A 108198-nucleotide genomic window follows, 5' to 3' on the forward strand; every position below is an offset into this window, starting at 1 on the left:
CGAGGGTATCGCCCCAGTTAATATCGTTATATCCAATATCGATTATCCTGTTGGGGTTTCCTGTTGGTCGGGCTTTGGTTAACTCACCGTGCAGGTGAAGCACATTCTTACTTCCTGCACGCTCGTGCAGGTTATCAACATTCTGGGTGATTACAAATACATTGAATAGGTTTTGGGCATCGGCGAGCGCTTTGTGGGCTTCATTCGGCTCAACGGTTGGTAGTTGTCGTCGGCGTTGGTTGTAAAATTCCAGCACTAGCTGTGGGTTTTTCTTCCATCCATCGATGCTTGCCACCTCCATAACGTCGTACTCTTCCCAGAGCCCTCCCATATCGCGAAACGTACGTATTCCGCTTTCGGCACTTATGCCTGCTCCCGTGAGAACTATCAGTCGTTTACGTGTGGTCATAAATCGAAATGGATTTTATAGAAATTTTCAACATCCCTGTTAAGTGTTAAATAGAAATTGTAAGCTTCAGTGGGATTGAACTCAAACTTAGTCCACTTGTCGTAAAGCGTTTTGGTACGGGCAATAATTTCCTTGTCGAAAATATTGGTGAGCTGTATTAGTCCGGTTTGCTCCTTGTTGATAAGTTTGCTTAGCAGTACGTAGTTTTCCCCTTCGGCCCATGAGCTAAGCGGGAAGCAATCCTTTTTTAGTTTAAGTGTGAAATCGCATAGCTTGGCGTTTAGTCCATCGGGGGCAGTTATGATTTCGGGCAGCATGCCACCTGCGCCAACCCATAGAGGAATAGCAACCGATGCAGGCTGAAAGCCCAGCTTTACCCACATGGTGGCAAAATCGGTAGGTTCCTTGGGCAGTACTCCCTGAATAACCACTGTTGATGATGAGTAGTACCGAACAATAAAATCGCGGAGCGGGTAAATCTTTTCAGCCTTAGCTATTTCCTTTGATAAATCAATTCCGGTGATATCCTGTCGCAGGCTAACTGTGGCTTTGGTTAGGAAGAATTCGGCGGTAAGCTGACCGTTTTTTTTAGCCTCCTCAATGAGGTTTGAGGCTGTGTTAAAGCGAATGTATCCTGCCCCCTTGTTGGGTTCACCCGAAACCGAAAAGTTTGAACGGATAAGGTACCCTTCCGGGGCATCGGTTGAGCTATTGGCATCGTAAAAGCGGTAGCTGAAGTTGTTAACCTCAAAGTAGCCGGCTCCTCCCTTGGCATCGATAATGCCAAAGTTGGCCGATACACCCCAGGGCTTTGGAAGCGTATCGAGCATTTGGGCAAAATCGGTAATAGTGGCGCACCTGCCAAGGGCTAACTTCATGATGTAGCCTTCCATATCCTCAATCCTTGTTGAATCGGACTTTGGCTTGATATTGTACGATGCCGAGTTCATTATGGCAAATCCGGCGCTGTTGGTGCCAGCCCAGGCATGGCGCTCAGGGTCGTTTGAGTTGATGAGCGCTAAGTATTTAAACCGTGGGCCAACCTCAAAAACCACCTTGTTGTTAAAGTCGTCGGCATCGCGGTGTTTCCATAATAATGGGCGACCATCGGGGGTTGCCTTGCCGCTGATAATGGCTGTTGTGCAAGTTAAAGCCTGAAAGGCTGCAACGGTTAAACCAATTAAAAATACATACCTTTTCATGGTTGAATTTTCTTAAAAGATTTAATAAAATTTTTATATTGCAAGATATGAAATAATTGTAAAACTAAACCATGTTGGGTATGAGATACGCTATAATAAGCATTACCCTGGCTATAGGTGTTTTTTTGAGCTGTAAACACCATGAAACACAAACAGTTAAACTGGCTAAATTTGACCCAGTTCACATTAAGGTGAAGAACCCCGTTAAAAAGGTTAAGGCACAAACGTTCTACTTGCCGGTTTACTCCAGCATACCATTTGCCGAGGGAAAATCGTTTTATGGGTTAAGCTCTTTTATGGCTGTTCACAATACCGATTTTAATAATCCAATTTACATTACTAGTGTCTACTACCTCGATACCGAAGGAAACCTGATAAAGGACTTCTTACTTTCGCGGGTTGATACAGTAATGCCCATGCAAACAGTTAACTACTTTGTTCCGGAAAGCGACAGGAGCGGAGTGGGCGCAAATTTCATTCTGGAGTGGATGGCCGATTCTGCTGTAAACGAGCCCCTGGTTGAGACCATCATGGTAAGCTTAACCAGTGGGCAGGGGGTATCGTTTTCAAGTAAAGGAAAAATTTTGAACGAACTGTATTAAGCAGATGAACTTCACCACTGAGAACTTTTTACTGATTGGTTCTTTGCTGCTATTCATTAGCTTAATAGCCGGAAAAACATCGTTCCGCTTGGGTGTTCCAACGCTCATCTTTTTTCTGTTTGTTGGAATGCTTGCGGGCACGTCTTTTTCAGGACTGGTTGTTTTTAACGATGCAGTTACGGCTCAGTTTATTGGGGTTGTTGCCTTAAACTTTATTCTATTTGCAGGGGGGTTCGAAACAAACTGGATTAGCATTAAGCCGATTATACGGCATGGTATAACCCTTTCCACCCTGGGGGTGGTGTTAACGGCTCTTTTCTCGGGGTTTATAACCTGGCTAGTAACTGATTTTAGTTTTACGGAAAGCTTTTTAATTGGCTCAATTATATCGTCAACCGATGCAGCTGCTGTTTTCTCAATACTTCGCTCTAAAAATTTAGCCCTAAAGGGTAATCTGAGGCCAACCCTTGAGCTTGAGAGCGGTAGTAACGACCCTATGGCTTACCTTTTAACCATCATTTTTCTTGGGCTTGCAACAAGCCCATCGCTAACATTCTGGGAGGTAGTAAAACTCTTTCTTAGCCAGATAATAATTGGAGTTGGTATGGGTGTGGGCTTTGGGTACGCAAGCAAATACATAATTAACAACATCAAACTCGAATATGAAGGGTTATACCCTGTATTAGCAATTACCCTGATGTTGCTAACCTTTTCCTTAACCGATTTTATTGGAGGAAATGGATTTATGGCCGTTTACTTATCGGCAATATTTCTGGGAAACAGTCACTTAATACATAAAAAGACCATCCTGAAAATGTTTGATGGTTTGGCTTGGCTTATGCAAATAATCCTTTTCATTACACTTGGTTTACTAGTGAATGCGGGTGAAATTATTCCGCATATAGGGAACGGTTTGCTTATAGCCTTTGGGTTAATGTTTGTTGCAAGGCCATTGAGCGTTTTCATTAGTCTTTCCCCTTACAGGATGAAAAATCGTGAGCGGTGGTACATTGCCTGGGTAGGATTGCGTGGCGCAGTGCCAATTGTATTTGCTACATACCCCTTGATTGCTGGAATGGCTAAGGCTCAGGAAATATTCAATATTGTATTCTTTATCACCTTGACTTCGGTGTTAATTCAAGGTACATCGCTTATTCGAGTCGCAAAGTGGTTTAGGGTTTTGCTACCACAAAGGGTTAAGCAAATTACCCCTGTTGATGTTATGCTCAGGGAAAATATTAGCACTGAAATGGTTGAGGTTGACATACCTGACGATAGCTGTGTAGTTGGAAAACGAATAGTTGACCTTAATTTTCCTGAAAAATCGCTAATTGTTCTTATTCAGCGCAACGATAGGTACATTTCACCTACCGGTTCAACGGTGATTGAACCAAACGATAAGCTTATTATTGTTGCTGAGGATAAGACATCGCTTAGGGAGAGCTTTAGCTGTTTAAGTGTCGATGCTAATGCGTATCAGCGCTGACTTTCTCAAGCAACGCAAGCGTTTCCACATGGTGCGTTTGCGGGAAGAAATCGAATGGCACACACCGCACTAAACGGTAACCGTTTGTGCATAGCAATTTCAAATTCTTTGAGAGGGTACCCGGGCTACACGATAGGTAGGCAATTCGAATGGGAAGCCCCTGCTTAGTAATCCATTCTAAAACCTCAGTTTCAAGCCCTGTGCGTGGCGGGTTTACGTAAAGTAGTATTTCTTTTCCTTGACTGCGTTTTTTATCAGCCCAATCAGCAATTTGAGGTACCCTTTGCCGGCAAGCACCCCGCAAAACCATTGCTTGGGGAACATTCAAACGGGCGCACTCCACAGCCTCGCCTCCAAGCTCAATACCTAAAACATCGGCATCTCGGTTAGCCCAACGCAGCATGGAGTTACCAGTGCCGCAGTAAAGGTCAATTACAGCGCTTTGGATGCCCGGATTCAGGAAGTTTTCAGCCTCGAGTAACGATTGGTTGTAGAGTTCAGGAATAAGTTGTTGAAATGCAGCTGGGCCGTAAAGTAATCCATTGTAATCGGTTGAACGGGGCTTCCCCCATATTAACCTCCATCCGGATTTCTCAAAAATCCTTCGGCCTGTCGAAGGATTCATGTGGTACCATAAACCCTCAATTCCTAAGCTGGCAAGGCCTTTTACAACCTCTTCGCTTAGCCAGCTCAACGTTGGCTCTTGTTTCGATTTGATTACCAAAACAGCCTGTGCGCCTGAAATTACAATGTATGCAAGTGCAAATGAGTGTTCCCGCGGAAATGAATTCGCAAGCAAGGAAAGTGTTTTGTTCAACCCTGGGGTATGTACGGGGCAGTTGGTAATAGGGATGAACTCGTCGCGCCGCCACATTCCAAACTCCCAAATATTTCCATTAAACCTTGCACTTAGGGTTGTTTTGGTGCGATATCCCCAACGCTTATCTTCGGTAACTGAACGCACAGGCTCAACGCAGCTAGCCCATTCCGGTAGCTTCCCCTTGATAAATGCTCTTTTTTGCTCAAGGCTATCGGTCATGGACCAATCCCTGTGGCTACACCCCCTGCATTCCGGATTACAACCCTGTGGCAGCATAAGCATCAATTTCCGCAAAGGTAATAGAGTTTTGTCTCGAATTGCCATGAATTAAAAGAGGAATGATTCGGAATAGAAGGAATATGTTGGAGTTAGAAGAAGTTAGAAGAAGTTGGAAGAAGTTGGAAGAAGTTAGAGGAAGTTAGAAGAAGTTAGAGGAAGTTAGAAGAAGTTAGAGGAAGTTTAAGCCCGATAAACGTGAACCGTGAGCCGTTAAACGCTTGACTTTAAGCGGGTGTGATACGGAAAAGATGGAATATGATGGAGTTAGAGGAAGTTAGATGAATTGTGAAAAGTTAACAGTTAAGACCAGCAAAAATAAATTGGGGGTAGCTCGAAATGATACGGATTCATTTGGAATGATTAAATTTTGTTGGTCGGTTCGTCAATTGATTTTTCAATTAACCAGATTACGCCAAATTATTTTATTTACACTGATTCCCTGTCTTCATAAAAATACTTAATTTTGAAAAGTTCATATTAATTTGCAGGTTGATAATCGCTTTCTGGCTTATAATTTGTAGTTTAGACATTCTATATTTTACCTTTGGGGAATAAAAAGATGAAAATAAAATACAAGATGTTGCGGAAATTAACAGTTTACTTGATGTCTGTATTGCTGTTACTTGCATCAAAGGCCGATAGTTTGGTTTATCAGGATTCGCCTGAAGCAATTGTTAAGAAGAGCGCCGAGGCCCTTGAAAAGGGTGATGTTGATAACTTAACCCGATATTTCTTCAAAACTGTTGAGATTGATTTACTTGGCGATGAAAACTTTTACAGCCAAGCTCAAGCAGTTTTACTGCTACGATCATTCTTTGAAAAGAATATTCCGGTTAAGTTTACCGTAAACCATCAGGGAGCAAAGGATTTGACAGCTTTTGCTATTGGTACACTTCAGTGTAAGAACGGGTTATTCCGGGTATCGATATTCATGAAAACGGAGCAGGGTAAAACCTATATTCATCAGTTCCGAATTGAGCCCGAAACAGCCATTAATCCAAAGTAAGATCATGACCCCATACGACCAACTTATTGATAGGCTAATTGACTTAGCCATTGCTGAGGACTTAGGCGATGGCGACCACTCTTCCCTTTCCTGCGTACCATACGATGCGGTGGGCGCTGTGCAGCTCATGATGAAGCAGGAGGGTGTAATTGCAGGCTTACGGGTTGCTGAGCGCATATACAAGCGTATCGATGGAAGTATCAGCATTAACTTTTTAAAATCCGATGGCGAATTACTCCAACCTGGCGATATCGCCTTTAGGGCTTACGGCAGGGTTCATGCACTATTACAGGCAGAGAGGATTGTGCTTAATGTGCTTCAGCGTATGAGCGGCGTTGCTACCCAAACCCGGGAGTATGTTAAACTTTGCGAGGGCACAAAAGCTAAAGTGCTCGATACTCGCAAAACTACTCCCGGTATGCGTGTTCTCGATAAAATGGCTGTTGCCATTGGTGGAGGCTTGAATCACAGAATGGGACTTTTTGATATGATTATGCTTAAGGATAACCATATCGACTTTGCAGGAGGGATTGAGCAAGCAATTCGTATGGCTAATGAATACCTTGCCAAAACCGGACGAAACCTGGATATTGAGGTTGAAACACGTAGTTTAAACGATGTGGAAACTGTGCTGCGCGTTGGCGGAGTGCGTCGTATTATGCTCGATAATTTTACAGTTAGCGATACCCGCAAAGCGGTTGAAATGGTTGATGGCCGTTTTGAAACGGAGTCGTCAGGGGGTATAAATCTGTCTACAATCCGTGATTACGCTCTCTGTGGGGTCGATTACATTTCGGTGGGGGCAATAACCCATCAGATTAAAAGTATCGACATGAACCTCAAAAAAGTGGAATAGGGTATGGCAAAACCTTTCGGGAAAATCAGCGCAATGGGGAAAGTGTTGCGTATATGGGCTGTCTTGTTCCGGGGAAGGTTAAAACGTTTTACGGTGCCAAGCCTACATGGAGTTCCGGTGGTAGATGTAATTCGATATTTTTTCCGCGGCATTGTAAATGGTGCTATTACCACTAGGGCATCGGCTGTGGCCTTTAGCTTTTTTCTGGCAACGGTTCCCCTGCTAATTTTTATCTTCACGCTTATTCCATACCTACCGCTTGAAAATTTTCAGTTTCAGCTGCTTCAGCTGGCAAAGGGGATTATGCCAACCTACGCCTACCAAACGGTTGAGGCAACTTTGGTTGAGGTGGTTACCACTAAGAGTTCCGGTTTACTTTCGTTTGGTTTCCTTGCGGCCATATTTTTCAGCCACAATGGTGTAAGCGCCCTTATTGATGCGTTCAATGCCACATACCATACAATTGAAACCCGTAGCTTTGTTGAGCAACACCTAATTGCACTGCTTTTAACCTTTCTGTTGCCATTAATAGTGATACTTGGTATTGTGCTGCTGTTTTTTGGGGAGACCCTATTGAACATTTTGGGCGACTGGGGTGTTTTACATTCATCGTCGATTTTGTTTATCGCTATGATTATTAAGTGGTTGCTTGCCGTGCTGGTTTTCTTTTTTGGTATATCGCTGGTTTACTACCTTGCCCCGTCGCGCAAGGATAAGTTTAGCTTTTTCTCACCCGGAGCCATACTTGCAACCGTACTCATAATTCTTACCTCCTTTGCCTTTTCATACTATGTGAACCGTTTTGGACAGTATAATAAGTTTTATGGCTCACTTGGAGGGCTAATAGCTTTTCAGCTTTGGCTCTACTTTAATGCCTTTGGGTTGATACTTGGTTTCGACCTAAATGCCAGTATCAGAAGCGCCATTAATGGTCGTAGGCAGCGAATCGACATACAGATGGATTAATTTTAATGATGATGTCATGAGCCCTAAAGACCTTAACGCACTCAGACATGAGTATTCCTTGAAGTCGCTCAGCGAGAACGATGTTAAGCCTACCCCCATTGAACAGTTCGACCTTTGGCTTAGCCAGGCAATTGAATCTGGAGTTCCTGAGCCTAACGCCATGACCCTTGCCACCTCAACCTTCGATGGCAAGCCATCGGCAAGAGTGGTTCTGCTTAAGCATTACGATGATAAAGGATTGTCATTTTTTACAAACTATGAAAGCCGAAAGGCAAAAAATATATTGCAGAACCCATATGGTGCCCTTGTATTTTACTGGCCTGAGCTTGAGCGACAGGTAAGGATCGAGGGTAAAATCCACAAGGCTACCGATGCCGAAAGCGACAGGTACTTTAAGACACGACCCGAAGCCAGCAAAATTGGGGCTTGGGCATCGCCTCAGAGCTCAGTGATTCCAAACCGCAAGTACCTGGAACGCTTAATGGCCGATTTTGAGGAAGAATTTAAAGGGAAAACCGTAAAACGCCCGCCCAACTGGGGTGGATACACTCTAGTGCCTACACTTTTTGAATTCTGGCAGGGGCGTCCTAACCGTTTACACGACAGGATACAGTACACACTGATTAATAATCAATGGAAAATTGAGCGCTTAGCTCCTTAGTGATTATCGGATTTCTTTTCTATTAAGCTTAATATTTTTTGGATGAGCAGGGGTGAGTCGATGGGCTTGGTTACATAATCGTCGCAGCCGCTCTCTATACTCTTGTTAAACTCCGACTGGAGCGCATACGCTGTTTGGGCAATAATGGGCAAATCGGGGCGCAGGCGTTTGAACTCCGCAGCTATTGTGTAACCATCGGCATCGGGAAGCCTGATGTCGAGCAGAACAACGCTAATATCCTTATGCTTTTTGAATAGCACTCGTGCCTCGCGTGCATTATGTGCAAAAAGAGTTTTTGCACCGGTTGGTTCAAGTAAGCGCTCAAAGTATAGCCTAATCTCACTGATATCCTCCACAACTAATATCTTTTTGCCTTTTAGCAACTCCGACGACAGGGTTTTTTGTTCCTCTTTTTTTAAGCTCTTACCACTCTCAGTACCTTCCTGAAAAGGAATTGTGAAGTAGAATGTTGAGCCTTGACCCTCAGTGCTTTCTACCCAAATATGTCCACCTAGCAGGTCGACTAATCCTTTGGATATGGCTAATCCTAATCCGCTACCACCGTAAATACGGGTATAGGTATCGTCGGCTTGCCGGAAACGCTCAAAAATAAGGGCCTGTTTTTCGGGCGATATGCCAATTCCAGTATCCTGAACATAGCACTGAATGTAGGGCATATCTTCATCTATCATGAGGGTATATCCAAATCGGATATGGCCAGCTGGGGTAAACTTAATGGCATTGCTCAGTAAATTGTTAAGGATTTGCCTTACCCTCACGGGATCGGAGTATATAGTAAATGGTGATTCCTGTGGCATTTCGGGCTTAAACAGGAGGGTTTTTTGATCGGCTTTCCGTATGAGCTGGTTGGAGTAAATGGTGTAAAGTTCCCGTAAAAGCTCGTTAAAATCGAATGAAGTTTTGTTGATTCTTATTTGGTTGGACTGAATCTTTGAGATATCAATAATGTCTTCAATTAAGGCAAGAAGCTGGTTTCCGCTATTTTCAATCAGTTCAATGTATTGCTTTCCGGTTTCAGTAATACTTTCCTCTGCTTTAAGCAGTTGGATAAATCCAAGCACTGCATTCATGGGCGAGCGGATTTCGTGGCTCATGTTTGAGAGGAACGCCGTTTTTAACCTGTCCGACTCCTCGGCCTGTTCCTTAGCCCTTATAAGCTCCTGTTCAATTAACTTGCGCTCAGTAATGTCGTTAGCAATTCCCACCGATGCAATTGGCTCGTTGAACTCGTTGTATACAGGTGAGGTGGAGAGGAATATTGGGAAGATTGTTCCATCCTTCCGTACATTTAGAATCTCGCCTTTCCATCCCCCTTTTTGGGTAGCTGAATGAATCTCTTTGCTGAGGTCAGAGTCGAAACCTATTGGTCTAATTAAGTTAATGTTTTTTCCCAGTATTTCCGTTTGGCTATAGCCATAAACTTTAGTGAAGGCAGGATTGACGTATATGAAATTTCCATCGAGGTCAGTGATTGATATGCTGTCGTTGGCATTCATTATGGTTTGTGCCAGAATCCGTATCTCCTCCTCAAATTTCTTTTGTTGGGTGATATCGCGCAGCAAAACCAGAAATATCTTTTCACCGGCTGGAACTATGCGAGCCTCGTAGTAAAATATGGAATTTTCTTGCCTGAACGAGTACTCAAACCTTTGAAGTTTCCCGGTTATTGAAGCATAGTTAAGCGCCTCGGAGTATTTTTCGTATATGGATGTTGGGAAAATTTCCGCAATGCTTTTGCCCAGGTGTAGGTTAGATATTTCCGGATAAAATGCTGTATCGGTGGGGGCAAAGTCGATAAGGATTCCTTCGCGGTTAAGTCGGAACAGATGGTCAGGTATTGCTAAGAGCATGGCTCTGAACTTAGCCTCGCTTTCAGTAAGCTCATCTATGGCAACTTTACGATCGGTTACGTCTGTTAGCATACCATCAAAGTAAGTGGCATCGGGGTTTTCGGTAACATTGGGCTGGAGAATATTTTGAACCCATATGGTGGAGCCATCGGCCCTCAGCATCTCAACCTCAATTGGCAACTTGGCAGTTGAGCAGTCAACCAACCACTTGTCAAAATCTCTCAGGAACGATTTAATATTGCTGCCAGTGGCCGCTTGTGAGCTACTAAACCCAAAAATTTCAGCAAATGCGGGATTGCAGTAAACAATTTGTCCATTGCTAAGAATTCGGTATAGCCCCACGGGAATCTGCTCAGTAAGTGAACGGTACTTTTCCTCGCTTTCGCGAAGCACTGCCTCGGCATTTTTCCGGTCGGTTATATCGTGACACATGGCAAAAACAACCGAAAGCCCAAAGTAGTCGCCTCGGTTAAAAACCATATCAATAGGAACAAGATCATTGTTCTTCCTGATCCCCCAAAATTCCATTTTTTGGGTATGACCCTGGTATGCAAGCCTTACCGAACGGGTAACCTCCTCGAGCGATGTTTGTGTATTATCGGTAATTTCATGAATAGTTTTTCCGAGTAGTTCATCCTTGTTGTATCCGAAGAGTATTAGTCCGCTTCTATTGGCATCAAGAATTACGCCGCTTGAGTCAATAATAAGAATGCCTTCGCTGGAGTTGTTGAATAATCCCTTGTAGCTTTCCTCGCTCTCTTTTATGGCCTTTTCGGCCTGTTTTCTTATGGTGATATCGCGGATGAAAACAATATCGATCTTTTCACCCGCCTGATCGACAATGTTTACGTTAAATTCAACATCAATTTCCTCATTCTGGCTCGACACGAGAATGGTTTCGTAAATTGTTGGCTCAGATTTACCCGCAAGGCGGTTTTTATATCGCTGGAGCAGAAATTCTTTTTGGCTTGGATGTATAAACTTAGTTATTGGTTGGTTAAGAAACTCTTCGGGTTTGGTTTTTAAAATCTCAATGATACGGGGATTCCCGTAGATTACTACTCCTTCCTTTACAAATACAATACCATCGTTGGAGTGTTCAACTAGAATCCTATACATCTCCATCGATTCCTTAAGGGCCTCTTCGGCTTGCTTGGCTCGGCTTATGTCGGTTGAAATAACCATTATGCCATACTTCCCGTTAGGAAAAATAACCCTGGTTTCGTGAAGCTGGACAAAGCGCTTACTGCCGTCTTTTCGAATATTATAGACCTCGGTGATTAGGGATTCGCCTCGCAGTATCTTTTTAATATTGGTATCTACCTGCTCCGCTAGTTCCTTGGGTGCAAGGTCGTGAAAGCGCATTTTTAGGAACTCGTCACGAGAATAACCTAAGATTTCGGTAGCAGCAGTGTTTGTGTAAATTATGTTTCCTTCATCGTCGCTGAGGAGAACGCCGTTAGGCGATTGCTCAAAGATTATTCTCCAAGCCTGCTCCTCGGTTATAATCTTTTTAAGCCTTACATGGTTTGTGTCAAAGTTGCTGCTGGCAAAACTTTCAGCCTTTTGTATTTGCCTTTTGAGCAGCTGTAGCTCAATGGCGAGCTCTAGCTCTTTCCCTGAAAAATTAGGCTCAATGTGTAAACTCTCAGGCAGGTTTGCTATTTGGTTGGCAATTTCACTGTAATGTTTTCCGGAAAAGAAAAGAACTACCCCGTCGTAGTTGTCAGTTTTCTCTTTTAGCTTTAGGTATGTGTTTTCATTGTCCAGACCTACTATGGCAACATTAAAGATAGGTAGTTCAATATCAGTAGAAATTCTATCCAGGGTTAGGCACGAGTAACCCTTTTCTTCCAGTATTGTTTCAAATTTATCAACCGGAAGAATCTGATTAATAATAAGTAACGCAACCTTCGATGCCAACTCCTGTTAGTTTTTCATGCGTTTAATATATGGTATTTTTACGTTTATTAACAAATTTACGATTCTTTTTTGGGGTGTTTTTTACCGAAAACTTATAAAGGTTGACAAATGCTGGAGATAGATTGATTAATTACGTTTACCTTCTAAGTGTAGCTGCCAAACGGTTGGGATTAAGTAAAAGATCGAGTGCGTGGTTTACATTGTAGCATACAATTAAAGCCTGCTTCAGGGAAAGCGTTGAAGCACCTTCTGCTTGAATTGTTGCAATACTCAAGGCAGCATGCTTTAGCATTTGCCAATCGTTGTAACCATTGCCAATAGCGGCGTATTTATTTTTCCCAAGCTCATTTATGTAGATTTTTTTCTGCTTGTCCTGCCGCCCCTTTTCAAGTATCTTAACTTTACAGTCAATACCTCTTAGTTCGTGGGTTGCGGTTCCAAAGGTATCGGTGGTAATCACATGAACCATCAGCTGAGTTGATAATTGCTGTAAGCGTTCTCTTACCCCTTCAATCAATTTGCCATCAATGGCAAGAGTGCCGTTAAAGTCGAGCACCAAGTGCTCAATCCGTAGAACTCTTCTACCGGGTATCTCAATGGTTATCATGGTCAATCATTTTTTCCAGCTAGAGTATGGGTTTTCAGATAGATACGAATTGTAATATCTATAATCGTCGGTTACTTCAATGGTTATCCAGTGGGGTACCGTAAATTTTTCGTCCTCCGAGCCAAGCTCAATCTCTGCAAGTACTAGTCCAGTGTTTTCGCCTTCAAACACATCAACCTCCCAGGTTTTGCTATCATGAACAATTAGGTATCTGTTTTTTTCGATAACTGCTTTGCAAAACTTGGTAAGCAATTCATTGGCCTTACCGGTAGGTATTTCAAACTCAATCTCCTCGCGGGATATCCCTTGGACTTTGCCTTTAATGGTCATAAAGGCCTTATTGGCCCAAACTCTTACCCTTATAGTTTGCTCAGGGTTTGTGCTAAGATAACCCTGTACAATTCTTATAGGGTTTGGTTTGTCTAGTTTCTCCCATTTAGGGAGATCAACCAAAAATTTACGCTCAATTTCCATACAGTAAAAATAAAAAAAGCCCGCCAACTTAGCGGGCCTTATATAGTTTTTTGTGGGTTAAAAAAATCTTTTTTTGAAGTAGAATGCAACATTTACAAGTCCAATCATCACAGGAACTTCAACCAGCGGGCCAATTACGGCAGCAAAGGCTTCGCCTGAACTGATGCCAAAAACTGCAATGGCAACGGCTATGGCAAGCTCAAAATTGTTGCTAGCAGCTGTAAAGGAGAGAGTGGTGGTTTGCTCGTACGTGGCACCTGCTTTTCGGCTCATGAAGAAGGATACAAGGAACATTATTACGAAATATGCGAGCAGAGGAATAGCAATAAGTACAACATCCATGGGGATTTTTACAATGTATTCCCCTTTGAGGGAGAACATCACAACAATCGTAAAGAGTAACGCAATTAAAGTTAATGGGCTTATTTTCGGTATAAATTTGGTGTTAAACCAATTATCGCCCTTTAACCTAACCAGGGTAAAACGTGTAATAAAACCAGCAATAAAAGGTATCCCAAGGTAAATAAAAACACTTTCAGCTATTTGGCCAATGGTAATCTGTTCAACAGAGTTGTTAGTGGGTATCCCAAACCAGCCGGGTAGTATGGCTATAAATACATAGGCGTATACCGAGTAGAAAAGAACCTGAAAGATAGAGTTAAAAGCAACCAAGCCAGCCGCATACTCAGTATCGCCTTTGGCCAAATCGTTCCAAACAATAACCATAGCAATGCAACGTGCAAGCCCTATCATTATGATGCCGTACATGTATTGCAGGTTGGTTTCGCTGGGAAACAGCTTGTAAAAAGTTATTGCTAGCGCAAACATGAGTACTGGCCCAATGAGCCAATTCTGAACAAGCGAAAGCGATAGAATTCTGTAATTTCGGAAAACATCGCCAAGCTCCTCGTACTTTACTTTTGCAAGGGGCGGATACATCATTAGTATTAGTCCAATTGCAATGGGAATATTGGTTGTGCTTTCGGGTGAAGGTTTCAATGAATCCCAAAAATCAGCTATTCCCGGGAAAAAATGACCACTTAGTACACCTATGGCCATTGCCAAAAAAATCCACAGGGTTAAGTACCTGTCCAGAAACTTCAGACGCTTTTTCATGAATCAAATTGTTTTAGTAAACTCACTAAACCTATCCTTAATCTGGTCTCTAACTTTTCGGAATACCGCCAAAACCTCTTCAGGTGTTCCTTTTGCTTCGGCCGGATCCTCAAAACCAATGTGAAGCCTATGCTTTACATTTCCCAGGAATGCCGGACAGGTTTCCTTGGCATTATCGCAAACCGTAATCACGTAATCCCATTCCTGGCCAATAAACTGGTCAACCAGTTTGGGTTTGTTCTTGCTAATATCAATGCCCACCTCGGCCATCACCTTTACGGCGTTGGGGTTTACCTGTATGGCCGGTTCTGTTCCGGCCGACTCAACTGTTAGCTGTTTATCGAACGATTTCAGAAATCCTTCAGCCATCTGGCTTCGACAGCTGTTGCCTGTGCATAAAATCAGTATTCTTGTCATTTTGATTTAAAGTTTACTTAAACCTTGGCCTTAGCTGACACATACAGGAGCCATCGAGGCGTTCCTTGTTGTTGATTACCAACGGAAGCCCATCGCGTTCCCACTCAACAATGCCGCCGGCAAGGTTAGCAACTAATGTGAAACCTCTGGCAATAAGTATTTCCATTGCTTCGTGGCTTCGCAACCCTGTTGAGTCGGCAATTACTAGCGGGAAATCAGTGGGAAGTAACCCTAGGTTCTGCTCAAGCTGACTTAAAGGTAAGTAGATAACCTTGGGTACGTCGAAGCGTTTATAGCCTGTGAGGTTCTCTTCCCTAACATCAACAATTATTGCTTTCCCTGTTTTAGCCTCGTAGTAAGCATCGCGTGGGGTTAGGTTGAGAAAACCTCCGCTCATAAAACCATTACCAGAAAAGGGATTGGCTTCCATAGCATTCTGTTTTTTAGCCGCAGCAACTACCGCTTTTTTTCAGGCCATTCATCAGGAATCCAAACCCGTTATGGTCGAGGGTAACCTCGGCAAGGGTTTCAGCTAATGAATCTTCGATGTAGAAATCTACACCATCGATGTTTGTAGCAGTTTCGCCGGGCTGTGGTGCGCTTGCAACATCCATTTGCACCGAAGGGCCACAGCATCCCTGCGTGCTGTATATACGGATTCCCTTTGAGTTTTCATCAATGGTTTCTAAAACCTTTAATAGCTCTTCCTTTGCTTTTACTGATAGTTTCATAGTTAAATTATTTATGGATTAAATCTCACAATTTACTGATGCGCTCCTTACTTTACCGAAAAAGGAGTCAAACTCATCGAGGTATTTATGTATGCTCTCCGAGCAGAGGCAGTAGTTTATCCGTAGTCCATCAATTTCGCCATGTATGAGCCCTAGTTCCTTTAGCTCCTTTAAATGCTGCGAAACGGTAGTGCGGCTAAGCGGCAGGTTCTGCGAAATATCGCCCGATATGCATGTCTTGGTTTCGGCAAGGTACTGGAGTATTGCCAACCGAGCTGGATGCGATATGGCCCTGGCAAACCTTGCCAATTCCTGCAGCTTCTCGTCAAAAACTTCTGACTTATTCATACCATTGTATTTATGTCGTAAACATACGACATATTTTTAGCTTAAACAACAATTCAGGTAAATTGTTTCAAACAAATTTTAAGATATTGTGTACTAGTCAGATAGCATTTATGCTAAAGGGTTGTGATGTTTATTGAAGGTAGCGCATTTGAGTTATTCGCTAAGTTGATTTTGGGGAAGTGGCTTACATCCTGCCATTCCCGATTTGTAATTTTATTCACAAAAAGTTGATTTTCTTTCTGATGGGTTGTATCTTTGAAACCGATCTGGGACAAATTGTTTAACTAAAATTATAAGCTATGGTGATTCGAACAGCTAAGTTTGTGGCTAGCTATCCTAGTGTACAAAAGTGCCCAAAAACCGATTTGCCTGAGTACGCATTTATCGGTCGTTCCAATGTGGGTAAATCGTCGCTCATTAACATGCTCACCTGCACCAAGGCCTTGGCTAAAGTTTCGCAAACACCGGGCAAAACACAGCTCATCAACTATTACCTCATAAACGACTCATGGCACCTGGTCGATTTGCCTGGTTATGGCTATGCTAAGGTATCGAAGGGTGAGCGCGAAAAGTTCTCGGATATAGTGCTTAACTACATACTCAAGCGGGAGAATATGCACCTGCTTTTTGTTCTTATCGATTCCCGCCTTGAACCTCAGGATATCGACATCCAGTTTATTAACTGGCTTGGAGTTAACCAGGTTCCATTTGCCCTTGTTTTCACCAAAACCGATAAAGTTTCCAGCATGGTGCTTGAGCAGAACATTGAGCTGCACAAAAAAGTGCTACATGAATCGTGGGAGGAACTACCTCCAATTTTTACAACATCGTGTGTAACTCGCACAGGACGTGAGGATGTGCTAAATTACATTGACCAGGTTTTTCGGGAAGCAAAAATAACTCATTGCCAGGTGTAGAACATGAGCTATAAAATTTGTAAATTTGCGAGCATTAACGGAAAAAAATCCTAAAATGCACAGCAAACACCAAATAAAGTTCTTCACCGGACGTAGTTCGCGTTACCTTGCCGAAAGAATAGCTCAAAGTTTTGGAATTCCACTCGGAAAATCAACCCTAACTGTTTTCAGCGATGGTGAGTTTCAACCCTCATTCGATGAGTCGGTTAGGGGATGTACAGTTTTTATCATTCAGTCAACCTTTCCACCGGTTGATAATCTTTTCGAGTTGCTGCTGATGATTGATGCCGCTCATAGAGCCTCAGCGTATAAGGTGGTGGCTGTGATGCCCTACTTTGGTTGGGCAAGGCAGGATCGTAAGGATAAACCCCGTGTTGCCATTGGCGCAAAGTTGGTTGCCAATATGCTTGTTGCAGCAGGTGCCGATCGTGTAATGACCATGGACCTACATGCTGACCAGATTCAGGGCTTTTTCGATGTGCCGGTTGATCATCTTTACGCGTCATCAATATTTGTACCCTATATCAAAAGCCTTAATTTGGAAAACATTGCGATTGCTGCTCCCGATATGGGTGGAGCAAAGCGTGCTAACGCATACTCTCGATTCCTAAACTCATCGCTGGCTGTTTGCCACAAGAACCGCGAGAAAGCAAATCAGGTAGGCGAGATGACTGTTATTGGCGATATTGAGGGTAAGCATGTAATTATTCTGGACGATATGGTGGATACCGCCGGTACCCTTACCATGGCTGCCGATTTGATGATGGGTAAAGGGGCAGCATCGGTACGAGCTTTTGCTACGCATCCCGTTCTTTCAGGCTCTGCCTATGAGCGCATTCGCGACTCAAAGCTTACCGAACTGGTTGTAACCGATACCATACCCCTGCGTACCGATAAGGATACTTCCAAAATTAAGGTGCTTTCGGTTGCTGAGTTTTTTGCCGATGTTATCAATAAGGTATACAACTACCAGTCAATCAGCGAAAAGTTTATCATTTAGTTTTAAATATTTTTTACTATCTTTGCAGCCCATTTCCCTCATGATAGGGTACGATGGGGGGCTGGTTATGTGATTGAGGGACAGCCCTGAGTAGTATCTAAGTAATAACAAAAATTATCAAGAGTAAATGAAAACAATTGAACTTTCAGCAGCCCCTAGAACCGAAACCGGTAAAAAAGCTGCTAAGCACAGCCGCAAGTCGGAGCTTGTACCCGCCGTTATTTACGGTGCTGGTGAGAACATTATGATTTCGTTAGGCGAGAAGGAACTCAAGAAGGTGATTTACACACCTATTGTTTACCTTGTAAAGCTTAACGTTGATGGTAAAATGCACGATGCCATTATTAAAGAGGTTCAGTACCACCCTGTTACCGATAAGATTCTACACGTTGACTTCCTTAAGGTTTCGGAGAACAAACCTATAACCATTGGGTTGCCAGTTAACCTGGTTGGACAGGCTGAGGGTGTTAAGGCTGGTGGTAAACTTTTGCAGGTAGTGCGCAAAATTAGGGTAAAAGGTTTAGCTAAGGACCTGCCCGATGCCATCTCCATTGATGTTACCCATCTTGGAATTGGCAAGAGCATTATGGTTGCTGAACTCAGTTTTGATAAGTTTACTGTGGTTGAGCCTAAGAGCATGGTGATTGCTACCATTAAATCGACCCGTGCTGCTCGCGAAGCTCAGCAGGAACAAGCTAAATAAGTAGTTCAGAGTTGAAGTATTTAATTACCGGGTTAGGGAATATTGGAAGTGAGTATTCCAACACCCGACATAATGTAGGATTTATGGTGTTGGACGCTCTTGCTAAGGCGTCCAACATTACTTTTGCCGATGCCCGCTACGGCTTTGTTGCTCAGCACAAGCATAAAGGGCGGACATTTGTACTCCTTAAACCCTCAACCTACATGAACCTTAGCGGTAAAGCGGTAAACTACTGGTTGCAAAAGGAAAATATCCCATTGGAAAACCTCTTGGTGGTAGTTGACGATATTGCCTTACCCCTTGGCACAATTAGGTTAAGGCCTAAAGGTAGCGACGGTGGCCATAACGGGTTGAAGAATATAAACGAAGTGCTGGGCACACAGGATTATGCCCGTCTTCGTTTTGGAATTGGTAATGGATTTAGTCGTGGCCGCCAGGTCGATTACGTTTTGGGTGAGTGGATCGATGAGGAGCTGAAGGTTCTGCCCGAACGGCTAACGTTGGCCGGCGAGGCTGTGCTTGCCTTTGGCACAATTGGTATTGAACGCTCCATGAACCTTTACAATAGCCGATAGAATGCCGACCATGAGGGTTGATAAGTGGTTGTGGTTTGTGAGGGTGTTTAAAACAAGAACCCTTGCTACCGAGTATTGCCGCAAAGGTCGCGTAACCCGTAATGGGATTGAGCTAAAACCCTCGCAGGATATTAATGTAGGGGATACACTAAAGGTTCGAAAACCCCCGGTAACCTATACATTCAGGGTGAAGGACCTACCCAAAAACAGACTTGGCGCTAAGCTGGTTGAATCGTATATGGAAAACTTAACTCCTCCCGAGGAACTACAGAAACTTGACCCATCGTTCATGGCATTCAACATACACCGCGAACGCGGAACGGGCCGCCCCACCAAAAAGGAACGTCGCGAGATTGATGAACTATTCGATTCCGGTTTCGGGGGCTTTGATTGGGATAGCTTTGAGCCTGATGCCGACGATGAATCCAATGAGTAAGGAGCCTTTTGATTCAAGCTATTACTCACTGCTGTATTGTTACATTTCCTTTAAGCCATCAACCCTCTTTTTTGTATACCGATGTGATTTCAGCGATAAATAGTCTATGGAAATCGCTTTTAGGGTAGTGCTTACTGATGATTTCCTTATCGAGAAAGTTCTCGGGTTTGATATCATCGATATAAAGTTTTCGGCATTCAATCACCAGTCGGGCTTCCTGAAAGGCTATGGCCTTAAGCGATTCGGCAATGGTTAATCCCGCTGCCTTTGTTTTATCGATATCGCGACCCGATTTGCTGCCACATAGCTCCAGTGCCGAACGCCATTTCTCTTCAAAAAAGTTGAGGGTGAAGTAATCGTTTTGCTCCACAAACTGTAATGTGTAGCGCTGAGGGCGGATGAATACGAATGCTACCGGTTTATTCCATAGAATTCCAAATCCTCCCCACGAGGCTGTCATGCTGTTATGTTTTTCCTTGCTGCCAGCAAGTATTAGCATCCATTGATTGTCGAGCAGGTCGAAGGTGTTTTCATCTAACTCGAAAGGCGAAATGAACTTGTAATTTTTTGGTTCCATATCAATTTTTGTTTAAGGTCAGTCAATAGGAATTCCCAGGTAGTTTCGAACCAGCAAGCCTATTCCAAAAGTTAGCGCTGAAACTCCTAAGCTAATAACAACCATTTCAAGGAACCTATGCTTAAAGTTGAGGTTTTTAGCTACTGCAATGTAGAAGTTGAAGGCGAAAATGATGGCTATTGCAAGCAGTAGTGTTGTTGCTAGGGCTAGCATGTAGCTTGTGAGCAGTAGAAAAGGGCTAATCAGTATTGCAACGGTAAATATATAAGCCAAACCAGTATAAATAGCCGATTTACCCGCGTGTCGGTCATCATTTTCAGTTTTAACGGAAAGGTACTGCGATGCAGCCATTGAGAGCGAAGCGGCAATACCGGTAATAAGTCCGGCAACTGCAATGAGTCGGGTGTTTTGCATGGCAAGGCTAAAGCCAGCTAAAGCACCAGTTAGTTCCACCAGCGCATCGTTAAGTCCAAGAACCATTGAGCCAGCATAATCAAGCCTCTCTTCCTGAATTAATGCAATTAGCTGGTCTTCATGTTCCTCTTCGGATTTTTTTACGGCTTCGGCTTCGGGCATGTAGGGTATTACTCGTTCGTAAACATCCTGAATTTTTGCCTCCTGTCGCTCCATAAGCCTTAAGGCGAATGTAAGCCCAAGTATTTTCCCGCAAATGGTGAAAAACCATACTACAGTTTTTTGAGGGGCTACATCAACCCCCGATATCTGTTTGAAAATATTGTAGTGTTTGAGTTCCTCACCAGCAATTTTTGCTAAAACAGTTTTATTGTTCTTGTCGTTTGTTGATTTGGCCAGATTCTTATAAACCTGGTAGCCTGTAATTTCCTCTCGCTGGAATAGTTTTGCATGCTTTACAAGTTCTTCTCTAGTCATTGGTTAGTATTTACTTTTTGTTGAAGTATTGTTTTAGCTTTGCCACAGTACTGGCTATGGTTTCGGCATTGGTTTGCTGAACGGTATTTTCCGGAAGCAATACCGAAACAAATGAGAGTCCGGTATGGTTGGTATTGTACCGGGCTACAATTTCGCTGCCGCTCATATGGAACTGGGTTACACCTTTCTGTGCTAGCTCTAAGATATTACTGTGATTAATCCCTCCTCCGGCAATTAGGGCTATTTTGTTACCTCCCTCGGCAATTAATTGCCTTATCAGGTCTAAGCCATCAACGGCCTTGTTTTTTTGCCCTGACGTTAGTAGGAAATTGCATCCACATTCGATAATTTCATCTAGTGCTTTGAAAGGTTCGGGCATTATGTCGAAGGCGCGGTGAAAGGTAAAGGTCATTGGTTTGGCTGCCCAAACCAGTTCTTTAGTTCTTCCCTTATCAAGAGTACCATTCGCCCGGAGTATACCGCTAACAACCCCTTTTACCCCAAGTTTTTTACATACCTCAATATCGCGGAGCATTTGGCGGAATTCCATTTCGGAGTATACAAAGTCGCCTGGGCGGGGACGAATAAGAACGTGAACCGGAATATCTAGCTGGTTAAGGGTTTCGGCAATGCATCCAAACGATGGGGTGGTACCCCCAACGTAAAGGTTCTCACAGAGTTCTATTCGATTTGCTCCGCCTTTTTGAGCGTTAATGGCACTCTCTACAGAGTTGGCGCAAACCTCAAGGGTAAACATCGTTTACTGCTTTAGTGCTGAAAGTAGCTGTTCGCCAAGGTTTATGCTATAACCCGAAGAATGATATACTATCTCTCCGTTGTTGTTCACAACAAGAACAACAGGGTATTCCAGCTGTTTGCCAACTGCCTGCCCTACCTTAGCCTCAAATTGACCATTTATATCGTTCCCGAGGGTAATGGTATTGGGGTAGGGCTTTCCATCGAAAATGGATGTCAAATCGGTTTTTGCCGATTTGCCACTTGCCAGAATAAGGGCAATACTATTTCCTATGCCACTAAACTCGCTACTTAGGCTGCTGATATCGCGAAGCAAATGCTTTGTAGGTTCAGCAAGCGGGTCGATGATGGCGACTATTGCTGGTTTATCCTTGGTAATCTGTTCAATTGTTTGGGGGTTCTGGATAAAAGGTATGGTGATATCGGTGCTAATGGTTCCCAAAACCATTTTCTCGGTTTGGGTTGATGGGATGGTTAGTGTAAATTGTATCTTTTTGCCACTTTCAACCCTGACGTAGTAAACATTGCAGTTAACAGCTCCCGATTTATGCCTGTTACCGGTTACTATCCGGTAAAAACCCTCTGGGAGTTCAAGTGCTGCAGGGAATTTGTTGAATAAAGGACTTTCCTCATAATCAAGGGTTGAGTACTTTCCCTTTTCGAACCGTGCAATGGTGAAGTGTGTGTAGTACTTTAGCTGTTCAACAGCCGAGTTTTTATCGAGGTTGATAATTAGCATTCCGGTTGGTGTTGTGGCCTGTGTCTCTTTTTCATCGGCGATATTTACATCAATCCACTTCCCTTTCATGAAGTACTGAGGTTTTTTTGATGCTGGCTCCAATCGGGCAGCTATTCCAAAACTGCGACATGCTGCTACAAAGAAAATAGCCATGGAATATTCATCGGCGCGGCGAATCCGGTAAACGCTTTCAGGGCTTAACAGCACACGGTAGTAATTGCTTTCCGTGTCAAGTGTTACAAACTCTTTAATCCATTGGGCAATGTTTTGAGGATTGTTGCGGAAAAAACCAATCTCCTCAAAGGTAAATGCATCCTGCAAGAAACTACGCCAGGGCGTAATAAATTCCCGGCCAATCCGGGGCGAAAGAATGTAACTGTCAAACTCTTTAACCATGCGGCTTTCAAGCAGGGCAGGGAAAGAATCGATTCGCGAAAGGTGGTCGAAAAGTACATCAGTGGTAATATCGCGTAAATCCTTTTCCCGAAGAGTTGAAAGCAAGGCCACTCCAACTGAGATGTCTTTAGTGTCCAAGTTCTTTATGTAGTTGTAAATCTCATTCCAGTTGCCGCGGCTTTTTGAAAGCCATTTCCATGTTTCATCAATACTGATACCCTTTTCCATGGCCAAATTGGCTGCTGAAGCCGAGTCAATAAAGGTGCTTATGTAATTACTACGAATTTCATTCCCCTGTTTAACCCTGCGGTTGTGTTCATCGGCTGTACTTTCATCGTATGGTGGAATAGTTTGTTCGTCGGGTGGGGTAAGGGTTAAGGAAAGGTTAGTAAAAGGGATTTCCTTTTTGAGTGTTAGGTAAATATCGTTTTGGTTTCTGTCGGCCTTGGAAAAGGCATAGGTGTTATCCTTTTGTGCCCAAATCATCAAGTCGCCAATCCCTGTGGTTAAAGTACACAAGCCATTTGCATTGGTTTGCAGGGTGGCTATGGGGTAAAACTCGGCGTAGTTGTAAAGCTGGTATTCAACCTTTGCGCCCTCAACCGGGTTCCCGGTGCTATCGGTTACGGTAACGGTGAGTTTACGGGTAGGGGCATAGTTAGGCATAAGGTTAATCTCAGTGTAAAAGTTGGTTTGTTTAAGTTGTTCCTCAGGGCCATTGTATTTGCCAAAAACAAAAGTACGTGTCATCATGGCTCGTTTGGCAGGTCCTGCAAACCATCCACGGTCGAGTTCAGGCTCAGGTTCGCATGCGCCTAAGAAGTGCCATTTACCATCGACCCATACCTCCACCCAGGCGTGATTGTCGTCGGTGTGAGCCCAACGGGGTGAGTAGACCTGACGTGCTGGTATGCCCACTGAGCGATAGGCTGCTACTGCAAATGTCGATTCCTCGCCACAGCGGCCAAAGGCTGAACGAACGGCTGTTAGCGGCCCACATGTGCGCTCATCGGTCGATTGGTAGGTAACCTTCTCGTGGCACCAGTAATTAACCTCAAGCGCAGCCTGGTATGTATCGAGGCCCAGAAGGCGCTCCTTTAGTTCCTCAAAGAAAATCTCGCGGGCGTTATCGGTGTACTCGTTGTTAACCCTGTAAGGTAGGACAAAGTGAAGGAATATATCAGCTGGCACTTTCCTTGCCCACTTAAATTCTTTCCGCGCTTTTAGCGCTAGCTGAACGTTCTTCAGAACATACTCTGGTGAGTGCATTGCTAAATCGCTTAGTGGCATGTATGCGTAAAGAAACTCAAACCCTTCGCGCTCTTTAGTGGTAAGTTCTGAGTTGATTATTTTGTAAATGGATGAATCGTAGGCAGCAATTAGCTTGACCCTTTCCTCGAATTGGGCATGAACCTCTTTGCGTTTATCGCTGCCTTTGATGAGGTGGCGGTTAAGAATGGTATCGCAGGAGCTAAGGATTATAAGCAGCAATGCGCTGATAGTTACAATCTTCTTCATGTTGTAAGCTGTTTGTAATCAAAAAATAAATGTAAGTAATTTTTTCGATTCAAACCTAAAGGTGTTGGGTAAATTGTGATTTTATGGTAAAATAAAAGGAAACTGCCTCAAAAAGATTTTTTATTCAGGCTAAGTATTGAACGCAATGCTAAGATAGGTTCAAAACGGTTGCCCTTTATCTTTTTGAGGCAGCATTGTGTGGTTAATGTGTTGTTTTACTGCGCTTTGAGTGTTTCTCTGATTTTTGCTTCAATCTCGTTTGATAGTTCTGGATTATCGAGCAGGAGCTGGCGAACAGCATCGCGGCCTTGACCCAGTTTGGTTTCGCCATAGCTGAACCATGAGCCGCTTTTCTTGATGATATTCAGTTCAACGCCAAGGTCAATAATTTCACCTGTTTTGGATATTCCCTCACCAAAAATAATATCGAACTCGGCTTTGCGGAATGGGGGCGCAACTTTGTTCTTAACAATTTTAACCCTAACGCGGTTACCGGTCGATTCCTCTCCATCCTTAAGTTGGTTCAGCTTACGGATATCAACACGAACCGAAGCGTAGAACTTGAGGGCATTCCCACCGGTGGTAGTTTCAGGATTGCCAAACATTACGCCAATTTTGTCGCGTAGCTGGTTGATGAAAATACAGCAGGTGTTGGTTTTGCTGATGGTGGCAGTGAGCTTACGCAACGCTTGCGACATCAGTCGGGCTTGAAGGCCCATCTTGCTATCGCCCATATCGCCTTCAATTTCAGCTTTAGGGGTAAGGGCAGCCACCGAGTCGATTACAATGATGTCAATTGAGCCTGAGCGGATAAGGTTATCGGCAATTTCAAGGGCTTGCTCACCGTTATCGGGCTGGGCAAAAAGTAGATTCTCCACATCAACGCCAAGCTTCTCGGCATAGGTGCGGTCAAAAGCATGTTCCGCATCGATGATGGCGGCAAGGCCGCCTTGCTTTTGAGCCTCGGCAATGGCGTGGATGGCAAGAGTGGTCTTACCCGACGATTCGGGGCCGTAGATTTCAACCACTCGCCCACGGGGATAACCACCAACCCCAAGGGCTGCATCGAGCGCTATTGACCCTGATGAGATGACTGGCACTTCCGATACGGCTTTATCGCCAAGCCTCATTATTGAACCCTTACCAAAATCCTTCTCAATTTTATCGATTGTCGATTGAAGGGCTTTTAGCTTTTCCTTGTTAATTTCCTTGCGTTCCTTGTTTTCAGTTGCTTCCATTTACTTATTTATTTCGGATAGTATTTGTTTTACGTGTTCCTTGGTATCAACCTTATTAAAAACATGTGTGATAGTGCCATTTTCATTTATCACATATGTTGTGCGGAGAATACCAAAGTATGCTTTACCGTACATCTTTTTCTCACCCCATGCTCCATACTTTTCGGCAATCGCATGGTCTACATCGGCTATTAAGCGGAAAGGCAGGTTGTATTTATGAATAAAATTTTGATGCGATTTCTCGGAATCGGGGCTAACGCCAACCACTTCCATGCCTAAGCTCTGTAAATCATCATAACCATCGCGTAAGCTGCAAGCTTCAGCGGTACAACCGCTGGTGTTGTCCTTGGGGTAAAAGTAAAGGATTAACTTTTTTCCCTTAAAATCCGATAGTTTAATGGTTTTACCATCCTGATCCTTCCCAGTGAAATCAGGAGCCAAATCGCCTGGTTTTAAGATTGTTGTCGCCATAGTAATCTGTTTGTAAAGTTAATTTTTTGTTTGTTAAATGGAAATGCCTTAGGCATTTATTTATTAACAAGCTGCAAGGTGTTTGGTTTTAAAAAATGAAAGTTAGTTAACCTCAACAAAAAAAGTTCATATCCTTTTGTAAACTATGCGATAAATGCTCTTTTTAATCCTGGGCAAATACTTTATCTTTTTCAATGTCATTATAAAGATATTCAGTTACCGGCAAACGGGACAATCCACTCATCGGGGTAAAAAATATTCAGTGCAGGCTTGAATTGATGGTTTTAAATTTGGCTAATTCTATAATAGGACTAAAAATCGGGTACATAAAAGAAGTAACCTAACCCAATGGTGAATAGGTAATTGCCAACAATTGCATGTTCTAATGATACTACTAGTATTGAGCGATGTTTAAAGTAGCTATATGCCCAAACAAAACCAATTATGGTAGCACCAGCAACAGCTATCCAGTTTCTAAATATTATATGAAGTAATCCAAAAAGAATCCCATTTAATGTGATAACAATTTTATCATTTTTGAAAAGGGGTGTGTATCGGTGGAAGAAAAACCCACGGTATATAACTTCCTGCGTAAAGGCTGACCAAATGGGGTAAAAAACCATGATTAGTAGCCAAAGTTCTGTCCTATGTAATGGTAAGTAAAAGATTTGCTCACTAGGAAGGAAGATAAAACTAAGTAAACTTATTGCCAGTAGCGAAATGAGAATACGCAAGCTAAGCGTTCTCCAGCTTCTGTATCCATTAAATCCAAACGATTTTTTACTAAACGATTTGGTGGTTAGTAAATAAAATAGTGCAATTAAAAACACTACTAAAAGCGGAATGCTTTTGGGTAATTTCAGGTTGTTGAAGTAGAAAGCTACAGGTAGCCCAACAAAAAGGGCAGCCAGTTCAATCCACCGAACAATTTTTGGAATCGGTGCCATTACTGGAAATGGTTATTTGGGTAATTCAACAATTGCTGTTGTCCCTTTGTTTGGTTCGGAGATAAATTTAAGGTTGCCTTTTAGCTTGTTGGTTAACTCTTTGCAGGTAAACAGACCTATTCCAGTACCTTTTTCGTTATCGGTTCCTCTGCTTGATTGATAATTCTTAAAAAGATTTTTAAGCTGTTCGGCTGTCATACCAATACCATTATCAACAATTTTGATGGAAAGGGTAGTGGGCTCATTGCTAACCTGGATTTTTATTTCACCTTCCGGGTAAGTGAACTTTATGGCGTTTGAAACCAGATTACGAATGATGACAGCCAGCATATCGGGGTCGGTGTTTACCATAAGTTCAACGGGAACTTCTTCTGTTAGCGTGATTCGTTTTTTTTGCCAAATGGGGCGCAGAACGTTTACCTGCTTTTGTATCAGGGAGTCTATTGGGATTTCCCTGTATTTGGGCTCAATGGCATTGGAGTTTAGCTTTGCCCAGTTTAGAAGATTCTCGGTTAAATCATAAAGGTTGTGGGCAAGGTCGTTTAGCAGCTGAAGGCGAAGCTGAAAATACTCCTTGTTTTCAAAATCGTCCTCAAAGTTCATCAGCATAAGGTCAGTTATTCCCAGAAAGGCGTTGAATGGACTTTTAAGGTCGTGCGACACAATAGAGAAAAGCTTTGAAAGCGATTGGTTCATTTCCTTTAGCTGCTGGTTCTGTTTTTCCAGCTCCTGTTGTTTGATAATAAGCTGATTCTTAAGTTCCCTGTTTTGCTTGAGTACAGCCGATAGGGGCACACTTTCGCCCTCCTGTTGCATTTCTGTGGGCTGCGACCAATGCCCGTGAATAATTTTCCACTCACCCTTTTCTTTACGAAGAATGGCAGTTGTTCTATTGTTTGTGTATTCAAACTCGCCGGTTGGGAGCAGGAACTTCATGTCAACTAAACCCATTACATAGGCCGAATCGGCTGTAATGGGACATACCTTTAAAGTTTTAAACTGATAGGTAAAAGGTTCGGGTGCCTGGGCGAATTCCCGTCGGAATAGTTCAGTTGAGTGCTGATATGTTACGCTGAACTCATCTACTCCAGTTCCAATCATGTTAAAATCAGGAGAAAACGCATTAAGCGTATCTTCGAGCTTGCGTTGAACATAATCTTCAAAATACTTAAGGTACGCCTGCTTAACTTCGTTCTCCATTTTATTCAAATTGAATCTCAAATTTAAATATCAAAAGTTGTATTATGCAAACTCTTTCGGTTCTTTTTTGTAAAGTTTTGATTTTTAGAAAAAAGTTGTAGTTTTGTATGAACATTCAGGACATGATTCCACTTAAAAAAATATTGCTGTCAGTAAAGCATACAGGTTTCGAACAAACAATACTTTCAGTTAACTCTATTGATAACCTGCCAGTTTTGGCAGGTTTTTTTTTGTCATACAGGAAAGGGCTGCAAGCGTTCAGTTTAACGTTGATTTATCGAACTTCAAACTATAAATCTCTTAAATTATTCCAGAATGAATCAACAACAAAAAGCAAAGCTTGTGCTGGAGGACGGCTCAGTTTTTACTGGTTACTCGTTTGGGTATACCGGGAACACATCGGGTGAGGTTGTTTTTAACACGGCAATGAATGGATATCCCGAGAGTTTAACTGATCCATCGTACTTCGGACAAATTCTTGTGGCCACTTTCCCCTTGGTTGGTAACTATGGGGTGCCCGAACCTAATCCTTTAGGAGGAATTGAACAGAATTGGGAATCGAGCATGATTCACATTAAGGGCTTAGTGGTGTGCGAATACAGCCAAAATTATAGTCACTGGAATGCAAACAAAAGCCTAGGGCAATGGCTAAATGAAAACAAGATTCCGGCAATAAGCGGTATTGATACCCGCAAGCTTACCAAACAATTGCGCGAAAAGGGTTGTATGTTGGGAAAAATTATAGTTGATGGCGATACGGATTGGTACGATCCCAATGCCGATAACCCGGTTGCACATGTATCGGTGGCAAAACCAATTACCTATGGGAATGGAAAGAAAACAATTGTTCTGGTTGATTGCGGAGTAAAAAACAACATCCTGCGTTGCCTTTTAAGACGCGATGTACAGGTTATTCGCGTGCCTTTCAACTATAACTTTTTGAGCCAGCAATTCGATGGTGTTCTCATCTCCAATGGTCCGGGCGACCCCAAGGTGAACATTGAAACCATTGAGAATATTCGTCGGCTAATTGAAATGGATAAACCGGTAATGGGAATTTGCCTGGGTAATCAGCTTTTGGCTTTGGCCTCAGGGGCAAATACCTATAAGCTACCCTATGGTCATAGGGGGCATAATCAGCCTGTGAGGCTAAAAGGGACTGACCGCTGCTTTGTTACCTCGCAAAACCATGGTTTTGCAATTGAGCCATCGACCCTTTCCGAAGAATGGGAGGTGATGTTTGAAAACCTGAACGATGGAACCTGCGAGGGTATAAGGCATAAAGCCAAGCCTTTTTTTGCAGTTCAGTTTCATCCGGAGGCTTCGGGAGGACCAAACGATACCGAGTTCCTGTTCGATGAGTTTATTAACCTAATTGACAACAAGTAAAATAGATTTATATGCCACATTTACCCAAATACAGCAAAGTTTTAGTGCTTGGTTCGGGAGCGCTTAAGATTGGCGAGGCCGGCGAATTCGACTACAGCGGTTCACAGGCGCTAAAGGCACTAAAGGAGGAGGGAATAGCAACAGTTCTGGTAAATCCCAACATTGCCACGGTTCAAACCAGTCAGGATGTGGCCGATACCATCTACTTTGAACCAGTAAAACCCGAAACGGTCCGACAAATCATTGAGAAGGAACACCCCGATGGAATATTCCTCTCGTTTGGTGGACAAACCGCACTAAACTGCGGGGTGGAGCTTTACCAGAATGGAACACTCCGGGAGTTCAATGTTGAAGTGCTTGGTACGCCAGTTAGCACTATTATCAACACTGAGGATCGGGAACTCTTTGTTAAAGAGTTAAACCAAATCGGGGTGAGCACTCCACGAAGCATTGCCGTGAATACTGTGACTGAAGCGATTGATGCCGCTCAACAAATTGGATACCCTGTTATTGTTCGTGCTGCCTTTACTCTGGGAGGGCAGGGTAGCGGATTTTGCTCAAATCCGCAAGAGTTAAAGGCTTTGGCAACCAATGCGCTCACTTATGCACCACAAATACTGGTTGAAGAATCGCTAAAGGGCTGGAAAGAGGTTGAGTACGAGGTGGTGCGCGATAGGTTCGATAATTGCATAACAGTTTGCAATATGGAAAACTTCGACCCATTAGGCATTCATACTGGCGAAAGCATAGTAGTTGCGCCTTCGCAAACGCTATCAAACTCCGAGTACCATAATTTACGGGCACTCTCAATAAAAATCGTTCGTCACCTGGGAATAGTAGGGGAGTGTAATGTTCAGTTTGCGCTCGATCCTAGTAGTGAGAATTATAGAGTGATTGAGGTAAACGCTCGCTTATCGCGCTCATCGGCTTTGGCATCCAAAGCTACCGGTTACCCACTAGCATTTGTAGCTGCCAAGTTAGGTTTAGGCTATGGCCTGTTTGAGCTAAAAAACTCCGTTACCCAGAAAACAACGGCATTCTTTGAACCTGCCCTCGACTATGTTGTGGTAAAAATACCCCGATGGGATTTGGCTAAGTTTAAGGGGGCATCGCGCCAAATTGGGTCGGCTATGAAGAGCGTGGGTGAGGTTATGGCCATAGGCCGTTCATTTGAGGAAGCCATTCAAAAAGGCCTTAGGATGATAGGGCAGGGAATGCATGGGCTTGTAGCAAATCAGCATTTTAACCCTTCGGACCTTAAACAGATGCTTGAGAATCCTACTGATCAAAGGATTTTTGCCATTGCCCAGGCATTTGAGCAAGGATGGAGTGCGGAGGATATTAATGCAATCACAAGAATTGATCGTTGGTTTCTCGATAAGCTTCAGGGTATAGTTGAACTTTCCAGGCATCTTGCAGGTTACTCAGCCATTGAGCAAGTGCCATCGGAACTTGTTGTTCAAGCTAAACGGAAAGGCTTTTCCGATTTCCAGTTGGCTCGTATCATTTACAATCCATCCAACAATAAAATTGAGCAGTACCAACAGCAAGTACGGAACTACAGGAAAATCTGTGGGATTGTTCCTTGTGTAAAGCAGATTGACACATTGGCAGCCGAATTCCCATCGGAAACAGCATACCTTTACATGACCTACCATGGTAATGAGGACGATACATCCGTAAAACCTAAGCCCAAAGTTCTTGTTTTGGGTTCAGGTGCATATCGTATTGGTAGTTCTGTTGAATTTGATTGGTGCACCGTTAGTGCAGTAAAGGAGCTCCGGCGCTTGGGATTTGAGGCGATTGTTGTGAACTACAACCCCGAAACCGTAAGTACCGATTACGACGTATGCGATAAGCTTTACTTTGACGAGCTTTCCTTTGAGAGGGTGATGGATATTGTTGAGGTTGAGCGTCCGTTAGGTGTAATAGTATCGGTTGGTGGACAAATACCCAATAATCTGGCAGGAAGGCTGAGTAAAGCAGGGGTGATGGTTCTGGGAACCTCACCCGTTTCAATTGATATGGCCGAAGATCGACAAAAATTCTCGGCTTTGCTCGATAAACTCGGTATCGATCAGCCAGAGTGGCAGGAGTTAACCACCATGGAACAGGTGCAGGAGTTCGTAAATCGTGTTGGTTATCCCGTTTTAATTCGTCCTTCCTACGTCCTTTCGGGTTCGGCAATGAATGTGGTTTCAAACGCCGACGATTTGAACGAGTACTTAACTGTTGCAGCCGAAGTGTCCAAAGCCCACCCGGTTGTAATCTCTGAGTTTATCGAAGGGGCAAAGGAAATTGAATACGATGCTGTGGCTAATAATGGTCGGATATTTGTTGATGCCGTATCGGAACATATTGAGTTTGCTGGCGTTCACTCGGGCGATGCTACCTTGGTATTTCCGCCCCAGCGCCTCTACCTGGAAACCATCCGCCGTATTAGGCGTGTTGCTGCAGCTCTTGCAGCCGAACTAAAAATTACAGGCCCTTTTAACATTCAGTTTTTGGCAAAGAACAACCAAATAAAGGTAATAGAGTGCAACCTCAGGGCAAGTAGAAGTTTTCCGTTTGTTTCAAAGGTGATGAATTTTGATATGATAGCCGTTGCCGTTGATTTTATGATGGGTGTAGCACCTAAAACCAATCCACCATCGATGCTCGATATTGCCCATGTGGGCGTAAAAGCCTCACAGTTCTCATTTGGAAGGATTACCTTTGCCGACCCGGTGCTGGGTGTTGAGATGGCCTCAACCGGTGAGGTTGGCTGCATTGGGCAAAGTGTTAATGTGGCCTTGCTTAAAGCGATGTTGTCGGTAGGGCATAGAATTCCACAGGGTTCAATCTTGGTTTCATCTGGGCCTTTAAGGTCAAAACTCTCCCTTATCGATCCCATTGCCCGTTTGGCCAGGCGCGGTTTTGTAATCTATGCAACAAGGGGAACTGCATCGTTCCTTAACGACCATGGCATATCTGCCATTGCCGTTTCCTGGCCCGATGAGCCAGAAAATGCTCCCAATAGCCTGAATCTTATTCAGAATCGACTGGTTGATTTGGTAATCAATATCCCTAAAAATCTCTCGCGCAGCGAGCTCGATAACGACTATACCATTCGCCGTTCAGCTGTTGATTACAACATCCCGCTAATTACCAATGCTCGACTTGCAGCCGCTTTTATTGAGGCGTTTCTGAATACCGATAATATCCAAATGGAGGTGAAAAGCTATAATGAACTAGTTGGAAGTTAGGATAGGGTCCTACTAAACTTATTTTGGTTAACTTTGTTTACTAAGGTTCATTTAATACCGTGAGATATGGAGTATGAGATGTCAAATATTCTTATAGCATTTGGTTTAACACTTTTTGCTGGTCTTTCAACAGGTATTGGGAGTGCTATTGCTTTTTTTTCAAAGCATACCAATACTAAGTTTCTGTCGCTTGCGCTAGGGTTTTCGGCTGGCGTGATGATTTATGTGTCGTTTATTGAAATTTTTTCCAAGGCACGTGAGTCGCTGGTCGATGCAATTGGCTTACATTTAGGTTCATGGATTACGGTTGCCTCCTTTTTCGGAGGTATGGCGGTTATTGCGCTGATTGATAAGTTTATACCCGAGCAGGAAAACCCCCACGAGGTTATGCTGGTTGAGGATGCAGAAAGTGGCCGAAAGCGTAAAGGGAAGCTGATGCGCATGGGGCTCTTTACAGCCTTAGCCATCGCCATCCATAACTTCCCCGAGGGCTTGGCCACGTTCACCGCAGCTTTATCGAACCCTAACTTGGGGATTGCCATTGCTGTTGCCATTGCAATACATAATATTCCTGAAGGTATTGCTGTTTCAGTACCCATTTTCTATGCTACAGGCGATAAGCGAAAGGCGTTTAGGCTATCGTTCCTCTCGGGTCTTGCTGAGCCTATTGGTGCTATAGTTGGATATTTGCTGCTTATGCCGTTTATTAATGGCGTTACATTTGGAATTCTGTTTGCCGCAGTTGCAGGTATAATGGTGTTTATCTCTGTTGATGAGTTACTTCCTGCTGCCCGCGAGTATGGTGAGCACCACCTTTCCATTTACGGACTTATTGGTGGCATGATAGTCATGTCAATCAGCTTGTTAATGTTTATTTGATAAACTAATAAACTTATCCCTAACAAATTACTATAATAAATTGCTGAGTCTTTGGTTGAGTTAATATTTATCGATTTTGTGAATCAATATATAACTTCAACCTTTTTGTACACTTTATTTACCACCTCTTCGGTTACAGGGGTTTGTCCTTTTTTGTAACCCAAATCGGTTACCCTAAAGTATTTGTAATCGGTAAAACCATGTCTATCCAGTATGCGTTTACCGCAATCGGTGGGGCAACCATCGAGCATAAGTATATTCTTTGATTTGAAGGCCTCGATGGACGGCTCTATACCTGCTCCAATCACTGCTAGGCAGTTCATCTTTCGCACTCCATTATCTCTAAGATTGCGGGCAACCAAATCGGTTACTTGTCCTAAATCGCAAGCGCCTGAACAGGCTAAAACCATGTACTCATCAACGCCACATAGGCACCCATGTCTTTCTTTGTTTTCCATATTAAATTATTTTTTTACAAGTTTTGAAACAATTTTTTTTGTGATAGGCATTACTACTAAAACCGTTGGAAATGCAACGAGGAAAGAGATTCCCCAACCCTTCATCCATATTAATAATTCGAAACCATGGTTCAAAAGAGCCATCACTAGCGTTACAACGCAAGTCATTATGGCAACCATGATGAACATTGAAAGCACGTTGGCCTGTTTTTCGTTTAACTTCATATGTTAGTTTTTTTAAAGTTTATACTCAAAGCTTAACACTATATGATTCTGAAAATTAACACTGCTGTCTTTGGGTTTCCAACCCTGATAGTTTAGTGAAATGTTTACCCCTTTAACAGGATTGTAATGAATTCCAGCAATATAAGTATTCCCAATTCCACTGTAATACCAGCTTTGTGCATCGCCGCTTATGGTGTTGGCCTGTAGCTGGTCGAAACGGCCAAATAGCTCCACATTCTTTGCAACGGAAACGCTACAGTAAACCGATAATCCGTAAAGGTTATGTTTGTTTATGTTTAAATGATTCTTGCGGTAGTTATACTCGGCGCCAATTCTGAACTTATCATCCAATTTATAGCCGGTAAAAATCGAGAATAGCTGTTGCTCCGATGGTTTTAGCGGGTTGTCCGATTTTGTGTAATCGGTGTAAAATCGGGTTTGTAGCCCCTTTATTGGGTTAAAATCAATGCCTCCGGCTATCTTAACATCGCCGTATTCATCCTGGTCGTACCGAAAGCCCTCGCCATTGGTTAGCGCAATATCGAAACCGAGCATCTCGTTAACCGTAAAATACCCGATTATCCCCAAATCGCCACTGGGTATTCCGTAATACTTATCCTGAAAGGTAGGTGCAACATAGCGGTAACCCCAAAACTTCTCCTGCGTAATGTAATGGTTCTGCAAAACGCCGCCAGCCTGTATTCTAACAAAGCTATTGGGTTTCCACTCAATGGATGCGAACTTTAAGGTCATTGTGTAGTAGCTGCCCTCCTTCGATTTATTGGTAACATCAAGGCTATTGCCCGATGTATCTCGCACTTCAATCTGTCCAACCGTGGTTGGGCGACCTGCATCAATAATAATTTTACCCGAGATTTGCTTGCTGAACTGGTACTCGTAGCCAAAGTGTGCACGGCCAAACCAAAATCCGTAGGTCTTTTTTGCATTTTTGGTGGCGTTGTAATCGAAATTGCCAAAAACCTGAATTATTGGTTTACCATTTGGTTTGAATGTGGAATCGGATGTTTGAGCAGTTGCAATGTATTTTGAAAAAAATACAAGTGCTGCAAGGAGTGCTGGTTTCATAGCTAACTTTATTGTTATGGTTGTTTAACTTCAAACTTTTTCCCTTTTAAGTACTTTTCCATGGCAAAGCCAATGAGTATGAATATTGGCAGGGTTATTAGAGTTCTCAGGAGCGAGAATTTGAGCCCCAAAAATCCTATCTCGAAGGTTATCATCGGAATTTTAATGGTGGAGTATGCCCCAAGGTAAATAAATATGTTTCGGATATTACAGCCCTTAATCCAGAGTAGATAGGCAAAGGGAAAGGCTCCGTAAAGTGGGCCAGCCTGAAGCGATGCCAAAAGAATAACCAGGAGCGTTCCCTTCCAACCCGAGTCCTCTCCAATATGTTTTTCTATTTTTTCTCTGGGCACCCAAACATCAAAAAGTCCTATAAGAATGAACATCAATGGAAGGAAGAGTATCATCTCCTTAAAAAACATCCAGAAATTTAAGGCAATTTGTTCCCCTGCTCTATTGTCATACAAATATGAAAATCCTATAAATAATAGGAAGAGAATAGGGAGGAAGTATTTTTTTATATTTTTCATAAAAGAAAAATCATTATAATACCAATTGCTATAGCTGCTACAAAACTTACAACATTCCTAAGGATACTTACCTTCCATCCAAAAAACTTAGCTTCCACCGGAAGGGTTATTAACCCTACCATTGTAAGGGTGGTGATGAATATTGCGACCGTGGAGTATTCAACTCCGTTAACAATAAGAATCTTGCAAAGCGGGAATGCAATAAATCCTGGGATAAGCGATACCGAACCAATGACTGCAGCAATAAAGTAGCCTTTAATGCCTGAATCCTTCCCTATTAGGCTGGCCAGAGTATTGTTTGGAATGATAAAGAACATAATACTAACCAGTGCCAGCATTGTAACCAGAGCTGGCAACAATTTGAGAAACATCTTTAGCCCCCGAGTGACACCTCTAATGGTCTTTTGAGCATCAGCAAGCAACGATACCACTAGAAGCACAGAAACCACTATGGTTAACCCAATCATTATATTGTGTTTGAGGGTTATAAATTGAAATCAAAAAATACAATTCTGATATTACATTTCCCCATGAAGATTCGGGCTATATTTTAAATTGATGGGCTTTAGAACATCAATTGCAACCATACCGGATGCTATCCACATCCGGTGATGGTGCAATACATGCTTTACGTATAAAGTTATCAAAATCTTTCATGGCTAAAAGAAATAGCCATATATAAGGCCCGAAATGGTTGCCATTACCACAACTAAAAGAACGTAAACGGCTGTTTTCTTAGTTCCAATCACGCCTCTGATTACAAGCATGTTGGGTAGCGATAGCGATGGCCCTGCAAGGAGTAGAGCCAGAGCAGGCCCTTTACCCATACCGGAAGCAAGTAGCCCTTGGAGTATGGGAACCTCGGTTAGGGTGGCAAAGTACATAAATGCCCCTACAATGGATGCAAAAAAGTTGGCAAATATTGAGTTGCCACCTACCAGGTAGGCAATCCACTCGTTGGGTATAACCCCTGCTATGGTTTGCCCATCGTGTGTCGATCCAAGTAGGAATCCGGCAGTAACCACCCCTACTGCTAGTAGTGGCATGATTTGCTTTGCAAATCCCCACGAGGCTATTGTCCATTCCTTATTCTCGTCATCATTTTTATCCTTTAGGGTGATAAAGGCTAAAGCAATAATCCCTACCAGCATGGGTACAAGCGGGAGTACTTTGGGATCGGCGATGTACATATTAGCCAGTATTACTGACAACAATGTGGCACCAATAGCTCCGGCTACCCATTGCCATTTTATTTTAAGGATATAGATTAAAGAGTAAGCGAGCAATAGGCCGAAAAACCCGGTAATGTACCACTTGTAGGTGTATAGATAATACCATGCACTCGATGTATCGTCGGCAGCAGGCTTTCCCCAGTTGGCAAAAACAAGTATTAGTACCAGCGTGAAGAAGTGGAATGAAGTTTGCCACATGGGGCGTTTTTCGGGAGGTAGAACTATGTTCATTTGTCCTTCGCGTTTAGCTTGTTCCTCCTTGCGGTAGATTAGTGACATGGCTATGCCAATAATTACACTGAATGCAATAGCCCCAACAGTTCGGGCAATACCCATTTCAATGCCCAAAATGCGGGCTGTGAGAATAATGGCTAGAATGTTGATTGCAGGGCCGGAGTACAGAAAGGCAATGGCTGGCCCTAGACCCGCTCCGCGTTTGTGTATACTGGAGAAAAGGGGTAGGATTGTGCAGCTGCAAACAGCCAGTATGGTACCCGATACTGCTGCAACAGTGTAGGCAAGCCATTTTTTTGCATTAGCTCCAAAGTACCTTAATACTGAGCCCTGGCTCACAAAAACAGAAATAACCCCTGCAATAAAGAACGCGGGTAGCAGGCATAGCACAACGTGTTCACGGGCGTACCAACGCGTTAAATCAAGCGTGGCATCAATGGCTGTTCTGAAGGTTGCATTATCAATCGGCATGAAAAAGGCAAATGCAAAGAAGAAAATTATCCAGAACAGTATTTGTAATTCCTTTTTGTTTTCCATTTCAAGGTTTGTTTAAAATTGCTATAAAAGAAAAATGCTTAGGTAGTAAATTCCAACGCCTATAAAGACAACGGCTACCACACGCCTAAACCATAGCTCAAAGGTTTTTACCTTATTGTATAGGTTCCCAATGCCATGTACTGTAAATGCAATAAAGTATGCAAATATGATAACTGGCAAACCTGTGCCAAGCGCATATATGACCGGTAAGTATAACCCTTTAGCGCTGTATATTGTTATGGGTATTAGCATTCCAAAGTAGAGCACTCCGCTATAGGGGCAAAAGGCTAAAGCAAAAGCCATTCCCATAATTAGTACACTAAGAAAGTTTCCGCTTTTGGCTTTTTCTCCAAAATTTTCAGTAAGTTTTCCTGCCCCGCCCAGCTTAATCTTTATAATATCGAGCATGAACAGACCAATAATAATAAGTGCGGGTCCAATTATACGTTCACCGTACTTATTTAAAAAGCCAGCTATTTTAAATTGGCTCGCCCCAAAAAAGAATAACAACCCAATGGCTGTATAGGTAATGGCTCTGCCTAAGGTGTAAACCAGGCCGCTGTAGAATACCCTGCGTTGGTTCTCAATATCCTTACTGATATATGCTATAGCGGTGATATTGGTTGCCAGGGGGCAAGGACTTATGGCCGTTGCCAACCCTAGCAAAAAAGCGGTTAGTATTGGAATGTTCGAGCTGTAAATGAAATCCTGAATAAAATCCATGGCTAACCATTGATAAGTTTTTTAACTTCGTTGGATAGTTCCTCCCTGAATTTATCGGGGTTGCGACGTGCTGTTCCAAATGCCATATTAGTAAGGTTGATCACCTTATCGCCCTTTACAAGCAGCAGCGATGAACCATATACTCCATACTTTTCGCAAATCTGCTTGTTTCGTCCTTCGTCGGCATTAATAACCTGTAGCTCTACCTTTCCTTCTTCTGCCTCTTTTTTAAGGTTTATTTCAAAGGTTGCTTTGGTTTCATTTTCAATGGCAATACAAGTTGGACAGCGATGTTCGCCATGGAAGTAGTAAACGGTAACAGGGTTTCCACTACCATCAGTGCTAGCAATACTGTTTTTTTCGCCAGAATTTCCCATGCAGCTTGCAATGGTTAAACTTGCCACTGCAAGCAAAAAGTATTTTAGCGCTTTCATATTTACTGCTGGCTTTTGGTTATAATTTCCTTTAGTTCCTTTGCATCGGGAACTCGGCCCGATAGAACAACTTTCTCGTTAATAACAAGCGCTGGGGTACGCATAACTCCGTAGTTCATTATATCCACAATGTCCTCAACCTTTGTGATGGTTGCCTGAACTCCAAGTTCATTAATTGCATTCTGGGTAGCCTGTTCAAGTGCCTTGCACTTGGGGCATCCTGTTCCCAAAACCTTTATTTCCATTGTTTGAAGTTTTAATGGTTTAACATTATTATTCTGATTTTCCAGCATTTGTGCTACATGAATTTGTATTTACCGTTTTCCAGATATTACTATTAAAAAAACGGTCGAATATTTCACGGGCTTCATTCCATGCCTCGGGGCGGATACAGTACTTGATTTTGGGCGGATTGAACTCCCCTTGTATCAGGCCTGCCTCGCGCAGCTCAGTTAAGTGCTGCGATAGCGTACTGCGGGCTATTGGTAGGTCGTTTACTATATCGCCGCTGTAACAGCAGCTTTGCTGCGAAAGTATTTGAAGTATCTGCACCCGTACTGGATGGCTAAGCGCTTTGGCGTAACGCGCCAGTTTTACTTGTTCCTCGGTATAGTTACTTTTCATCTTTCTCCAAAAAAAATTCTTGGCAAGTATACAAATATTTTGTATTTCGTAAAAATACGAAATGATTTTTTTTAAACTTTTTATGGGTCTTGTTTGTAAATTAATCCCTTTTGGTGAAACTACCCGTTGGCTTTCATGATAGGATGCCAGAAAACTTTGGTCATTTTAGGGAAAAGTTACAGTTTGTTAACTAGGAAAATTCAGTTAAGGTTACTAAATATGTAATAGATAAAGGGATGTTTGTTGAGAAGATTGATAAGTGACAAGATTAGCACTTGCAATATCGTGCACAACACTAGCAGCTAGTCATTATAAAATTCTTATTAAAGAATAGATCTTGCTTGGTTATGGGCGAGCAAATGGGGTAAGGCAAAGGTTTTAGGGGTTAGTAGCTTATCTTTCGTGTGATTTTGTACTCTAGCTTTTTGTCCCTAACCTTATTATTTTTGGTTACCCTGCACTGGTAGGTGAGTTTTTCAGTCCAATTCCCGTAGCTGTCGTATGTATACTGGTAAAAGTAACCCTGCTCCATTTTACTGTTGGGGAGTGCTTCCAGCACAATATCGCCGTGTGAGTTAAACTCGCGCTTTATGGCTGAAGGTGGCTCAGGCAGTTTAGGGTCGAGTGGGTAGGTGGTTGCACCTATAAACTGTTCGTTGGATTTGTAGCTAAGTACCCTTACTGTATTGTTTTGGGGGAGATAAACAACCCGCTCCTTTCCGGTTAGCACGTTTTTTTCGTTAAAAACCAGAACCTCGGTAATTTTAAGATCTTTGTCGGGGATTACTTGTGCCCGTTGTTTAAGTTGATTCTCAAAAAACAATGTTATCTCTTCAAGTACTCCAGAGGTGTCGTTGTAGGTTAGCAGGATTTGCTCATTAATCCATCCCTTAAAATTCATGAACTGCCTGTTTACCTTTTTGGTGAGTTCGCCTTTTGCATTATACTCCCATTGGCTTTCACCCATAATTCCACCTGCTTTGTTGTACCGTTTTTCGCTAACAATTTTTCCGTTTGAGTTGTACTGTTTTACTATTTTAAAGTAACTCGGAGTTCCGCTTTTGGGAATAAGCAACTCATGTACTTCCTCAACCTTGCTGAACGATGGGCCTTTCGATTCGGGTGCAAGGGAACTAAAGTATACGTCAATCACTGGCTGCGAAGCCAATGTGAGCGGAAAAAGCAAAAATGTGATTACTATAAGTTTTAGTTGCATTGCACCTTATGGTTTACTGCAAATATAGCAATTCCCTTATTTCCACTTTAAGATATTTTGGGGTTCCTGTAAGTAATCTCATTTATAAAATGAAAGAGCGCTACCTGTGTAGCGCTCTTTTCGGGACGGATACCGAATTATCCTACTCGTAGTCCTTTAAAACATTCATCAGTTTTTGCCTGGAGAAGAAGATTCGGCTTTTAACGGTACCGATTTTAAGGTTTAGCTTTTCGGCTATCTCCTTGTACTTGTAGCCCGATGTGTGCATCTGGAAGGGGATGCGGAACTCATCGTCGAGCTCATTAATCTTTTTACTAATCTCGCTGTGCGAGTACATGGCATCGGGGCCAAAGCTGTCGGGTTTGCTGTTTATTAGGAACTGGTTGGTGCTGCCATCAAAGGTGGTGCTCTGCTTTACCGATTTACGGTAGTTGTTAATGAAGGTGTTCTTCATAATAGTAAATGTCCACGCCTTGATATTTGTGTTATCCTCAAACTTATCCTTGTAGGTTAAAGCTTTAAGGTAAGTTTCCTGTAACAAATCGCGAGCATCCTCGCGGTTTGCTGTGAGACTGTATGCAAATCGCTCCAGATTTGGCTCCAGCTCTATGAGTGCTTGGTTGAATTCTTGCTGTGACATATGATTTGGTTTTAATTTAGACTAGTTAAAAATAATTTGTTGAAACAAATTTAGAATAAATCTAAACAATGTGCAAGATGATATTTATCAATTGATACAAAACTTATTATGGGTTCTAAATAAGTTTATGGCAACTTGATTGTTTTGGTTGGCGTTGAATGAATTTGTCTAAATAGCATGCCAAAAAAAAATCCCGCCAGGGGCGGGATTTATAACGTTAATTAGCTTATTTGGGGTGGTTACTTAATTATTGTTGGGTCGAGTCGGGCAATTATCTTCATCAGGTCCTGAGCCGATGAAACGTAGGTAAGGTACGATGGACCGCTTTTCTCCGTAAAAGCATGTCCGGTTGCAATAATCTCCACATCGGGTAAGGCCTTCTTCATGGGCTCAAAGGCCTCGTCCATATCGGCACTAACAAACGATGAAAGCGATGTAAACACCATTTTGCAGCCTAAGTCCTTGGAGCACCTGATAACATCGTCGATTGGTGTCGATTGGCCAAGGTAAATGGTCTTATAGCCTGCATTCTTTGCTATATAGGCAAAATATAGTAGTCCAATCTCATGGAATTCGCCTTCGGGTAGGAAGAAAATGATTGGTGTTGTTTTCCCAATTTCGGGTTGTTTGCAGGTGCGGTAAAGGTGGCTAAGTAAATTCCGAATTACGTTACTGGCAAAGTGTTCGTGTGTTGTAGTTATTGCTCCGGTTTGCCATAGGTCGCCAAGCCTTTGGAGATATGGCAGAACCAGATTCTCAAATGTGTACTCAATTCCATGCTTCTCGGACCATTCGCTGATGTGTTTTAGCAATTCGGTTTCATTGTACTGTATGGTGGCTGTAATCATGGGTTCAAGGTTGATATTGCCCATGCGGTGGTCCGATACAAACTTGGAGGCTAGGTCCGAAAGCTCTTCAAGCGACATGCTTGCCAGCTTGCTAATCCTAAAGCCGCGCTTAAGCAGTAACGATAGGTTAATGATAAACCTTAAATCGTTATCGTCGTAGCGGCGGATATTGGTGTCGGTTCGTTGGGGTGAAAAAATATTGTAGCGCTTTTCCCACATCCTTATGGTAGATGCTCTTATTCCTGAGAGCAACTCCATTTGCCTAATAGTGTATTGAGCCATTTTGCTAACTGCTAAAAGTGTTTATCAGTTTAACGCTAAAACGGTTAAAAGGTTTAACAAAATTATCAGATTTTTTTTCTAACAATCATCATTCCATCACGAATTGGCAGCAATACATTTTCAAGGGTGGTGTTTTCCTGAACCATTTTGTTGAACTGTCGGATTGCTTTTGTTTGCTCGTCGGTGCATGTTGGGTCAGCTACCTTGCCATTCCATAAAACATTATCGGCTATCAGAAATCCACCAGCGTTTAATTTTTCTGTACATAAGTTCAAGTACTGTGGATACTCCTTTTTCTCACCATCAATGTATATCAAATCGTATGTGTGGGGAAGGCCGGGGATTACTGTAAGGGCGTTGCCAATGATAAGGTTAACCTTGCTGGAGACCCCTGCTTTAGCAGTATAATGTTCAATGGTTTCCTGCAGCTCATCGTTTACCTCAATGGTGTCGATGTATTTGCCTGCTGGAAGCGCATTTGCCATGCAAATGGTTGAGTAACCTGTAAATGTACCAATCTCAAGTATACGATTTGGGCGTACCATCTGGCAAATCATCTCAATGAATTTACCCTGAACGGGGCCGCTTATCATGCGTGGGTTATAGGTGGTAAGGTATGTATGGCGGGTTAGCTCGTGGAGCACCTCATCCACCGGGGTGGTGTGGCTTTCGAGGTATTTGTCAATCTCATGGTTTGTGGTATACATGGCTACTTGTATATTAGCATCGACAGCTTATTGGGGCTAAGTATTTCATTGGCAATCTCCATAACCTCCAACGATGTTATCTCCTCAATTCTTTTGAATACGTTCTGAATGTTATCGGGGCGTTCGTAAACCAAAATACTTTTGGCCGTGGAAATCATGAGGTTTTCCCCGCTTTCGGCACCAATGGCCAGTTGGCCGATAAGCTGTTTTTTAGCTTTGGAGAGCTGCAGTATACCCATCCGTTTATTTCGTAGGCCGTCCAGTTCCTGAAGAATAAGGTCAATTGCCTTATCGGTATCAGCCTTATCGGTGCCAAAGTAAATGGTAAATATACCGGTATCGCTGTATGGAGTGTACGACGATTCCACATTGTAGGCCAAGCCATGCCGCTCACGGAGCGCCAGGTTGAGCCTTGAGTTCATTCCCGGGCCTCCAAGGATGTTGTTTACCAGGTGCATGGCAATACGGTTTGGGTTATGCAGGTCGTACGCAGTAGTGCCAACAATGCAGTGCGATTGGTAGGTTGATTTCTTAACGGTTTTTCTTTGTGGTAAGTATTCGGTAATAGGAAGCCTTTTGTAGTTACGGGTGTTTGGGTGTATGCCACCAAAATACTTTTCGGCAAGCTTTACTATCCGATTAAATGGGATGTTTCCAATTGAGCAGAAAACCATCTCATCGGTGTTATAGGTGCGTCCCATAAAATCGACAATGTGTTTTCTGGTAAACTTCCCAAGCTGCTTTTTTGTACCTAGAATATTTCGCCCAAAGGGGTGGTTAGGGAAAATTAACTCCTCAAAATCATCAAAAATTAATTCGGAAGGCGAATCGTGGTATGAGTTTATCTCATCAACAATTACTTCCTTTTCCCGCTTGAGTTCTTTCTCAGGGAAAGTGCTATGGAACATGATGTCGGCCAGTAACTCAACTGCGCGGGCGAAATCTTGCTTGAGGAACGTGGCATGAATAACTGTTTCCTCCTTGGATGTGTAAGCATTCAGGTCGCCACCCACATCCTCCATGCGGCTCATGATGTGAAATGCCTTGCGTTTTTTTGTTCCCTTAAAAATTACATGCTCAATAAAATGGGCTAGGCCATGCTCATGATCAAACTCGTCGCGTGTGCCGGTATTCACCATTATGCAGCAGTATGCCACTGGCGAATCGGTTCGTTTGTGGGCAAGTCGTATCCCGTTTTGTAGTGTATAGAGTTCAAATTCCATTCCCGCAAAATAATCTGCAAACCTATTACATTTATATGGTTTTACAAAAACCCTTAAGATTGAGTTTAATCGTTCACTTTTCCACAATTCTTCAAACTTACCCTAACTCCTTCTAACTCCATCGAGTTCTGTTTATTTCGAAAATTCCTAATCATCCCGAGTTATTCCCCCTCTTTGGCGCGCGTCTGCGGACGCGTGTAAGCGAGGGAGTTGGGCGGAGCCCAAGCCAAACGCAGCACTTCAGCCAGACAAAAAAAAAGTTTTTTGTTCGTGCCTGAACAAGGGAAATTTTACTAAATTTACAGAAGGCTACCGGGCGGAGCGATGTATGCCGCACGCGTTTAAAAACGAGCGGGAGCGAGGGTAATAAAGCGTAAGAAGTAATTGTCACGGACTACAAGTCCGCGCCAGCAATGGCGGGTGAAATGTTAATGTTACCCCACGGATTGGCTTTGCCGAACTCCCTCGGTCGGTTGCAAATCCGCGCGAGCGGGGAGGTTAAGGGAAGCAGAAATAAAGACAAGAAACAAGAATATTGATAAAGTGGTAAAACAAATCATAATAACCAAAACATTTTAGCCATGAAAAACAAGGTATTTATTTTATTTTTATTTATTATTCAATTCTCATATTGTCAGTCAAATGGAGAATATGATGAAAAAATAGTTGATAATCATTCTCGGTGTGGTATTTTAGAAGCACCATTTATGATAAATGAGCTTATTGAGATTTATAAAAAGGATAGTCTTATTATTAAAAGAATATTTAATAGAGAGGCACACAATAGGACGGAATATACCTTGTATTGTTACAATGTAGTTGCGGATTTTTTCTATAAAAGGCTATTAGAGTATAGAAAAAGTAAGAATAAGGCGATTATTGACAAAATGATTTCTGACTTAAATTATAATAAAAATATTGTTAAGCCAAAGATTGATTGGGCACATGTTTTTGAAACTTGTCTAACTTGTGCATTTGGAGAGTATCCAGATGATAGATTCTTCTATTTTCAGTTTTCTATTATGTTTATGGGAGAACAGGAGATAAAAGAAATGATAAGTGATGAAAACGGAGAACAGTGGAGATATGCATTAATGGCAATTAAAGGAGGAGATTCATTTACTTTAACCAAAGAAGAAAATTATGCAAGATATGTATTAGATAGGCGTACAGCACGATATATAATAGAAAGGTGGAAAGATAGTAAGCTTAAAGAGGTGCAGGATCTTATAGCTGTTTATAAGAGAGTAATGTAGCTTTGTCTTTTTTTAGTAAGGGTAAAAAACGGATTATTTCGTTAATATTTTCCACTTTTGTAAACTTTTGTTTCAACCCCCGCTCGCGCGGATTTACCTTCGGTGAGCTCCCTTCGGTCGGTTGTAAATCCGCGCGAGCGGGGGGTTGAAAGATTTGAATATCTTCCAGAAGAATATATAATGCCAGCAGATAATACAAAAGTTGTAATACCCGGAACAAATGGCTATTAGTGAAAAAGAACATAAAAGAAACACAAAGCAATTTCTTATTTATTCATTGGCATTTATTTGCATAATTGCAATAGGTATCTATGTTAAGCAAAAAGGAAAGAGCGAAGATGAACAAATTAATAAATATGGATCTTCAACCATAGGTTGGATTTATTACACCCAAAATTCAACAAGGGGATTATGGGTAAAATATAACTTTAAAGTAGAAAATAAGACTTTTAAAGGAGTGCTGAGAACTTATAAAAAAGGCATTAAGGTTGGTCAGAAATATGAAGTAGAATACTGTCTAGTCCTGAAATAAGTCTACAGGTTAGAAATAGATTTAAGCGACACACATAAAAACATGATCAGGGGTTTTAAAGCCCAAAGATACATGTAATCTTTTAGAGTTGTAAATGCTCACGGCCTGATCGACGGCTTTTCTGGCCAGGTGGGTAGAGGGGAAGGGCTGGTTGAGGAAGAACACCAGCTCGCGCGGATTTACCTTCGGTGAGCTCCCTTCGGTCGGTTGTAATCCGTGCGGTTGTAGTTCGGTAAAGCCAATCCGTGCGGTTATTTCAATAAAGCATAGTTGAAATAAACAATAAAGAGTAAGAAGTATTTGTCACGGACTACAAGTCCGCGCCAGCAATGAGTGGCATATGCCGCACTCGTCCGCAGACGCGAGTGAGCAAGGGGAGCAGTGCGTTGAAATAGCTATGACCATCGCCCATTAATTTTTGCTCCACACCAGCCGCATTTCCCATTGTTAAGGTTAACAAGTGCTACATTGTATCCCTTGCGTTCCACAACCACCTTACCGCATGATGGGCAAATGGTATCGCCCGATCCGGGCAGAACTGTATTGCCTATGTAAACATACTTTAACCCACACGATTGGGCAATCTCTCTTGCCTTAATCAGCGTTGATGTTGGTGTTTGTGGGAGTTGGGTAAGCTTGTATAACGGGAAGAACCGGCTAAAATGCAACGGCATTTCGGAGAATCCATTACTTGCCAGCCACTGGCACATCTTACGTATCATGGCATAATCATCGGTCCATGTGGGTATAACCAGGTTGGTTATTTCAACCCAAACGTTCATCTCGAGCAGTATGCGTAAGGTGTTAAGAATAGGCTCCAGGGTTCCTGCATTTAGCTTTAGGTAGATTTCATTACTAAACGATTTCAGATCGATGTTGGCAGCATCAATCCCTTTTGCGAGTTCGCGTAGCGGTTCCTCGTTTATGTAACCGTTCGATACTAGTACATTGCCTATGCCCTTTTTCTGAGCAATTCCGGCGGTTTCATACATGTATTCGTAAAAAGTAATTGGCTCTGAGTAGGTGTATGCTATGCTTTTGCATCCATTGCGTTTGGCCTGCTCAACCACCTGTTCGGGGAATAGCTCTGCATTTCGGGTGTCCTTGGGGCTACTTTGCGAGATCTCCCAGTTCTGACAGTTCAGGCAACCAAAGTTACAACCAGCCGTTGCAATGGAAAACGATTTGCTTCCCGGGTAGTAATGGTAAAGTGGTTTCTTCTCAATGGGATCGATATGTACGGCGCACGGATTACCGTAGGCAATGGTGTATAGCTTTCCGTTGTAGTTAACCCGGTTGCGGCACTGGCTGGTTTCTCCGGGACGAATATTGCACTCATTGGGGCAAAGGTTGCAACGCATACCGCGCGGAGTGGGTGTGTAAAACATTGCCTCGCGGCTCCACTTCCAGGGTTTATCGTCCAACCCAAATGCCGATAGGCTTAAGTATCGCAGGGCCATTAAACTACCGGTTGCTAATAGGCTCCTTTTTAGGAATTCGCGGCGCGATATCTTTTCCATGGTATAAGTTTTTTAAACTTTAAGAAACAGGTAAATGCCAATGAAAACCAATAATACCGAAATGCTTGAGAGAAATCCAATTGATGGTATTAGCAAAAGTGTAACAATTACAATGCCAGCAGCCGATCCCATAAGGTCGGCAGCATAGGTTTTGGCAGGTTGGTTGGGGTTAGAGTTTGAATTCTCGGTAATACTAATATACAGGTAGCCAACACTAAACGAAGCAATGAGTATCCCTGCACTTACAATGGCTATTAATAGCCAAATCTCCACATGCATCATAGTTATAAAAAGGGCAAAAAGAATAATAAATGAACCGATTAGTGATATTTTTATGTGTTTAGGTTTTATACTGATTACCTTCCCGTATGCCATTGAGCCTAGCGCTAGTCCTCCCATGAAAAGGGCAATCATTGCGCCAAGCGTGCCGTAAAGTAAGCCTGCTGCAATTTGTAGAGTTAATAGGTAAAGGGTTTGGATAGCCGATCCGGCAAATCCTACAGCATACATCGCGCGCAGGTGGTAGTTAGTAACAAAGAAAGGGATAAGCAAAAGGACGGCTCCAACGACCAAAAGTAGCCAAATCTTATCGCCAAACATCGATAGGTACCCTAGCGTGTTCTGTAATACCGGCCAAGGATGATTATCTGTGTTTATTTTCTGGGTTGATTGGGTTTGCTCATGAAAGAAATGGTTACGCTGAGCAATGTGCTCATCGTTGATGTAATCGGGGCGTACGTATAGGTTGGCTTCGCCAATATTTTGCTCGCTTAGTAGTTGGGCCATATCAATACGTATAGTGCTATCCGATGCAAGCAGGTAATCGCGCTCGCCACTTATTACCTCTACTTTGCGGAAAACGCTTTTAAACGTGGCTGTTATCGACGTGTAGGCCTTTTGCCTTGGTGCCGATGGGTAGTTCCCAATACCTGAAAGGCTAATACTTAAAACCCCATCTGCTGTCAAGTGCTTCTTTAAAAGTTCAAGGAATTCAATGGTAAAGAAACGGTTTTGTTCAAGCGATGTTGGCTCGGGCGTTGTGATAATTGCAATGTCGTACTTTTCCGATGATTTTCTCAGAAAACCACGAATGTCACTATTAATAATTTTAGTATTGTCCGGGAAATCAACCTTACAATAGTTTCGACTCATCCTTAAAAGATGGGGATTAGGTTCTACATAATCTACTTTTTTTACTTGCTTATACTTTTTCAGCTCATCAATCAGACCCGCATAACCTCCCGATACCAGTAAAACCTTGCTGGGCATGTAGCGTTGCGCCATGGTGTAATGCACTACTTCCTCGCAGTAAATGGTATTTTGCGTGCCAAAAAGCATTGTTCCATTTTCGAAAAAATTGAACTGATCCTCCGAACCGTTCACGGTTATACTTCCATAGGGCGAATCGGTTACCGATAGTACCTTCTGCCCCGGAAAAAGCATCGACTCCGCTTTAATATCAAAATTTAATGTTTTTACTGATATGCCTATTGTTAAAAGCGCCAGTGGAATAGCAAGTTTGGCAATATTTTTAAGGGGGTAGGCTATGATTAAACTTGCTAAAAATCCAACAGCAATTGCTGCAAGGTATGTATTAAAAATCCAGATAATTACAAGCGATAGCAAAAGTCCCCCTGCCAAACTTCCTAATGCTTCGTATGCATAAATGGATGGGTATTCCGATTTTATTTGTTTGGTGAGCAAGGCGTAAACCATGCCCGATGGGAAAGCGGTGGGAGTCATCATTACGACAATCATCACTATAACATGGTAAGGTGGAATAAGCACACCCGACGGGAAAAAGGTTTGCCTGATTTCGCCCGATAAGAAAATAAAAATTATGGCTGAAAGAAACATAAACCCTAGTGCCATTCGGGTTAACTTTTGGGGGTTTATCCCGTTAGCCGTTCGGCTTCCGGCAATGGCACCCGCAGCCGACAGTAGCATCCATATACCTATTATCCATGTTATTAGGAACTCGTTCCCCTGGAATACCTTAGTGAACTGCCTAATCAGCAGTACCTGAAGCGATACCGAGAGTAGTCCAAGCGCAAAAGCTGATTTAACAAGTTGCTGCTGTGTATTAACCGTTACCGTTTTGGTTTGCCTACCCCTAAACAAAAGGTATTTGCTGAAGTACCCCCTGTGCCAAAGGGTATGAATGAATGCCACCACGCTCATGGCAATCCCAAGCTGAACGTGCCACTGTAGTATGACCTTAACATAACTCCACCCCAGCTTATAGTTTATATTGATTGTTAGTAGAATTCCAAGAATGGCACAGCCAAGGAATACAAACAGCAGAGCAAAGTTCCAGAACTTCCGATGGGTTGAAAAAGATATAATGCCTGCTTGCACCATTAGGCTGCCAAGTAGATAATATATGGTGATGGCTAACGAAATGGGAATCAGGAGGTAGGGTGAACTCATGAGTGGCAATCTACTTTAAGCCCAGTTCCTTCTCATCGAAAACAATGGCCTCGTAAGTAAATATTTCGGCATCGCGCCAGCCATCCCACCCAATACCAGCCTTGTCGCGTGCGCAGTGGCCAAGGAATTCTTCAAGCGACCATCGGGTTTCCTTTGCCACCTGTGGCAAAAACGTTCCGGAACGACCTCCTTTTTTGATATATATTCCGTGCTTACCCAGTTCAATCTCCTTAATGTTGCTTATTCGTTTCATTGGAGTAAGAACCGAAATCTCAATATCAATATCGTTCAACTCATCGGCTGTTACCGATTCAAAACGGTAATCCTCAGTTGCCGCCGATATGGCCATGGCCATTACTACACGGTAGAGTGGGGTTGTGGTGGAAAAATTTCCAATGCATCCACGTAACTTACCGTGGTTGTGCAGGGTTACAAAAGCACCGGCATTGGTTTTTAGAGTTGATGATAGTTTGGACTCATCGGGTGGTGTGGGGGTTTTCCCGGAAAGGTATTCGGTGATGGTTTTCCGTGCAAGTTTGAGTAGCTCGCGTTTATCGTTGTTGGTTAGGTTGAAGTCTGCAGTTTTGGCTTGCTGTTGAATGGCAGCAATAGCCCAGTAGCCTACAACCCTATCCTTGCCGCCGTAAGGCGAATCGCCGGAGTTCCTATACATAATTGTTTTGTAGGTAATACCCGGTTTCCCCTCAGTGATTTTCAAAAGCATAAGCCCCGATGTCCATCCACACATGGCTGTTGCCAGGTCGTCGATACCAGCATTCTCGTTTCGGATTTTGGCTTTCATGAACTCTACAGGCGAGTTAGAGACAATGGCATGGGCCATATCGTCGTCGGTGCGGCGGGCATCCTCGTAAGAGGGGTAGTGTGAGAAGTCGGAACTGATTATGAAAAGATTATCGGGGTTAAGGTATGGTTCTAATGCTTCGGCCAAAAGGGTAACAGTGGCTTGCGATTCGCCACCAATAATTATGGGGATAATGGAAAAATCGTTTTTTAGCCAGTATTGCAGAAATGGCAATTGAACCTCAAGGCTATGCTCCTTGACATGTGGTTTTACATCAACCGTAAATACCTTATGGTTTTGAACGAGTTCGTTTGCCAAAGGGTCAATAGGGACCCTGCCTAGTGGCGTAATAAATGCACCTTTGGTGTAAACGGCTGCTCCTGTAAAAAACATGGTGTGGCTCGATCCTATCAGGAAGATATGCTTGAACTTTTTATCCCTGTCAATTTGCCTATACCCGCTTGCAGCCACTTGACCGGAAAAAACGTAACCGGCATGAGGTACAATTAGGGCTAGGGGCTGAGCATCCATAACCTTTTGTGCACTATCGAAGTAAGATTTCACCTCCTTTTCCAGCTGAGCCTTTGTGCCGGGATAAAATTGTCCTGCTACAGCTGGTTGCCTATCGAAATCGTTAGGTTTATTCATATTCTGTCCGTTACACGATGTTTCGGTTACTATTAAAACTGTTAGCGTAAAAGCACATAGCTTTTTACTTCGGTTAAGCAGATTATACATTATGCTAACGGTTTGGTATTTCCCCAAATTTACCTTTAGGATAGGGAAAAGTCAAGGGGAAACGACAGAAATATTTAAGCAGGAATGGAATAGCGTTTTCAGCTGAAGCGGTTCCTCTAGGAGTGTGTTCAGAAGTTTTGAAGAGGAAGTAATGACCGGCAGAAAATTTGAAAATAATTTACATGCAAGTTAAAATCTATCAAATTAAAAAACCCGGCTTTTGGCCGGGTTTGGGTGGAAGATGGGACTTGAACCCACGACCCCCAGATCCACAATCTGGTGCTCTAACCAGCTGAGCTACATCCACCATGTCAATTGCGGCTGCAAAGGTATAAACATTTTTTCTAAATGCAAAAATGTTCAAAAGTAATTTGATAAAACGCTGTTTTGACATCAATTTTAATACCTTCGCATTAGTAAGTTATATTTATGTTTGGCCTTGTATCAAATTCTACACGCGCATTGCAAGCTTTTCAGGTAATGCGTTTTGTAGCCATGCTCACCATTGGGATAGCCATGGCAAGGCTTGGCTTTGGCAAAACTGCAATAGGAAACTATGAGGCGGTACTCTTTATTAGCGGGCTACTTACTACATTTTGGGTTACAGGGCTAATTCAAGCATTGCTTCCGCTTTATACCCGTAGTGACGACATTTCAAAAGATGATCGTTTGTTTAATGCCTTTATGGTCATTTTTGGGCTTACTGTTTTGGCTTGCCTGTTTGCTATTGTTTTTAACGCAACAATTACTGGTTTTGCAGCCATTAATCATAGCCTTTTCCCCTTGATGCTACTTTACATGCTTCTGAGCACCCCTTCAACAATGGCCGAATACATTTACTTTCTGCACGGAAATTATAAGGCTATGCTATCGTATGGCGTCATTACCTATGGCATTCAGATAATCCTTGTGGTTTTGCCTGTATTGTTTGGTTTAGATGTGGCATTTGCTGTATTGGGTTTGATAGTGGTATCGGCAGTCCGTTTTATTTGGTTAATATCGCTTTTAGTCCGTAATTCAAAATTCAGAGTTAATGTCGATTTTTTAAAGGATTACCTAAGCGATGGCATCCCGCTTTCCTTGAAATTCCTTATTAGCAGCTCAGGCTTATATATCGATCAGTTAATTATTGGATACTATTACGATTCATCAACCTTTGCGGTTTACCGTTTTGGAGCGCGCGAAATCCCATTGGCTACAATTCTTGCAGCATCGTTAAGCAACTCCATGCTGGCCGATTTTGCCGACAGGCAAAGGCTGGGAAATACTCTCTTGAATCTTAAGCTGGAGAGTTCAAGGTTGATGCACATTCTTTTTCCTACCTCTATTGCTGCAATTCTATTATCCCGATGGCTATTCCCCCTTGTTTTTGGGGCTGAGTTCCAGGAAAGTGCTAATGTTTTTATGATATACTGCTTAATTGTATTAAGCAGGGTTATATTCCCTCAAACGGTTACCCAGGGATTTCGTAAAAACGTGGCTGTACTATCCATTTCAATTGTTGAAATGTTCATGAATATCATTCTGAGCCTTTTGCTGGTTAAGTATTTTGGAATAAATGGAGTAGCAGCAGCAACGGTAATTGTTTATGCCCTTGAAAAAGTGTTGCTTATGGCATACAACTCCTACCAGTTGAAAATTTCTTTAGTTTCATATGTGCCAGTAAAAATATTTTTGGCCTATTCCCTGTTAACACTTTCCGCTTTTGTGTTTGCTTGGTTTTTCCTGTAAAGCAGGTATAAAGGTAAAAGCAATTAAGTGGGAAGTAGCCAATCAAGCACTTTGTTAAGGTTGCGTTCTTAAATGTTGAACTGAGATTCAATGTTGTTTAGTTAAGGTTATTTGTAATGTTGCGCGCAAGCGAAACATAACGCAATCGTGCTGAGTCCCGATTTATAGGGATAGACTTCGCTGAAACATCTCATTGCTCTTTTCTCTTCATTCCATTGAAGAGATCCCTCGACTTTGCTCGGGATGACAAATGAAGTCATTCGTGTAAGTTACTCGTTGTTCGTTGTTCGCGAAAAACGACCTCACCCCAGTCCTTTCCCCTGAGAGGGAATAGAGCGGAAGAAGCAAGAAGAGGCATAAAAGCCTGACCCGGCAATGGGTCGAGGGTGGAACGTGGCGGTGGGCTTAGTAAGCGATACCAAATGAGTCACGCCAAAGGCGTGGCGAATAGTATCCCGTGGCAGTTCCACCCGCGGGGCACCCATCGGGTCGGGCTTTTCAGCCTTGATTTTCTTTGGTTCTTTTTTGTATCAAGACAAGAAAGAACATGTAAACCGCTCTTTGCAATGTTTTTCCTTTGCGATGCAAAGCCTCACCCTTGCTCTTTGGCATATTCATTGCGTGCATCGCTATACATGTGGGAATAATCATGGTGTTACAAAATATTACGCACCTACGAGGCTGGAAGCGTTGTTCATTGTTCGCGAAACTATTGTCATGTTGTGCGCAAGCGAAACGTCTCAATGGGTCGATTAGAGATCCTTCGCTGCACTCAGGATGACAGGCATGAATATTTTTGTTAACTAAACGACATTGAGCTGAGATTAGTCAATAGAAACACTAAAAACATTTAAATAGCTTGTTTCTTTCGCCGTATTCCTATAAAAATGTTGCCTCTTCCCTTTACTAGCCCTGTTGAATTCTGTTCTATTTTCCTCTAACATCCTCTAATTCCATCATGTTCGATCTATTCTGTCTCATTCCGCCTCATTCCTTCTTAAAATTACCCATTTACTATTAACTTTTAGCGGCACGCGTTTAACGGCTCATGTTTAACGGACTAGAACTTCCTCTAACTTCCTCATATTCGTCTAATCCGACTCATTCCGATTCATTCCGACCCATTCCTCAAAATTCATGGCACTTAGACTGAACTATTTTCCCCAAAACTTTGAAACGGCACTTTTTCAGTGTAATTTTGAGCAAAATTGGAAAGCTTATGGCAACGTTGGAAAAGGTCTTGGAGATAAAATCGCAGGTAATGCACAGGGCTAATGGCGAAGTGGCAGAGAACATGCGTATGGCCGGTATTATTTACAAGGTGAACTATGGCGTTCCTATTCCTGAGCTCAAGGAGTTGGCAAAGCCCTATAAGGGCGACCATGACCTGGCGTTAGAACTTTATGCCGAAGATATCAGGGAGTGTAAAATACTGGCAAGCCTGATTGCCGACCCTGAAAGTTTGACAGGTGAACAGATTGATGAGTGGGCTGCGGAGTTTACCAACCCCGAAATTGTGGAACAGGTTTGCGGAAACTTGTTCTGGAAATCGGAATTTGCGCTTTCGCGTAGCATTGAATGGTGCCTTAGCAACGATGAGCTTTTGCGTAAAGCAGGTTTGCTAATTATTGCCCGTAAGGCATCCGATACAGCCATTAAAGAGAGTTTGCTTGAACCTTATATCGGCATCATTGAGAATATGGCCGAGGAGATGACCGATTTAACCCAGTCGGCAGCTCAGTTCGCCTTACGCGAAATTGCTAAACGCAGTCCTGAACTGGCTGCAAGGGTTTCGGAAACAGCCAGTAGGATGACCGAGACCGAGAACGAACTGGCTGCTTGGGTTGGTAATGAGCTACTTTTTGAATTAACCGAATAATCTGCTATTTTGCACGGCATAATTTTTGAATAATGTGTATTGAATTTTAAACAAGGTATCTGTATGAACTTAACTAAATCGTCAAATCCTGCCCTATCGGACAGGATATTTTCAAAAGCTGGTTTTGCTTCGGGTGCTGAGGTAATGACACTTCAGGGAACTTTGAATAAGGCATTGCTGATGCTTGCGCTGGTAATTCTGGGGGCAGCTTATACCTGGCGTATCTTTTTTGAGAGTGTCAACCCCGCATCGGTTGTTCCGTGGATGTTGGTTGGAGGAATAGGCGGTTTTATTACATCGCTGGTGGTGATATTTGCGCCCAAAACGTCACCTTACACTGCTCCGGTTTATGCTTTGCTTGAGGGGATTTTCCTTGGTGGAATATCGGCCTACTTTGCATCATCGTATGGTGCTGGTATAATAATGCAGGCAATTGGGTTAACCCTAGCCGTTTTCTTCCTGATGCTATTGGCTTACCGCAGCGGAACAATCAGAGCTACAGGAAAATTTAAGGTGATGGTTTTAGCAGCCACTGGCGCTATTGCATTAACCTACTTTATTTCCTTTGTACTCAGTTTCTTTGGCATAAGCTTGGGTTTTATTCATGGTAGCGGAACCTTTGGAATCATCTTTAGCCTAATAGTGGTTGGTGTTGCAGCGCTAAATATTATTATCGATCTCGATTTTATTGATAGGGCTTCAGCATCGGGTGCACCCAAGTTCATGGAGTGGTATGGAGCATTTGGCTTGATGGTTACCCTTATCTGGCTTTACATTGAAATTCTTAAACTGCTTGCCAAGCTGAACAGGCGAAATTAAAACTTATCCGGATAAATCATTTTTTAGCTGCAATAGTTTGATATTTAAATATAAGTTGATAACTTTGCAGCCCATTAAACCGAAGTTGGAAGTAAACAAATTTATAATACAATGAAAAAGGGAATACATCCGGAAAATTACCGTCTGGTGGCATTCAAGGACATGTCCAATGAGCATGTATTTATCACCAAGTCGGCTGTGAACACCAAGGACACTATTACTATCGATGGAGTTGAGTATCCTTTGGTAAAGGTTGAAATTTCGAACACTTCACACCCATTCTACACCGGTAAAGTTAAGTTGGTTGACACCGCCGGTCGTGTGGATAAGTTCATGAACCGCTACAAAAAGCACATGGATAATAAAAAGTAATGTTGCTCAAATAATTCAGGAAAAGCTCTTAGGTATAAGAGCTTTTTTTGTTTTAAGAGGGTTACTTTTTTTGGTAACTTTGTTCAAAATAAATCGATTTATATGATTAACACCATAGTTCTTTTTGATGACCAAAGGCGCGACGATTTACTGCCTTTAACCTTTACCCGTCCGGTGGCTGAAATCCGCATGGGTATTCTTACCATATCCCAAAAGTGGTCAATGCTGACCGGGGCATCGGTTCACTATTTAACGCAGGATTACCTTCAGGCCAAATATCCAAATGCCCCTAAAGGGGAACCTGTTTTGTTTGTAAATGGAGGTGTTTGCCCCGATGGCAATTTGGTTGATAAAATAAGAGCGCTCAAGCCTAACCAGGCAATTGTTAAGGGCGACACGCTTATAGTGGCAATGCTTAATAGCACAGTGGACACTTTACCCGCAGCAGGCTTGTTTGAGATGACGTTTGAGTATCCGGATGATATTCTCGAGGTCAAGTATCCCTGGGATATTTTCCGAAACAATGGCGAAGCCCTGGTTCGCGATTATAGCCTTATCACTAAGGGGCGGAAGTCGCAACCAATTTCAACTACCAATACTGTTTTAAACCCTGAGAATGTTTTTATTGAGGAGGGTGCTCGCGTGGAGTGCGCAATTCTTAATGCCGAAACTGGTCCGATATACATAGGGAAGGATGCCGAAGTAATGGAGGGTTCCATAGTGCGTGGCCCGTTTGCCCTTGGTGAGCATTCAGCGCTGAAAATGGGTGCAAAAATATATGGCCCAACCACCGTTGGCCCATACTGCAAGGTTGGCGGCGAGGTTAATAACAGCGTGTTTTTTGCTTTTTCAAACAAGGCTCACGATGGTTTTATCGGTAATTCGGTAATAGGAGAATGGTGTAATCTGGGCGCCGATACCAATAACTCAAACCTCAAAAACAATTACGCTTCTGTAAAGCTTTGGAACTACCGAAAAAAGGGATTTGTTGATACCGGATTGCAGTTCTGTGGGCTAATAATGGGCGACCATTCAAAATGTGGCATAAATACTATGTTTAATACCGGCACAGTGGTTGGTGTAAGTGCCAACATTTTTGGCGATGGTTTCCCCCGAAATTTTATCCCTTGCTTTTCATGGGGAGGGGCAGCCGGCTTTACAACCTATCAACCCCAAAAAGCTTTTGAAACCGCCCGGATTATGATGTCGCGTCGCGATTTGCCTTTTACCGATATCGACAAGGAAATCCTACTTAAGGTTTTTGAGCTAACTCAAGAATACAGGATGTATTAAGGGTAAAGGATAAAGGGTAAAGGATAAAGGATAAAGATTCAGGATTTAAAGGCCTATACCGCTCTGAGGGGTTCAAGGTTTTAATACCAACAACCATCAACTACTTTTTGGCATAGCAATTGACCATATAGTAAGCTGGGTTAGTTTTACCCTTTAATGTGTCATATTGTCAGAAAATTGAGAGGAGATAAAATGAAGAAAAAGTTTGGACTATCAATACTAAATCAGCAAATGGACGATACTAACGATTCAGAAGTAAACTTTATACCCATTTTGGCAGAGGGCGAAGTGCCCGAGGTCAAAAAGGCAGATATCCCCGATGTGCTACCCATAATGGCATTGCGTAACACTGTTCTCTTTCCCGGTGTATTGATGCCAATTACCGTTGGGCGGGAGAAATCGCTAAACCTAATTGCAAGTCTACCACCAAAAAAGAAAATAATTGGAGTGCTCTCGCAGGTCGATGCCCGTGTTGAGGATCCCTCATCAGGCGATCTATTTAAGGTTGGCACCATTGCTCAGGTTATTAAGGTGCTTGAACTGCCCGATGGCAACTCGTCAGTTATACTTCAGGGATTATCGCGATTCCGTGTCGACCAATTTGTAAGTGAGGAGCCCTACTTTATGGCTCGCGTTTTGGAACTGGCTGAGCTTTTACCAAGCGAGGACGATACAGAGTTCATAGCCTTAACCGAGTCAATAAGGGATCTCACCATTCGAATAATACATCTTTCGCCAAATCTACCCAAGGAGGCTTCGTTTGCAATAAAGAATATTGATAACCCCAAAATGCTTGTGAATTTTATATCGGCAAATAGCGATATTAAGACTGATGAAAAACAAGCATTGCTTGAAGAGCACGACCTTAAGAGACGGGCTGAGCAGCTGCTGCGAATATTAACCCGTGAGCTGCAAATGCTTGAGTTGAAACACGATATTCAGAACAAGGTTAAGCACGATCTTGACCAGCAGCAGCGTGAGTATTTCCTTCAGCAGCAGATGAAAACCATTCAGGATGAGCTCGGAGGAAACCCCATTGAGCAGGAGATAAATGAGCTCAAGGAGCGCGCTAAGGCCAAAAAGTGGAGTAAAGAGGTTGCTGAACATTTTGATAAGGAGGTCAACAAGCTCAACCGTATGAACCCCATGGCTGGGGAGTATTCGGTTCAGCTGAACTACGTTCAGCTATTGCTCGACTTGCCGTGGAATGAGTACACCAATGACAATTTCAACCTTGATCATGCCAAAAACATTCTCGATGAAGACCACTTTGGCCTTGAGCAGGTAAAGGAGCGTATCCTGGAGCATTTGGCTGTGCTCAAGCTTAAAGGCGACTTAAAGGCGCCAATCCTATGCTTATACGGACCTCCGGGAGTGGGTAAAACCTCGCTTGGCAAGTCGGTTGCCAGAGCGTTGGGTCGAAAGTATGCTCGTATCTCGTTAGGTGGAATGCACGATGAGGCTGAGATTCGTGGTCACCGCAAAACGTACATTGGCGCCATGCCCGGCCGCATAATTCAAAGCCTGAAAAAGGTAAAATCGTCAAATCCTGTCATCATCCTCGATGAGATTGATAAGGTGGGTAAAGATTTCCATGGCGATCCCGCTTCGGCTTTGCTGGAAGTGCTCGACCCCGAGCAGAATAGCACATTCCACGATAACTTTGTGGAGGTGGAATATGATCTTTCAAAGGTGCTGTTTATTACCACTGCCAATACCGTGGCTACCATAAACCCTGCGCTACGCGACCGTATGGAAATGATTGAGGTTAGCGGGTACAGCTTGGAGGAAAAGGTAGAGATTGCTAAGCGCCATTTGCTGCCCAACCAGCTCAAGGAGCATGGCTTGAATAGTGATGCCTTGGAGTTGAGCGATAAAGTATTGGCAAAGGTAATTCAGGAATACACCCGGGAGAGCGGCGTTCGAAACCTGAACCAGAAAATTGCAAAGCTGGTTCGCTATGCTGCCCGCATGATTGCCTCGGAGCAAAAGTATAATCCCAAGCTAACCAATAAGGATGTTGAAAAGATTCTTGGAGTTCCGCGCTATACAAAGGAACTTTACCAAGGCAACGATATTGCTGGTGTTGTTACCGGTCTGGCTTGGACTGAAGTTGGTGGCGAAATCCTTTTTGTGGAAACCAGTCTTAGCCGCGGTAAGGGTAATCTCACCCTAACGGGTAATCTGGGCGAGGTAATGAAAGAGTCGGCCATTCTGGCCCTTGAATATATAAAATCGCACGCCGATTATCTTGGAATTAAACATGAGGTTTTTGAGAAATGGAATGTACACATCCATGTACCCGAAGGGGCAATCCCAAAGGATGGGCCTTCGGCTGGTATTACAATGGTGACCTCACTGGCATCGGCATTTACCCAGCGTAAAGTTAGGGCAAACTTAGCAATGACTGGGGAGATAACACTTAGAGGCAAGGTGCTGCCAGTAGGTGGTATCAAGGAGAAAATACTTGCCGCTAAACGTGCCAACATTACCGATATCATTCTTTCGGCTGAGAATCGCAAGGATGTTTCCGAGATTGATGCTGCATACGTTAAAGGGTTGAAATTCCATTACGTTAGCAACATCCACGAGGTGCTTGATTTAGCTTTGCTAAACGAGAAGGTCGATAAACCTATGAATATTGATTAGCCGTGAATATAATGCATGAGAATACCCTGAATTAAGGGTCTTTTTTTGTTTATTAAGTATTAAGTCGTCAATTTTACCTATAATTGTATGAAAATTGCTGGAGCTAAATAAACTTAGCCATGGAAAAAGTTGCCCTGTTTCCGGGTTCGTTCGATCCTATTACAGTCGGTCACGAATCAATTGTTTACCGATCATTATCCCTTTTCGACAAGGTGATAGTTGCTATTGGCTATAACGCCAATAAAAAGGCTTTTTTCAGCATTGAAAAAAGGATTGCCATGATCCAAAAGGTGTTTGCTCAGGAGCCACGCGTTCAGGTGATTAGCTACGAGGGCCTTACCGTAGATCTTTGCAATAGGCTTGGCGTTCGGTACATCCTGCGGGGACTACGTACTTCAGCCGACTTTGAGTTTGAACGTGCCATAGCGCAGGTAAATAAGCTAATGCATCCAAATATTGAAACGGTATTCATGCTTACTGCACCCCAGCACACACCCGTTAACTCAACCATTATCCGCGATATTCTTTTGCATAATGGCGACCCATCGCAGTTTATCCCATCAGCCATTAACATCAAGGATTATCTTTAAGCTTATGGCTAAATTGAGGTTTCTTTTATTATTCTTACTGCTGTTTATTGGCGTAGAGTGTAAAATCGGTGCCCAGGAGGCCATGATTTTTGGCAATGCTGCTGAATACAAGGGCTCCGATATCATATTTTATACCTATTCCGATTACATAACTGAAACCGAATACGAGGTTGGTAGGTGTAAGGTTGAGCGCGATGGCAAGTTTAGCGCAAAGCTTAAAGTGCTTGAAACCAGCTTTGTTTTTGCCCACCTTGGAGTTTATAGGATTTATTTCTTTGCCGAGCCTGGTAAACGGTATGAGCTAGTGCTTCCCCCACGCGAGGATAAAACCGAGGCACAACGACTCAATCCTTTTTTCCGTGAAACCGATTTGCAGGTGGGCATAAAAAATGTTGATAGGAACGATATCAACTTCCTGATAAATGCATTCGACTTGCGCTTCAACCAAGATTTTGATCAGATTGTGCAGGATGCATACCGTGGCCGTCAGCATAATATCGATTCGTTAATAACCAGAATTGAGGAAAAGTTTGCCGGAACCGGCAACCGGTTTTTCGATGCTTACCGTGAGTACAGGTACGGTTTGCTCAGGCAAATCACCTTCATAAAAAAATCTACTGCCACATCAAAAGAGCTGTTTCTGAATAGGCCTATACTGTACCGTAACCCGGCATACATGGAATTGTTCAACCTGGTTTACGACAAGTACTTTTTGTTCTTTTCAAGAACATCGCAGGGGAATGCCATTTTTGATGATATTTCGCGCTACAAGAGTTTGGGCAGGCTTAAGCGTACCCTTGCCACCGACGATGTGCTTAGTAACGATACCCTGATGGAGATGGTAATTCTTAAATCGTTGCATGATGAGTTTTTCAGCGATAATTTCTCCCGATCGGCTCTGCTTACCATTCTTGACTCCATTTACAGAACCACCACCATACCGGAACATGTGATAGTTGCGGAGAATATCAGGAACAGGATTACCAAGCTTTTACCGGGTTTTGTTCCTGCACCTTTTTCGCTCAACGATGTTAATGGTCGCGAGGTTTCGCTTGATAGATTCAAGGGTAAGTATGTTTACCTGAACTTTTGCACCACTACAAGCTACACTTGTTTAAAGGAGTTTGTTCAGCTTGAAAAAATAAGCAAGCAGTACAAGAAGCATCTGGAGGTTGTCACCATATCAGCCGACGATAATATCGATGATTTAAAAAGTTTTTTGGAAAACAGTAAGTACGATTGGACATTCCTACACTTTGGGAATAAACCGGAAATACTCAAGGATTACGATATACGTGTATATCCAACGTATTTTTTGATTGGGCCTGACCGGAAAATGATTCTTTCACCAGCGCCTTCGCCCGAGGAGGGCTTTGAACGCCGATTCTTTCAATTGCTCCGAAGCAAAGGAGAAATTTAGTCCAACTCCTTGAGAACAGAGATCAGGCTTGAGTAGCTATCGGCAAGGTATACAAAGATATCGGAACGCTTAACCCACTTTACCTGTTCTATTCCCTCTTCGGTTTGGGGTTTTAGATTATCGCATTTAGTAGTGTACATATTAAACCAATGCGTGGATTTTAGCATTTGCTTGCCATTTAAAGTATAGGTGTGGTAGGTTGTTGTAATTTGCTTTCCAAGAGTAATGCCTTTTACCCCGGTTTCCTCGCTAACTTCGCGTAAAGCAGCATCAGGAATTGGTTCGTTAGGCTCTACCTTGCCTTTGGGCAAATCCCAGCGGCCAAAACGCTTAATGAGTAGAATCTCATTCTTGTCATTGCATACAACTCCACCGGCTGCCTCAATGTGGTTAAAGCTGTTAGTGAAATGTTTCATTGTTGTTTTGGGATCGGAGGAGCAGGCAAAAAGTGTGGACACCTCGGTATGGCTTTGGAAAAAATCGATTAACTTTGAAATGTCTTCGGGCTTAGTGTCGCCCCAACAGAAAAATGTAGAGTCGGCTATGAGCACTTCTTGGGGGTCCGAAGTGATAATAAATTTGCGATTGTAAAAGAAAATGGTATAATTCAAGGTCATGGATAGCAAAGTTATAGCCAATAAATTACTGCAAATAAACGCAATAAAGCTTAATCCTGCAAATCCGTTTACTTGGGCATCGGGATGGAAATCGCCCATTTACTGCGATAACCGAAAAACATTATCGTTTCCGGAGGTTCGCAATGCCATTTGCGATGGCTTTGTAAAGGTAATAAAGGAGAGGTATCCTCAGGTTGAGGTTATTGCCGGAGTTGCCACCGGAGCCATTGCCCATGGAATGCTTGTAGCCGACAGGCTAAATCTACCTTTTATTTACGTCCGTTCAGCGCCCAAATCGCATGGTTTGGCAAATCAAATCGAAGGCGATTATAAACCCGGCCAAAGGGTAGTGGTAATTGAAGACTTAATATCAACCGGAATGAGCAGCCTTGCTGCTGTTGATGCTCTTCGCGATGCACATTGTGAGGTTCTTGGCTTGCTGGCCATTTTTTCGTATCAGTTCGATCAGGCAGTAAGTGGCTTTGCTAAAGCCGGTGTTGAGTTTGCAACACTATCGAACTACTCAGTGTTAATTGAGGCAGCATTAGAACAGGGTAGCATTACTCCAACAGAACTTGAGTTGCTTAAAAGTTGGAGACAAAACCCTGAAGAGTGGGGAAGGCGTTGAGCCAGTTGGCGATATCGCCTAGTTAAATAGATTTATTGCCCATTCTCCGGCTTCGTTTATTATAAACTCAAAGGTTACATCGTACCAAACGGTTCTGAGTGCATTGGGTGTTTGATATGTTATTTTACAGTTTACCGGGAAAAGGATGTTTTCAAAGCCGGATTTCTCGCCTAATTTAAATGGGGAGCCTGTATCGCAAACAATTTGAAGGTTGGTCACAAGATTGTTTGTGGTCCCGTTTTGAGTAAATGCAATTAGTATTCGGTTTTCCGAACCGGTTTTAGTTATGGTATAACGCTGAACATTCCTTGCATTTATAATTTGGTACTTAGGAGGTAAGATTTTATGGTGTAGTACTCCTTTTTGCCAAAAGCCTGTATATATTGAGTCTTTCCCGTTGATTTTGCCCTTAAAGATACCCTTTCCGTCCATTTGGCCATTATAAAAGTTACCCTCGTACTTATCGCCATTTGCCCAGGTGTATATACCAAAACCATGAGGTAGTCCATTCTTGAACCTCCCCTCGTAGCTATCGGTACCCCATGCCTTGCCTTTTCCGTGAGCCAAACCATTTTTGCACTTTCCTGTATAAGCTGCCGATATTTCAGGGAGAAGCACTTTACAATCCTGATTTTGAGCATAAAGAGCCCCTTGATTACTGTAGGTGATAACAACAAGTAGTGTTACACTTTTTAGGATGGAAAAAACATTCTTTTTCATAGCCATTTAGGATGTTTGTAATTTTTTTAGTTGATGTTTTGCACGATTAAAAAATTGAATATATATTTGCACCGCAATTGAGCGCTGGTGCCATAGCTCAGTTGGTAGAGCAAAGGACTGAAAATCCTTGTGTCCGTGGTTCGATTCCACGTGGCACCACAGCCCCCGGTAAATGGGGGCTTTTTTATTTCACACTATCGGGACTTTCGGGCCTAAAGAATAGTTCCTTATCCATTATCAAATCCCATGCATCGGAGTTTAGAACTGTTATTACACGGTTTTGCGGGTCAATAAAGAAAAGTTTTTCATCCTTTTTCACCTCACCATCAATTCCCTTTGTGGTGAATTGGTGTGTTATGGTATAACCCAAAAAGTCGGTGCTATTTTCATCTAGCAGCCTTTTTAGGCTATCGATAGTATTCTGGTTTGGGTTATCCTTTGATTTCTCAGTATTTAGAGCAATCTCTATGCTGTGGGTGCGGCTGTTGAACCGGTAGCGTGGGGTTAGCTCGCCAAACTCTAATGGCACGTAGTTGGGGTATTCGTCTTTCCGGTTTTCCATCCAACTCTTTATGGATTGCTGAACAATTTCATCGGTAGTGGCAGCCTGCTTTTTAGTTTCCTGCTTGCAGGAAACAATTACTGCTAATCCAATAAGCAGTGCAAATATCATTTTCAATTTTTCCATGGGTATTATAGTTGTTATAATTTTACCGAATTAAAAAACTTACTGAAAAAGAGTAAAAGCTGTCAGTAAATTTACAATAATTTTAAAGGAAACGGAATGGATCAAAATAAAAAAAGGGGCACAGCCCCTTTTTTCAAATTTTCTACTTTTCGCTAAAATATTTGTAGAATCGGGGTATAACTTCAATTCCTTTGAAAAATTGTTCAAGTGGATAGTTCTCGTTTGGTGAGTGGATGGCATCGGACTCAAGCCCAAAACCAAGAAGGATTGATTTGATTCCAAGCACTTGCTCAAAAGTGCTTATAATAGGAATGCTGCCCCCGCTGCGGAAAGGAACCGGTTTAATGCCGTAAACATCCTCAATAGCCCTACTGGCAGCCCTATAGGCAGGAGTGTTTGTGGGAGCTACATACCCCTGTCCGCCATGGTGTGGGGTAACCTTTACTTTTACTGATTTTGGAGCAATTGACTCAAAATGCTTTTTGAAAAGTTGAGCAATTTTCTCGTGGTTCTGGTTGGGTACCAGTCGCATCGATATTTTAGCGTAAGCCTTGGAGGGAAGAACGGTTTTAGCTCCCTCGCCAATATATCCTCCCCAAATGCCATTTACATCAAGCGTGGGGCGAATTCCTGTGCGCTCCATGGTAGTATATCCGGCTTCGCCATGGATATCATCAATATCCAGAGCTTTCTTGTAATCGTCAAGATTAAAAGGAGCACGAGCCATATCGGCGCGTTCTTCGGGGCTCACCTCCAACACATCGTCGTAAAAACCGGGAATGGTAACGCGATTATTCTCGTCGTGGAGCGAGGCTATCATTTTGGCAAGGATGTTTGCGGGGTTGGCAACGGCTCCGCCAAAGAGCCCCGAGTGAAGGTCGCGGTTTGGTCCGGTAACCTCAACCTCAACATACGCTAATCCCCTAAGCCCGGTTGTAATTGATGGGACGTCTTTCCCTATCATTGATGTATCGGAAACCAGAATAACATCAGCTTTTAGCATCTCCTTGTTATCCTGGCACCACTTACCAAGGTTTGGTGAACCAATCTCTTCCTCACCCTCAATCATGAATTTAACGTTACAGGGCAGGGTGTTGGTTTTAACCATCAGCTCAAAGGCTTTAGCATGCATAAAGCCTTGTCCCTTATCGTCATCGGCACCACGGGCAAATATTTTGCCATCGCGAATTTCGGGTTCAAAGGGTTGCGATTTCCAAAGCTCTATTGGGTCAACCGGCATTACATCGTAATGGGCATAAACCAAAACGGTTGGGAGTTTTGGATCGATAATTTTTTCGCCGTACACCACCGGATTGCCCGGAGTTGGCATTACCTCAGCCCTGTCGGCTCCGGCTTTGAGTAGCGTTTCGCGCCAGTATTCTGCTGCCCTAACCATGTCGGGTTTGTGTTCCGAGATTGAGCTGATGGATGGAATTCGGAGCAGCCCGAAAAGCTCGTCGAGAAAACGTTGTTTGTTCTCCTCGATGTAGGCTTTGATTGTATCCATAAGATTTGGTTTTAGTATTTAGCTATTCTGTTCGTAAAGATAACAATTTTGCAGCGTCCTCAAGCTGGCCATAAAACTCTTTACCGTAAGCGCGGATTATAGCATCCTTAAGGAACCTGTAAACAGGCAGGTCTATTTGCTCACCCAACTCACGTGCGGGAGCGCAAACATCCCACTGATGGTAGTTGATTGCAGTAAAGGTTGAGTATTCTTTTACCCTAATTGGGTAAAGGTGGCACGATATAGGTTTACGGAAATCAACTATACCATTGTTCCATGCTTTTTCAATGGCACAGGTTGCTATACCATTTTCAAATACAGTAAAAGCACATTCCTTGCCGTCATTGAGCGGGGTAACCAAATCGCCATCGCTATCGGTAAGGGCAACTCCTTGCTCCTGAACGGTAGCAATACCCTGGGGTGTCATGTAGGGTTTAACCTTATCGAGGATTTGCTCAAGGGTAAGAGCTTCGTTGGGTGTTAAGGGTGCACCGGAGTCGCCGTGAACACAGCATTTCCCTAAACAACGCGGCAGGTTGCAGCAAAACCGTTGTTCCAGGATCTCGCTGCTTACCACCTTGTTGTCTATTTCTATCATCATTTATCTAACTTTTTACTGGCAGAGAACCGTTCCGGTCATTTCCTGTGGTATTGGAAGCCCCATCATGGTAAGGATAGTTGGAGCTACGTCGGCCAGAATACCATTCTCTACCTTTTTGAACCTGTCGGAAACCAGGATGATGGGAACAGGGTTAAGTGAGTGTGCCGTATTAGGGGAGCCATCGGGGTTTAAGGCATAATCGGCATTGCCATGGTCTGCAATGATTACCACCTCGTAACCGTTAGCGGTTGCGGCATCAACTACCTCGCCAACACATGCATCAACTGTTTGAACAGCCTTTTGAATGGCGGTGTAAACACCGGTGTGCCCTACCATGTCGCCGTTGGCAAAGTTAAGGCAGATAAAGTCGTGTGTTTTCTTATGGAGTTCGGTAACAATGGCATCTTTTACCAGGGGCGCGCTCATCTCGGGTTGTAGGTCGTATGTGGCTACCTTGGGCGAGGGGATAAGAATGCGGCTTTCGCCCGGGAACTCTTGCTCCCTACCACCCGAAAAGAAAAAGGTTACATGGGCATACTTTTCGGTTTCGGCAATACGCAGTTGTTTCAGGTTCTGATTGCTAACCACCTCGCCAAGGGTGTTCAGTAGGTTATCCTTTTCGTAAATAACATTAACATTCTTGAACGTGTCGTCGTAGCGAGTCATGGTAACGTAATGCAGTGGCATGGTTTGCATACCAAACTCGGGCATATCCTTTTGGGTAAGCGCAATGGTTATTTCACGGAGTCGGTCGGTGCGGAAATTGAAGCAGATTACCACATCGCCTTCACGGATAAGGCCAACAGGCTTACCTTCAGCATCAACCCGCACAATGGGCTTTATAAACTCATCCGTTACGCCTTCGGCGTAGGACTCTTCAATAGCCCTAACTATATCGGTAGTGGGTTTACCCTTGCCATGAACCATCAGGTCGTAACCCTCTTTAATGCGTTCCCAACGCTTATCGCGGTCCATGGTGTAGTACCTACCAACCAACGATGCAATAATGCCATTACTTGATTTTAGGTGATCTTCAAGGCTTTTCACAAAGCCAAGGCCGCTTTGTGGATCGGTATCGCGACCATCGGTAAGGGCATGTATGTAAACCTTACTTAATCCGTATTCCTTGGTAATTTCGCATAGCTTATACAGATGCTTGTCCAGCGAGTGAACTCCACCATCGGAAACCAATCCTATAAAGTGAACTGCCTTGTTATTCTGCTTGGCATATTGTAGTGCGTTGACCAGAACTGGCATTTGGGCCAATTTGCCCTCCTTGATATCTTTATTGATGCGAACCAAATCCTGGTAAACAATTCGTCCGGCGCCTATGTTGAGGTGACCCACCTCGGAATTTCCCATTTGACCATCGGGCAATCCAACATTCTCCCCGCTGGTTAGTAGCTGAGCGTTAGGGTATTTACTGGTGAGCCTATCGATGTTAGGTGTTGGAGTGCTATAAATTACATCCGATTTGTCTTTGTTCCCAATTCCCCATCCATCGAGAATCATTAAAAGGACTTTACTTTTAATCATACTAAAGTGTGCTGTTAAAAGGTTAAAAACTTTCTGAAAATTCTTTATTCAAAAAACGTTTACAAGTTCAAGTTTGTTTACTGAGTGGAGCACAAATTTACTCTTTTTTGGCGATATTGACCCGTGGTGAAAGGTTAACAAGTGTTGTAATTCCGAAATCGATTTCTAAATTCAAGTAACTAATAAACAAATGTTTATATATTGATACTTGTTTGCGATTTTTTATATTTAGATTTAATTTCATAACTTTCTGTGCTAATTCATTAATGAAGGATAGATGAGAAAGCTGATATTCATCGCTTTTGCGATTTTTGCAACAAATGCTTTTTCTCAGATCAATACTGCAGGGTTACCTATCATAAAGCATTACCCCAAATCGGTATATGGTGCAGGAACCCAAAACTGGTCTATTTGCCAGGATAGTCGTGGATTTTTATATTTTGCCAACAACAACGGGTTGCTCCGATACGATGGCAACAGCTGGGATTTATTCCCATTGCCTAACAACCAGCTAGTCCGATCTGTTTACTGTAGCGGCGATACAATTTTTGTGGGGGCTTTTGAGGAGATAGGCTACTTTGTATATCACCGTCAGGCCGATATGGTTTATCACTCATTAATCAGCCTAGTCACTAAAACCGATGTAAATTTTGATGAGGCTTGGCGGATATTTAAGATCGGTCCTAAATACATTTTTCAAACATTTAGCCACATTCTAGAATACAGCAAAGGAGAAATGCACGTCTTTAGGGCCCCTGAACTGCTTCAGTTCTCGTTTGTGATGCGGGGAAACTACTACGTGCAGGGTAAGGAGGGAAATATTTACCGTTACCAGAATGGTAGCTTTGATAGATTCAACGATAACGGTATTTTCAACGGAAAGCAAATTTGGGCATGCTTCGAAATATCGGGCGGTAAAACCTTGCTTGCCACCATAAACCATGGCGTTTGGATTTTCGATGGAATTACCTTTACACCCTGGAAAGGGCAGGTTAACGATTTGCTTAAAGCGTACCAGGTGTTTTCGGCATCGAGGGTAAGTGGTGGTTACATAGCCTTTGGTACCATTCAGAACGGGTTAATCATTACCGACGATCAGGGGAATCTGGTTAAGTTTATCAATAAATCAACCGGGTTACAGAATAATACCATTTTAAGCACTTTTGTTGATAATGCCAATAATCTTTGGCTGGGTTTGGATAACGGGATCGACTACATTGAGCTTAACTCACCCCTCAGCTTTATTGGTGAGGGGTTAGGGCTTGAAGGGGCTGTGTATGCCACAAAAATTTTTGACGGGAAAATATTTGTAGGTACCAACCAGGGGCTTTACGTGGCCTCATGGCCTATTGGCGTTTTTGTAGATGGCACCAAGCCTTTCCGAATGGTTCCTTTAACCAAAGGACAGGTATGGTCGCTTTTTGAGAGCGATGGCAAGCTCTACTGTGGCCATAACTTTGGTACTTTTATTATTGATAAGGGCTTGAATGTTAGGCTGATATCGCATGAGGAGGGCTCATGGATGTTTTTACCCATTCGTAGCGTTCCCGACCTTATGATTGTTGGTAAGTATAAGGGTCTTCATCTGTACTCAAAAGCTAATGGTGAATGGAGGTACCTTAAAAAGATTGCAGGATTCAACGAGTCGTCAAGGTTGTTGGTTGAGGATGATAACGAGAGTATTTGGATGGCCCACGGCTATAAAGGTATTTTTAAGTTGATGCTTAACCAAAGTAAGGATAGCATTAGGTTTTCAACCCTTTACGATAATACAAGAGGGTTTCCGGGTAAGTTTGCCATAAATGTTGAAAAGATTGGAAATCAGGTTGTATTCCTTACCTCACAAGGTGTGTATAGGTATAACTCCCTTACCGATAATATGGAGCCCTACCAGGAGCTGAATCAGATTATTGGCGATGCTACAGGCGTTCGGCGTATGGTTGAGGATGAAAAGGGAAATATATGGATATTAAAGTCAAATGGTCTTCTAAAGTTAGTCCGCGAAGCAGATGGATCTAAAAGGGTTTATCAAACCCCCGTTAGCCGATTTGGCCCGAACCTCGTAGCTTCGTTTGAAAATATCTATGTTTACAATCATAGTAATATATTCATTGGTACTGAAAATGGGTTGGTGTATTACAGCAGCCTTTATAATCCTGAACTGCAAAAAAACGAGTTGTATTGTGCTGTAAAAAGTATCAGCTCAATTGGTAAGCATGAAAGCGTGATTTTCAACGATTATGCTTTAACAGGCAATGGAGGGTTGTATATTCCATTTAACCAAAATTCAATTCGGGTTACAGCGGCTGCCCCTGTTTACAATGCAGGCGAAATTACATTTAGCTTTTTACTTAAGGGCTACGATAATGATTGGAGTCCGTGGCAGCGTGATAATGCTAAGGATTTTAGCCAAATTCCCTACGGTGAGTACAACCTAATGGTTCGCGTACGCGATGCAATGGGCAGAATATCTGAACCCACTGTTGTGCATATTCAGGTTGGTTTGCCCTGGTACTTTACCTGGTATGCTTTTATTCTTTACTTGGTACTTTTGGTAGCTGCCTTTTATACGCTTCGCATTCTTGTTCGGAGGAAGGTTCAACGTGCCACTGCAAGGGTAAAAGAGCAAAAGAATTTGGAGCTAAAAGTAAAGGAGGAGGAGCATAAGCGTCAAGTGCTTGAGGCGGAACGGGAGATCATAAGGCTTAAAACAGAGAATCTTCAGGTACAGATTGAACACAAAAACCGTGAACTAGCCGCAACTGCAATGCAAATTGCGCACAAGAACGACTTCCTTAACAGGCTTAGGTTAAGGCTTGAAGTTATTGCTAAATCAATTAACCCTGTTTCTCAGAAAGAAGTGCTCGACCTCATCCGAAATATTGACAACGACTTGAAGATGGACAAGGAATGGCAGCGCTTTGAGCACCATTTCGATGAGGTTCATAGCGGGTTTATCAAGAAGCTTAAGGAGTTGTATCCGGAGCTAACACCCAGCGAACTTAGGTTGTGTGCTTACCTTCGCCTTAACATGACCACAAAGGATATTGCCCAGATACTTAATATTAGCGTTCGCGGGGTGGAAATAAGCCGATACAGGCTAAGGAAAAAGCTCAAGATTGAAAGCGATACAAACCTGGTTGATTTTATGCTGAACCTGTAAGGCTAAAGCTTAATAAAACTGCCAGTTTGTAGCAAGTTTGTATGTGTAATTATTCTTACGCTGTAAAACCCATTTGGAAGGTCTGAGATATTAATTTCACTATCACTATTTGAAATAATTTCTTTTACAAGAACACCTGCAATGTTAACTACTTGAATTTTTACATTTCCCTTTAAAGCGCTTGAGTTGATTTTGATATAGGTTGATGCAGGATTTGGGTAAATTTCAAATCTGCTTATTTTATTCTCACTTGGCGTAAAGATGGTTAGCAGTGTATTGCTCAAAACAACATCTGAAATCCACAATGAATCAGATGCGGCTTTGCCGTAAACGCCATAGTTTACATAAAATCGAACACCAGCAATTTGATGGTAGTTTACTTGCTTTCCATATTCAGGAGTGTTCGACCCCCAGTTGTTGTTAAAGTCGAATGAGTAGTAGTGGAATACACCATGGGGTTCAACGGGGTAAAAGCGGAAAACAGGCGATACATCGGTTAGCCGGCCATCAGTGTCGAAAAGGTCGGCGCGCATTACTACCGATTTGCTTTGGTTGTAGGTCATCATCTCCACATTGAGGGCTGTAAGGTTGCTCATGTCCACAGGGCTTTGAAATGTATAGGTGAAATACGGAAAGTCTTCAGGTTTAGTAATATTGTAGCTAGCCTTCAAAAGCGTATCGACAGCTGAAAGCGTGATGGTGTTGGGGCTGGTATTTAAACCAGCCCAACCCATAAGTCCATTTTCTTTTACGTTTAACAGGCTAAACCTATCGCCGGTTGGAATAACGGCTGTTTTTACTGTCTTGGTGTATGTTCCACCAGCTTGCGGGTGTGTAATTTCTACTGATACATCACCCTGCACATCTCCCCAGTTTACAACAATTGAGTTAGTTCCCTGACCGCTAACAATGGTTGCACCTGCAGGTACACTCCAGCTGAACGTTGCATCGGCAACATTCTGAATGCTGAATGTTACGCCCGTTTGGTTTGGTGAAACGTATTCGGGACCCGAAACCTTCAAGGCCGATACATCGATATATTGGTAAACCCGAACATAATCAACATACATTTTTTGTGGCCAAATATTGGGGTCAACTCCTTGAGCACCACCCCAGTTGCCGCCTACGGCAATGTTGAGAATAAGATGAAAAACCTGATCAAATGGCCAGGTTTTGTAATCCTTGTGCTCATTGTCAAAGGTGAAGTACTTATTATTATCAACATAGATGTCGATTTTTTCGGGGGTCCATTCAAGAGCGTAAAGATGGAAAGCGGTTTCGGCATCGGGAACCGAGATTGTTGCGGTTTTTTGAGTGCCAAGAACATGGTTGTAGGCTTCGGTGTGAATGCTTCCGTGCACTACCCCGGGGTCGTAGCCAACATACTCCATGATATCAATTTCACCACTCTTAGGCCAACTGCCATAAACCCAGTTGGTGGGTAGCATCCAAATGGCAGGCCATGTCCCAGTGCCCGAAGGCAGCTTGGCGTAAGCTTCAACTCTACCGTAAAGCCAATCGCCTTTATGGCGGGTAACTAATCGGGCCGAGGTGTACTCGCTACCCTCGTACTGTTCCTTCCGAGCTTCAATTATTAGTTTCCCATTCTCAACGCGAGCGTTTTCGGATCGTGCATTAGTGTAGTACTGTAGCTCATTGTTTCCCCAACCTCCTCCACCTACATCGTAACCCCACTTATCGGTGGCAGGCAATCCTGTGTAGTTAAACTCATCGTTCCATACCAGGACCTTAACCTGAGCAAGGCTTGTAAAGGGGACTACCAGTAGTAGTGCTATGATGCTATTGATAAACTTTTTATTCATTCGTTTTTGTTTTTTAAGAAAAAGGCTTTCGGGAATTGTCCATCTCACCTAACCATACTTATACGAAAAAAAACTTTTTTTGGACAATTAATCCGAAAGCCTTTTACCCAAAGTTACTTCAACCTAAAACTCAATTCTTGCAAGTCGCGGCTGTTGCCACCTACAAACACCTTGAAATCGCCGGGTTCGGCTTTAAATTCCATGGTGCGTGTATAAAAAGCCAGGTCGCTTGCGGTAAGTTTAAACATTACCTTTACGGTTTCTCCTTTTTTGATGAACACCTTCTCAAAACCCTTTAGCTCCTTAACTGGTCGGGTAACAGATCCCACCATATCGCGAATGTAGAGCTGTACAACCTCTTCGCCATCGTAATTTCCGGTATTGGTCACATCTACCCAAACTTTAAGGGTATCGCTCATGCCAATTTCATTGGCGCTAATACCAAAATTACTGTAATCGAAAGAGGTGTAGCTAAGTCCGTAGCCAAATGGGTAAAGCGGTGTATTTGGACTGTCAATATACTTTGAGGTGTACCTTTCGGTTTCAACCCGTGGTCTGCCGGTGTTTTTATGGTAATAGAATAAAGGAATTTGTCCAACATTACGGGGGAAGGTCATTGGCAGTTTGCCCGATGGGTTGTAGTCGCCAAAAAGTACATCGGCAACGGCAGGGCCTCCCATTGTGCCCGGGAGCCATGCTTCCAGAATTGCAGGAACTGCATTATCCATCCACTCAATGGTTAACGGACGACCGTTCATGAGAACAACCACCATGGGTTTCTTAAGCTCATTGATTGCTAAAACCAGATCCTTTTGAACTCCAGGTAAATCGAGGAAAGCCCTACTGAGCGCCTCGCCCGACATCATGGCCGCCTCGCCTACTACCAAAACAACAGCATCGGCTTTGCGAGCTGTGGCTATTGCTTCGGCAAATCCAGCTTTTGAATCGCCTGTAATATCGCAACCCTTTGCGTGAATTACCTTTGTGTTGGGTAATTTTTGACGAATACCGGTCAAAACCGATACAGCATCCTTGCCTTCACCCCTTGCTGACCAGGTTCCAATGATATCCTCGGTATTATCGGCTAATGGGCCAATAACTGCAACGGTGTTGAGTTTCTTGCTAAGTGGCAACACTCCATCGTTTTTTAGCAGAACCATCGATTTACGTGCAACTTCACGTGCAATCTCCAGGTGACGAGGGTTAAGTATTAACTCTTTCTCTCGGATTGTATCGCAGTAGCGGTAAGGGTCATCAAACAGGCCAAGCATGAATTTAATGCGAAGAATACGCCTTACGGCATCATCAATCTGCTTTTCGGTAATCTTGCCATCGGCAAGCAACTTCTTAAGCTGATGTATGTAGATATGACCCTCCATATCCATGTCTATTCCAGCATTCATGGCTAGGTCGGCTGCTTGGTAGTCGTCAGAGGCAATCCCATGAACCAGCATCTCGCGTATTGAGGCCCAATCCGAAACAATAAATCCATTAAACTGCCATTCGTCCTTAAGGATATCCTTAACCATTTCCTTGTTACCAGTAACGGGTACACCGTTTAGCTCGTTGAACGACGACATAAATGTTCCAACACCAGCATCAATGGCAGCCTTGAAGGGAGGTAGGTAAACTTCGTGCAGTGTTCTGTTTGAAATATCTACCGTATTGTAATCGCGGCCTCCCATTGCTGCTCCATAGGCTACAAAATGTTTGGCGCAAGCAACAATAGTTGATGGGTCAGCCAACGATGAGCCCTGAAAACCTTTTACCCGTGCTTTTGCAACAAGCGAACCGTAGAAAGGATCCTCTCCGGCTCCTTCCATTACACGCCCCCAGCGTGGGTCACGGGCAATATCAACCATTGGTGCAAAAGTCCAGTGCTGCCCTGCAGCAGCAGCCTCTATGGCTGCAATACGTGCCGATTTTTCGATGGCATCTAAATCCCAACAGGCTGCCTCGCCCAGCGGAATGGGGAATATGGTTTTATAGCCATGTATTACATCGTAGCCAAAAATGAGCGGGATACCCAAACGGCTCTCCTCTACAGCAATTTTTTGCACCTTATAGGTGTAGGCTGCACCATTAACGTTGAGCATGCTTCCCACTTCACCTTTCCGAATAGCATCCTGGTACTCAGTTGCAAAGGTGATAGGGCCAGTAGTCTCTCCATTACCGGTTAGCTGGTTTAGCTGGCCTATCTTCTCGTCAATGGTCATAAGCTTTAGAACCGAGTCAACTTTCCCTTCAATTGCTGGATCGATAGATAGTTTGCCCCCCGAATGGTCCATTGTGGCTTTATTGCCACTACACGACCATGCTGCCAACGTTACAACTGCAATTATTAATTTCAATTTCATCATTTTCCGTTTTTCGGGTTTAAACAGGGTAACCCGTTAAGGATTACCCTGTGAACAGTATAGTTTACTTAAGCCCTTCGATATGAGGCCCAGCCAAATCGTCGAGGTGAACGCTAGAGGTTCCTCCGTTGTTACCGGGATTAATCATAATACGGACAACATTGTAGAAATCCTTATTAAAGTTAGGATCAGTAGTCACATCCGAAGTGTAAATGTCACCTGTCCAATCCCAACCTGCACCAACTCCGGCAAAGTTAAACTCGGCAATTTCCCATTTATTATCATTCTGGATGGTGTAGATCAAATCATGGGTTCCAGTTTGCCAAGCATTACCGCCTCGGTCAGTGTTTTCCAGTTTCAAAAGTACCTGGTCGCCAGCCTTACCGTAAACCAAAACCTTGAAAACGGGTTGAAGAGTAAGGTCAAATCTATATCCATCGGGGAGTTTGGTATAAGCATTTGCCCATTGTGCATTGTACTTAGTAAATAAAGCGCAGTGTGCACTACGGTTCGGATACATACTATTATCAGGGTTGCTAACAATTTCAATAGTAGCACCACCATCGGCTTGATCAACTTCCATGGGAACCAGAGTGGTTTCGCCAAAATCGTTGTACATCACCATGGCATCAAGTAAATACTCCTGATATGAAGGATGATTATTTTCAACATTTACAGTTGTTGATTTAGTAAATTCTTGATCGTTGGCATATACGGTTACGGTTACACTGTATGGGCCTTTTCGCATGTAGGTATGTAATACAACTTCACTTGAGTTGGAGGTTTCATAGGTAGAACCATCGCCAAAAGAGTATACAATGTTTGAAATTGTAAAATCAGATGGAACGCTTAAATTATCAAGAGTAAACTGATATTCATTAGGATTAGCAGTAGTAGAAACACCTAAATCGTACGAAATGGTAGGCTTTACATATCCTTTAGGAATCAACTTATGGTAACGAGCTACACCACCAACTGTACGCAAGTGAAGAAAGTTCTCATTCCATTCTAAAACTTCGTATTTGCGAGGATTACCATCATCGTATGAAATATTACCCGATTGGCTTGAAATCTGGATATAGGTCTTTCCATCTTCTTCGGAAACCGACCAAGTTAGGTTGCCACGGGCAGCATCGTTGGTGGTCATATCGATATCGTAGGCATCACTCCAAATTTCAGATAGGTAGTAACCACCTGCAATACCATCCTCATCGGCATTTCCATCGTGGTTTACGTGTGTAGCTCCATGAGTGTTAATTGTGTACTCAAATCCAATGAGTTTAAAAGTAAACTCATCGTCGTAGAGATAGTGTCCCGATTTAGCAAGGGGAGTCGCAGCCCACCACACGGGTGAATACGAATCGGCTGGTCCAACACCCAAATGTGCATCGTTAAGGCTATCGATTACCCAAGTCTTTCCGTTGGCTGCATCGGCCCCTCCTGTAAGAGCAGTAATGAACGGGCTTTCAAGGTATGACCAGTCGGTCTCTGTTTGTTCTAACTCCTTTGTTTTAGATGTACTACCACCCGAGGCATATAGGGTTAGAGTGATATTATAGGTTTTAGCAAGAGGGTAGTATGCAGTAACTGAATTCCCAACAGCTTTAATACCGTTGCCCAGATCCCAGTTTGCAATTCCTTTTACTGTAGATGTGTTAGTAATTACAAAGTGAAATGCATCATCGCCAGGGGTAATGGTAAAATCTAGCTGTTCAGTTGTAGGGGCATTCCCAATATTTGGTTTATCTAGTTCCATGGGCTCGCAACCAAACCAGGTAAGCCCAACAAGAACCAGAGCGGAAAATATGATGTGTCGTTTATTCATAGCTCTTCTTAATTTTTTAGTAACCATCATTTTGTTTTAGTTTATTCCCCGAAAGTGTAATTTCTGTCTGGGGTATTGGCAACAAGCCCTTAGTTGCAGAGCTGAATGTTTCATCCAGAGGACTTGCACCTGCTGCTGCGTTAATCATTGTTTCAGCATAGGTTAAACCCCTACGGAGCAAATCCCAGTAACGGAGCCCTTCGCCAGCAAATTCAACCCTGCGCTCATGGTATATGAGGTCAAGACCAGCCAGATCGTTTGTTAGAGTAGGTGCAACGTGTGCATCGCCAAAAGCCCGTTTACGAACACGGCTATAGTAGTCCTGTGCTTTACCAAGATTGTTGTCGAGGTATAGTTCAGCACCCATAAGCAGTACATCGGCAAAACGGATTACGGGACGGTTATAAGGCCAGTTCAAGGCATCGTTAGTGGCGGGCCTGTCAGCCTTACGAGGGTAGAACTTTTTGAATGCATACCCGGTATGCTGGTAGCAGTTTTCAGGCTTGTAAACCAAACTTTCGGCTGCAGCATCAAGTATTGATACTGAGTAACGCGAATCACCTGGTTCGAACTCATCAGCAAGTGATTGGCTGGCAGGCTGAAAACTCCAACCGGACTCGTAAATGGGATCTTCAACACCGCGGAAACCAGTCATTACAACAGCCCAGTTCCCTTCGGTACCGTTACGCCATCCCCAGTCGCCCCAGTCAGCCTTTTGGGTGTGCTGGATCTCAAAAATCGATTCATTGTTATTCTCGTTTGCTACACCCCAAAGATCTGCATAGTTTGCAACTAGATCGTGTCCACTATTTGCAACAATGTCGTCAATAATGGTTTCAATGTCGGTTTCTGTAAAGGTTTTATCATCGGCTTTTAAGTCGGTTGTGATATTTAGAACACCTTTACCATAACCTTTGTGGAACAGGTAAACCCTTGCCAGCAATGCACCAGCAGCCCACTTTGATGCTCTGCCTTTCTCGGCAGCAGTAATAGTAGCAGGTAGGTTTTGGTAAGCATAGTATAAATCGCTGGCAATTTGATTGTAAACATCAGCAGGATCTGCAGCAGATTGTTGATACTCCGATGGCGCAAGGGGCTTAAGGATTAGAGGAACATTTCCGTAGAACTGAACCAGTTCAAAATAGAAATAACCCCTTAGAAAACGAGCCTCAGCAGTAAGGCGGGTTTTTAAACCCTCGGTTTTGAAATCAACCCCATCTACCTTTGAAAGGAACAGATTTGCTCTGTAAATGCCTGAAAATCTATCTTTCCAAATACCTAGAGGTTCCTCGTCAGTAACAAAATTTGAGAGTTTACCCATACGAACTAAGCCGGGACGGTCGCCTGGGCCTGATCCCCCTGCAAAAGCATCGTCCGAAAGGATATTACATACAAGATCCCATGGGTGGTAGCCACCACCTGTTTGCCATTGCAAAACATCGTAGATTGAAACAACTGCTTCAAAAGCGTCTTTCTCGGTTTTATAGAAGTTATCCTCAACCCTGTCAGTTAGAGGTTGTAACTCCAGAAAATCCTTTGTACAGGCAACAATTCCAAGTGCCATGAAAAGGATTATTGATATATTTTTAATTTTTCTCATACTCATTGTACCGGTTTAGGTTAGAAACTCAGGTTTACTCCAAACATGAAAGTTCTTGGCTGTGGGTAGATATTTCGGTCGATTCCAACGTCAAGGGCCCACTTTGCGCCAATTTCGGGATCAAAACCTGAATACTTGGTGAATGTTAATAGGTTAACCGCAGTGGCATAAATACGCAGCTTTGAGATTTTTACCTTTTGGCTGAACTTTTGAGGAAGTGTGTAGCCCAGGGTTATGTTCTTCAGGCGGAGGAACGAACCGTCCTCAATATAGAAATCGGAAACTCTGAAGTAGTTCTGGTTGGGGTCATCAATGGTTAAGCGTGGGTGTGAATTGCTTGTGCCTTCGCCGGTCCAGCGTTCAAGAACTGAGGCATCCCAGTTCGACATGGGCAGGTCGTAACGGCGTGTTCCTTTGAAAATCTCCTGACCAAATGCACCATACCAGAACATGTTAAAATCGAAATCCTTGTAGGTTAACCCTAAATTGATACCAAGCGTGAAGTCAGGGTAGGGGTTACCTATCATGGTACGGTCTTTATCGTCAATAGTACCATCATCGTTTTTATCAACCCAAATCAGATCGCCAGGTTTAGCGTTGGGCTGAATTACTGTACCATCCGATGACTTATAGTTTTGAATTTGTTGCTCGTTTTGGAATACTCCCGCAGTTTTATAACCCCAGAAATAGGCTATTGGGTATCCTGTTTCCATTACGCAAATATTGTACATACCTACAGCAAGTCCTGCACCATAAATTTTACCCTCGCTGTTGTTAATGGAAAGCACTTCGTTTTTGTTGTATGCACCCGATAGGTTAGCATTAATTCCTAAATCATTGATTAGGGTTTTGTAGCCCAGTTCAAACTCTATACCCTTGTTGCTTACTGAACCACCATTTACTGTGGGTGCAGCGTTACCAATATATCCGGGTATTGGTGCTACAACCAACAGGTCTTTAGTTTTCTTATTGTAAAGGTCGAGAGTAAAAGTTAGCTTATCGGAAAGGAAGCGGGCATCAACACCCACGTTGGTTTGCTCTGAGGTCTCCCATTTTAGGTCAGGATTCGATATTCCTACAGGGTTTGAACCAAGGGTGATTACCTCATCGGTACCAAAAGTGTACTTGCTGCCTGAACCTATTAGCGAAGTGTACTTGAAAGCACCAATAGCTTCGTTACCATTTCGGCCCCAGCCAAAGCGTAGCTTTAGGAACGATAAAGGTGTAAAACCTTGCAGAAATTCTTCCTTGGACATAACCCAGCCGGCTGAGAATGCAGGGAAGTATCCAAATCGATTATTTGAACCAAAGTTTGAGGAACCGTCGGCCCTTAATACTCCCTCGAATACATATTTACCGTCAAAGTCGTAGTTTACACGGCCAAAGTATGAAAGCAAAGCGTGCTCATCGGCACCACCCCATGAGCGGTAGCTGTCTTCGTCGGTACCGTTATTAATCCAAGCATGCTCAAAATCATTAAAAATTAGGTCGTTTTTCTTACCTCCAATATACTCATGGTAGTATTTATTTGCGGTCATACCTACCATGGCAGCAAAGTTATGTTGGCCAATGGTGTTGTTGTAGGTAAGAGTGTTCTCACTCTGCCAGGTGAACCATTTATTAACAGTACCGGAGGCTTCCGATGTGGTGGCTTTTACAATATCGCTAAGGAAGTATACCGGAACAAATGTACGGCTTGAACCGTTAGCGTAATCAATGCTAAAATTGGTCTTTGCCTTTAATCCCTTAATAATTTCCAGTTCACCCCAAACGTTTCCTACCAGTTTGTTTTCAGTGTAGTTTGAGTTAAGAAAGCTAAGGTAAGCAACGGGGTTAACAACTTCCTGTGTGGCATAGTTTGAAATGCCCCATGTTCCATCGGGGTTTTTTACTGGGGTTATGGGATCCATATTTACAGCCTTAGCTAGCGGGCCACCAAATTCGGCGTTGGGGTCAATACCACGAGTTACCTTATTGGTATATGCCAGGTTGTTACCCATGCTGAACTTGCCAATCTTATGGGTTGAGTTTAGACGATAGGTGTAGCGTTCGTAGTTCGATTTACCCTTGGCAACTATACCATCCTGGTAAGTGTAGGAGAGCGATGAAAGGAAGGTTGAATTTTCGTTACCTCCGCTAACCGAGAACTGGTGGTTGTATGTTGGAGCATTCTTGTAAAAAATTTCATCCTGCCAATCGGTGCCGGTACCTAATGAATCAATAGCTGCCATATTAGGAAATGGAATGGCTTTGTTATCATTGGCATAACTTTCGTTCATGATAATTGCGTACTCCTTGGCATTGAGTAACGACACCTTACGCCATGCGTTCTGGTAGCCCATGGAGTAATCGTAGTTAACGGAGAACTTACCTTTCTGACCCTGTTTGGTTGTGATAAGAACAACACCGTTTGCACCACGTGCACCATAAATAGCCGATGCTGACGCATCCTTAAGTATTTCAATCGATTGGATATCGTTTGGGTTTAAGTAGTCAATTCCACCAACTGGCATACCATCTACAATGTATAAGGGGTCGGATGTGCCGTTGGTGCCTACGCCGCGGATGCGAACCGTGAACCCTTCACCCGGTTGCCCTGAGTTGGCTATTACCTGTACACCAGCAGTTCTACCCTGAAGAACTTGCTCAACTCGTGTAGGCGCAGCCTTCTCAATATCCTCGCTCGATACTTTTGATACCGACGACGACACTAAGCTTTTCTTTTGTACACCGTAACCAACCACAATGAGCTCCTCAATCATTTGGGTTGATTCCTGAAGTACAACATCAATTTGAGTTCTACCGCCTACGGGAACAGTTTGGGTTTGCATTCCCACAAACGAGAACTCTAACGTTTGGTTTGGCAGTACACTTATGGTGTACTTACCATTTGCGTCTGTTATAGCACCCTTTGTAGGGTTTTCCTTTACCACGATGGTAACCCCTGGTAGAGTTGTGCCATCGCTCGATGTGACAGTACCGCTCACATTAATTTCCTGTGCGAGCAGGCTACCGCACCAAAGGATTAAACTAATAACTCCGAAGATTTTTTTCATACTCAATTAGGTTTAGAAATTGGTTTTCGGTGTGCAAGCTAAATTCTTTTAAAAGCCATTTCAACTTTTTTGGGGCTTCATGGATTGCACAACCCAATTTCAACACTTTCTCATCATTCGAAAACGTTTTCGATAAGCTACAACAAAAGTACATCAAAATACGGCCTTGATCGTGTTAATAAATTCACATACAGTGTGTTAAATAAATTACTTTTTTGATTTTTGAGTACAATTTTGAAACAATTTGAAGGAAATTTGCATAATAGTTGTTTAAGGGTTGATGTGGTATTAATTTTGGCATAAGAATCAAGGGGGTGGAATGAAAAGATTTGTAGGTACTGTCTTGGTAGCTTTTCTGGTTGCTGTTGCAGTTAAGGATGTTGGCGCACAGGCCACATCCGCTGATAGCCTTATTTTATACCCTACAATCATTCTCGATGGCGAGTATGTACCCCATATCAAGATTGAAGATGTTCTTAAGGTAGGTAAACGCCGTTTCAAGAGCCGAAGAGAAATGAGCCAGTACTACAGAATGATATACAACCTTAAGAAAACATATCCCTACGCTCAAATTGCAAAGTATAAGTTGCTAGAAATTAATGAGAATTTGAAGACCCTTAAAACTGACCGAGAGATAAAGGAATATATTAACAGGGCCGAAAAGGAACTCCGAAATCAGTTTGAGAAGGATTTGACAAAGCTTACCATATCGCAGGGGAAAATGTTAATTAAGCTCATCGATAGGGAAACCGGGCGTACTTCATATGAGCTTGTAAAGGAGTTAAAGGGAGGTTTTTCTGCCACGTTCTGGCAGGGCATTGCCCGCCTTTTTGGGTCGAATCTCAAAACCAAGTTCGACCCGCAAGGCGAGGATAAGATTCTCAATGAGTTAGTCTTCCTTTACGAGCAGGGGCTGATATGAAAGCTTACTTTTTGATCAGGAAGGAGTAGTCAACATTATCAACATCAACATACTTTCCGTTAATGGCAATTGAATCGAGTGGGTAGGCTGTGCAGCAGCCATCGCTACTCTTTACGTATCGTACCAGTATGGTATCGGTATCGTATTGGTTAAGGTATAGGTAAAACGTGTTGAGCTGCTCAAAGGGTTGTAGAATACCAATATTAGTTTGTATTATATCGTTTTGGCCAACTGGTCCAACATAATAGATGTTGGCGTATTTTTTTGTTGCACCATCAAAGTAGTAGATTTTTATGGTATCCCTGTGGTAAAACCCTTCAGTTATTAAATTTTGGAGCGTTGTTTTATCAACAACCTTAAGCCAAAGTGGCGATGGTGGATTAACACAATCAACATCGCATCGGTTAAGGCAGCTGTAGTTAAACATTGTAACTATAATGGCTGCCAGGAGTGCAAGTTTTTCATGGCTAAATCCATTTGAGTATTTCTGAAACAACAGCCTTGGCTCCATTCGATATGTCAACAATAGTGGCATCCAGCATATAGCAAGGTGTGGAAAACAGCATGTTTTTCTCATCCACAACAACCTGTGCATGGCCGGTTGGTTGGTGCTTGGCGCCCAACGATTCAATTGCTTGAGCTGTTGATGTATCTTTACCAATGGTTACAGTGGCATTGCCAATAATTTTTGCAAGTAGCACGGGTGCTATGCACAGCGCTCCAATGGGTTTTTTAAGCTTATGCATCCCTTTTATTGCTGCTTCCACCTGAGGGTGTATGCTGCATTTTGGCCCATCAAAGGCCCAGGTGGAAAGGTTTTTGGCAACCCCAAAACCACCAGGAATAATGAGGGCATTAAAAAGTTCAGGGTTAAACTCATTTAACGGTTTTATCTTGCCGCGGGCAATCCGAGCCGATTCAATCAGCACGTTTCTTTTTTCGTTCATCACGCTTCCGTCTATATGGTTTATCACGTGATACTGGTTTATGTTTGGTGCAAAAATTTCGTATGTTGCACCATGTTTTGCTATGGCGTAAAGGGTCATTACTGCCTCATGGATTTCAGAGCCATCAAAAACTCCACTACCTGAAAGTATTACAGCAAATTTTTTATTGTTTCCCATTAGTGCAAACGTTTTAAATTTGCCAAACAAGATAGTTTGTTTTTTATTTATACACAATACCTAAATGGGAACATCATGGAAACTAAACGCACTTTTTTGGCAATAGATGTTAATCCTCACGATAATATCATTAACCTGCTTCAAGAGTTGAAGCGCAATCATAAAATCGATAGCATCAAATGGGTTGACCCGGCTATAATGCATCTTACCATTTTCTTTTTAGGCGATACCCCTTCCATTCAAATCCCAAGTATATGTGAAATGTGGCGTAATGGACAAAATTCAGGCTATTTTTTAGGTAGTTTGTTCTAATGGACATTTTTCAGGCTTTTTATTTTAATGTTTTTCGAAAGAAGCAAATAGTATTAATAGATTTGTATGTCAGGTAAGCAGAAACAGGCTCTGCTGGAGAGCAACCTGTCAGGAATATCCTGACCGACTGGAATGGTCATAAAGGCTGACACTCGTCAGCCTTTATTTATTGACAATTCCAAGAGCAGATGCCTTCGAAAACTCATTTAATAGTTTTTTTTCAGCTTGACACTTAGCAAAAAAAGCAAATCTTCCATTCAAGGCTTTCAAATTCTCCAAAGTTCGATATTTATTGGAGTTAAACACTATGCCAGCCTGAAAAATGTCTATTAAGCCTGAAATGTTAAAAGCAACCATGCAAAAATTTGAACCGTTTAGCATAACCCTTAAAGGTATAGGTTATTTTGGCCGCCCATCGCCAAGGGTTATTTGGGTGGGAGTTGATTTCCCCAAGTTGCTTAATGAACTTAAACTTTCAGTTGATGAAGTTTTGAGCGAGTTTGACTTTAGCGATGATAAGGAAAAATTCAATCCGCATCTTACCCTGGGCAGAGTAAAATTTATGCACAATTCCGATAAGTTGAATGCAGCAATTCAGCAATACCGAAATAAATCATTCCAGGTACAAGAGGTTAAGGAACTGGTGCTCTACGAAAGCATTTTAAAACCGCAAGGGCCAGAGTATAGAGCTATCCAGAAATTTGAGTTAAAGGGATGCTAGACCCCCTTCCCCTTAAAAATGGTTAGTATGGTGTATATCATTATCTTAAAATCGATGTAAAGCGACATATTCTCTAGGTATAAAAGGTCGTACTTGAGCCGCTCTACCATTTGTTCGATATTTTCGGCATAGCCATACTTTACTTGTCCCCACGATGTAATACCCGGCTTTACCTTTTGCAGATGAAGGTAATGGGGGGCAACTTTTACTAGCTGGTCTATATAGAATTGTCTTTCGGGGCGTGGCCCAACAATTGACATCTCGCCTTTGAGTACGTTTATGAAATTTGGAATCTCATCGAGCCGGGTTTTGCGCATAAACCGACCTACGGGAGTTACTCTTGGGTCGGTTTGGTTTGATAGAGCGGGGCCGTTTGCCTCAGCATCAACATACATACTCCTGAACTTGTATATATGAAAAGGTTTACCGTGCTGTCCAATCCTTTCCTGTTTGAAAATAACAGGGCCCTTTGATGTCGTTTTTATTACAGCCATGAGTATAAGCGCAACTGGTGCTGAGAGCAAAAGACCCACAAGGGCTATAAAGTAGTCCAGCATTTCCTTTAGGTTTGCCTGCCAGGCAGGCATGGGCTCAAACGAGACATCTACCAGGGTAGTCCCAATAATACGATTCAGCTTTACTTTCCCCAGCAAAATATCGTACATGCTAGGTATTGCTTTGATGTTTACATTTAGCGGAACAAGTAGGTTTAGAACGGTTGTTAGCGTTTGTGGGCTTTCGTTGTCAATGGCAAGAATAACCTCTTCAATTCCGTATCTTGCTACAACTTCCGGTATGTTGTTTACACTTCCCAAAATAAGCGATTGGTCAACCCTAACGCCATTGGGTAAATCGATAAAACCAATTATTCTGTATCCTTGCGATATTTTTTCCGAGTTAATATCGTTATAGGTTTGCAAGGCTTTTTTCCCACTGCCTACTATTATGGTTGGGTAGCCAATTTTTCTATTATGGATCCGGTGAATGGTTTGGGTTGTAATTACAAGTCGGGGTAAATAGGTAAGCGCAAATACAAGCAGAAACATGGCAAGCAATATCTTGTAGTAGTTCTGGTATGCTACCACGTAATCGTCAATCAGCAGAACAAAGAAAAGCACAACGGTTCCAATAATGGTAATAGTTAGCGAGGCTCCAAATTCTCTGAGTCTCGACTTTCGGTATGGGTCGTGGTAAAGCCCAACCAAGCCAAACATCGAAACCCAAAATAATGTGAAGAATACAAGCCCTAGGTAAAACTTATAGTCAGGGCTGAAACGAATGTCAATGCCAAAAAGGTTTGATTCAATTACCCTTTTACGGTATAGATTGAATAACGTCCATGCAAGGGCGCTACCAGCTACATCGAAAAGCAAATATCGGAATGCCTGTTTTTTTTTGTTCAAAGTCGCAACTTTTATTCAATATAACTATGAAACTTTTAAAATATTGCTAGCTGTAGATCTTTTTTATGATTATTTCTATGATTTGCTTCGATTTTAGGGCCATGGCGGCCGGGTACAACATCTTTCGTTGGTTTATGAAGTAATCCACGTTTTGCATAACCGTTTCTTTTGTTGATTCTGGTTTTATTTGGGCTTCAAAGATATTGAAAGTTTTATCATACTCCTCGGTAGTTAGCACAACCTTTAATATGCTCGTTTCTTTCTTGTTTTTAATTTGATAGGTAATCAAAGAGTTGTCGTTGAAATCAACTATCAGTTTCAGGGTTGAAACTGGATGGCTGTATAAAGGCAACCAGTAAACCCTAACCTTGCGGAGTTCCGATTTTATTGGTGATAAAAGGAGTATTAAGTCATTTGCAATTTGTTGCAATAAATTTTCGGTTGAGGTTAGGTTGATTGTCTCTCTTACGCTATCAATTATGATGGGGGTGTGGGTTGATGGAAGGTCAAGGCTATATTTTGGCAAAAAACCAAACTCAACCCCAATCTCTTGGGCTATGGTAATAAGTTCCTGAATTTTTTCGCTGCTGAAATGGGGAAGCGATGGCGTTAATACGTTAATGCCGGCTCGTAAGGCATTGGCAATTATTGTGTACGAGGTTTTTGGGTTTGTGTCAACTACCACCAATTCAGGGTAGTTAAACAGCCTTGCTATTTGTGAATTGCTTTCACATATCCCAAGCAAAATCTTATCAATCAGTTGGTTGTTGACTTCAATGGTGTTGTTGAAAAAATTCTCCCCCTGATACGGAATTAACTTATTGCTATCGGTTACAAGGCAGGTTGTCATAGTTAAAGGCTAATGTTTTGCAATAATACATTGTTCTGTAATCATTTCAGTGGCTCACCCCTCATAATTTATTAACCTTTTAGTAACAGTTGGAATTTTATGCGTTATAAAAGCTAAATTTGCTTGCCATTTAAATGATATTAAAAAATATGCTCCAGGACGATAGTATACGTCACAAAGGTTTACGTCGCAAGCTAGTGGAAGAGGTTGCTGCCAAGGGGATAAGCGATAAGCGAGTGCTCGAAGCAATGCTTAAGGTGCCTCGTCATTTTTTCATGGATAGTGGTTTTTTAAGCTTTGCCTATAAGGACCAAGCATTCCCAATTGGTTCCGGGCAAACCATTTCACAGCCATTTACTGTAGCCTTTCAAACACAGTTGCTACAGGTTAGTCCCATGCAAAAAGTTTTGGAGGTTGGAACTGGCTCGGGATATCAGGCTGCCATTCTTATGGAAATGGGTGCTAGGCTCTATACCATAGAACGCCACCGGGAATTGTTTCTTGCGGCAAAGGCTCTACTTGAGGAGATGGGCTATCGGCCTAGCTGCCATTACGGCGATGGCTACCAGGGATTACCCCCATATAGCCCATTCGATCGTATAATAGTAACGGCTGGCGCTACAGAAGTCCCTCAGGCTCTTGTCGATCAGCTCGCACCAGGGGGGCGCTTGGTAATTCCCGTAGGGAATGATTATGGCCAAACCATGATGCTCATTGAGAAATTAGATGATGGAACCATAAAAGAATCGGCTCACGGAAACTTTATTTTTGTTCCGTTGTTAAAAGGTAAAGCAAAATAGTAAGCTAATGATTGCAATTAAACAGTTTGTTTTCAATCCTTTCCAGGAGAATACCTATGTTCTGTACCAGCCACAGGGCGAGGCCATTGTGGTTGATGCAGGCTGCTCAACCGAAAGTGAGTTTCAGGAACTCTTGGATTTTGTTAATAACCAAAACCTTACGGTAAAATGTTTGATAAATACTCACTGCCATATCGACCACATACTAGGAATCGATAAGCTAAAGAAGCAATTTGGCGTTAAGGCCTATGCCCATATCGATGATTTTCCATTGCTACAAATGGCCCCAGCACATGCCATGATGTTTGGGTTATACCTTGAAACAGTTCCCGGAATCGATGAAACAATCAGCCATGGAGATTTGATAGAACTTAACGGCGATAGTCTAAAGGTTATTTACACTCCCGGACACTCCAGAGGCGGTTTGTGCTTTTATGCGGAGCAGGATAGATTTATTTTAACCGGCGACACCCTATTTAACCTATCCATTGGCCGTACCGATTTGGCTGGTGGTAATTACGAAACGCTAATTAAGAGCATTAGGGAACAGCTCATGGTGTTACCTGACGATGTGATAGTTTACCCTGGCCATGGTAATAGCACAACCATTGGTATCGAAAAGGCATCGAATCCCTTTTTGTAGTTTAGGTGTTAAAAAACATAAGCAAAAAACTATTGTTTAGTTATAATCAATAACCCAAATTCATAATTTTGCTGATAATCTTTAAATAAAAAACCTAACATGTATACCGATAAATTTGTGTCACGTCATAATGGTCCTCGCGACCAAGAAGTTGGTGAAATGCTAAAGGTAATTGGCGTTTCATCGGTTGATGAGCTAATCAACCAAACCGTACCTGCAAATATCAGGCTTAAAAAACCGCTAAACCTACCTGCTCCCATGTCGGAATATGAGTTCCTGACCCATATGCATAAGGTTGCGTCCAAAAATAAACTCTACAAGAGTTTTATTGGAATGGGTTACTATGGAACCGTTACCCCTTCGGTTATTTTGCGTAACATTTTTGAAAACCCCGGTTGGTACACTTCGTACACTCCATACCAGGCCGAGATTAGCCAGGGAAGGCTTGAGGCTTTGCTCAATTTCCAAACCATGGTGGTTGAACTTACCGGGATGCAAATTGCTAATGCATCGCTACTTGATGAAGCAACCGCTGCTGCTGAGGCAATGTTTATGATGCTCAACCTCCGCTCACGCGAGGCTGTTAAGGCGGGCAAGAATGTAATTTTTGTTGATCAGGATATTTTCCCTCAAACCCTCGATGTAATTAAAACACGCTCAAATCCCCTTGGTGTTGAAGTTGTTACTGGCTGCTACAGCGAGTATAGTTTTTCCGGGCGGGAGTTTGGCGTTATAGTTCAGTACCCATCGGCAAAGGGAAACATTCGCGACTATGCCGCTTTTGCTGCAAAAGCACACGAGGCTGGTGCGCTGGTAACAGCCGTTTCCGATATTTTAAGTTTGGCCTTAATTACACCTCCGGGCGAGTGGGGGGCCGATATTGCTTGTGGCTCTACTCAACGTTTTGGAATACCCATGGGATTTGGTGGCCCACATGCAGCATACTTTGCCTGCAAGGATGAGTTCAAGCGCAGCATGCCAGGCCGAATAATAGGTGTTTCCATTGACAGGCATGGCAATAAAGCTCTACGTATGGCACTGCAAACCCGTGAGCAACACATTAAGCGTGAACGTGCCACATCAAATATCTGTACCGCACAAGCCCTCTTAGCTACCATGGCAGGTATGTATGCTGTTTACCACGGCCCCGAAGGAATACGCCGTATTGCCTCGTATGTTCACAGCACTGCTGTTCAGGTTGCCAAGGAACTTGTTGGTATGGGTTACAAGCAAAACGTTAAAAATATCTTTGATACCCTTGAGGTAGAATTGCCTTCAGGTGTAACCATCGATGATATCCGCAAGCGTGCCCTTGCTCGCGAAATCAACCTGAATTACAAGCCAAACGGAACAGTAGGTATTAGCTTTGACGAAACCACTTCCGTAACCGATGTCAACAACCTTCTTTCAGTTTTTGCCGAAGCTGTTGGAAAGAAGTTCAATGCTATAACCGAGATTAAGGAAACCATTGAAATCCCTGAAAACCTTCGTCGCAAAACGCCTTTCTTAACCGATAAGGTATTCAACAGTTTCCATTCCGAAACAGAAATGATGCGCTACATCAAGAAACTTGAGCGTCGCGATATAGCCCTAAACCATAGCATGATTTCGCTGGGTAGTTGCACCATGAAGCTAAACCCAGCAACCACCATGTTGTCGTTAAGTTGGCCGGAATGGAATAGCCTACACCCGTTTGTCCCTGCTGACCAAGCCGAAGGCTACATGCAGGTCATCCGTGAACTGGAACAATATCTGGCAGAGATTACCGGGTTCCATGCAGTGACCTTACAGCCAAACTCCGGTGCAGCCGGTGAGTACACAGGGTTAATGGTAATCCGTCAGTACCACATCAATCGTGGCGAGGGTCACAGGAATGTTGTACTGATTCCTTCGTCGGCACATGGTACCAACCCCGCAAGTGCTGCTATGGCAGGCATGCAGGTGGTGGTTGTTGCTTGCGATGAGAATGGGAATATCAACGTTGACGATTTGCGCGCTAAAGCAGAGCAGCACAAGCAAAACCTTGCAGCATTTATGGTAACCTATCCGTCAACCCATGGAGTATTTGAAAGCAAGATTAGGGAGATGATGGATATTGTTCACCAGAATGGTGGTTTGGTTTACATGGATGGTGCCAATATGAATGCCCAGGTTGGGCTTACCAGTCCCGGTGAGATTGGTGCCGATGTATGCCACCTTAACCTGCATAAAACCTTTGCTATCCCACACGGTGGCGGTGGCCCTGGCGTTGGGCCAATTGCAGTAGCTAAGCATTTAGCTCCATTCCTCCCTTCACATCCAGTGGTTAAGACCGGTGGCGAAAAAGCTATTACTGCTGTTGCTGCTGCTCCCTGGGGAAGTGCTAGCGTAATTGTAATCTCTTACGCATACATTCTAATGTTGGGTGCCGAGGGTTTAACCCAGGTGACAAAGATGGCAATTCTTAACGCAAACTACTTGGCTGCCAGGCTAAAGGATCACTATAAGATTCTTTACACCGGCGAAACCGGTAGGGTTGCCCACGAGATGATTCTCGATTGTCACCACTTTAAGATGGCCTACGGTGTAGATACCAGCGATGTTGGTCGTCGTATGATGGATTACGGATACCATGCTCCAACCGTATCGTTCCCGGTTCATGAAAGCCTTATGGTGGAGCCTACCGAGAGCGAGTCAAAGCAGGAACTCGATAGGTTTATTGACATGATGATTGCCATTAAGGGAGAGCTTGAGGATATCAAGAACGGTAAAGTCGATAAGGCCGACAACCTTATTGCCAATGCCCCGCATACAGCCCCCGAGGTTACCGCCGATGAGTGGAAGCATGCATATTCCCGCCAACAGGCTGCCTACCCACTACCCTGGGTAATGCAGAATAAATTCTGGCCCTATGTAAGTAAAATTGATGCAGGTTATGGCGACCGTAATCTGGTGTGCACCTGCGCGCCAATTGAGGATTACATGTAAATACATTTAATCGTTTAGCTAGAAAAGTGCTTTGGATAATCCAAGGCACTTTTTGTTTTAAACCCAATTACTTTGAAATTTCCCTAATAGGCCAGTCATTTTTTACCAATACATAGGGTTAGGTATTTGTATGTTTCTTAACACATTTAGCTTTTCCGCGCAAACAATTAACTTTGCAATAAATTTGATTTACAACTACTATGGAGAGGGTAAATGTTTATCTCAATTCCGAGATAGGTGAGCTTGAGGGTGTAATACTGCATACACCGGGAGCCGAGGTGGAAAATATGACCCCCGAAAATGCTCAACGAGCATTATACAGCGATATTCTTAACCTAAACGTTGCCCGTAAGGAGTACTCGCAGCTCAGTGGCGTGCTTTCAAAGGTGGCAAAAACTTACGAGGTGGTTGATTTGCTTGAGAAAGTGCTTGGAAACGAGGAGAATAGGGAGTATCTGCTCGAAAAGATATGTCGTCATGAGAATGCCATGTCGCTATTCGACTATCTTTTAGATATTGATGCAAAGCAACTGGCCAGGATGCTCATTGAGGGCGTTCCATTGGTTCGTAATACACTCACTAACTTTTTAAGTAAGGAGCGGTTTGCACTTCGCCCGCTCTATAACTTCTACTTTACACGCGATGCATCAATTGCAATTGGTGAGGATGTGCTTATAGCTAAAATGGCCAACGCCGTTAGGGATAGGGAGAGTATAATTATGGAGGCAATATTCTCTCGTTCCGGTATTTTTAATACGCAAACCATTAACCCTACTACATTTAACAATCCTGCAGATGTCACCATTGAGGGCGGCGATGTTCTTGTAGTTCGCGACGATATATTATTGATTGGCAATGGAATAAGAACCAATACCCATGGTATCGATTTCATTCTGTCCAGGTTTCTGGCTCGCGACGATAAAAGGAAACGGCATATCCTGGTACAGGAATTACCCTATAAGCCCGAGTCATTCATTCACCTCGATATGGTTTTTACCATGCTCGATTTTGACAAGTGCATGGTTTATGAACCAATAATTCTGCAGCCTAACCGTTACCAAACCGTTCACATCACAATAGATAAAGGTAAGGTTAAGGAGATAAAAACGGTTGATAACCTTCTGGTTGCACTCAAAAGCCTTGGTATCGATTTAAAACCAATAGTTTGTGGTGGTACAAAGGATCGTTGGATACAGGAGCGTGAACAGTGGCACAGCGGAGCAAATTTTGTTGCCATTGGCCCCGGTAGGGTAATTGGCTATGGTCGAAATATCAATACGCTCGAGGAGATGAACAAAAACGGATTTGAAATTCTCAGAGCAAAAGATATTGTGGCTGGCAAGGTTGATTTGAACTCCTACCAAAAATATGTTGTGGCTCTCGATGGTAGTGAACTCCCCCGCGGTGGAGGAGGTGCGCGATGTATGACTATGCCTTTCCGTCGCAAACCAATAAAGTGGCAGTAAACATTTTCCATTGTGGTTTGTTTCAAGAAAAGCAATCATTAAACTTTGAAACAATGGAAAAAAATGTAGGCAAAATTGATAAGGTAATCAGAATTCTGATTGCTTTAGTTATAGCTGGGGTAGGAATCTACTACCAAAGCTGGTGGGGATTACTGGCAATAGTACCTCTGGCAACGGCACTAACAGGAACATGTGGACTTTACTCCCTATTCGGGATAAGTACCTGTTCCACCAAGAAGTAAATAAAAACGGGGCTTTGCCCCGTTTTTTATTTTAGTTAACCATTTGCTTTACCAGGTTTGCTGCCTCCTGCAGTGTGATTGCGCTGTACACCTTTAAGCCTGACTCGTCAATCAGCTTTTTGCCTTCAAGTGCATTGGTGCCCTGTAAACGAACTATAACTGGAACAGGAATATTTCCAATTTCCTTATAGGCATCAACCACACCTTGTGCTACGCGGTCGCAACGTACAATGCCGCCAAAAATATTGATAAGTATGGCTTTAACGTTAGGGTCTTTTAGTATTATCCTGAAACCGGCTGCTACGGTTTTGGCATTTGCTCCACCTCCTACATCAAGGAAGTTGGCAGGGTCGCCGCCTGAGAGCTTAATAATATCCATGGTTGCCATGGCTAAACCGGCGCCGTTTACCATGCAGCCAACATTACCGTCGAGCTTAACAAAGTTAAGGTTGTGTTCGCCTGCTTCTACCTCTGCGGGGTCTTCCTCGTAAATATCGCGGTACTCAGCCAAATCGGGGTGGTGGAAAAGAGCATTGTCGTCAATGCTGCACTTGGCATCTGCGGCCAAAATATCGTCGTTCGATGTTTTTACAACAGGGTTGATTTCAAGTAGCGAAAGATCGTTTTTGGTATAGGCTTCGTAGAGCGACATAACAAACTTAACCATTTGCTGGTAGGCTTTGCCTGATAATCCAAGGTTGAACGCAATTTTACGTGCTTGAAATGCCTGAAGCCCAACGGGGTGAATTTCTTCCTTAAAGATTAGTTCAGGGGTTTGAGCAGCTACAGCTTCAATGTCCATTCCTCCCTGGGGGGAGTATATAATCATGTGCCTTCCTGATGCTCTATTTAACAGGATGCTTATGTAGTACTCTTTTATTTCCGATGGACCCGGCTGATAAATACCCTGCTCAATTAGTACCTTTCGTACAAGCTTACCTTGAGGCCCGGTTTGGTGGGTTACCAGATTCATCCCTAAAATATTCGAGGCGTATGTTGATACCTCATCAATGGACTTTGCAATTTTAACGCCACCGCCTTTGCCTCGTCCGCCAGCATGAATTTGAGCCTTTACGGCTATTGTGTCAGTACCCGTGATTTTCATTACTTCCTGTGCAGCCCTAATGGCTTCATCCTTGGTAAAAGCTACTAACCCTACTGGCACTGGAACACCAGCTTGCCTTAGTATTTCTTTCGATTGATACTCATGTAGATTCATAGAAAAACATCATTTTTTTAATGCATCTAAGTTACAAAAAAAGGATTAACTAAATTTGTTAAATTTTTTGTGGATATGGTTAAAAACAGAAAGTTGTTAAATGAAGAGCTTGGGCGAAAATCGATTGATGAATTTAAATCCTCTGAAAAATTACCAATTGCTGTAGTCCTCGATAATGTCAGGAGTTTAAACAATGTAGGCTCTGTGTTTAGAACCTCCGATGCTTTCCTGGTTGAAAAAATTTACCTGTGTGGAATTACAGGTACTCCACCTCACCCTGAAATCCATCGCTCCGCTTTGGGTGCTGAGAACTCAGTAGACTGGGAGTATGCTGATAGCACAGTCAAAGCAGTTGAAGGACTGAAACAATTGGGATATGTGATTGTTTCAGTAGAACAGGTGGAGCATTCGGTGCTGCTTAACCAGTTTTATCCGACAAAAGGGCAGAAATACGCATTGGTATTTGGAAACGAAGTTAAAGGTGTAGGACAGGATGTGGTGGATATTTCAGATGTTTGCATTGAGATCCCACAGCTTGGCACCAAACACTCCTTTAACATTTCGGTCTCGGCTGGTATAGTGCTTTGGGATTTTTTTGTTAAAGTAATGGTCGACTAATATTTAGCGTTATTACTTGTTTAGTGTCTGCTGAACTTCAGGTATTATTTGTTGCAATAAAAAAAACGGGGCTGCATGTGCAGCCCCGTTTCTTAGTAATGTATTTATATTAGAATAATGCTTTAAAAGCTTCGTTCTGGAAGAAGGTACGGAATTCAACATCTTCCTTAGCACGATCTTTTAGTGAAGCGTCCTTACCAAAAGCAGTGCGTAGGTTATCGAGTACAGTTGCTTCTTCAGCAAGGCGAGCGCCAACAATTGCACGGCCATAGTAACCCTTAGCTGTTTCTACCTTGTTAAAGGTGTTCTTGGCAGCATCAACCTTTCCTGCTAATAGAAGAGCAAGACCCTGGTTGAATGAATCGCTACCAGCAAGGTATTCAGCAGCTGCAGGATACTGTCCTTTAAGAATTGCAATAATACCGAGGTTGTACTTAACAGCGCTACCAGCATCAGCTGCATCGGCAAATAGCTTTTCAGCCTCATCAAAGTTGCCTTCAAGCATAGCTACACAACCACGGTTGTTGGTAACGGCAGCAATCTTCTGATCGGCAGGAATCTTATCCAAAGCAGCTTTAGCATTAGCAGCATCCTTGTTCAGAATGTAGTAGTATGCAGCATTGTTGTAACCGCGAGCACAGTTGAACTTTTCGCCGGCTTTCATGTAAACTTCAATCTTCTTGTTAACATCATTTACAAGTGTAGCCGCGTAAAGCATTTCCTCAACGTTAAGGCTGTCGTAAGCGTTGTTTTCAACCATGTACTTTAGGGTATCATCGGAGTAGCCAATAACATCAACCTTAGCAATCATTCTTGAACGACGGAGCTGTGGGAGAATCTTTTCAGCCAATACCTTGTAAACCTTTGAAAGATTCTTGATTTCCTTTTCACGTACTACTGGATCGGAGTACATGGAAAGAACGCGAATGATAAGCTCTTTGTCTTCGATATCGGAAGCCTGAACAGCTTTCTGGAAACCATCCCAGTCTTCAGCTGTAAATTCAACAGTTGGGGTAACGCCTTCTACTTTAGCTTTCTTGAATACGTCGGCAAGGTACTTGTCGGTGTTCTTTCCGCGATCCTGCGACAGCTTGTCGTTTAGTTTTTCAGGGCCATCGGGTGAAGCATAAGCAGCAATCTTAAGCTCTTTAATCTCCATGTTCTTAGCCTGAGCAGCTGCAAGTAGGAAATCGTTTAACATCTTGATTTCGTCCTTGGTTAACTCCGATTTGCGGATGTCAGCCTTTTGGATTACGAAATTAATTTGTGCTTCCTTTTCCTCAGGAGTAACGCGTACAAACTTGTCGTTTAGCATTACTGGCTTAACATCAATGTCTACCAGCTTGTAGGTAGCCATTGTACCAATGCCAACCTTTTGAGGAGCATCGAAAGGAACTTTTTTGTCCTTGTAGGTAATAACAAAACGGAGTTCAATTTCAGAGCTGAACATCTCGTCCTTGTAATCAAACTCTACATCATGTTTCCAGCTACCACCAGCTTCGTAGTTAATAACCTGGTTGTTGGCCTGAACGTCTTCACCTTGTAAAACCTTTGAGGGAAGAGCTAACTCACCACCCTTGTAAACCACAACAGGGGTAATTTCAACAGTGGCTTTCTTGTTGAAGTACTTTGGAGGAATAGTACCTTCAAAAGTAGCCTTTACTTTGTTAGCATGTACTTCTACGGGGTTTGGGGTTACCTTTAAAGTAAAACCGGCAGGTAATTCTTTCATTTTCTCAACCCCACCGCAACCGGCCAAAAGCAGACCGGCTAAGGCAATAATCGATAGTTTTAAACCTTTCATTTTCATATAAAAGTTGGTTAGTTATTAATTCTGCTTAATTGTAAGCACTCAATTTAGTAAATACAAACATACTACTTAAATTCCAATTTATCAAATTCATGGAACAAAAATAAACATTTGTCTTACAGCGACACCAAGTTAACACCTTTTTTGTAATGTTGGTCAAAAATCGTCGATTTGATTTTTAAAAAATCATCGCGGTTTGCCACAAAGTCAATTTTTGAAGTATCAATTACTAAGAAAGTGTATTCAGGATGTTGTTTGAAAAAATCGAAATATCCTTCGGTTATTCCATTTAGATATTCAGCGGTTATGGTTTGTTCGTAATAGCGTCCCCTTTTCTGAATGTTTTTAAGCAGCTGATTTGTAGGTAAGTGTAGGTATACATATAGGTCGGGTTTTGGCAAAGTGCTGTAAATAATGGAAAATAGTTGCTTGTAAAGCTGAAGTTCATCGCCGTTCAGTGTGTTCTGAGCAAAAATTAGCGATTTCATGAAGTAGTAATCCGCAATTGTTAATGAGTGGAAAAGGGAAGCGGAACGTAACTCGTTATTGAGCTGTGAGTATCGCTCTGCCAGGAATGAGAGTTCAAGCGGGAAACTATACCGTTCAGGGTTTTTATAGAATTTTGGAAGAAAGGGGTTATCGGCAAATTGTTCCAGGATTAGCTTGGCATTGAGCTCTTTTGCCAGCATGGTTGCAAGGGTTGTTTTGCCTGCACCGATATTTCCTTCAATTACAAGGTAATGCATAGTTTTTCAAAGGCGTTTGTTCATGGCTAAGTTATATTTTTTGGTGTATAAAACAAAAGAGGTTGGAGCGTAATACTCCAACCCCTTTAAAAAATTTATCAACTCTAGTATTGCATTCCCATGTTATACATTATAAAGGCGTAGATATCGGCATACTCATCAATAACCATAGAGGTTGGCATACCTGCTCCGTGTCCAGCACGAGTTTGAATGCGTATCAGGGCAGGATTTTTGGGGTTAGGGTTTTTCTCCTGCATGGTAGCAATGTATTTGAACGAATGTGCTGGTACAACCCTATCGTCGTGGTCGGCAGTGGTTACGAGTATGGCCGGGTAATTGGTTTTAGGTTTGATATTATGGAGCGGGGAGTAGCTGTAAAGGTTAAGGAACTGAATGGAGTCGTTACTGGTGCCGTAATCGTTAGCCCAAGCCCAGCCTATGGTAAAGTTATGGTACCTAAGCATATCCATTACGCCAACCTGAGGGATGGCTACCTTGAATAAATCGGGACGTTGATTGGTTACTGCACCAATCAGCAAGCCTCCGTTTGAACCCCCTTGGATGGCAAGTTTTTTTGGTGAGGTGTACTTTTCTTTGATTAAGTACTCGGCTGCTGCAATAAAGTCGTCGAAAACGTTTTGCTTGTTTAGCTTAGTGCCCGCACGATACCAGTTCTCACCGTATTCGCCACCGCCCCTTAGGTTTGCCATGGCAAATATGCCACCCTGCTCTAGCCAGAATAAGCGCGATGTACTAAAGTAGGGTAGTAGGCTTACATTGAAGCCACCGTAGCCGTAAAGCAGGGTAGGGTTGTTACCGTCGAGCTTAATGCCCTTTTTGTGGACAATAAACATTGGAACAAGAGTGCCATCCTTGCTAGTGTACAATACCTGCTTGGTTTCGTAGTCATCAAACTTAAAGTCGATGTTAGGGCTAAAGAATTGTGTCGAAGTATTGGTGTTTACGTTGTACTTTACAACGGTTGGGGGAACTGTAAACGATGAGAATGAATAAAAGGCAATAGAATCATTTATATCGCCGCTTATTCCTGATATTGTGCCAAGGGTTGGAAGTTCAATGTCCGTAATTTTACTTCCGTCCAGGTTGTAAACCTCGGCCTGGCTTTTAGCATCAACAATGTAGTTGGCAATTATTTTTTTGTTGATTAGGGCACATTCCTTCAGTACATCTTTCCGTTCAGGTAGAATGTCGCGCCAGTTGCCAATATCCATGCTGTTCACGTTGATTTTTACCAGCTTATACTTGGGCGCCTTGTAGTTGGTTAAAACAATGAGGTTGTCGTCAATATGGTCAAGCACGCTGTACTCAAACTCAAAGCCTGTGGTAATCTTGGAAAAGTTTGCCCTGGGGTCTTTTAGGTTTTTTACATAGATGGAGTTACCGTAGGTTGATTCCGATTCATAAATGATGAGGTATTTTTCATCATCGGTGGTTTGTGCGGAGTAGTTGCGTAAGGGGTATTGGCTATTTGAGAAAATTAGCTTGTCGGTTTCCACTGGTGTTCCTACCTTGTGGTAAAAAACTTTATGGTTTTGGTTGATATTGGAAAGTTCCGAGCCGCCCATGGGTTCGTCGTAGCGGCTATAGAAGAAGCCATCGTTTAGCCATGCAATGGATGAAAATTTTACCCAGCTGATTTCGTCAGGAAGTTGCTCCCCACTGGGCAGTTTAATCACTTTTATCTTTTGCCAGTCCGAACCGCCATCGTTAATGGAATAGGCAAGGTACTTGCCATCGCGCGAAACGCTAACATTCGATAGCGATATGGTTCCATCCTCGCTAAAGGTGTTTGGGTCAAGAATTACCTTAGGCTCAGCCTCAAGGTTTTCCATCATGTAAAGGACGCTTTGGTTCTGAAGTCCCTCTTTCTTGAAAAAGAAATACCTGCCGCCTGCTTTAAAAGGTGCCCCCATTGAGGTATAGTTCCAAATGGTGGTTAGCCTTTCTTTTATTTTGTTGCGGAAAGGAATTGCATTAAGGTAGTTGAAAGTCACCTCATTCTGCTGTTTAACCCATTCAGCCACCTCGGGTGCTTTGTCATCCTCAAGCCAACGGTAGGGATCGGCCACTTTTACTCCAAAATACTCGTCAACTACATCTACCTGCTTGGTTTTGGGATATTTAACTTTGGCGGTGTTACACGACATTGTAATCAAAATTGGTGTGGCTAACAACATCAATATGAATATCTTTTTCATCGCTTTCAAAATTTTGTTGTGATATACTAACAAAAATACAATAAAATTATGCAAACCTTGCACTAATTTCTGAAAAAAAAAGCAATCGCAATACAATATCGTTTAGTTAAGGTCATTTATCATGTTGCGCGCAAGCGAAACATCACGCTGTCGTGCTGAGTCCCGATTTATAGGGATAGACTTCGCCGAAGCATCTCATTGCTCTTTTCTCTTCAATCCTTTGAAGAGATCCCTCGATTTTGTTGGGGATGATAAAAAACTATCTTCCTTTCTGCTACTTGTCATGCTGAGCTAGCCGAAGCATCGCTTTACCTTAAACCCTTTTATTCTTATTGTTTTTTTTGGAATCGCTCTTTTCAGTTTTTTCTGTTGCGATGCAACGTTTTCCTCGTGCTCTTTGGAAAAAGTACTGCGTGCATCGCTATACATGTGGGAATAATAATGTTGTTACAAATATTGCGCCCCTACGGGGCTGGACGCGGTCTTAGTTGCTCGTTGTTCGTTGTCCGTTGTTCGTGGAACTATTGTCATGCTTAGTTAGTCGAAGCATCTATAAGTACCTTCAAATCTTCTTTAATGCGATTCCTCAACCAACACGGAGTACCATACGCAGAGGCATAAAAGCCAGACCCGGCAATGGGTCGGGGGTGGAACGTGGCGGTGGGCCTAGAAAGCGATACCACATGAGCCACGCCGTAGGCGTGGCGAATAGTATCGCGTGGAAGTTCCACCCTCGGGGCACCCATCGGGTCGGGCTTTTCAGCCTAGATTTTCTTTGGTTCTTTCTTGTATCAAGACAAGAAAGAACATAAAAAACGCTCTTTGTAATACCTTACTGTTGCGATGCAACGCTTTACCCTTGCTCTTTGGAAAGTGTATTGCGAGCATCGCTATACATGTGGGAATAATAATGTTGTTACAAATATTACGCCCCTACGGGGCTGGAAGCGTTGTTAGTTTTTCGTGATTCGTTGTTCGTGAAGCAATTGTCATGTTGAGCTAAGCGAAACGTCACATGGGGTCGGTTAGAGAACCTTCGCTGCGCTCAGGATGAGAGGCATGAATATATTTGTTAACTAAACGACATAGAATCACAATATTTGAAAGTATAAAAAAAGCAGGGGTTACCCTGCTTTTACTATTTGTTTTTCTCCGGTTTTGGCAGCAAAACTTTTCGCGAGAGTTTCAGCTTTCCGGTTTTTTTGTCGATTTCAATAAGCTTAACATCAACCATCTCGCCTTCCTTGAGCACCTCTTCAACCTTCTCTAGCCTACGCCACTCAATTTCCGATATGTGAAGCAGCCCATCCTTGCCGGGAAGAATTTCAACAAATGCACCAAAGGGCATAATGGACTTAACCTTACCCTTGTAAATTTCGCCTACCTCAGGAACAGCAACAATTCCTTTAATCCATTTAACGGCAGCATCGCGGCTTTCAGCACTCTCAGCAAAAACACTAACTACACCGTGATCATTAATTTCCTCAATGGTGATAGTGGTTTGGGTTTCGCGCTGAATTTCCTGAATTACCTTACCACCAGGGCCAATAACGGCACCAATGGTTTCGCGAGGTATGTTGAACTGTTCAATACGGGGGGCGTGGGGTTTAAAGTCGGGACGGGGTTCGGAAATGGTTTGCATCATGATATCAAGGATGTGCATACGTCCATCGTGGGCTTGCTTTAGAGCTTTAGCAAGTACTTCGTACGATAGGCCATCAACCTTTATGTCCATTTGGGTGGCTGTAATACCATCGCGGGTTCCTGCCACCTTAAAGTCCATATCACCAAGGTGATCCTCATCGCCAAGAATGTCGGAAAGTACGGCATACCTATCCGATCCTTTCTCAGTGATAAGCCCCATTGCTATACCCGATACGGGTTTCTTAATCTGAACTCCTGCATCCATCAGCGCCAGGGTGCCTGCGCAAACAGTGGCCATTGATGATGAACCATTCGATTCAAGTATATCGCTCACAACGCGAATTGCGTATGGGTTCTCTGGCGCATCGGGTACCATGTTCTTTAACGCCCTGTGGGCAAGGTTTCCGTGTCCAATTTCCCTGCGGCTCACACCTCTTGAGGGTTTGGCTTCGCCGGTGGAGAAAGGTGGGAAGTTGTAGTGCAGTGTAAACTTCTCAGTTCCCTGCATCAGAACCTCATCAATAATTTTTTCGTCGAGCTTGGTGCCGAGGGTTACTGTGGTAAGCGATTGTGTTTCGCCACGGGTGAAAATGGCCGATCCATGTGCCATGGGCAGGTAATCAACCTCGCACCAGATAGGGCGTATTTCGTGGGTTTTGCGCCCATCGAGGCGAACACCCTCGTTAAGTATCATGTTGCGCATGGCTTCCTTTTCTACCGCATGGTAGTAGCGGTTCACCATGAACTGCTTTGCTTCGCGCTCCTCTTCCGGAATGGTTTCAATAAAGGCTTGCTTAATGGCTTCGAAAGCGGCCGTGCGTTCTTGCTTGGGCAGCATCGATTTGGCTACCTGGTAAACCTTGTCGTAGCAAAACTCATGAACCTTTGCCTTGAGTTCCTCGTCGTTGGTTTCATGGCAGTAGGTGCGTTTAACTACGCCAAGTTCCTTGGCGAGCTCCATTTGAGCCAAGCATTGTGGTTTAATGGCCTCATGGGCAAACTTAATTGCTTCCAGCATATCGGCTTCCGACACCTCTTTCAGTTCGCCTTCAACCATCAGAATATTATCGTAGGTGGCGCCAACAATCATATCGATATCGGCCTCCTCAACTTCCTTAAAGGTAGGGTTAATTTTTAGCTTACCGTTAATGCGAGCCACTCTAACCTCTGAGATTGGGCCATGGAAAGGAACGTCGGAAACGGCAAGCGCTGCCGATGCTGCCAATCCGGCAAGTGCGTCGGGCATAATTTCCTTCTCGGCGGAAATAAGGTTAACGGTAACAAAGGTTTCGGCATGGTAATCGTCAGGGAAAAGGGGACGTAATGCACGGTCAACCAAACGGGCCACCAGAATTTCATAGTCCGATGGTTTTGATTCGCGTTTTAAGAAACCTCCTGGGAAACGGCCGCTTGCAGCAAATTTCTCCTTGTACTCCACGCTAAGCGGCATGAAATCAACATCTTCTTTTGCTTCCTGAGCGCTTACAACTGTAGCGAGAAGCATGGTTTTACCCATTGTTAGCACAACCGAGCCATGGGCTTGTTTGGCCAGTTTACCGGTTTCGATGGTAATGGTTCGGCCATCGCCCAAATCGATTGTCTTTTTTACAACTTTCTGCATAGTTAAAATTTATATAGATAAAATCAACAATAAAATACTGCCTTTGTTTAAACAATTAAACCCCAAAGGATTCCCATCCTCTGGAGGTTATGATAGTGATTAAAAAAAGGCAATTTTAGAAATTGCCTTTTTTGATTTCTTACTTTCTGAGATTTAATTCCTTTACTATTGTTCGATATCTTTCAATATCGTTTTCTTTTAAGTAATCCAAAAGCCTCCTGCGCTTACCCACCAACTTTAACAGAGCGCGCTGGGTACCGTAATCCTTGCGGTGAACCTTTAGGTGCTCAGTTAAATGGTTGATACGGTAGGAGAATAACGCGATCTGGCTCTCAGGTGAGCCGGTATCGGTATTGGACTTCCCGTACTTCTCAAAAATCTCTTTTTTCTGTTCGGCCGTCAAATAGTTCATAACACTGATAATTAGTGGGTAGATTTACTACTTAATTTGAGGTGCAAAGATAAAACCTTTTTTTCAATATCGTTACAATTGATACTTTTTTTTCGAACAGCTATTAATTTTTAAATGCTTAAAAATATGGTATACAGCATGTTAGTATGTTTATAGTATATTTTAACTATTTAGCGTAGTTTTAATTTTTTCCAGTGCCATTTCAATGGGAGTAGGTTTGAAGTTTAAATCGTTTTTTGCCTTGCCTATAACCAGCGAGGTGTTTTTTGGCCTGGGAGCAGCCTCGGCTAAGTCTTTTGAATTTACTTGCAGCAGCAATTCATGGTTCAGGTCAAAGGCTTTTGCAGCAAGTATGGCAAAATCAGCAACTGAAATTATTTGGTCGCCAGAAATATTATAAATGCCTGTAACCCTGTTCAAACAGATCTGGGTGATGGCAGAAGCTAAATCCGGAGCATAGGTTGGGGTGCGAATTTGATCGCTTGGTACTTTGTACTGCTTGTTTTTGCTGAGGTTATCGAATACACGGATAATAATGTTTGGACGCGAAAGTTTGGACTCAACCCCGTAAACCAAGGAGGTTCTTACTATTGTATTGACTACACCCGAGGCCTGTATTAACTTTTCCGCTTCAAGTTTCGATTCCCCATAGTAATTTACTGGGTTAGGTGCATCCATCTCTGTGTAGTTACCTTTAGAACCGTCAAAAATGAAATCGGTTGAGAGGAACACAAGGTGAACATTATAGTCAATGCAGGCCGAAACAATGCGTTTGGTAAGCTCAACGTTCATCCTGTGACAGGCGTACCTGTCAACTTCACAGGCATCCGGGCTGGAAAGAGCAGCACAGTGAACAACAATCTCGGGTTTAATATCATCAACCATGTGGTTGATGTCAGCATTCAACAGGTTCGATGTAAAAGTGGTTACCCCCTCGAGCTGAAACTTTTTGAGCGATGTGGCAAAAACTTCAACCTGGTTAGTGGTACTTAAAGTTTTTGCTATGTTTTTCCCTACAAGGCCATTTGCCCCAGTAACAAGGATTTTCATTTTTAAAATGTTTTAGGAGATTAGATCTTTTAGCTTTTCAACTTGCTCTGTAGTCCCCAGAACAAACAGTAAGGAGTCGTGGGTAAGTATGTGGTTAGGTTCTGGGTTTAAAATGTATTCGCCAAAGGGATTCCTAACGCCAATTACATTAACGCCAGTTTTTTCCCTTATTTGTAATTCATCCAACGATTTTGCCCCAACCTTGAGAATTTTCCTACATGATATTTCAAAAAGGCTAATGTTCCCGGTTCGTTTTAGCATGATATTCTCAACAAACTCAAGAATATCCGGTTGAATAACCAGCTTTGCCATTTTTTGTCCTCCAACCTTGTCGGGCAGTATCACATTGTCGGCGCCAGCAAGCTTTAATTTTTTATCGTTTGTAACGGCTGATGCTCTGCTAATGATTTTAAGTTTTGGATTCATTTCCCTGGCGGTTATTACTACAAAAAGGTTGTCGGCATCGTTCGCCAGAGCCGTAATAAGCGCTTTGGCTTTATCCACCCCTGCTTTCTGCAAGGTGATATCAAGGGTGGCATCGCCATCAACATATGCTATTTTAGGGTTTTGCTGTATATACTCAATCACTTTGGGCCTGTTCTCAATAACAACAACAGGGATGTTATGCGCAAGCAGTTCTTCAACTGCCTGTGAACCATTACGTCCGTATCCCACCACTATAACATGGTTTTGCATTTTGGCAATCTTCTTTTCCATGATCTTCTTATTTGAGTATCGGGAAAGTATTTGTTCCGAAAAGTATTTGGCTAAGAAGGTAGCTGCATAGGCAAAGAATCCAATGCTTATTATGATTAGCGTTATGGTAAACCACATTCCCTCAGTTGAAAGCGGGCGAACCTCCTTAAATCCTACTGTACCGATTGTAATAACGGTCATGTAGATTGCTTCAGTAAATGTGAAGTCTTCCAGCTGAATATAGCCTACTGTTCCTATAGTTATTATACTTAGGAGAATGGCAATTGCAAGCGCTAGTGTTCTACCTCCTTTTTGCTCCATTCAGCAATTTTTACAACGCATTAAAATTATAATTGTTTTCGTAAAATACTAACACCAATAGGGCAGTAAATACATTTTCGGGTTTCGCAGTAAAAGGTTTTTAGGTGAACCAATGCCTGAGTGTCAAAAGCCGATAAAGCTTTGATGCCCAAGGCACCAAAGTTTCTGACAATTGTATTATTCTCGGGTGGCATTTGTTGGAGTATAGCTAGTGCGTTGGCCTCAAGGTCAGCTTTTGCCCTGCTCCGACCATAGCTATACATGAAAGGGATAATTGTGTTTATGGTTATTAACCTTATGGTTTCCTCGCCCAAACGTTTTTTCTTGGAAATTGATTCCTCACCAAAAATGTAGTGGTTAGTCCAGTAATCCGATGCTTCAACAGCAAAGAATTTAATTACATCATCAATATTTTTCACCTCCATAAGCTGAGAGAAGAGACCCGACGATTTGTGTGCAAGCATTGCCAAAAGGGCAATTCTAATAGTTGGGAACGATGCCGGCCTGAGCCTCATAAACTTCCAGAGGCTTGGCTCTATGGGTGTAAGTGAGAATTTGTTTTTCAGATAGGTGTACTCCTGTTTCAAAGAAATAGCATAGCTATCGGTTTTTGCTTTATCGAGCAAGCCCGATTGACCAAATAGTAGGGCCTCAAGTTGAAATACACTGTTTTTATGTTTAGCCAATACTTTTTGCGGTAAGCTTTGGGCCAGAAGCTGAAAGGGAAGTGCGTTACTTTTTAGCCCAAATGAACGGCATAAATCACGATAGAAAGCCTCCTCCCAACTCCCATTGCATTGGCTAACCAGCTCAGCCACACGTTTACTCTTGTCTTCTAGTCTTTCAACCTGCATTCGATCAATGGTTGAATTAATTAGCAATGAATCAACAATCCCAATTTTACTGGCGCATGGGATCCATTCGGTCGATTTGATAAGGTTTTCATGGCTTTGCACCAATTCGTTGGGGTAAGGAATGACAAGTGTCTGAACTTCTGTTCCGTTCGATGTTACTGCGGTTCTATCATGCTCAACAACTACGTGTAAAATTACATTGTTGTAAGCGTTGTCGGTTTGATGGTTATGGGTAAACCAGTCGGACGATTTGATGTGCATTTCAACATTACCTACCCAAAGAGTATCCCCAATTCGAACTTTTGCATTGGAAAAATCGGGGCCTGAGTCGGTATTGTACAATCCGGGATCGATAACTTCAACTGTCTCGCCTTTTGTAGTGTTGAGCCCATTTAGGGTATAGTGCTGGTAGCGCCACTGGAAGTGTAAAAGCGATTCGTCCATTTAAAAGGGTGAATTGTATTTGGATGTACAAGTTAAAAAAATCCAAAAAACTGGGCAATACTATTATGGTGATTGTAAAATTGTAGTAATTTTGCAAGCGCAAACGGGGTGTGGCGCAGTTGGCTAGCGCGCTACGTTCGGGACGTAGAGGCCGGGAGTTCGAGTCTCCCCACCCCGACTTTAGAGTTGATTTAATGTCAGCTCTTTTTTTATTATCATAGGAATTGGTTAAAACCCTGCAATTTCATTGCAGGTACTTTAGTTTCTATAAATTTCATAGATTTACAGAATG

At 42.9% G+C, this 108198-nt stretch carries 98 protein-coding genes and 3 tRNA genes (1 of these 101 only partly in view); 37 read left to right on the forward strand and 64 right to left on the reverse strand.

Features of this window, described 5'->3' with window-relative positions; all coding sequences use genetic code 11:
- Positions 1-409 carry the 5' portion of an SIR2 family NAD-dependent protein deacylase gene (locus AB6811_RS04600; RefSeq protein ID WP_369489262.1) on the reverse strand. Its footprint begins 281 nt before the window's first position, so only the first 409 of its 690 coding nucleotides appear in the window; it begins with the start codon at positions 407-409; its stop codon lies off the left edge, out of view.
- Positions 406-1611, reverse strand: coding sequence for a C45 family peptidase (locus AB6811_RS04605; protein ID WP_369489263.1), 1206 nt, complete (start codon positions 1609-1611; stop codon positions 406-408). The genes AB6811_RS04600 and AB6811_RS04605 overlap by 4 nt, the downstream gene beginning before the upstream one ends.
- Before the next feature lie 80 nt (positions 1612-1691).
- Here AB6811_RS04605 and AB6811_RS04610 point away from each other — a divergent pair, with 80 nt between their 5' ends.
- Both AB6811_RS04610 and AB6811_RS04615 read left to right on the forward strand, forming a co-directional pair.
- Positions 1692-2213, forward strand: a complete 522-nt coding sequence (locus tag AB6811_RS04610) for a DUF3124 domain-containing protein (protein WP_369489264.1) — start codon at positions 1692-1694, stop codon at positions 2211-2213.
- Between the two features lie 4 nt (positions 2214-2217).
- Positions 2218-3699 carry a potassium/proton antiporter gene (locus tag AB6811_RS04615; protein ID WP_369489265.1) on the forward strand — a complete coding sequence of 494 codons (1482 nt, stop codon included), beginning with the start codon at positions 2218-2220 and terminating at the stop codon, positions 3697-3699.
- On the opposite strand, the gene AB6811_RS04620 is transcribed toward AB6811_RS04615, so the two are convergent.
- A complete protein-coding gene (locus AB6811_RS04620; RefSeq protein WP_369489266.1) occupies positions 3680-4843 on the reverse strand; it encodes a class I SAM-dependent RNA methyltransferase in 1164 nt (387 codons plus the stop codon). The two genes, AB6811_RS04615 and AB6811_RS04620, sit on opposite strands and share 20 nt — an antisense overlap.
- 532 nt (positions 4844-5375) lie before the next feature.
- Between AB6811_RS04620 and AB6811_RS04625 the strand changes: the two genes are divergently transcribed.
- Genes AB6811_RS04625 through pdxH form a run of 4 tightly spaced genes read left to right on the forward strand, consistent with a single transcriptional unit; the run spans position 5376 to position 8287 of the window.
- Positions 5376-5804 carry a DUF4783 domain-containing protein gene (locus tag AB6811_RS04625; protein ID WP_369489267.1) on the forward strand — a complete coding sequence of 143 codons (429 nt, stop codon included), beginning with the start codon at positions 5376-5378 and terminating at the stop codon, positions 5802-5804.
- A gap of 4 nt (positions 5805-5808) precedes the next feature.
- Positions 5809-6660, forward strand: coding sequence for a carboxylating nicotinate-nucleotide diphosphorylase (gene nadC, locus AB6811_RS04630; protein WP_369489268.1), 852 nt, complete (start codon positions 5809-5811; stop codon positions 6658-6660).
- Between the two features lie 3 nt (positions 6661-6663).
- Positions 6664-7626 carry a YihY/virulence factor BrkB family protein gene (locus AB6811_RS04635; RefSeq protein WP_369489269.1) on the forward strand — a complete coding sequence of 321 codons (963 nt, stop codon included), beginning with the start codon at positions 6664-6666 and terminating at the stop codon, positions 7624-7626.
- A 16-nt stretch (positions 7627-7642) separates the two neighbouring features.
- Positions 7643-8287 carry a pyridoxamine 5'-phosphate oxidase gene (gene pdxH, locus AB6811_RS04640; RefSeq protein ID WP_369489270.1) on the forward strand — a complete coding sequence of 215 codons (645 nt, stop codon included), beginning with the start codon at positions 7643-7645 and terminating at the stop codon, positions 8285-8287.
- Here the strand turns inward: pdxH and AB6811_RS04645 are convergent.
- The 8 genes from AB6811_RS04645 to AB6811_RS04680 all read right to left on the reverse strand — a co-directional run bounded on the left by AB6811_RS04645 (position 8284) and on the right by AB6811_RS04680 (position 15774).
- Complete coding sequence (locus AB6811_RS04645) at positions 8284-12081, reverse strand: PAS domain-containing hybrid sensor histidine kinase/response regulator (RefSeq protein WP_369489271.1); 3798 nt, start codon at positions 12079-12081, stop codon at positions 8284-8286. The two genes, pdxH and AB6811_RS04645, sit on opposite strands and share 4 nt — an antisense overlap.
- Before the next feature lie 136 nt (positions 12082-12217).
- Positions 12218-12688, reverse strand: a complete 471-nt coding sequence (locus AB6811_RS04650) for an HAD family hydrolase (protein ID WP_369489272.1) — start codon at positions 12686-12688, stop codon at positions 12218-12220.
- Between the two features lie 6 nt (positions 12689-12694).
- Positions 12695-13162, reverse strand: coding sequence for a CYTH domain-containing protein (locus AB6811_RS04655; RefSeq protein WP_369489273.1), 468 nt, complete (start codon positions 13160-13162; stop codon positions 12695-12697).
- 57 nt (positions 13163-13219) lie between these two features.
- The gene (gene arsB, locus AB6811_RS04660) at positions 13220-14278 is read right to left on the reverse strand and encodes an ACR3 family arsenite efflux transporter (RefSeq protein WP_369489274.1); all 1059 of its coding nucleotides are present in this window, start codon (positions 14276-14278) and stop codon (positions 13220-13222) included.
- Between the two features lie 3 nt (positions 14279-14281).
- The gene (locus AB6811_RS04665; RefSeq protein WP_369489275.1) at positions 14282-14695 is read right to left on the reverse strand and encodes an arsenate reductase ArsC; all 414 of its coding nucleotides are present in this window, start codon (positions 14693-14695) and stop codon (positions 14282-14284) included.
- A 13-nt stretch (positions 14696-14708) separates the two neighbouring features.
- On the reverse strand, positions 14709-15125 hold the full coding sequence (locus tag AB6811_RS04670; RefSeq protein ID WP_369489276.1) for a rhodanese-like domain-containing protein: 417 nt from the start codon (positions 15123-15125) through the stop codon (positions 14709-14711).
- Positions 15126-15138: 13 nt separating this feature from the next.
- Entirely contained in the window at positions 15139-15426 is a 288-nt protein-coding gene (locus tag AB6811_RS04675) for a hypothetical protein (protein WP_369489277.1), read from the reverse strand.
- A gap of 18 nt (positions 15427-15444) precedes the next feature.
- Positions 15445-15774, reverse strand: a complete 330-nt coding sequence (locus AB6811_RS04680; protein WP_369489278.1) for an ArsR/SmtB family transcription factor — start codon at positions 15772-15774, stop codon at positions 15445-15447.
- A 299-nt stretch (positions 15775-16073) separates the two neighbouring features.
- On the opposite strand from AB6811_RS04680, the gene yihA reads away from it, so the two are divergent.
- From yihA to AB6811_RS04705, 5 genes are all read left to right on the forward strand, one after another.
- On the forward strand, positions 16074-16691 hold the full coding sequence (gene yihA / locus AB6811_RS04685) for a ribosome biogenesis GTP-binding protein YihA/YsxC (RefSeq protein ID WP_369489279.1): 618 nt from the start codon (positions 16074-16076) through the stop codon (positions 16689-16691).
- A gap of 55 nt (positions 16692-16746) precedes the next feature.
- The gene (locus AB6811_RS04690; RefSeq protein WP_369489280.1) at positions 16747-17691 is read left to right on the forward strand and encodes a ribose-phosphate diphosphokinase; all 945 of its coding nucleotides are present in this window, start codon (positions 16747-16749) and stop codon (positions 17689-17691) included.
- 127 nt (positions 17692-17818) lie between these two features.
- Complete coding sequence (locus AB6811_RS04695; RefSeq protein ID WP_369489281.1) at positions 17819-18394, forward strand: 50S ribosomal protein L25/general stress protein Ctc; 576 nt, start codon at positions 17819-17821, stop codon at positions 18392-18394.
- An 11-nt stretch (positions 18395-18405) separates the two neighbouring features.
- Positions 18406-18969 carry an aminoacyl-tRNA hydrolase gene (pth, locus tag AB6811_RS04700; protein WP_369489282.1) on the forward strand — a complete coding sequence of 188 codons (564 nt, stop codon included), beginning with the start codon at positions 18406-18408 and terminating at the stop codon, positions 18967-18969.
- A 10-nt stretch (positions 18970-18979) separates the two neighbouring features.
- The gene (locus AB6811_RS04705) at positions 18980-19405 is read left to right on the forward strand and encodes an RNA-binding S4 domain-containing protein (RefSeq protein ID WP_369489283.1); all 426 of its coding nucleotides are present in this window, start codon (positions 18980-18982) and stop codon (positions 19403-19405) included.
- A gap of 58 nt (positions 19406-19463) precedes the next feature.
- Here AB6811_RS04705 and AB6811_RS04710 read toward each other — a convergent pair whose 3' ends face one another.
- From AB6811_RS04710 to AB6811_RS04745, 8 genes are all read right to left on the reverse strand, one after another.
- A complete protein-coding gene (locus AB6811_RS04710) occupies positions 19464-19982 on the reverse strand; it encodes a flavin reductase family protein (RefSeq protein ID WP_369489284.1) in 519 nt (172 codons plus the stop codon).
- A gap of 18 nt (positions 19983-20000) precedes the next feature.
- Positions 20001-20873 (reverse strand): VIT1/CCC1 transporter family protein, encoded by an 873-nt coding sequence (locus AB6811_RS04715; protein WP_369489285.1) that lies wholly within the window; start codon positions 20871-20873, stop codon positions 20001-20003.
- Positions 20874-20883: 10 nt separating this feature from the next.
- The gene (locus AB6811_RS04720; protein ID WP_369489286.1) at positions 20884-21630 is read right to left on the reverse strand and encodes a copper homeostasis protein CutC; all 747 of its coding nucleotides are present in this window, start codon (positions 21628-21630) and stop codon (positions 20884-20886) included.
- A 3-nt stretch (positions 21631-21633) separates the two neighbouring features.
- Entirely contained in the window at positions 21634-24282 is a 2649-nt protein-coding gene (locus tag AB6811_RS04725) for a transglutaminase family protein (protein WP_369489287.1), read from the reverse strand.
- Between the two features lie 215 nt (positions 24283-24497).
- A complete protein-coding gene (gene recA / locus AB6811_RS04730) occupies positions 24498-25520 on the reverse strand; it encodes a recombinase RecA (RefSeq protein WP_369489288.1) in 1023 nt (340 codons plus the stop codon).
- Positions 25521-25991 carry a thioredoxin-dependent thiol peroxidase gene (gene bcp, locus AB6811_RS04735; protein ID WP_369489289.1) on the reverse strand — a complete coding sequence of 157 codons (471 nt, stop codon included), beginning with the start codon at positions 25989-25991 and terminating at the stop codon, positions 25521-25523.
- A gap of 311 nt (positions 25992-26302) precedes the next feature.
- On the reverse strand, positions 26303-26938 hold the full coding sequence (locus tag AB6811_RS04740; protein ID WP_369489290.1) for a CPBP family intramembrane glutamic endopeptidase: 636 nt from the start codon (positions 26936-26938) through the stop codon (positions 26303-26305).
- Positions 26939-26950: 12 nt separating this feature from the next.
- Positions 26951-28138 carry an ATP-binding protein gene (locus tag AB6811_RS04745; RefSeq protein ID WP_369489291.1) on the reverse strand — a complete coding sequence of 396 codons (1188 nt, stop codon included), beginning with the start codon at positions 28136-28138 and terminating at the stop codon, positions 26951-26953.
- A gap of 315 nt (positions 28139-28453) precedes the next feature.
- Between AB6811_RS04745 and carA the strand changes: the two genes are divergently transcribed.
- The 3 genes from carA to zupT all read left to right on the forward strand — a co-directional run bounded on the left by carA (position 28454) and on the right by zupT (position 33651).
- On the forward strand, positions 28454-29527 hold the full coding sequence (gene carA, locus AB6811_RS04750) for a glutamine-hydrolyzing carbamoyl-phosphate synthase small subunit (RefSeq protein ID WP_369489292.1): 1074 nt from the start codon (positions 28454-28456) through the stop codon (positions 29525-29527).
- 11 nt (positions 29528-29538) lie between these two features.
- Positions 29539-32772 (forward strand): carbamoyl-phosphate synthase (glutamine-hydrolyzing) large subunit, encoded by a 3234-nt coding sequence (carB, locus tag AB6811_RS04755; RefSeq protein WP_369489293.1) that lies wholly within the window; start codon positions 29539-29541, stop codon positions 32770-32772.
- A gap of 66 nt (positions 32773-32838) precedes the next feature.
- Positions 32839-33651, forward strand: a complete 813-nt coding sequence (gene zupT, locus AB6811_RS04760) for a zinc transporter ZupT (RefSeq protein ID WP_439655709.1) — start codon at positions 32839-32841, stop codon at positions 33649-33651.
- An 83-nt stretch (positions 33652-33734) separates the two neighbouring features.
- Here zupT and AB6811_RS04765 read toward each other — a convergent pair whose 3' ends face one another.
- The 15 genes from AB6811_RS04765 to AB6811_RS04835 all read right to left on the reverse strand — a co-directional run bounded on the left by AB6811_RS04765 (position 33735) and on the right by AB6811_RS04835 (position 44650).
- Complete coding sequence (locus AB6811_RS04765) at positions 33735-34109, reverse strand: putative zinc-binding protein (protein WP_369489294.1); 375 nt, start codon at positions 34107-34109, stop codon at positions 33735-33737.
- Between the two features lie 6 nt (positions 34110-34115).
- On the reverse strand, positions 34116-34334 hold the full coding sequence (locus AB6811_RS04770; RefSeq protein WP_369489295.1) for a DUF2798 domain-containing protein: 219 nt from the start codon (positions 34332-34334) through the stop codon (positions 34116-34118).
- 12 nt (positions 34335-34346) lie between these two features.
- Complete coding sequence (locus AB6811_RS04775) at positions 34347-35420, reverse strand: hypothetical protein (protein ID WP_369489296.1); 1074 nt, start codon at positions 35418-35420, stop codon at positions 34347-34349.
- A gap of 14 nt (positions 35421-35434) precedes the next feature.
- Positions 35435-35950: a permease gene (locus AB6811_RS04780; protein WP_369489297.1), complete on the reverse strand. Its 516-nt coding sequence runs from the start codon at positions 35948-35950 to the stop codon at positions 35435-35437.
- Positions 35947-36417 carry a permease gene (locus AB6811_RS04785; protein WP_369489298.1) on the reverse strand — a complete coding sequence of 157 codons (471 nt, stop codon included), beginning with the start codon at positions 36415-36417 and terminating at the stop codon, positions 35947-35949. The genes AB6811_RS04780 and AB6811_RS04785 overlap by 4 nt, the downstream gene beginning before the upstream one ends.
- 192 nt (positions 36418-36609) lie before the next feature.
- Positions 36610-37953, reverse strand: a complete 1344-nt coding sequence (locus AB6811_RS04790) for a permease (protein WP_369489299.1) — start codon at positions 37951-37953, stop codon at positions 36610-36612.
- Between the two features lie 21 nt (positions 37954-37974).
- Positions 37975-38676: an aromatic aminobenezylarsenical efflux permease ArsG family transporter gene (locus tag AB6811_RS04795; protein WP_369489300.1), complete on the reverse strand. Its 702-nt coding sequence runs from the start codon at positions 38674-38676 to the stop codon at positions 37975-37977.
- A 2-nt stretch (positions 38677-38678) separates the two neighbouring features.
- Positions 38679-39110 carry a nitrophenyl compound nitroreductase subunit ArsF family protein gene (locus AB6811_RS04800; protein ID WP_369489301.1) on the reverse strand — a complete coding sequence of 144 codons (432 nt, stop codon included), beginning with the start codon at positions 39108-39110 and terminating at the stop codon, positions 38679-38681.
- Positions 39111-39112: 2 nt separating this feature from the next.
- The gene (locus AB6811_RS04805; protein ID WP_369489302.1) at positions 39113-39355 is read right to left on the reverse strand and encodes a thioredoxin family protein; all 243 of its coding nucleotides are present in this window, start codon (positions 39353-39355) and stop codon (positions 39113-39115) included.
- A gap of 28 nt (positions 39356-39383) precedes the next feature.
- Positions 39384-39734 carry an ArsR/SmtB family transcription factor gene (locus AB6811_RS04810; RefSeq protein WP_369489303.1) on the reverse strand — a complete coding sequence of 117 codons (351 nt, stop codon included), beginning with the start codon at positions 39732-39734 and terminating at the stop codon, positions 39384-39386.
- 385 nt (positions 39735-40119) lie between these two features.
- Positions 40120-40950, reverse strand: a complete 831-nt coding sequence (locus tag AB6811_RS04815) for a hypothetical protein (RefSeq protein WP_369489304.1) — start codon at positions 40948-40950, stop codon at positions 40120-40122.
- Positions 40951-41092: 142 nt separating this feature from the next.
- Positions 41093-41590, reverse strand: a complete 498-nt coding sequence (locus AB6811_RS04820; RefSeq protein ID WP_369489305.1) for an RNA polymerase sigma factor — start codon at positions 41588-41590, stop codon at positions 41093-41095.
- 239 nt (positions 41591-41829) lie between these two features.
- Complete coding sequence (locus tag AB6811_RS04825; protein ID WP_369489306.1) at positions 41830-42720, reverse strand: MerR family transcriptional regulator; 891 nt, start codon at positions 42718-42720, stop codon at positions 41830-41832.
- Positions 42721-42785: 65 nt separating this feature from the next.
- Positions 42786-43427: an O-methyltransferase gene (locus AB6811_RS04830; RefSeq protein ID WP_369489307.1), complete on the reverse strand. Its 642-nt coding sequence runs from the start codon at positions 43425-43427 to the stop codon at positions 42786-42788.
- A 2-nt stretch (positions 43428-43429) separates the two neighbouring features.
- Entirely contained in the window at positions 43430-44650 is a 1221-nt protein-coding gene (locus AB6811_RS04835) for a M16 family metallopeptidase (RefSeq protein WP_369489308.1), read from the reverse strand.
- A 581-nt stretch (positions 44651-45231) separates the two neighbouring features.
- Here AB6811_RS04835 and AB6811_RS04840 point away from each other — a divergent pair.
- A complete protein-coding gene (locus tag AB6811_RS04840) occupies positions 45232-45906 on the forward strand; it encodes a hypothetical protein (protein WP_369489309.1) in 675 nt (224 codons plus the stop codon).
- Positions 45907-46126: 220 nt separating this feature from the next.
- Positions 46127-46438, forward strand: a complete 312-nt coding sequence (locus AB6811_RS04845) for a hypothetical protein (RefSeq protein WP_369489310.1) — start codon at positions 46127-46129, stop codon at positions 46436-46438.
- Positions 46439-46833: 395 nt separating this feature from the next.
- Here the strand turns inward: AB6811_RS04845 and amrS are convergent, their stop codons facing one another.
- The 4 genes from amrS to AB6811_RS04865 all read right to left on the reverse strand — a co-directional run bounded on the left by amrS (position 46834) and on the right by AB6811_RS04865 (position 52236).
- Positions 46834-47958, reverse strand: coding sequence for an AmmeMemoRadiSam system radical SAM enzyme (gene amrS, locus AB6811_RS04850; RefSeq protein WP_369489311.1), 1125 nt, complete (start codon positions 47956-47958; stop codon positions 46834-46836).
- A 12-nt stretch (positions 47959-47970) separates the two neighbouring features.
- Positions 47971-50388, reverse strand: coding sequence for a spermine/spermidine synthase domain-containing protein (locus tag AB6811_RS04855; RefSeq protein ID WP_369489312.1), 2418 nt, complete (start codon positions 50386-50388; stop codon positions 47971-47973).
- A 10-nt stretch (positions 50389-50398) separates the two neighbouring features.
- Positions 50399-51928 (reverse strand): AmmeMemoRadiSam system protein B, encoded by a 1530-nt coding sequence (gene amrB, locus AB6811_RS04860; RefSeq protein WP_369489313.1) that lies wholly within the window; start codon positions 51926-51928, stop codon positions 50399-50401.
- Positions 51929-52160: 232 nt separating this feature from the next.
- A tRNA-His gene (locus AB6811_RS04865) sits at positions 52161-52236 on the reverse strand.
- A gap of 121 nt (positions 52237-52357) precedes the next feature.
- Between AB6811_RS04865 and AB6811_RS04870 the strand changes: the two genes are divergently transcribed.
- Positions 52358-53659, forward strand: coding sequence for an oligosaccharide flippase family protein (locus AB6811_RS04870; RefSeq protein ID WP_369489314.1), 1302 nt, complete (start codon positions 52358-52360; stop codon positions 53657-53659).
- A gap of 302 nt (positions 53660-53961) precedes the next feature.
- On the opposite strand, the gene AB6811_RS04875 is transcribed toward AB6811_RS04870, so the two are convergent.
- Positions 53962-54144, reverse strand: coding sequence for a hypothetical protein (locus tag AB6811_RS04875; RefSeq protein ID WP_369489315.1), 183 nt, complete (start codon positions 54142-54144; stop codon positions 53962-53964).
- Positions 54145-54878: 734 nt separating this feature from the next.
- On the opposite strand from AB6811_RS04875, the gene AB6811_RS04880 reads away from it, so the two are divergent.
- The 7 genes from AB6811_RS04880 to AB6811_RS04910 all read left to right on the forward strand — a co-directional run bounded on the left by AB6811_RS04880 (position 54879) and on the right by AB6811_RS04910 (position 62681).
- Positions 54879-55538, forward strand: coding sequence for a DNA alkylation repair protein (locus tag AB6811_RS04880; protein ID WP_369489316.1), 660 nt, complete (start codon positions 54879-54881; stop codon positions 55536-55538).
- Between the two features lie 63 nt (positions 55539-55601).
- Positions 55602-56357, forward strand: a complete 756-nt coding sequence (locus AB6811_RS04885; protein WP_369489317.1) for a Bax inhibitor-1/YccA family protein — start codon at positions 55602-55604, stop codon at positions 56355-56357.
- Between the two features lie 111 nt (positions 56358-56468).
- Complete coding sequence (locus AB6811_RS04890) at positions 56469-56729, forward strand: type B 50S ribosomal protein L31 (RefSeq protein WP_369489318.1); 261 nt, start codon at positions 56469-56471, stop codon at positions 56727-56729.
- A 102-nt stretch (positions 56730-56831) separates the two neighbouring features.
- The gene (locus tag AB6811_RS04895; RefSeq protein ID WP_369489319.1) at positions 56832-58022 is read left to right on the forward strand and encodes a GlmU family protein; all 1191 of its coding nucleotides are present in this window, start codon (positions 56832-56834) and stop codon (positions 58020-58022) included.
- Positions 58023-58214: 192 nt separating this feature from the next.
- Positions 58215-60671 carry an endopeptidase La gene (lon, locus tag AB6811_RS04900; protein ID WP_369489320.1) on the forward strand — a complete coding sequence of 819 codons (2457 nt, stop codon included), beginning with the start codon at positions 58215-58217 and terminating at the stop codon, positions 60669-60671.
- A 119-nt stretch (positions 60672-60790) separates the two neighbouring features.
- Positions 60791-61261 (forward strand): pantetheine-phosphate adenylyltransferase, encoded by a 471-nt coding sequence (coaD, locus tag AB6811_RS04905; protein ID WP_369489321.1) that lies wholly within the window; start codon positions 60791-60793, stop codon positions 61259-61261.
- Between the two features lie 4 nt (positions 61262-61265).
- Positions 61266-62681 (forward strand): TlpA family protein disulfide reductase, encoded by a 1416-nt coding sequence (locus AB6811_RS04910; RefSeq protein ID WP_369489322.1) that lies wholly within the window; start codon positions 61266-61268, stop codon positions 62679-62681.
- On the opposite strand, the gene AB6811_RS04915 is transcribed toward AB6811_RS04910, so the two are convergent.
- Positions 62678-63298 (reverse strand): NUDIX hydrolase, encoded by a 621-nt coding sequence (locus tag AB6811_RS04915; protein WP_369489323.1) that lies wholly within the window; start codon positions 63296-63298, stop codon positions 62678-62680. The genes AB6811_RS04910 and AB6811_RS04915 overlap by 4 nt on opposite strands.
- Between AB6811_RS04915 and pyrE the strand changes: the two genes are divergently transcribed.
- The gene (gene pyrE, locus AB6811_RS04920; protein ID WP_369489324.1) at positions 63297-63926 is read left to right on the forward strand and encodes an orotate phosphoribosyltransferase; all 630 of its coding nucleotides are present in this window, start codon (positions 63297-63299) and stop codon (positions 63924-63926) included. The two genes, AB6811_RS04915 and pyrE, sit on opposite strands and share 2 nt — an antisense overlap.
- Positions 63927-63944: 18 nt before the next feature.
- Here the strand turns inward: pyrE and AB6811_RS04925 are convergent, their stop codons facing one another.
- Positions 63945-64646 (reverse strand): MORN repeat-containing protein, encoded by a 702-nt coding sequence (locus AB6811_RS04925; protein WP_369489325.1) that lies wholly within the window; start codon positions 64644-64646, stop codon positions 63945-63947.
- 86 nt (positions 64647-64732) lie between these two features.
- On the opposite strand from AB6811_RS04925, the gene AB6811_RS04930 reads away from it, so the two are divergent.
- Positions 64733-64805: transfer RNA gene (locus AB6811_RS04930), tRNA-Phe, on the forward strand.
- Between the two features lie 25 nt (positions 64806-64830).
- On the opposite strand, the gene AB6811_RS04935 is transcribed toward AB6811_RS04930, so the two are convergent.
- From AB6811_RS04935 to gpmI, 4 genes are all read right to left on the reverse strand, one after another.
- On the reverse strand, positions 64831-65334 hold the full coding sequence (locus AB6811_RS04935) for a hypothetical protein (protein ID WP_369489326.1): 504 nt from the start codon (positions 65332-65334) through the stop codon (positions 64831-64833).
- Between the two features lie 142 nt (positions 65335-65476).
- Complete coding sequence (locus tag AB6811_RS04940) at positions 65477-66841, reverse strand: dipeptidase (protein WP_369489327.1); 1365 nt, start codon at positions 66839-66841, stop codon at positions 65477-65479.
- 22 nt (positions 66842-66863) lie between these two features.
- Complete coding sequence (locus tag AB6811_RS04945) at positions 66864-67442, reverse strand: DUF3109 family protein (protein WP_369489328.1); 579 nt, start codon at positions 67440-67442, stop codon at positions 66864-66866.
- Between the two features lie 12 nt (positions 67443-67454).
- Positions 67455-68975 carry a 2,3-bisphosphoglycerate-independent phosphoglycerate mutase gene (gpmI, locus tag AB6811_RS04950; RefSeq protein WP_500812347.1) on the reverse strand — a complete coding sequence of 507 codons (1521 nt, stop codon included), beginning with the start codon at positions 68973-68975 and terminating at the stop codon, positions 67455-67457.
- Positions 68976-69255: 280 nt separating this feature from the next.
- On the opposite strand from gpmI, the gene AB6811_RS04955 reads away from it, so the two are divergent.
- Entirely contained in the window at positions 69256-72141 is a 2886-nt protein-coding gene (locus AB6811_RS04955) for a LuxR C-terminal-related transcriptional regulator (protein WP_369489330.1), read from the forward strand.
- A 2-nt stretch (positions 72142-72143) separates the two neighbouring features.
- On the opposite strand, the gene AB6811_RS04960 is transcribed toward AB6811_RS04955, so the two are convergent.
- The 5 genes from AB6811_RS04960 to AB6811_RS04980 all read right to left on the reverse strand — a co-directional run bounded on the left by AB6811_RS04960 (position 72144) and on the right by AB6811_RS04980 (position 82802).
- Positions 72144-73964 (reverse strand): family 16 glycosylhydrolase, encoded by a 1821-nt coding sequence (locus AB6811_RS04960; RefSeq protein ID WP_369489331.1) that lies wholly within the window; start codon positions 73962-73964, stop codon positions 72144-72146.
- 113 nt (positions 73965-74077) lie between these two features.
- Positions 74078-76324 carry a glycoside hydrolase family 3 N-terminal domain-containing protein gene (locus AB6811_RS04965; protein ID WP_439655710.1) on the reverse strand — a complete coding sequence of 749 codons (2247 nt, stop codon included), beginning with the start codon at positions 76322-76324 and terminating at the stop codon, positions 74078-74080.
- Between the two features lie 61 nt (positions 76325-76385).
- Positions 76386-78146 carry a PKD domain-containing protein gene (locus AB6811_RS04970; RefSeq protein ID WP_369489333.1) on the reverse strand — a complete coding sequence of 587 codons (1761 nt, stop codon included), beginning with the start codon at positions 78144-78146 and terminating at the stop codon, positions 76386-76388.
- Between the two features lie 16 nt (positions 78147-78162).
- Entirely contained in the window at positions 78163-79746 is a 1584-nt protein-coding gene (locus AB6811_RS04975; protein ID WP_369489334.1) for a RagB/SusD family nutrient uptake outer membrane protein, read from the reverse strand.
- A 20-nt stretch (positions 79747-79766) separates the two neighbouring features.
- On the reverse strand, positions 79767-82802 hold the full coding sequence (locus AB6811_RS04980; protein ID WP_369489335.1) for a SusC/RagA family TonB-linked outer membrane protein: 3036 nt from the start codon (positions 82800-82802) through the stop codon (positions 79767-79769).
- A gap of 319 nt (positions 82803-83121) precedes the next feature.
- On the opposite strand from AB6811_RS04980, the gene AB6811_RS04985 reads away from it, so the two are divergent.
- Positions 83122-83724: a DUF4294 domain-containing protein gene (locus tag AB6811_RS04985; protein WP_369489336.1), complete on the forward strand. Its 603-nt coding sequence runs from the start codon at positions 83122-83124 to the stop codon at positions 83722-83724.
- A gap of 4 nt (positions 83725-83728) precedes the next feature.
- Here the strand turns inward: AB6811_RS04985 and AB6811_RS04990 are convergent, their stop codons facing one another.
- Complete coding sequence (locus AB6811_RS04990; RefSeq protein ID WP_369489337.1) at positions 83729-84220, reverse strand: hypothetical protein; 492 nt, start codon at positions 84218-84220, stop codon at positions 83729-83731.
- The gene (gene elbB, locus AB6811_RS04995; protein ID WP_369489338.1) at positions 84192-84848 is read right to left on the reverse strand and encodes an isoprenoid biosynthesis glyoxalase ElbB; all 657 of its coding nucleotides are present in this window, start codon (positions 84846-84848) and stop codon (positions 84192-84194) included. The genes AB6811_RS04990 and elbB overlap by 29 nt, the downstream gene beginning before the upstream one ends.
- A gap of 75 nt (positions 84849-84923) precedes the next feature.
- On the opposite strand from elbB, the gene AB6811_RS05000 reads away from it, so the two are divergent.
- Together AB6811_RS05000 and thpR are read left to right on the forward strand one after the other, a co-directional pair.
- Positions 84924-85160 (forward strand): 2'-5' RNA ligase family protein, encoded by a 237-nt coding sequence (locus AB6811_RS05000; protein WP_369489339.1) that lies wholly within the window; start codon positions 84924-84926, stop codon positions 85158-85160.
- Between the two features lie 340 nt (positions 85161-85500).
- A complete protein-coding gene (gene thpR, locus AB6811_RS05005; protein WP_369489340.1) occupies positions 85501-85881 on the forward strand; it encodes an RNA 2',3'-cyclic phosphodiesterase in 381 nt (126 codons plus the stop codon).
- On the opposite strand, the gene AB6811_RS05010 is transcribed toward thpR, so the two are convergent.
- Together AB6811_RS05010 and AB6811_RS05015 are read right to left on the reverse strand one after the other, a co-directional pair.
- The gene (locus AB6811_RS05010) at positions 85878-87284 is read right to left on the reverse strand and encodes a sugar transferase (RefSeq protein WP_369489341.1); all 1407 of its coding nucleotides are present in this window, start codon (positions 87282-87284) and stop codon (positions 85878-85880) included. The genes thpR and AB6811_RS05010 overlap by 4 nt on opposite strands.
- 46 nt (positions 87285-87330) lie before the next feature.
- Entirely contained in the window at positions 87331-88134 is an 804-nt protein-coding gene (locus AB6811_RS05015) for a P-loop NTPase family protein (protein ID WP_369489342.1), read from the reverse strand.
- Positions 88135-88268: 134 nt separating this feature from the next.
- Here AB6811_RS05015 and AB6811_RS05020 point away from each other — a divergent pair, with 134 nt between their 5' ends.
- The 5 genes from AB6811_RS05020 to AB6811_RS05040 all read left to right on the forward strand — a co-directional run bounded on the left by AB6811_RS05020 (position 88269) and on the right by AB6811_RS05040 (position 94252).
- A complete protein-coding gene (locus AB6811_RS05020; RefSeq protein WP_369489343.1) occupies positions 88269-88934 on the forward strand; it encodes a protein-L-isoaspartate(D-aspartate) O-methyltransferase in 666 nt (221 codons plus the stop codon).
- Between the two features lie 7 nt (positions 88935-88941).
- On the forward strand, positions 88942-89577 hold the full coding sequence (locus tag AB6811_RS05025) for an MBL fold metallo-hydrolase (protein WP_369489344.1): 636 nt from the start codon (positions 88942-88944) through the stop codon (positions 89575-89577).
- Between the two features lie 99 nt (positions 89578-89676).
- Entirely contained in the window at positions 89677-92544 is a 2868-nt protein-coding gene (gene gcvP / locus AB6811_RS05030; protein ID WP_369489345.1) for an aminomethyl-transferring glycine dehydrogenase, read from the forward strand.
- 200 nt (positions 92545-92744) lie between these two features.
- Positions 92745-94010 carry an arginine deiminase gene (locus AB6811_RS05035; protein WP_369489346.1) on the forward strand — a complete coding sequence of 422 codons (1266 nt, stop codon included), beginning with the start codon at positions 92745-92747 and terminating at the stop codon, positions 94008-94010.
- Positions 94011-94063: 53 nt separating this feature from the next.
- Positions 94064-94252, forward strand: coding sequence for a YgaP family membrane protein (locus AB6811_RS05040; RefSeq protein ID WP_369489347.1), 189 nt, complete (start codon positions 94064-94066; stop codon positions 94250-94252).
- Between the two features lie 31 nt (positions 94253-94283).
- On the opposite strand, the gene sucC is transcribed toward AB6811_RS05040, so the two are convergent.
- Positions 94284-95471 (reverse strand): ADP-forming succinate--CoA ligase subunit beta, encoded by a 1188-nt coding sequence (gene sucC / locus AB6811_RS05045; RefSeq protein ID WP_369489348.1) that lies wholly within the window; start codon positions 95469-95471, stop codon positions 94284-94286.
- Between the two features lie 75 nt (positions 95472-95546).
- On the opposite strand from sucC, the gene AB6811_RS05050 reads away from it, so the two are divergent.
- A complete protein-coding gene (locus tag AB6811_RS05050) occupies positions 95547-96089 on the forward strand; it encodes an RNA methyltransferase (protein WP_369489349.1) in 543 nt (180 codons plus the stop codon).
- A gap of 109 nt (positions 96090-96198) precedes the next feature.
- On the opposite strand, the gene AB6811_RS05055 is transcribed toward AB6811_RS05050, so the two are convergent.
- From AB6811_RS05055 to AB6811_RS05095, 9 genes are all read right to left on the reverse strand, one after another.
- Positions 96199-97899, reverse strand: coding sequence for a hypothetical protein (locus tag AB6811_RS05055; RefSeq protein ID WP_369489350.1), 1701 nt, complete (start codon positions 97897-97899; stop codon positions 96199-96201).
- A gap of 116 nt (positions 97900-98015) precedes the next feature.
- Positions 98016-98645: a deoxynucleoside kinase gene (locus AB6811_RS05060; RefSeq protein WP_369489351.1), complete on the reverse strand. Its 630-nt coding sequence runs from the start codon at positions 98643-98645 to the stop codon at positions 98016-98018.
- Positions 98646-98749: 104 nt separating this feature from the next.
- On the reverse strand, positions 98750-100864 hold the full coding sequence (locus AB6811_RS05065) for a prolyl oligopeptidase family serine peptidase (RefSeq protein WP_369489352.1): 2115 nt from the start codon (positions 100862-100864) through the stop codon (positions 98750-98752).
- A gap of 533 nt (positions 100865-101397) precedes the next feature.
- The gene (locus AB6811_RS05070) at positions 101398-101610 is read right to left on the reverse strand and encodes a hypothetical protein (RefSeq protein ID WP_369489353.1); all 213 of its coding nucleotides are present in this window, start codon (positions 101608-101610) and stop codon (positions 101398-101400) included.
- A 392-nt stretch (positions 101611-102002) separates the two neighbouring features.
- The gene (gene pnp, locus AB6811_RS05075) at positions 102003-104129 is read right to left on the reverse strand and encodes a polyribonucleotide nucleotidyltransferase (protein ID WP_369489354.1); all 2127 of its coding nucleotides are present in this window, start codon (positions 104127-104129) and stop codon (positions 102003-102005) included.
- Between the two features lie 139 nt (positions 104130-104268).
- Entirely contained in the window at positions 104269-104541 is a 273-nt protein-coding gene (gene rpsO, locus AB6811_RS05080; RefSeq protein WP_369489355.1) for a 30S ribosomal protein S15, read from the reverse strand.
- A 162-nt stretch (positions 104542-104703) separates the two neighbouring features.
- The gene (locus AB6811_RS05085) at positions 104704-105591 is read right to left on the reverse strand and encodes an SDR family oxidoreductase (RefSeq protein WP_369489356.1); all 888 of its coding nucleotides are present in this window, start codon (positions 105589-105591) and stop codon (positions 104704-104706) included.
- 12 nt (positions 105592-105603) lie between these two features.
- Positions 105604-106608, reverse strand: a complete 1005-nt coding sequence (locus AB6811_RS05090) for a potassium channel family protein (RefSeq protein ID WP_369489357.1) — start codon at positions 106606-106608, stop codon at positions 105604-105606.
- 26 nt (positions 106609-106634) lie between these two features.
- Positions 106635-107906, reverse strand: coding sequence for a DUF2851 family protein (locus AB6811_RS05095; RefSeq protein ID WP_369489358.1), 1272 nt, complete (start codon positions 107904-107906; stop codon positions 106635-106637).
- Positions 107907-108010: 104 nt separating this feature from the next.
- Between AB6811_RS05095 and AB6811_RS05100 the strand changes: the two genes are divergently transcribed.
- Positions 108011-108084: transfer RNA gene (locus tag AB6811_RS05100), tRNA-Pro, on the forward strand.
- Positions 108085-108198: the final 114 nt, after the last annotated feature.

The organism is Tenuifilum sp. 4138str (assembly GCF_041102575.1).
GTDB classification, from domain to species: Bacteria; Bacteroidota; Bacteroidia; order Bacteroidales; family Tenuifilaceae; genus Tenuifilum; species Tenuifilum osseticum.

Excerpts from the sequence above, each read along its gene's own strand:
- recA (WP_369489288.1), bottom strand. The coding sequence starts at position 25,520 with ATGGAAGCAACTGAAAACAAGGAACGCAAGGAAATTAACAAGGAAAAG.
- AB6811_RS04790 (WP_369489299.1), bottom strand. The coding sequence starts at position 37,953 with ATGGAAAACAAAAAGGAATTACAAATACTGTTCTGGATAATTTTCTTC.
- AB6811_RS04770 (WP_369489295.1), bottom strand. The coding sequence starts at position 34,334 with ATGAAGTTAAACGAAAAACAGGCCAACGTGCTTTCAATGTTCATCATG.
- AB6811_RS04775 (WP_369489296.1), bottom strand. The coding sequence starts at position 35,420 with ATGAAACCAGCACTCCTTGCAGCACTTGTATTTTTTTCAAAATACATT.
- arsB (WP_369489274.1), bottom strand. The coding sequence starts at position 14,278 with ATGAAAAAGCGTCTGAAGTTTCTGGACAGGTACTTAACCCTGTGGATT.
- AB6811_RS04935 (WP_369489326.1), bottom strand. The coding sequence starts at position 65,334 with ATGGAAAAATTGAAAATGATATTTGCACTGCTTATTGGATTAGCAGTA.
- AB6811_RS04740 (WP_369489290.1), bottom strand. The coding sequence starts at position 26,938 with ATGGCACCGATTCCAAAAATTGTTCGGTGGATTGAACTGGCTGCCCTT.
- lon (WP_369489320.1), top strand. The coding sequence starts at position 58,215 with ATGAAGAAAAAGTTTGGACTATCAATACTAAATCAGCAAATGGACGAT.
- AB6811_RS04895 (WP_369489319.1), top strand. The coding sequence starts at position 56,832 with ATGATTAACACCATAGTTCTTTTTGATGACCAAAGGCGCGACGATTTA.
- AB6811_RS04925 (WP_369489325.1), bottom strand. The coding sequence starts at position 64,646 with ATGAAAAAGAATGTTTTTTCCATCCTAAAAAGTGTAACACTACTTGTT.
- AB6811_RS04825 (WP_369489306.1), bottom strand. The coding sequence starts at position 42,720 with ATGGCTCAATACACTATTAGGCAAATGGAGTTGCTCTCAGGAATAAGA.
- AB6811_RS05070 (WP_369489353.1), bottom strand. The coding sequence starts at position 101,610 with ATGGGTGCCCCGAGGGTGGAACTTCCACGCGATACTATTCGCCACGCC.
- AB6811_RS04785 (WP_369489298.1), bottom strand. The coding sequence starts at position 36,417 with ATGATTGGGTTAACCATAGTGGTTTCTGTGCTTCTAGTGGTATCGTTG.
- coaD (WP_369489321.1), top strand. The coding sequence starts at position 60,791 with ATGGAAAAAGTTGCCCTGTTTCCGGGTTCGTTCGATCCTATTACAGTC.
- AB6811_RS04710 (WP_369489284.1), bottom strand. The coding sequence starts at position 19,982 with ATGGAACCAAAAAATTACAAGTTCATTTCGCCTTTCGAGTTAGATGAA.
- amrB (WP_369489313.1), bottom strand. The coding sequence starts at position 51,928 with ATGTATAATCTGCTTAACCGAAGTAAAAAGCTATGTGCTTTTACGCTA.
- sucC (WP_369489348.1), bottom strand. The coding sequence starts at position 95,471 with ATGAATCTACATGAGTATCAATCGAAAGAAATACTAAGGCAAGCTGGT.
- AB6811_RS04830 (WP_369489307.1), bottom strand. The coding sequence starts at position 43,427 with ATGTATACCACAAACCATGAGATTGACAAATACCTCGAAAGCCACACC.
- AB6811_RS05090 (WP_369489357.1), bottom strand. The coding sequence starts at position 106,608 with ATGGAGCAAAAAGGAGGTAGAACACTAGCGCTTGCAATTGCCATTCTC.
- AB6811_RS04965 (WP_439655710.1), bottom strand. The coding sequence starts at position 76,324 with ATGATGAAATTGAAATTAATAATTGCAGTTGTAACGTTGGCAGCATGG.
- AB6811_RS04970 (WP_369489333.1), bottom strand. The coding sequence starts at position 78,146 with ATGAATAAACGACACATCATATTTTCCGCTCTGGTTCTTGTTGGGCTT.
- rpsO (WP_369489355.1), bottom strand. The coding sequence starts at position 104,541 with ATGAACTATTTGACGGCCGAACAGAAAAAAGAGATTTTTGAGAAGTAC.
- carB (WP_369489293.1), top strand. The coding sequence starts at position 29,539 with ATGCCACATTTACCCAAATACAGCAAAGTTTTAGTGCTTGGTTCGGGA.
- AB6811_RS04820 (WP_369489305.1), bottom strand. The coding sequence starts at position 41,590 with ATGTCACAGCAAGAATTCAACCAAGCACTCATAGAGCTGGAGCCAAAT.
- AB6811_RS04945 (WP_369489328.1), bottom strand. The coding sequence starts at position 67,442 with ATGATGATAGAAATAGACAACAAGGTGGTAAGCAGCGAGATCCTGGAA.
- AB6811_RS04680 (WP_369489278.1), bottom strand. The coding sequence starts at position 15,774 with ATGAATAAGTCAGAAGTTTTTGACGAGAAGCTGCAGGAATTGGCAAGG.
- AB6811_RS04650 (WP_369489272.1), bottom strand. The coding sequence starts at position 12,688 with ATGATAACCATTGAGATACCCGGTAGAAGAGTTCTACGGATTGAGCAC.
- nadC (WP_369489268.1), top strand. The coding sequence starts at position 5,809 with ATGACCCCATACGACCAACTTATTGATAGGCTAATTGACTTAGCCATT.
- AB6811_RS04915 (WP_369489323.1), bottom strand. The coding sequence starts at position 63,298 with ATGACCTTGAATTATACCATTTTCTTTTACAATCGCAAATTTATTATC.
- AB6811_RS04675 (WP_369489277.1), bottom strand. The coding sequence starts at position 15,426 with ATGAAACTATCAGTAAAAGCAAAGGAAGAGCTATTAAAGGTTTTAGAA.
- AB6811_RS04870 (WP_369489314.1), top strand. The coding sequence starts at position 52,358 with ATGTTTGGCCTTGTATCAAATTCTACACGCGCATTGCAAGCTTTTCAG.
- AB6811_RS04625 (WP_369489267.1), top strand. The coding sequence starts at position 5,376 with ATGTTGCGGAAATTAACAGTTTACTTGATGTCTGTATTGCTGTTACTT.
- AB6811_RS04805 (WP_369489302.1), bottom strand. The coding sequence starts at position 39,355 with ATGGAAATAAAGGTTTTGGGAACAGGATGCCCCAAGTGCAAGGCACTT.
- AB6811_RS04695 (WP_369489281.1), top strand. The coding sequence starts at position 17,819 with ATGAAAACAATTGAACTTTCAGCAGCCCCTAGAACCGAAACCGGTAAA.
- AB6811_RS04605 (WP_369489263.1), bottom strand. The coding sequence starts at position 1,611 with ATGAAAAGGTATGTATTTTTAATTGGTTTAACCGTTGCAGCCTTTCAG.
- AB6811_RS04875 (WP_369489315.1), bottom strand. The coding sequence starts at position 54,144 with ATGGGTGCCCCGCGGGTGGAACTGCCACGGGATACTATTCGCCACGCC.
- AB6811_RS04795 (WP_369489300.1), bottom strand. The coding sequence starts at position 38,676 with ATGGATTTTATTCAGGATTTCATTTACAGCTCGAACATTCCAATACTA.
- AB6811_RS04705 (WP_369489283.1), top strand. The coding sequence starts at position 18,980 with ATGAGGGTTGATAAGTGGTTGTGGTTTGTGAGGGTGTTTAAAACAAGA.
- AB6811_RS04690 (WP_369489280.1), top strand. The coding sequence starts at position 16,747 with ATGCACAGCAAACACCAAATAAAGTTCTTCACCGGACGTAGTTCGCGT.
- pyrE (WP_369489324.1), top strand. The coding sequence starts at position 63,297 with ATGGATAGCAAAGTTATAGCCAATAAATTACTGCAAATAAACGCAATA.
- AB6811_RS04955 (WP_369489330.1), top strand. The coding sequence starts at position 69,256 with ATGAGAAAGCTGATATTCATCGCTTTTGCGATTTTTGCAACAAATGCT.
- pnp (WP_369489354.1), bottom strand. The coding sequence starts at position 104,129 with ATGCAGAAAGTTGTAAAAAAGACAATCGATTTGGGCGATGGCCGAACC.
- AB6811_RS04845 (WP_369489310.1), top strand. The coding sequence starts at position 46,127 with ATGGCTATTAGTGAAAAAGAACATAAAAGAAACACAAAGCAATTTCTT.
- AB6811_RS05025 (WP_369489344.1), top strand. The coding sequence starts at position 88,942 with ATGATTGCAATTAAACAGTTTGTTTTCAATCCTTTCCAGGAGAATACC.
- AB6811_RS04940 (WP_369489327.1), bottom strand. The coding sequence starts at position 66,841 with ATGGATACAATCAAAGCCTACATCGAGGAGAACAAACAACGTTTTCTC.
- AB6811_RS05000 (WP_369489339.1), top strand. The coding sequence starts at position 84,924 with ATGGAAACTAAACGCACTTTTTTGGCAATAGATGTTAATCCTCACGAT.
- AB6811_RS04835 (WP_369489308.1), bottom strand. The coding sequence starts at position 44,650 with ATGGAATTTGAACTCTATACACTACAAAACGGGATACGACTTGCCCAC.
- bcp (WP_369489289.1), bottom strand. The coding sequence starts at position 25,991 with ATGGCGACAACAATCTTAAAACCAGGCGATTTGGCTCCTGATTTCACT.
- thpR (WP_369489340.1), top strand. The coding sequence starts at position 85,501 with ATGTTAAAAGCAACCATGCAAAAATTTGAACCGTTTAGCATAACCCTT.
- AB6811_RS04765 (WP_369489294.1), bottom strand. The coding sequence starts at position 34,109 with ATGGAAAACAAAGAAAGACATGGGTGCCTATGTGGCGTTGATGAGTAC.
- AB6811_RS04780 (WP_369489297.1), bottom strand. The coding sequence starts at position 35,950 with ATGAAAAATATAAAAAAATACTTCCTCCCTATTCTCTTCCTATTATTT.
- AB6811_RS04720 (WP_369489286.1), bottom strand. The coding sequence starts at position 21,630 with ATGTTTACCCTTGAGGTTTGCGCCAACTCTGTAGAGAGTGCCATTAAC.
- pdxH (WP_369489270.1), top strand. The coding sequence starts at position 7,643 with ATGAGCCCTAAAGACCTTAACGCACTCAGACATGAGTATTCCTTGAAG.
- carA (WP_369489292.1), top strand. The coding sequence starts at position 28,454 with ATGAATCAACAACAAAAAGCAAAGCTTGTGCTGGAGGACGGCTCAGTT.
- AB6811_RS05060 (WP_369489351.1), bottom strand. The coding sequence starts at position 98,645 with ATGCATTACCTTGTAATTGAAGGAAATATCGGTGCAGGCAAAACAACC.
- AB6811_RS04745 (WP_369489291.1), bottom strand. The coding sequence starts at position 28,138 with ATGGAGAACGAAGTTAAGCAGGCGTACCTTAAGTATTTTGAAGATTAT.
- AB6811_RS04725 (WP_369489287.1), bottom strand. The coding sequence starts at position 24,282 with ATGAAGAAGATTGTAACTATCAGCGCATTGCTGCTTATAATCCTTAGC.
- AB6811_RS04885 (WP_369489317.1), top strand. The coding sequence starts at position 55,602 with ATGAACTTAACTAAATCGTCAAATCCTGCCCTATCGGACAGGATATTT.
- AB6811_RS04840 (WP_369489309.1), top strand. The coding sequence starts at position 45,232 with ATGAAAAACAAGGTATTTATTTTATTTTTATTTATTATTCAATTCTCA.
- AB6811_RS04655 (WP_369489273.1), bottom strand. The coding sequence starts at position 13,162 with ATGGAAATTGAGCGTAAATTTTTGGTTGATCTCCCTAAATGGGAGAAA.
- AB6811_RS04670 (WP_369489276.1), bottom strand. The coding sequence starts at position 15,125 with ATGGAAGCCAATCCCTTTTCTGGTAATGGTTTTATGAGCGGAGGTTTT.
- AB6811_RS05035 (WP_369489346.1), top strand. The coding sequence starts at position 92,745 with ATGGAGAGGGTAAATGTTTATCTCAATTCCGAGATAGGTGAGCTTGAG.
- AB6811_RS05065 (WP_369489352.1), bottom strand. The coding sequence starts at position 100,864 with ATGAAAAAGATATTCATATTGATGTTGTTAGCCACACCAATTTTGATT.
- AB6811_RS04960 (WP_369489331.1), bottom strand. The coding sequence starts at position 73,964 with ATGAATAAAAAGTTTATCAATAGCATCATAGCACTACTACTGGTAGTC.
- gcvP (WP_369489345.1), top strand. The coding sequence starts at position 89,677 with ATGTATACCGATAAATTTGTGTCACGTCATAATGGTCCTCGCGACCAA.
- AB6811_RS04985 (WP_369489336.1), top strand. The coding sequence starts at position 83,122 with ATGAAAAGATTTGTAGGTACTGTCTTGGTAGCTTTTCTGGTTGCTGTT.
- AB6811_RS05020 (WP_369489343.1), top strand. The coding sequence starts at position 88,269 with ATGATATTAAAAAATATGCTCCAGGACGATAGTATACGTCACAAAGGT.
- AB6811_RS04715 (WP_369489285.1), bottom strand. The coding sequence starts at position 20,873 with ATGACTAGAGAAGAACTTGTAAAGCATGCAAAACTATTCCAGCGAGAG.
- AB6811_RS04910 (WP_369489322.1), top strand. The coding sequence starts at position 61,266 with ATGGCTAAATTGAGGTTTCTTTTATTATTCTTACTGCTGTTTATTGGC.
- AB6811_RS04855 (WP_369489312.1), bottom strand. The coding sequence starts at position 50,388 with ATGAGTTCACCCTACCTCCTGATTCCCATTTCGTTAGCCATCACCATA.
- yihA (WP_369489279.1), top strand. The coding sequence starts at position 16,074 with ATGGTGATTCGAACAGCTAAGTTTGTGGCTAGCTATCCTAGTGTACAA.
- AB6811_RS05040 (WP_369489347.1), top strand. The coding sequence starts at position 94,064 with ATGGAAAAAAATGTAGGCAAAATTGATAAGGTAATCAGAATTCTGATT.
- AB6811_RS04815 (WP_369489304.1), bottom strand. The coding sequence starts at position 40,950 with ATGCAACTAAAACTTATAGTAATCACATTTTTGCTTTTTCCGCTCACA.
- AB6811_RS05085 (WP_369489356.1), bottom strand. The coding sequence starts at position 105,591 with ATGAAAATCCTTGTTACTGGGGCAAATGGCCTTGTAGGGAAAAACATA.
- AB6811_RS04620 (WP_369489266.1), bottom strand. The coding sequence starts at position 4,843 with ATGGCAATTCGAGACAAAACTCTATTACCTTTGCGGAAATTGATGCTT.
- AB6811_RS05050 (WP_369489349.1), top strand. The coding sequence starts at position 95,547 with ATGGTTAAAAACAGAAAGTTGTTAAATGAAGAGCTTGGGCGAAAATCG.
- AB6811_RS04665 (WP_369489275.1), bottom strand. The coding sequence starts at position 14,695 with ATGACAAGAATACTGATTTTATGCACAGGCAACAGCTGTCGAAGCCAG.
- AB6811_RS04975 (WP_369489334.1), bottom strand. The coding sequence starts at position 79,746 with ATGAGAAAAATTAAAAATATATCAATAATCCTTTTCATGGCACTTGGA.
- elbB (WP_369489338.1), bottom strand. The coding sequence starts at position 84,848 with ATGGGAAACAATAAAAAATTTGCTGTAATACTTTCAGGTAGTGGAGTT.
- AB6811_RS04800 (WP_369489301.1), bottom strand. The coding sequence starts at position 39,110 with ATGAAAGCGCTAAAATACTTTTTGCTTGCAGTGGCAAGTTTAACCATT.
- AB6811_RS05015 (WP_369489342.1), bottom strand. The coding sequence starts at position 88,134 with ATGACAACCTGCCTTGTAACCGATAGCAATAAGTTAATTCCGTATCAG.
- amrS (WP_369489311.1), bottom strand. The coding sequence starts at position 47,958 with ATGGAAAAGATATCGCGCCGCGAATTCCTAAAAAGGAGCCTATTAGCA.
- AB6811_RS04615 (WP_369489265.1), top strand. The coding sequence starts at position 2,218 with ATGAACTTCACCACTGAGAACTTTTTACTGATTGGTTCTTTGCTGCTA.
- AB6811_RS05095 (WP_369489358.1), bottom strand. The coding sequence starts at position 107,906 with ATGGACGAATCGCTTTTACACTTCCAGTGGCGCTACCAGCACTATACC.
- AB6811_RS04890 (WP_369489318.1), top strand. The coding sequence starts at position 56,469 with ATGAAAAAGGGAATACATCCGGAAAATTACCGTCTGGTGGCATTCAAG.
- zupT (WP_439655709.1), top strand. The coding sequence starts at position 32,839 with ATGGAGTATGAGATGTCAAATATTCTTATAGCATTTGGTTTAACACTT.
- AB6811_RS04880 (WP_369489316.1), top strand. The coding sequence starts at position 54,879 with ATGGCAACGTTGGAAAAGGTCTTGGAGATAAAATCGCAGGTAATGCAC.
- AB6811_RS05055 (WP_369489350.1), bottom strand. The coding sequence starts at position 97,899 with ATGAAAATGAAAGGTTTAAAACTATCGATTATTGCCTTAGCCGGTCTG.
- AB6811_RS04610 (WP_369489264.1), top strand. The coding sequence starts at position 1,692 with ATGAGATACGCTATAATAAGCATTACCCTGGCTATAGGTGTTTTTTTG.
- AB6811_RS04635 (WP_369489269.1), top strand. The coding sequence starts at position 6,664 with ATGGCAAAACCTTTCGGGAAAATCAGCGCAATGGGGAAAGTGTTGCGT.
- AB6811_RS04810 (WP_369489303.1), bottom strand. The coding sequence starts at position 39,734 with ATGAAAAGTAACTATACCGAGGAACAAGTAAAACTGGCGCGTTACGCC.
- AB6811_RS04980 (WP_369489335.1), bottom strand. The coding sequence starts at position 82,802 with ATGAAAAAAATCTTCGGAGTTATTAGTTTAATCCTTTGGTGCGGTAGC.